The sequence below is a fragment of the Serratia sp. BNK-4 genome, from assembly GCF_048685115.1.
Classification (GTDB): Bacteria; Pseudomonadota; Gammaproteobacteria; order Enterobacterales; family Enterobacteriaceae; genus Serratia; species Serratia bockelmannii.
Genome location: NZ_JBLQTM010000001.1, coordinates 911,205 through 1,023,645, shown reverse-complemented (window position 1 = coordinate 1,023,645; position 112,441 = coordinate 911,205). Strand labels below are relative to the sequence as shown.

Below are 112,441 nucleotides of genomic sequence, written 5' to 3'. Positions count from 1 at the left end.
GGATAAACGCCCGTCTCATGCGTTCTGGATCGCTGAACCCCACCGAACGGGCGATCGCCTCCAGCGGCTCGGCGCTCTCTTCGACGCGTACCCTGGCCGCCTCTACCCGCAGCTGCTCGATCACTTTGGCCGGCGTCTGCCCGGTTTCGGCGCGGAACAGCCGGCCGAACTGACGCTCGCTCAGGCAGGCGGCGTCAGCCAGATCCGCTACCGACAGCGGCAGGTGCAAATGTTCGCGCGCGAACGACAGCGCTGCACGCATGCGATCCGACGACGGATTCAGCGCCAGCAGCAGCGAGTACTGCGACTGCCCGCCGGGGCGCCGGTGGTAGACCACCAGCTGCCGCGCCACGGCCGCCGCCAGGGTGGCGCCCAGATCGTCTTCGATCAGCGCCAACGCCAGATCGATGCCGGCACTGATGCCGGCCGAGGTCCAGATATCGCCATCGCGAATGAAAATGCGGTTGCTGTCGACACGGATACGCGGATAACTCTGCTGCAATCGCGCCGCGTGATACCAGTGGGTGGTGGCGCGCTTGCCGTCCAGCAAGCCGCAGGCCGCCAGAATAAACGCGCCGGTGCAGACGCTGGCGATGCGCCGCGCACGCCGGCTGTGGGTTGTCAGGAACCCCGTCAGCGCCGGTGACTGCGCCGCCATCACGTTGCCGCTGCCGCCAGCCACCACCAGCGTATCGAAACGCTCGTCGCCGCATGGCTGCGTGGCGATCTCCACCCCGGCCGAGCTGGCGACCATGCCACCCTGCGGCGAAATCGCCACGCAGCGGTAGGCCGGCGGATCGGTAAACTGGTTGACGTTATCGAACGCCGCCAGCGGGCCGGCAAAGTCCAGCAGGTTGAAACCGGGAAAGACCACAAAACCGATCGTTTTCATGATGGCGCTTTTTGAGGGTTATCTGTCATATCAGCCAAAAACAGGGCGGCTATTATGGCCCAGGTCCAACGATAAAAATGAGGCGAATGTCATGTCTGAACCACTCGTGATTGTATTTCCCATCTATCAAGGCGTCACCCAACTCGACTTCACCGGCCCGCTGCAGTTTCTGCGCCGCATGCCGGGCGCGGAAATCATCGTCGCTTCGGTAGACGGCGCGGATGTCGAATCGGAAGGCTTGCACTTCACTCAGCTGCGCCCGCTGCCGGAGATCGCGCGCTGTGACGTGCTGTGCGTGCCGGGCGGCAGCGGCTGCACCCAGGCATTACAGGATGAAGCATTCATGCGGCAAATCCGTCGGCTGGGCACCGATGCTCGCTACCTGACCTCGGTGTGTACCGGTTCGCTGATCCTAGCCGCCGCCGGGCTATTGCTGGGTAAACGCGCCGCCTGCCACTGGTCTATGCGCGATAGCCTGAAGCTGTTCGGCGCCATACCCAGCGCTGCTCGCGTAGAACGCGACGGCAACGTAATCAGCGGCGGCGGCGTCACCGCCGGCATCGATTTCGCGCTGGCGCTGATCGCCGAACTGCACGGCGAAGACACCGCACAGACGATCCAACTTTATCTGGAATACGCCCCGGCCCCGCCGTTCGAGGGCGGCACGCCGGAACTGGCCCCGCCGCACATTTACGCCAAGGTACAGGCACAAATGGCGGAAAGCCTGGCGCGGCGCAGAGCGTTGGTGGCCCAAATCGCCCAAGGCTAGCGATCGGGCGTATACTTGCCCTTATGCGTCAGCCACATAAGGAGTAAGGAATGACCGATTTGGCCCACTACATTACGGACTACGGTTACTGGGCGTTGTTTATCGGCTGCCTGGCGGAAGGGGAGACCATCACGCTGCTGGGCGGCATCGCCGCCCACGAAGGGCTGCTGCACTGGCCGTGGGTGATCGCGGTGGTGGCGCTGGGCGGCATGATGGGAGACCAGTTGCTGTACTTCGCCGGCCGCCGGTTTGAAGGCCGCGTCATCTCGCGGCTCAAGGGACAGGAAAAGCGCATCGCGCGCGCCAGAAGGCTGATCGCTCGCCACCCGATGCTGTTCGTTATCGGGGTGCGCTTTATGTACGGTTTCCGCATCATCGGCCCGGTGCTGATCGGCGCCAGCCGCCTGCCGCCGTCGCGCTTCGTACCGCTCAATATCCTCGGCGCTATTTTATGGGCGACGATCTTCGTCATGCTCGGTTATTTTGGTGGCCAGGCGATCGAACGCTTCGTTACCGGCTTCGACAAAAAACTCTCCGGCCTGCTGTTTGTCGCGCTGGCGATCGCCGCCATCCTGCTGGTGCGTTTCTGGTGGCGTAAACGCCACCCGGAGTAAGCAAACGCAGCGGGCGTCAGCTTTCCTGCGGCGCCGTGCGCATCAGCTCGACCAGCTCGCGCGCCGCCTTGTCCAACGGGCGGTTCTTCAGCCAGATCAAATGCATCGGCAAGCGCAGTTCGTTCTTGGTATTTTTGAATTTCAGCCGCACCAGCCGCCCCTGCGCCAGCAGCGGCTCGGCCAGCGACAGCGGGAAATTGCCCCACCCCAGCCCCGCCTCCACCATGTTCAGCGCCATCGGTAGGCTGTCGGTGCGCCAATACGCCTCCGCCACCTGCGGGCGCAGATCGCCGATCGGCAGATCGCGGCTGGCCACCATGATCTGCCGCACGTTGACCAGATCTTCGAGAAACAGCTCACCCGCCGCGCCGTCCAGCGCCGGATGCTGCGGCGACAGCATCGCCACCAGCGATTCCGCGCCGACGAAGTGAAACTGTTCCGCGCTGTTGACGTTCAGCCCGCCGAACGCCAGACAAACGCCGATGCGCTCCTGATGCAGCATGTGCAGCACGTCGTCCTGCGGCGCGCTGAGCACTTCAATGTTCAGCAGCGGATAACGCTGCGACAGCGTTTTCACCGCCGCCAGCAGGCCGGCGCCGTTAATATCCGACGCCACGCCGATCGAAAGCCGGCTCTCCAGCCCCTGGGATAGCTCGATGGCGTGCACCTGCAGCTGCTTGAGCTGCCCGGCGATCAGGCGGGCGTGCGGCGCCAGGGCCAGCGCCAGCGCGGTCGGCGTCGGTTCGCGGTGAGAACGGTCGAACAAGGCGAAACCGAGCTCCGCCTCCATGTTGGCGATGCCCATGCTGACCGCAGACGGTACGCGCCGCAACGCGCGGGCGGCGGCGGAAAATGAGCCGCGGTCGAGCACCGCCAAAAACAGTTCGATGTTGTCGCTGGAAAAATTCATCGCTCAACCTGTCAGAAAAACTGACAGCTCCTGACTTTTTCTATCAATGTGATTGACGTTATCTTAGCCGCCGTCGCCACAGAGGCAACTAAAAACAGATCGGGAGAAAACGATGCAAGGCGTCAAACGCAAACTGGTGTATGTCACCGCTTATGAAATCATCGGCATGGCGATCTCGGCGCTGGGGCTGGCGCTGCTGTCGGGCCATGCGCCAAGCAGCACCGGGCCGCTGGCGGTGGTGATCACCACCATCGCGGTAAGCTGGAACTTTATTTACAACTATTTATTCGAGTGGTGGGAAAGCCGCCAGGTGTCGCGCACCCGCACGCTCAAACGCCGCATTTTGCACGCCGTCGGCTTTCAGCTGACGCTGGTGGTGTATCTGATCCCGCTGATCGCCTGGTGGATGGGCATCACGCTGTGGCAGGCGCTGCTGCTGGATATGGCGCTGATCGTCATCATTCCTTGCTACACCTTCCTGTTTAACTGGGCGTTCGACAAGCTGTTCGGCCTGCCGGCTTCGGCTCTGCCGGCCGGTGAATCCGCCTAAGCCTCCCCCTCGTCCGATTCGCCTGCGCACGCTCATTGCCGCGCAGGCGCCATCGTTTTATTTTCCGCCCGCTTTCCCCTCTCACGCGAAATAACCTCAAAATCCCTTTAATTTGCGCGGTAATTATTATTCTGTGATTTCAATCACTTTTATCGCTCGATATTTCCGTGTTGATAATGAGACTCATCTTACTGAATAATATGCGCTTTTGTTTTCAGTTTAAAAAATACACACCATTGTTCACACTTTGTACGCAGGTTTTTTTGCCACATTTATCGGGAAACGGTAGCATGCCACGCCGTTATTTAACGGCGGCTGTATACACAATAAACAGCGGAATGATGCCACGACCTCATTCTCATTACGATTGCTGATGGCAATCGTTTGCTCTGCAGCTCAGGGCGGAGTTCATCATAGACAGGTAAACAGGACGGATAATGCACTCACAAAAAAAGTCGGCGGATGACAAACACGCCGCCAGAAGACGCTGGCTAGACTCTCATGAATCCGGTTATCACAAAAGCATGGGCAACCGGCAGATCCAAATGATCGCCATCGGCGGTTCGATCGGCACCGGCTTGTTCCTCGGTACCGGCGGCCGTCTCGAACTGGCCGGGCCGGCGCTGGCGCTGGTCTATCTGGTGTGCGGGATCTTCTCTTTCTTCATCCTGCGCGCGCTGGGCGAACTGGTGCTGCATCGCCCTTCCAGCGGCAGCTTCGTTTCTTACGCCCGCGAGTTTCTCGGTGAGAAAGCCTCTTACGTCGCCGGCTGGATGTATTTCCTCAACTGGGCGATGACCGGTATCGTCGACATCACCGCAGTGGCGCTGTACATGCACTACTGGGGCACCTTTGCCGACGTGCCGCAGTGGCTGTTCGCCCTCGGCGCGCTCGGCATCGTCGCCACCATGAACATGATCGGCGTGAAGTGGTTCGCCGAGATGGAGTTCTGGTTCGCGCTGATCAAGGTCGTCGCTATCGCGCTGTTCCTGATTGTCGGCGTCGTCTTCCTCGGCACCGGCACCCCGGTCGCCGGCCACACCACCGGCATGCACCTGATCACCGAAAACGGCGGCATGTTCCCGCACGGCCTGCTGCCGGCGCTGGTGCTGGTGCAAGGGGTGATCTTCGCCTTCGCCGGCATCGAGCTTATCGGCACCGCCGCCGGCGAGTGTAAAGATCCGGCTAAAATGATGCCCAAAGCGATCAACAGCGTGATCTGGCGTATCGGTCTGTTCTACGTCGGCTCCGTGGTGCTGCTGGTGCTGCTGCTGCCGTGGAACGCCTATCAGGCCGGCCAAAGCCCGTTCGTGACCTTCTTCAGCAAGCTGGGCGTGCCTTACATCGGCACCATCATGAACATCGTGGTGTTGACCGCCGCGCTGTCCAGCCTCAACTCCGGCCTCTATTCCACCGGCCGCATCCTGCGCTCGCTGGCGATGGGCGGCTCCGCGCCGAAGCTGATGGCTAAAATGAGCAGCCAGCAGGTGCCTTACGCCGGCATCCTGGTTACCTGCGGCATCTACGTGATCGGCGTGGTGCTCAACTACCTGGTGCCGTCGCGGGTTTTCGAGATCGTGCTAAACATCGCTTCGCTGGGCATCATCGCCTCCTGGGCGTTTATCATCGTTTGCCAGATGCGCCTGCGCAAAGCCGTGCGCGAAGGCCGTGCGCAGCCGGTATCGTTCAGGATGCCGGGCGCGCCGTTCACCTCCTGGCTGACGCTGGCGTTCCTGCTGGTCGTCGTGGTGATGATGGCGTTCGATTATCCGAACGGCACCTGGACCATCGCCACCATTCCGGTGCTGGCGGTGCTGCTGACGCTGGGCTGGTTCGGCCTGCGCAAGCGCGCGCAGGAAGTGAAGCGGGAGCAGCAGGCTCACGAAGAGCAGAACCCGCACTGAATCGACAAACCGCCCTCCGGGGCGGTTTTTTTATCCGCTATAACCGGCCGTAAAACGTCATTCTGGCGCTTTCCGACAGCATGACATCCGGCTGCGCATTGTAGGCCAGCACCACCAGCATGCGCGTGGTGTCGCCTTCGGTCGGCGTCACCCGGTGCATGGCGTTGCGCCCGCGAAACAGCACTAAATCCCCCTCCTCCATCGCCAGCTGTTTGACCGCCCGCTCACCGTCCAGCACCTGCGTGACCCCGGCATAGTTCATCTCGCCGCGGTCGGCGTCGCGCAGGTTCTCCACGTATTCGAAACGGCCGCCCCCCTGCGGTTTCTGGATCAGCAGCGTGATAGCGAATGAGGAGTTGTCAAAATGCCAGCCCAGTTCCTGACCGGTGTGGGCGTAATGCAGGTTGATCGACGACAGCCGATCGGCGTAGGGATACAGCTGCGCCTCATCCAACACCGCGCAGAGAAACTCGCGAAACGCCGGAGCATCGTACAGCGCACGCAGCGGCGACTGCGATGGGATATCCTCGTCGGTAATGCAGCCCTTGGATGACACCACCAGCCGGTTGCGTGCATGGTCGGCCGGCAGCGCGTCGTCCTGCGGCCGTAGATACACGTTGTGTTTGCTGCTGGCGTAAAACGCCGCGTGGTGCTGTTCGGCACCTTCCAGCCTTACCGTCGCCAGCGCGGCGGGGCGCAGAAATCCCGGCAGCACCAGCGCGCCGGCGCGCGCCAGCGTTTGCCTGCAACGGGCGCGGAATGCGGCGTCGTCGATGGGATGGGCGGACAGATCGATAATATCGGCAAGTTGCGGCATGACGTTCCCCTCGTGTGCGATAGCCGGATGCTTCTCACTGTAGCGAATGGCGCATTGCCGCCATAACAAAAATACGTTATGGATAAGCTAACGAATTCTTAGCGATAGTCCTGCCCATGCCGCCACCGTCCCGTGCTCGCCTGCCCAAGCTGAGCGCCATTCTGGCGTTCGAAACCGCCGCTCGCACCGGCAGCCTGGCCCGTGCGGCGGATGTGCTGGCGCTGACCGCCGCCGCCGTCAGCCAGCAAATCCGCCAGCTCGAACAGCATCTGGGCATCACGCTGTTCATTCGCGCCAAAAGCGGCGTCACGCTGACCGAACAGGGCGCGGACTACCTGGCCTACGTGCAGGAGGCGTTCGAAACGCTGCGCGTGGCGCAGCAGCACGTCGAACGCCAGCGCGGCAAACAGGCGCTGACGGTGTTCGCCCTGCCGGCGCTGGCGTCTAAATGGCTGAATCCGGCGCTGGGCGACTGGCTGGCGCAGTGCCCCGACGGCGATTTGCGGCTGCACGCCACCCATGCGGCGGTCGATTTCGCCCATTCGGCGGCGGATTTCGCCCTGTGCTTCGGCGCTCAGGATTACCCGCTGCTGGAAAAGGTGCAGCTGTTTCAGGATTGGGTGCAGCCGGTGTGCAGCCCGGCGCTGCGCGAGTGCGGCGACTGGGCGCAGCTGCCGCTGATCCACGTCGACTGGGGCAAGGAGAGCCAGTTTTTGCCGGGCTGGCACGAGTGGTTCACCGCCGCCGATCGGCCGCCGCCGCCGCGGCGCGGGCTAACCTATAACCTGACCTCGCTGGCCATCGACGCCGCCGTGCAAGGGCGCGGGGTGCTGCTCGGCCAGCGGCGGCTGATCGCCCGTGAACTGGCGGAAGGCCAACTGGTCACCCTGGCCGAACCGGCGCTGCGGCTCAGCAAACCCTACTACGTAGTTTACCCGCCGCGCACGCTGGAAAAACCCGGCGCAGCGGCGTTTCTGGCCTGGTTGCAAACCCTCGTATCTACAGACCAAACCTGAACCCCGGCGGCGATGTTTGCTGGCGTCAGGCACAACCCTGAACGCTTAAGCCTCTCACCTCAGCCTGTTAATTTATCTCTGTCGACCGGGATCGCGAACCGATTCACCCTTCGGCCACAATGTCATTTCCCTATGCCGCCGCCCCTGCAATCGCCATATTGCATCGGCCTCTTATTGTCCAAAACGAGGGCTATTCCATGATTTCATTAAATGATTACGCCAACCTGCGCAGCTATGCCGGTAGCGAAACCGCGGTGATGCTCGAAAACCGCTACCATCACGGCGTATTTACCCGAGACGATACGGATACCACCAGCCAGGACAACGGCGTCACCCTGCTCGTCGACGCGCAAAACCGCCGCTGGAAGCGCATCATCAATGACGGCGATTACAGCATCGATTGGTGGCACCTGCCGGGCGATGAACTGGATTACTCGCTGACCATTACCCGCGCGTGCAACTTCTTGCAGGTCAAAGGCGAAGAGTGGTGGCAGTTGCCTATCCCAACGACCCCGGCGGGGATTACTCTGGTTGGCCCCGGCGGCGTTCGCTCTTGTAAAACCACCGCGAACCTGAAGCTGTGGAAAAACGCCGTCGATTTTAAGGGCACCATTCTGGACTTCAGCGGCGCCACCAACATCGAGTGCGTACGCGTGCAATATTCGCTGGGAGCGCCGGCGATTTATAACCTGCGCATCGTGGGTGCCCCTGGCGCGGCGGCCAACCTGCGCGGCCTGTGCGTCTACAGCGATGCCTCAAACATGCACGGCCTGCCGGCCTGCCAACTGCTGGTGCAAAACGTCTGGCTGACCAACCTGTATAAAGGCATCGTCTTTGGCAATAACGCCTATATTCAGAGCTGGCATAGCATCATGGTGCGCGGCTGCTTCTGGCCGATCTGGTCTGAAACCACCGCTAACGCCGGCGAAAAAATCGTCTTCTACAAATGCCTGTTCGGCGACAGCAGAAACTATTATCAGGGGGTGCATGCCTTGGCCTTCCGCGATTGTTCATTCGACTACAGCGGCTTTAGCAATGAAACCGAACAGTTGGCCAATACCGACTATGGTTTGTTCGACCTTAAGGGCGGCACGCTGGACTTCAAAAATTGCCACTTCGAATGGGGCAACGCCAATTGCCGCAACTACCGGCCGGTCTTTACCAGCAACAACGGCGGTACGGTAAAAATCAAAGACAGCCAATGGCACAGCGTGATGACCAACAACACCGATGCCGGCAGCAACGTGCCCTACCAATACGTCGAATATTTCTTCTTCGATAAGTCCAGCGATCTGAGCGGAAAATGTTATATCGACGGTTTCGATCTGGTGAACGCCGACATTAAAAAAGGCTGGTCCAACAACCATATTGAGATGAAAAAGATCGTAGCGCCCGGCTACATCAACATGTGGCGCCTGCTCTATCTGGGCGATGGCGTCAACCATCTGCCGGAGCCGAGCTGGAAAGAGAGCGGCGCGCTGGCATTGAATAACGTCTATGCCTTCGGCGGCGCACGCCTCTCGCAAACGGAGACCGCCGATCTGGCGGTGACGCTGCAAAACGGCGTGCTGACCGCCACCACCAAAACGGCGACGACAACGGACAAACGCGTCGAGATCTACTTCCCAATCGCGAAAAACGATCTGGTACTGTGGCGCGCCACGCTGGCAAACCTGAAAGGCCAGAGCAGCCTTGATGTCACCATCGGCACTTACCAAGGCAAGTATGTCCTGAATGGCGATGCCGGCGTCACTACCCTACTTGAAAAAGCTTGCCAGTGGGGGCGCACCGGCACGGTAACGCCGGCCGCTTCGGCAACGATGACCTCGGATCGCATCACTGCGCTTAACTCGTCGGAATATTTGCCGTTGCCTGAGGGCTATGTCAATTATGCCCGCATCGCCATCGTGCTGAAAAACTTTGTCGGCAGCGCCGCTCAGCCCACCTCGGTGGACATCACCCAACTGTTGTGTCAAAAGATCGACATCGTCTCCCGCAACCCGCGTAAATCCTGGTAACCGAACGGGCCCCGTCAGGGGCCTGTTTGCCATTAACGCGCGGTATAACCGCCGTCGATGCTGTAAAACGCGCCGGTGGTGAAACTGCTGTCGTCCGAAAGCAGGAAAGCCACCGTTTTCGCCACCTCTTCCCGCGTCGCCATCCTCCCCAGCGGGTGCGAAGCGGCCATCTGCGCCCGCGCCGGCGCTGGCAGTTTCCCCATCGCTGGCGTATCCACATAGCCCGGCCCGACGGCATTAACGCGCACGCCGCGCGTGGCGAATTCCAGCGCCGCCGAGCGCGTCAGGCCCAGCACGCCATGCTTGGCGGCGGTATAAGGTGCAATCCCGGCAATGCCCACCACGCCGTTGGCGGAAGAGAGGTTCACCACCGCCCCGCCGCCGCCGGCGACGATCGCCGGCAGGCCGTACTTCATGCCGAAAAACGTGCCGCTCAGGCAAGTGGCGATCACCTCGTGCCAATCTTCGACCGCGTACCGATCGATATCCACCTCGTGCGGGCCGGTGATCCCGGCGTTGTTGACCAGTAGATGCAGCGCGCCGCAGCGCCGCACGATCTCTTCAATACCCTGCCGCACCGACGGCGCATCGCGCACGTCCATCCGCAACGTCATCACCCGTCGGCCGTCGGGATCGAGCCGCGCGGCGGCGGCGGCGAGAGGCACTGCGTGGCGGCCGGTCATCACCACCGTGGCGCCGCGCCGAAACAGCTCGGCGGCGATCGCTTCGCCAATGCCGGTGGACGCGCCGGTCACCAGCGCCACCCGATGTTTGAAATCTTGCATAGCCGTTCTCCTGCAACGTTGAACTCAGGGGAACAGGCTAGCGCCGGCAAGTGACAGTTTGCGGCAGCAGTGACAACGCAGCACGTAATGCGCTCACAAACGCCGCAAAGCCCGCTATTTTATGCCTACTTTTTCTCATGCGAGACACCCTGTGGATACCCAACGCTACCTGCAGCATATCGGCTTTACCGGCGGCGCCCGCCCTGACCTCCCCACGTTGCAACAGCTGCACCATCGCCACATGCTGAGCGTCCCGTTCGAGAACCTGAGCATTATTTATCATCAGGGTATTCAGCTGACGCCGGAGGCGCTGTTCAGCAAGGTGGTCGAGCGTAACCGCGGCGGTTTCTGTTATGAGCTGAACACGCTGTTTGCCCTGCTGCTGCGGGAGATCGGTTTCAAGGTGAGCTTCATCTCCGGCGAGATCCGCGCGCGCGACGGCCATTTCGGCCCGCCCTACGACCATCTGGCGCTGCGGGTGGATCTGGCGGGCCAGGCCTGGCTAGTGGATGTCGGTTTCGGCGATTCCTTCCTGACGCCGCTGAAGATCGTCGTCGCCGAGCCGCAACCGCAGGCCAGCGGCACCTTCCACCTGGAGCGGGAAGGCGAGTATTACCTGCTGGAGCGCCGCAACGGCGACCAACGCTCGCATGCCAAAACCCTGTATCGCTTTACCGTTCAGCCGCGCGAATTGCCTGAGTTCGACGAGATGTGCCACTTCCACAGCACCTCACCGCAGTCGCACTTCACCCAGCGCCTGGTGTGTTCACGGCCGACGGAGCACGGCCGGGTGACCCTCAGCGACATGAAGCTGATCGTGACCGAAGATCACCAGCGCCACGAAACGACGTTGCATTCGGAAGAGGAACGCCGCGCCACGCTGTGGCAGCATTTCGCCATCGATTTGGATCGTTGAAAGAACTAACATAATTTAGATTAAAATGTCCCATGCGCCTTCTAAAGGATCATGGGATTAACAAAGCCTTCCCACATAAATTTTTTCAATAGAACATCCCCCTTAATTTTAGAGAGTGAACAGCTAAAGGTTATTTATAGCATCCAAAACACCTTCAATACCCTCGTTATAATCACTTCTAAAGTCAGCATATTTTCTAGACTTCAACAACGTAGGGATATTACAATCACTATAAAGTATCGGTAAAATATGTATCTTATTGTTACTTATTTCATCCCAATACTTTGTTTGCCACTCTCGCTCTACCCACTTTGATTTCATAGCTGCTTCAGAAAGAACTACGATAATAAAGTCCGCATTTTCAATGCCAATTGACAGTTTTTCAGGTATAAACTCTCCGACTCTGATATCCCATTCATCAAGCCATGGCGTATGACCAAACAACTTTATATCAGTAGCAACCTTCCGAACAAAAGGTTTATCTTTAGACGAGTGTGATATAAAAATATTCTTTCCTATCATATCTTTTTTAAACCTTACTGAAAGATAGTTTTCCGATAACAATAAATCTATAAAATGTAGTTCTTGCAAGCTTTCATGGCTATCTAGTTCATATAAGTCTTCATTCATGTCTTCATATATAGGTTCTGAGTATTTAGATAATAACTTATATAAACACTCGCGCCTTGTTAACAAATCATGTGTTGTTACAAAACGCATATCCTTGGGGTTCACATAGAAGTAATTCGGTGAAATAAAATAATCACCAAAATATACTATCGCCACCTCTGAATCTTTCCTTCCTTTGAAGTAGCATAATTCTTTAATTTCACTATCGTAAATAGTGTCATCTTCATAAAGTCCGATCCTTCCTTTGAAGGGTCCTCCAGTGATAAAAACCGGACCGTAGCCAACCGGGTTATTATTCATTATTTTTTTCCGAAAGGAATTATCCATACTTGTGATTATCAGCGTTCTCAGAGAAATTTTCAATCGCCAATGAACTTCACAACTCACTCATCATTTTGATTGTATTACAGTGACGAGATACTAACTAATAACACACCTATACGTTATTACACTCCTAATCTTATAGAGGAAACTCTAATCGTATTGGCATACTAAGCAAACCCTTCATAAGTTTGATAATCCTTTCCCAACTGCACCAAAGACCTCACTCAACAAAACGAGCGCCGCGCTGTGGCAGCATTTCGCCATCGATGTGGAGCGTTGACGACGCGGGCGGCGCCCTTTTATTACGATTATGTTACATCGATTGCATAACCGCGCTTGGCTGATTGCCAGCACCGCGGCGGCAGGCATCATAGGGTCATGATTCGGCAACAGAGTGCGAAAAATGATCCGTGTGATACTGGTGGATGACCATGTAGTGGTGCGCTCCGGCTTTGCGCAATTGCTCAGCCTCGAGGACGATATCGACGTGGTGGGGCAATACAGCAGCGCGGCGGCGGCCTGGCCGGCATTGCTGCGCGACGACGTCAGCGTCGCGGTGATGGACATCGCCATGCCGGATGAAAACGGCCTGAGCCTGTTGAAACGCCTGCGGGCGCAGAAGCCGCAGTTCCGCGCAATCATCCTCAGCATCTATGACTCACCCACCTTCGTGCAGAGTGCGCTGGACGCCGGCGCCAGCGGCTATCTGACCAAACGCTGCGGGCCGGAAGAACTGGTGCAGGCGGTGCGCTCCGTCGAGATGGGCGGCCATTACCTGTGCGCCGACGCGCTGCGGGCGCTGCGCGGCGGCGAGCAGCCGGCCACGGCGCTGGAAGTGCTGACCCCGCGCGAGCGTGAAATATTCGATCTGCTGGTCAGAGGTGACAGCGTAAAGGAGATCGCTTTCAAGCTCGATCTCAGCCATAAAACGGTACACGTACATCGCGCCAACGTCCTGGGCAAGCTGCAGTGCAACAGCACCATTGAGCTGGTGCATTTCGCCCTCGAACATCAGCTGCTGGCGGGGCATTGATGTCACTCCGCTCACGGCGCTGGGTTATCTCGCTGTTTATCCTGTTGGCCTGGGGCAGTGGCTGGCTGATGCTGTGGACGCTCGGCTTCTATCTGACCCACAACGGCAATCAGGCAGCGCTGTTTCTGTCTCACGGCGTCTATCTCGCGCTGCTGATCTTGCTGGCGCGCCGCTATTGGCCCGCTCTGATAATACCGCCGGTGCTGCTGCTGTTCTGGCTGCACGGCGAACGCCTGCTGAGCGGCTACGGCCTGCTGGCCGCGCCGTTCATCACCCTGCTCCCGGCCGCGCTCGCGCAGCGATTCTGGCGCCGTTTTCCGCTCTACTGGCAGCGGCTGACGCTGCTGCTGGCTACCGTGACCGCCGCCTCGCTGCTCAATACCGCCCTACTGTCGCCTTTCGCGCACAGCCCGGCGATGTTGCTCGGCCTGGCGTCGTTTACCGGCGGCGTTTTGCTGACCCCGTTCGTCTACCTGATCTTTGAATTTCTGCGCCAACAGCACCGTTACCACCTGCTGGGGCTGGACACCACCAACCCGCCGCTGCGCGCCTCCTTAATCATCTGGTGCAGCCTGTTTTTCGTTATCGGCATCGGTACGCAGATGGTGCTGTCGCCGGAAATCGAGCGCCTGCTGCTGATCGTGGTGTTTTTGCCGAACGTGGTGATGGCGTGGAAGTTCGGTTGGCAGGGCGGCGTGTTGTCCGGCCTGCTCGGCAGCATGATGATCACCCTCGCCCGGCAGGTCGGCGTGGGGTTCGGCAATCTGGTCGAGCTGGAAATCTTTCTGGCGACGCAGGCGCTGCTCGGCATCGGCCTGGGCATCGCCATCAGCCGCCAGCAACACCTGGCGCAAAACCTGCACCATTATCGCCGACGCCTGGAAGAAGAGCTGGCGGCGCGGCGGGCGCTGACCGAAAAACTGATCCACACCGAAGAAGACACGCGAAAAAACCTGGCGCGCGAGCTGCACGATGAAATCGGCCAGAACATCACCGCGATTCAAATCCAGTCGCAGCTGGTCAAGCGGGCGCGCGATCCGGCGCAAACCCAGGCCGCCGCGAACCAGATAGCCGATCTCGCCCGGCGCATTCATCACTCCACGCGCCAGCTGCTGCGCCAGCTTCGCCCGCCCGCGCTGGACGAGCTGGCGTTCAAAGACGCGCTTCACCACCTGCTGAATGAATTCGCCTTTAGCGAACGGGGCATCCGTTGCCATTTCGACTACCGACTCATCGACACGCCCGCCGGCGAGACGGTGCGCTTCACCCTCTACCGGCTGCTGCAAGAGCTGCTCAACAACGTGTGCAAACACGCCGAAGCCAGCGAAGTCGCCATCGTCTTGTATCAACAGGGTGAGCTTTTGCACCTCGAGGTGCGGGATAACGGCATCGGCATCCGTGCGGACAAGGTGCCTGGCTTCGGCATTCAGGGGATGCGCGAACGGGTCAGCGCACTCGGCGGCGAACTGACGCTGGAAACGCAGCGCGGCACCCGGGTAATTGTTAACCTGCCCACAAATTTGCAACAAACCGCCGACTAACTAGGAAAAAGTCTTAGCCACTCCGGACTTTCTCTCATCCCCTTTCCCTTTCACCTTCTTATAGTCAGCACCAGGGAGGCGGCTATGCAAGCACGCTCGACATCTGAAATCGATCATCGTTACCGCGCGCTGCGCCCGCGACTGCTGCTGTATATGGTCATCGGGTACGCCGCCTTTTACCTGACGCGCAAAAGCGTGAATTACGTGCTGCCGGCGCTGCAAACGGATTTGGGGCTGGATAAAGGGGACATTGGCCTGCTCGGCTCGCTGTTTTATCTGAGCTACGGCCTGTCGAAATTCGCCGCCGGGTTGTGGCACGACGGCCATGGGCAGCGCGGGTTTATGGGGATCGGCCTGTTCGCCACCGGTTTGCTGAACGTGGCGTTCGCCTTCGGCGAATCGCTGACGCTGCTGCTGGCGGTCTGGGCGCTGAACGGCTTCTTTCAGGGCTGGGGCTGGCCGCCCTGCGCGCGGCTGCTGACCCACTGGTATTCGCGCAATGAGCGTGGCTTCTGGTGGGGCTGCTGGAATATGTCGATCAACCTCGGCGGCGCGATCGTGCCGTTGATCAGCGCCTTCGCCGCCCAGCGCTGGGGCTGGCAGGCGGCGATGTTGATCCCGGGGGCCGTCAGCATGGTGCTGGGCATCTGGCTCACGCGGCAGCTGACAGGCACGCCGCAGGAAGAAGGCCTGCCGTCGGTCGGCCAGTGGCGCCACGATCCGCTGGAGCTGCGCCAGGAACAGCAAAGCCCGCCGATGGGGCTGTGGCAGATGTTGCGCACCACGATGCTGAAGAACCCGATGATCTGGCTGCTCGGCGTCTCTTACGTGCTGGTCTACCTGATCCGCATCGCGTTGAACGACTGGGGCAACCTGTGGCTGACGGAAAGCCACGGCGTCAACCTGCTCAGCGCCAATGCGACGGTGATGCTGTTCGAGATAGGCGGCCTGCTCGGCGCGCTGTTCGCCGGCTGGGGCTCGGATGTGCTGTTCGGCGGGCAGCGCGCGCCGATGATTTTGCTGTTCACGCTCGGGCTGATGGTTTCCGTCGCCGCGCTGTGGCTGGCGCCGGTGCATCACTACGCGCTGCTGGCGGGCTGTTTTTTCGCGGTGGGCTTCTTTGTCTTCGGCCCACAGATGCTGATTGGCCTCGCCGCCGTGGAATGCGGGCACAAAGGCGCCGCGGGCTCCATCACCGGCTTTCTCGGCCTGTTCGCCTATCTGGGGGCGGCGCTGGCGGGCTGGCCGCTGTCGCGGGTTATCGAAGGCTATGGCTGGTCAGGCATGTTCAGTTTGCTGTCGATCGCCGCCGTTCTTATGGGTTTATTGCTGATGCCGCTGCTGATGGCGAGCGTTACCACCTCTACCGAGAGAAGGATAAAACAATGAAAAAAACGTGGGTCACTACCCTGATAGCATCCGGCATCGCGTTGGCCACGCTGAGCGGCGCCGCGCACGCCAAGGGCCGCCTGGTGGTTTACTGCAGCGCCACCAATGAAATGTGCGAAGCGGAAACCAAAGCCTTCGGCGAGAAATATGACGTGAAAACCGCGTTTATCCGCAACGGTTCCGGCAGCACGCTGGCAAAAGTGGACGCCGAGAAGAAGAACCCGCAGGCGGACGTCTGGTACGGCGGCACGCTCGATCCGCAATCCCAGGCCGGTGAAATGGGGCTGCTGCAACCGTACAAATCGCCCAACCTCGAACAAGTCATGACGCAATTCCGCGATCCAGCCAAGCTGAAAGGCAACTACTCCTCGGCGGTCTACGTCGGCATTCTCGGCTTTGGCGTCAATACCCAGCGCCTGAAAGAGAAAAACCTGCCGGTGCCCAAGTGCTGGAAAGACCTGACCAAACCGGAATACAAAGGCGAGATTCAAATCGCCGATCCGCAAAGTTCCGGCACCGCCTACACCGCGCTGGCGACCTTTGCCCAACTGTGGGGAGACGATCAGGCGTTCGATTACCTCAAGCAGCTGAACGCCAACGTTTCGCAGTACACCAAGTCCGGCATTGCCCCGGCGCGCAACGCCGCCCGCGGCGAAACGGCGATCGGCATCGGTTTCCTGCATGACTACTCGCTCGAAAAAGAACAGGGCGCGCCGCTTGAGCTGATCTCGCCGTGTGAAGGCACCGGCTACGAAATCGGCGGCGTCAGCATCCTCAAAGGCGCGCGCAACCTCGATAACGCCAAACTGTTCGTGGACTGGGTGCTGTCGAAAGAGGCGCAGGAGCTGGCGTGGAAGAAAGGCAAATCCTATCAGATCCTGACCAACACCACCGCCGATACCTCGCCGAACTCGCTGAAGCTCGACGATCTGAAACTGATCAACTACGACATGGACAAGTACGGCTCGACCGAGGTCCGCAAGGCGCTGATCAATAAATGGGTCAGCGAAGTCAAGATGGGTAAATAAACCCACATTCTGCGCCTGTTGCCGGGTAAGCTTCACGCCTTACCCGGCCTGAACATCCGGGGAACTTATGTCACATACACATGCACTCCATCTCGTGAAAAAACGAGATGCGATATTCCTTTGGGTTTTGCTTGGCTGGCTGGCGTTCGCCCTGCTGCCGAGCTGGAGCCTGGATTACGGCCTGCTGGAGTCCACCGGCGATGAAATCCTCGCGGCCTACGGCTGGTCACACCGCAATATCAGCTGGCTTTGGTGCCTGCTGCCGAGCCTGCTGCTGCTGCGTCCTTACGCTGCGGCGGGCCGTGAGCAGCGGCGCCGCCACGCGTTCGATGCCGGCTGGGCACTGCTGTGCATGGCCTTTATCGTCGTCAGCGCCACGGTGGCAGGACGCGGTTTAGGCTACGTCCCCCTGGTGCAATTGACCTCGCTGGGCGCCATCATGACGCTGGCGCTGACCCGCCTCGACTGGCTGGGCGGCGACCGTTTCGTTATCGGTGCGCTGGTCACCATCGTGGCGCTGATCGGCGTCTTCATCGTCTGGCCGAGCATCGCGATTTTCATTCCGATGTTCACCGACCAGACGGGGGCATTCGCGCCGCTGGCGTTTATGAACGTGCTGTCGCAGGCGCATATCGTTCAGGTGATCCTCAACTCCATCGCCCTGTCGATCGCGGTGGGCGCCGGCTGCACCTTCTTCGGCCTGGTGCTGGCGATTTACACCACCCGCATCGCCAAGCGCAGCGCCATTATCGGCCGCATCTTCTCCATCCTGCCCATCGTCACGCCGCCGTTCGTCGTCGGCCTGGGCGTCACGCTGATGATGGGGCGTTCCGGCTACGTCACCGAGTGGATGGTGGCCTGGTTCGGCCTGACCAACACCAACTGGCTGTACGGCTTTACCGGCATCTGGCTGGCGCAGGTGCTGGCGTTCACGCCGATGGCGTTCATGATCCTCGACGGCGCGATCAAGACCATTCATCCTTCGCTGGAAGAGGCCTCCTACACCCTGCGCGCCAGCCGTTGGCAAACCTTTAACGGCGTGTTCGTGCCGCTGCTGAAACCGGCGCTGGCCAACGCGTTTCTGATCGTGGTGGTGCAATCGCTGGCCGACTTCAGCAACCCGCTGGTGCTCGGCGGCAACTTCGACGTGCTGGCGACGCAAATCTATTTCTACATCACCGGCTCGCAGCTCGACTATCAGGCCGCCAGCACCCTCGGCGCCTTCCTGCTGCTGTTCTCGCTGCTGGTGTTCTGCATCCAGTACCTGTGGATCGGCAAGCGTTCCTACGTCACCGTGTCAGGCAAATCCTACCGCGGCGACGTACAGCCGCTGCCGGTCACGCTGGTGTGGGGCGTGATCGCGTTGCTGGCGGTGTGGGTAGCCTTTAACGCCCTGCTCTACGGCAGCATTTTCTACGGCAGCTTCACCGTCAACTGGGGAGTGGACTACACGCTGACGCTGGATAACTTCATCAAGCTGTTCGGCCAGGGCATGAGCGACGGCGCGTGGCCTTCGCTGCTCGACACGCTGCTGTACGCCGGGATCGCCGCGCCGATCACCGCCGCGTTCGGTCTGCTGATCGCCTGGATCGTGGTGCGTCAGCAGTTCAAGGGCAAAAAGACCATCGAGTTCACCACCATGCTGTGCTTTGCGGTGCCGGGCACCGTGGCGGGCGTCTCTTACATTCTCGCCTTCAACAGCGCGCCGGTGTACCTCACCGGGACGGCCGCCATCGTGATTATCTCGATGGTGATGCGCAACGTGCCGGTAGGCATTCGCGCCGGGATCGCCGGGCTGGGCCAGATAGACAAATCGCTGGACGAAGCCTCGCTCAGCCTGCGCGCCGGCTCGCTGCGCACCATCACGCACATCCTGCTGCCGCTGCTGCGCCCGGCGATCCTGTCGGCGCTGATCTACAGCTTCGTGCGCGCCATCACTACCGTCAGCGCCATCGTCTTCCTGGTCACCCCCGATACCCGCGTGGCCACCGCCTACATCCTCAACCGCGTGGAAGACGGCGAATACGGCGTAGCGATCGCCTACGGTTCAATTCTGATCGTGGTGATGCTGGCGATTATTTTCCTCTTTGACTGGCTGATCGGTGAGGCACGCATCTCCCGTTCAAAAGCCAAAAACCAGGCGTAATGGAGCCCATGATGAGCCAGAAAAATTTCGTTGAACTGCGTAACGTCTCCAAACGGTTCGGCAGCAACACGGTAATCGATAACATCACGCTCACCATCCCACGGGGGCAAATGGTGACGCTGCTCGGCCCTTCCGGCTGCGGCAAGACCACCATTTTGCGCCTGGTCGCCGGGCTGGAGAAACCGAGCGACGGGCAGATATTCATTGATGGTGAAGACGTTACCCATCGTTCCATCCAGCAGCGTGACATCTGCATGGTGTTTCAGTCTTATGCCCTGTTCCCGCATATGTCGCTGGGGGAGAACGTCGGCTATGGGCTGAAGATGCTCGGCATTCCGCGCGCCGAAGTGAAAGCGCGCGTGCAGGAAGCGCTGGCGATGGTGGATCTGGCGGGGTTCGACGATCGCTATGTCGATCAGATCTCCGGCGGCCAACAGCAGCGCGTGGCGCTGGCGCGCGCGCTGATCCTCAAGCCGAAAGTGCTGCTGTTCGACGAGCCGTTGAGCAATCTCGACGCCAACCTGCGCCGCAGCATGCGCGAAAAGATCCGCGAGCTGCAAAAGCAGTTTGATATCACTTCGCTGTACGTTACCCACGATCAGAGCGAGGCTTTCGCGGTCTCCGACACCGTGCTGGTGATGAACAAGGGCCATATCATGCAGATGGGCTCGCCGCAGGATCTCTATCGGCAGCCGGCGTCGCGCTTTATGGCGAGCTTTATGGGGGACGCTAACCTGTTCCCGGCCAACTTCAGCGCCGATCATGTCGATATCAGCGGCTATCGCCTGCCACGTCCCACGCATTTTGCCGCCCAGGGCGCCGGCACGGTGGGCGTGCGACCGGAGGCGATCACGTTGAGTGAGCATGGCGATGAAAGCCAGCGCTGCGTGATCCAACATGTCGCCTACATGGGGCCGCAGTATGAGGTGACGGTGGCATGGCACGGGCAGCAGATTTTGCTGCAGGTTAACGCCACCCGCCTGCAGCCGAACGTCGGCGAGCACTATTATCTGGAAATTCATCCCTACGGCATGTTTATGCTGGCGGACGCGGCATAATAAGCATCACCCTTAAGCGTTAGAATAACGGTCATTCCGTATGGAATGACCGAAAATAACTGCCAAAAAAAACCGTATTTATCTATTTTTACAATTCCGCCCAAGTCCTTGTTCAGCCGAGAAATAAATACATCCGCATTCATTAAAAAATAACCAATAAGGCCACCGAGGGTGATATTTTTATTTGGATAGGGTAAGCTTAATCCCGCAGTCGAAATTATTTAACGGCCAACTCAAGGAGAAATTCATGAGCAACAATGCAAACGCACAGGCGCAGCTGGATAATTTACGCAACGTCGCTTCCCAGCTGAAGGAAATGCGCCACTATGCGCAGGCGAATACCGAGACGCTCTCCGCACACTGGCTGGCCTTCGATCAGGGGGAATGCAAAAATAAGGCGTTCGCCGAAGCCATTAACGACCTGTTGAATAAACAGGGCGCCTGCCTGGAAGGGCTGGAAAAAACCATTCAGGATATCGAGATAGAATTAAATCGTCTTGATAAAGCCGCCTGATAATACATATTTAAATAAACCCGCCGCGCGCGGGTTTATTTTTAGCTGCGGCAGATGACACGCGCAATATCCCCTGACGTCGTCAGCGCGCGTATTTCGCTGAACAGTTCGGTAGCTTCGTCATATTCTTTACGCAAATAGCCCAGCCACTGTTTGATGCGCGCCACGTGATACAGGCCGGTGTCGCCCTGCTTTTCCAGATGGACGTATTTTTGCAGCAGCTCAACCACCTGCGGCCAGGGCATACGCGGTTCGTTATACTTCACCACCCGGCTCAGGTTCGGCACGTTGAGCGCGCCGCGCCCCAGCATGATGGCGTCGCAGCCGGTCGCCTGCAGGCAATCCTGCGCGCTCTGGTAATCCCAGATCTCGCCGTTGGCGACAACCGGGATGCTCAGCCGCTGACGGATCTCACCGATCGCCGCCCAGTTGATGCGATCCGCCTTGTAACCGTCCTCTTTGGTGCGGCCGTGCACCGTCAGTTCGCTGGCGCCCGCCTGCTGCACCGCATCGGCGATTTCAAAGCTGCGGCTGGAGGAATCCCAGCCCAGACGCACCTTCACCGTGACCGGCAGATGGGCCGGCACCGCCGCGCGCATCGCCTTGGCGCCCTGGTAGATCAATTCCGGATCTTTGAGCAGCGTCGCCCCGCCGCCGCTGCCGTTCACCAGCTTGGACGGGCAGCCGCAGTTGAGATCGACGCCGTAAGAGCCCAGCTCTACCGCACGCGCGGCGTTCTCCGCCAGCCACTGTGGGTACTGCCCCAGCAGCTGTACCCGCACCTGCGTGCCCGACGGCGTGCGGCTGGCGTGACGCAGCTCCGGGCACAGCCGGTAGAACGACTTGGCCGGCAGCAGCTGATCGACCACGCGCAAAAATTCGGTGATGCACAGATCGTAGTCGTTCACCTCGGTGAGCAACTCACGCACCAAAGAGTCGAGAACGCCCTCCATCGGAGCCAATAATACGCGCATGACCAATCCCAGCTAAAAAAAGACCCGCAATGATACGGGTGAATGCCCGCGCCAGACAAGCCTCTGCGGGCATTAAAAATGCCGTCAGCCTAGCCGGCGAATCGGTTGACCCGCGAGGAACGCCGCTATGTCCTCGACCGCCTCGGTGAAGTAGGCGCGATAGTTGTCGTCCGCCACGTAACCCACATGCGGCGTCGCCAGCACGTTGGGCAATTGACGAAACGCATCGTCGGCCGGCAGCGGCTCCGTCTCGAACACGTCCAGCCCGGCGCCGGCAATCTTCCGCTGTTGCAGCACGTCCACCAGCGCCACCCGATCGACGATCCCCGCGCGCGAGGTGTTGATCAGGTAAGCAGTGGGCTTCATCGCCATCAATTCGTCGCGCCCCACCAACCCGCGGCTGCGATCGCTCAGCACCAAGTGAATGGAGACAAAATCGCTCTGCTCAAACAGCGCCCGCTTGGACGGCGCCAGCAAAGCGCCCTCCTGCGCCGCCCGTTCCGCCGTCAGGTTCTGGCTCCAGGCCAGCACCCGCATGCCGAACGCCTGTGCCACCTTGGCCATTTGGCCGCCGATCTTGCCCAACCCCAGCAGCCCCAGCGTCTTGCCCTGCAGGGTGACGCCGAGATCCCGTTGCCACGGACCGTTGTTTTGCAGCCCGACGCTTTCCGGCACGATATGCTTCGCCAACCCGAGCAGCAGCGCCCAGGTCAGCTCCATCGGCGCCGCCGATCCGCTGCTGGTGCCGCATACCACCACGCCGCGCTCGGCGGCGGCGGCCAAATCGATAGACGCGTTGCGCATGCCGGAGGTGATCAGCAGCTTCAGCTTCGGTAGCCGCGCCAGCAGCGAGGCAGTCATCGGCGTGCGTTCGCGCATGATGACCAGAATGTCGCACTCCTGCAGATGCACCGCCAGCTCCGTCTCATCGGTAAAGTGCGCGCTGATGGCGGACACCTCCACCCGATCGGCCAGCGCCGACCAGTCCGCCATCTTGAGCGCCACCTGCTGGTAATCATCGAGAATTGCGCACTTCAATTTCATCTCCGTCTCCTGGAATGTAGGGTTAGCCACCGTCCAGCCTAGTACGAAAATGCCGTTCCGCCAGGCAAAAAAAAAGCCGCCCGTATCGGCGGCTTACTCTTTGAGCAATCAGGCTTATTCGGCCGGTTTGCGACTACGTGGACGACGCGAGGCCGGCGCGCCGGAACGGCGTTGACCGTCCCCCTGCGGGCGAGCGTTACCGTTACCGTTGCCACGGTTTTCACGCTGGCCGCCGTTCGCGTTACCGCTGCGCTGACCGCCGCCGTTACCGGAACGCTGGCCACCGCCGTTGCCGCGCGGCGCGCCGCGTCCGCCGCCCTGGCGGCCGTTGATGATCGGCTCGGCCTTGATGGTCGGATCCGGCTCGTAGCCCGGCAGCGCAATGCGCGGAATTTCACGCTTCAGCAGACGCTCGATGTCGCGCAGCAGCTTGTGTTCATCCACGCACACCAGCGAGATAGCTTCACCGGTGCGTTCCGCGCGGCCGGTGCGGCCGATGCGGTGCACGTAGTCTTCCGGCACGTTAGGCAGCTCGTAGTTCACCACGTGCGGCAGCTGGTCGATATCCAGACCGCGCGCCGCAATGTCGGTCGCCACCAGCACGCGGATGCGGCCGTCTTTAAAATCGGCCAGCGCACGGGTACGGGCACCCTGGCTCTTGTTGCCGTGGATCGCCGCAGCGGTGATGCCGTCTTTGTTCAGCTGTTCCGCCAGGTGGTTGGCGCCATGCTTGGTGCGGGTAAAGACCAGCACCTGTTTCCAGTCGCCTTCGCCGATCATCTGCGACAGCAGTTCCCGCTTACGCTTCTTGTCGACGAAGTGCACGCTCTGCTCGATCTGCTCGGACGCGGTATTGCGGCGCGCCACTTCCACCGAGGCCGGGTTATGCAGCAGTTTGTTGGCCAGCGCCTTGATGTCGTCAGAGAAGGTTGCGGAGAACAGCAGGTTCTGGCGCTTGGCCGGCAGCTTGGCCAGCACTCGACGGATGTCGTGGATAAAGCCCATGTCCAGCATGCGGTCCGCTTCGTCCAGCACCAGAATTTCGATTTTGGACAGGTCAACCGCGTTCTGATGTTCCAGATCCAGCAGACGGCCCGGCGTCGCCACCAGGATATCGACGCCGCCGCGCAGCTTCATCATCTGCGGGTTGATGCTCACGCCGCCAAACACCACCAGCGAACGCAGGCGCAGGTGTTTGCTGTAGGCCTCGACGTTTTCGCCGATCTGCGCCGCCAGCTCACGGGTTGGCGTCAGGATCAGCGCGCGCACCGGGCGACGGCCTTTGACCGGATGGTCATGCTTGCTCAGCAGCTGCAACAGCGGCAGGGTAAAACCGGCGGTTTTACCGGTGCCGGTCTGGGCGCTGGCCATCAGGTCACGACCTTCCAGCACGACAGGGATAGCCTGACGCTGGATTGGCGTCGGTTCGCGATAGCCCTGTTCTTCAACAGCGCGCACAATTTCAGCACTTAAGCCGAGGGTTTCAAATGACATAAAGAGAAAAACTCCAGATCCCCCCTAACCTAACGGTGTTCGGTGCAGTTTCCTGGGAGGATGATCAGACGGGGCATTAAGCATGACCACGAGGGATTGGCACAAACTGCAGTGCACCAGGCGCCGATTGTAACAGAAGTCGCGCAATAAAAAGCACTTTTACGCACCTAGAGCACAATCTGCCGTAAATTCAGCATTGTCTGAAGCCGATCACATAACTCATTGTGGTTAGCGGTTGCGTTTTAGACAATCTGGCATAAAGTTAATCATATGATTGATTAACTTCGAGCGTGACCCATGCCAGCTTCCGTCCCTCATCAGGCCGCCGGCCGGGCGCGCGGCGAGCAAACGCGCCGGCAACTGCTCGCCGCGGCGACCGAACTGTTCGGTGAATATGGCCTGGAAGGCGCCACCACGCGCGATATCGCCCAGCGCGCCGGCCAGAACATCGCCGCCATCACCTACTACTTCAGCTCCAAAGAGGGGCTGTACCTGGCCGTGGCGCAGTCGCTCGCCGATTTCATTCAGCAGGCGTTCGCCCCGCTGGTCGCGGAAGTCGATCGCTTCCGGCAAGAACCAGCCGCACAACGGTCACCTGACGCGGCGCTGCGCTTGTTGCAACGTGGCCTGCTGGCCTTCAGCGAGCTGATGACCCAACCGCACACGCTGAACCTGAGCAAAATCATGTCGCGCGAACAGCTCGCCCCGACCGAGGCCTATCCGCTGATCCACAGCCAGGTGATCGCGCCGATGCACGAGCGGCTGTGCCGCCTGCTGTCGGCCGCCACCGGCATCGACGAACACGCCCCCCGCCTCGTATTGCATACCCATGCGCTGATCGGCGAGGTGCTGTCGTTCCGCGTGGCGCGCGAAACTATCCGCCGTCAGGCAGGTTGGCAAGACATTGGCGAGGGCGAAGCGGCGCAAATCGCGGCGGTGCTGAGCGAACATATTGAGATTCTGGTTACTGGGCTGCGCCAACGTCATGGCGCGTAAATTCAGGCAGGGAGTGTTATGAACAAAAAACGCAGTGCCTTGATCGTGTTGTTAATTCTGCTGATCGCGGCCGTCGCATACGGGGTTTGGCATTACCAGCAGCAGCAGGATCGGCCGCTGACGCTGTACGGCAACGTCGATATTCGCACGGTCAACCTCGGCTTTCGCGTCGACGGGCGCCTGGCGTCGCTGACGGTGGATGAAGGCGATACCGTTCAGCCGGGCCAGCTGCTTGGCAAGCTGGACGATGCCCCCTACCGCAACGCACTGCAGCAGGCCGAAGCCAACGTCGGCAGCGCGCGCGCCAAACTGTCGCTGCTGCAGGCCGGCTACCGCAGCGAAGAGATAGCCCAGGTGCAGTCAGAAATGGCGCTGCGCCAGTCCGCCTTCACCTATGCCGACAGCTTCCTGAAACGCCAGCAGGGGCTGTGGGCGAAAAACGCCACCTCCGCCGACGCGCTGGAGGATGCGCGCACCGCCCGCAATCAGGCGCAGGCCAACCTGCAGGCGGCGAAGGACAAGCTGTCGCAATACCGCAGCGGCAACCGCCCGCAAGAGATTGAACAGGCCAAGGCCGATGTGGCGCAAAGCGAAGCGGCGCTGGCGCAGGCGCAGTTGAACCTGCAAGACGCCACGCTGATCTCCCCTTCCGCCGGCACGGTGCTGACCCGCGCGGTGGAGCCGGGCACCATGCTCGGCGCCGGCGGCACGGTGTTCACCCTGTCGCTGACCCGGCCGGTGTGGGTGCGCGCCTACGTCAACGAAACCAGCCTGAACCAAGCGGTGCCCGGCACCGAGCTGGAGATCTACACCGACGGTCGCCCCGGCAAGCCTTACCACGGCAAGATCGGTTTCGTCTCGCCGACCGCGGAATTCACGCCGAAAAGCGTTGAAACGCCGGACCTGCGCACCGATCTGGTATACCGCCTGCGGGTGATCGTCACCGACGCCGACGACGCGCTGCGCCAGGGCATGCCGGTCACCCTACGCTTCGCCAAACCCTGAGGCCGGCCATGGAACAGGCGCACACCATCGAGTTGGAAGGGCTGGAAAAGCGCTTCCCGTCGCTTGAGAAACCGGCGGTCGCCAGCCTGACCACCACCCTGCGCAGCGGCGCGGTCATCGGACTGGTCGGCCCGGACGGCGCCGGTAAAACTACCCTGCTGCGCATGCTGGCCGGGCTGCTGCAGCCCAGCAGCGGCAAGCTGCGGGTCGCCGGGCTGGATCCGATCGCCCAGGATCGTCAACTGCACGCGATCCTCGGCTATATGCCGCAGAAGTTCGGGCTGTATGAGGATCTGACGGTGATGGAGAACCTGACGCTGTACGCCGATCTGCGCGGCGTCACCGGCGATCTTCGCCGCCAGACCTTCGAACGGCTGCTGAAATTCACCGATCTGACCCGCTTCACCGAGCGCCTGGCGGGCAAGCTGTCCGGCGGCATGAAGCAGAAACTCGGCCTGGCCTGCACGCTGGTGGGTGAACCTCAGGTGCTGTTGCTGGATGAACCGGGCGTCGGCGTCGATCCGATCTCGCGCCGCGAGCTGTGGCGCATGGTGCACGAGCTGGCCAACGACGGCATGTTGATCTTGTGGAGCACCTCTTACCTCGATGAGGCCGAGCAGTGCCGCGAAGTGCTGCTGCTCAACGAGGGCGAGCTGCTGTTCAGCGGCGCGCCGCAGGCGCTGACCCGCCGTATGGCCGGGCGCACGGTGTTGATCGCCGCGCCCCCCGGCAGCCATCGATCGTTGCTGCAGCGGGCGATCTGCCTGCCGGCGGTCACCGACGGCGTGATCCAGGGCAAGTACCTGCGCCTGATCCTGAAAGAAGGCGAAGATCACCGGCAGCTACTGCAGGCGCTGGATCTGCCGGACGCCGAACTGAACGAAGCGGATCCGCGCTTCGAGGATGCGTTTATCGATCTGCTCGGCGGCGGCCCCAACCATCGCTCGGCGCTGGCGGAGATCATGCCGACCGTTGACGGAGAAAGTGGTGAAACGGTGATCGAAGCGGTGCAGTTGACCAAGAAATTCGGCGATTTCGCCGCCACCGATCACGTCGATTTTCAGGTGCGGCGCGGCGAAATTTTCGGCCTGCTCGGCCCGAACGGCGCCGGCAAGTCCACCACCTTCAAAATGATGTGCGGCCTGCTGGTGCCATCCGGCGGCAAGGCGCTGGTGTTGGGCATGGATCTGAAAACCAGTTCCGGCAAGGCGCGCCAACGCCTCGGTTACATGGCGCAAAAGTTCTCGCTGTACGGCAACCTGACGGTGGCGCAGAACCTGAAGTTCTTCTCCGGCGTCTACGGCCTGAGCGGCAAGGCGCAGCGCAAAAAAATCGACGAGATGTCCCACGCCTTCAACTTCGCGCCGATCCTCGATCAAACGCCGGACGCGCTGCCGCTCGGCTTCAAGCAGCGCCTGGCGCTGGCCTGCGCGCTGATGCACGAACCGGATATTCTGTTCCTCGACGAACCGACTTCCGGCGTCGATCCGCTGACGCGGCGCGAGTTCTGGCTGCACATCAACGGCATGGTCGACAAGGGCGTCACGGTGATGGTGACCACCCACTTTATGGACGAAGCGGAGTACTGCGACCGCATCGGCCTGGTCTATCGCGGCAAGATCATCGCCGCCGGCACGCCGGACGATCTCAAACAGCAGGTGGCGCGCGACGACAATCCTAACCCCTCGATGGAGCAGGCGTTTATCGAGCTGGTTCAGGGCTACGACGAGGAGGAATCACGGTGAGCGCTAACCGAACCCCCATCGACGACGGCGGCTTCTCCTGGCGCCGACTGCGCGCGCTGTGCCTGAAGGAGACGCGGCAAATACTGCGCGATCCCAGCAGCGGCCTGATCGCCTTCGTTATCCCGCTGATGCTGCTGTTTATCTTCGGCTACGGCATCAACCTGGACTCCAGCAAGCTGCATCTGGGCATTCTGATGGAGCAACAGAGCGAAGACGCGCGCGATCTGGCCCACGCCTTCGCCGGTTCGCCCTATATCGAACCAACCATCAGCGACAACCGCCAGCAGCTGATCCAGCAGATGCAGGCCGGCACGATCCGCGGCCTGGTGGTGATCCCGGTGGATTTCGACCAGCGCATGGCGCGCCCGCACGACAGCGCCCCCATCCAGGTGATCACCGACGGCAGCGAGCCGAACACCGCCAACTTCGTGCAGGGCTATGCCCAGGGCGTATGGCAAGTTTGGCAGCAGCAACGCGCCGCCGATCGGGGGAGCAACGACAAGCCGCTGATTGACGTGCAGATGCGCTACTGGTTCAACCCGGCGGCCATCAGCCGGCACTACATTATCCCCGGCGCCATCACCATCATCATGACGGTGATCGGCGCCATCCTCACCTCGCTGGTGATCGCCCGCGAATGGGAGCGCGGCACCATGGAAGCCTTGCTGTCCACCCAGGTGACGCGCAGCGAGCTGCTGCTCTCCAAGCTGATCCCATATTACTTCCTCGGCATGATCGCCATGGCGCTGTGCATGGCGGTGGCGGTGTGGGTGCTCGGCGTGCCCTATCGCGGTTCGCTGCCGATCCTGCTGCTGATCAGCAGCCTGTTCCTCGCCAGCACCCTCGGCATGGGCCTGCTGATCTCCACCCTCACCCGCAACCAGTTCAATGCGGCGATGGTGGCGCTGAACGCCGCCTTCCTGCCGTCGATCATGCTGTCCGGCTTCATCTTCCAGATCGACAGCATGCCAGCCATCGTGCGCGCGGTGACCTACATCATTCCGGCGCGCTACTTCGTCAGCACGCTGCAAACGCTGTTCCTGGCGGGTAACGTCGGCACCGTGCTGGCGATCAATCTGTTGTTCCTGATTGCTTCCGCCGTGGTGTTCATCGGCCTGACGGCCTGGAAAACCCAGCGCCGGCTGGATTGAGGAGAAAGAGCGATGTTTCATCGTCTGTTGACGCTCATCATCAAGGAAATGCAGGCGCTGCTGCGCGATCCGCAAACCCGCGCCATTTTAATCATGCCGGTGATCCTGCAGGTGCTGCTGTTCCCGTTCGCCGCGACGCTGGAAGTCACCAACGCCACCATCGCGGTCTACAGCGAGGACAGCGGCCAGGCCTCGGTGGAGCTGACCCAGCGCTTCGCCAAGGCCAAGGCCTTTCAACACGTGCTGCTGCTGCGCAGCCCGCAGGAGATAAAGACCACCATCGATAACCAGCGGGCGCTGCTGCTGATCCGCTTCCCGGCGCAGTTCTCGCGCGATATCGCCGCCGGCAACACCGCGCCGCTGCAGCTGCTGCTCGACGGGCGCAACTCCAACAGCGCGCAGATCGCCGCCAACTACGTGCAGCAGATCGTGCAGGAATATCAGAAGGAGCTGCTCGGCAACCGCGCCAAACCCAACAACAGCGAGCTGGTGGTGCGCAACTGGTATAACCCGAATCTGGACTACAAATGGTTCGTGGTGCCGTCGCTGATCGCCATGATCACCACCATCGGCGTGCTGATCGTCACCTCGCTGTCGGTGGCGCGCGAACGCGAACAGGGCACGTTGGAACAGCTGCTGGTCTCGCCGCTCACCACCTGGCAGATCTTTATCGGCAAGGCGGTGCCGGCGCTGATCGTCGCCAGCTTCCAGGCCAGCATCGTGCTGTTGATCGGCATCTTCCTGTATCAGATCCCGTTCGCTGGATCGCTGCTGCTGTTCTACGCCACCATGTTGATCTACGGGCTGTCGCTGGTCGGTTTCGGCCTGCTGATCTCGTCGCTGTGCGCCACTCAGCAGCAGGCGTTTATCGGCGTGTTCGTGTTCATGATGCCGGCGATCCTGCTCTCAGGTTACGTCTCGCCGGTGGAGAATATGCCGGTGTGGCTGCAGGATCTGACCTGGGTGAACCCGATACGCCACTTCACCGACATCACCAAGCAGATCTACCTGAAGGACGCCAGCTTCAGCATTATCTGGCGCAGCCTGTGGCCGCTGCTGGTGATCACCGCCACCACCGGCAGCGCCGCCTACGCGCTGTTCCGCCGCCAGATCGCATAAAAAAAGCTCTGCATGTCACATGCAGAGCTTTTTGATCGCCAGATACCCTAAGGCTTGAAAGACAAGGGATTTAGCGGCGGTTGCCGAAGATACGCAGCAACATCAGGAACAGGTTGATGAAGTCGAGGTACAGCGTCAGCGCGCCGACGATGGCGTACTTGCGGAAGCTGTCTTTATCATCGGCGTTCAGCTGCTCACCCATCGCCTTGAGTTTTTGTGTGTCGTAGGCGGTCAGACCGACGAACACCACCACCCCGATGTAGGTAATCGCCCACATCAGCGCGGTGCTTTTCAGCCAGATGTTCACCAGCGAGGCCAGCACGATGCCGATCAGCGCCATGAACAGCATGCTGCCGAAGCCGCTCAGATCGCGCTTGGTGGTGTAGCCGTACAGGCTCATGGCACCGAACATGCCGGCGGTGACCACAAAGGTGCTAGCGATCGAGCTGTAGGTGTAGGCGATGAAAATGCTCGACAGCGTCAGCCCGGTCAGCGCCGAGTAAAGCATGAACAGCGAGGTGGCCACCGCGCCGCTCAGGCGGTTGACCATGCCGGAAATCACGAACACCAGCGCCAATTGGGCGATGATCAGACCGAAGAAGGTGATCTGGCTGGAGAAGATGAAGTTGAGGATCGCGGGCGTGTTGGCCGCATACCAGGAAACGAACGCCGTCAGCAGCAGACCGCAGGTCATCCAGCCGTAAACCTGCGCCATGTAGGCCTGAATGCCGCTGTTGGCACGTTCGACGATTGAACCATTAGAGCGTGGATATCGGTCCATGACGGTTACCTTTTGCGTTATAAACAAGATTCCGAAGCCCCGCGAACGGGGCTTCGCCTGCTATAAGCGTACCACAGAATAGGCCGCGCGAAAGCGGCAAAGGTCTTGATTTGTTTCCGCTGTTGACGCGTTATTTAGCCGCGTCGTGCCAGCGTTGCGCGGCCTCGCGATCGCTGTCGCGAGCGTCCACCCAACGATCACCCTGGCCCGTGGCTTCGCGCTTCCAGAACGGGGCGCGGGTCTTCAGATAGTCCATGATGAATTCGCTGGCGGCGAACGCCATGCTGCGGTGTGCGCCGGTCACGCCGACGAACACGATCTCGTCGCCGGGATACAGCGCACCGACGCGGTGGATCACCGTCACGCGCTGCAGCGGCCAACGGCTGCGCGCCTCGGCCACGATCTCCGCCAGCGCCTTCTCGGTCATGCCGGGGTAGTGTTCCAGCGTCAGCGCGCTGACGTCGTCCCCAAGGTTATGGTTGCGCACCTTGCCGGTGAAGGTCACCACCGCGCCATCGGCGTCGCACTGCGCCAGCCACTGGTACTCATCGCCGACGTTGAACGGCGCTTCGCCCACGCGAATGCGGGTATTTTCCATGCTTACCCCCCGGTAACCGGCGGGAAGAAGGCCACTTCATCGCCGGCGCGCAGCGGGTGATCCGCCGCCACCAGCGACTGATTGACCGCCGCCAACAGCTTGCCGGATTCCAGCGCCAGCGCCCAGCGATCGCCGCGCGCGCACAGCGCCTGGCGCAGCGCCTCGACGGTCGGGTAATCCGCCGGCATCGACAGCGCGCCGGTGCCCACCAGTTCGCGCACCTGCGCGAAGAAAAGAATATCGATCATGCGTTCACCTTAAAATCACCGGATTTGCCGCCGCTTTTCGCCAGCAGGCGCACCGGGCCGATCACCATGTCTTTCTGTACCGCTTTGCACATGTCATAGATGGTCAATGCCGCCACCGAGGCGGCGGTCAGCGCTTCCATCTCGACGCCGGTTTTGCCGGTCAGCCGGCAGCAGGTTTCGATGCGTACCCGGCTGTGCTCCGTTTGCGCCTCTAGCTGCACTTCGACTTTGCTCAACATCAGCGGGTGGCACAGCGGGATCAGTTCCCAGGTGCGTTTGGCCGCCTGAATGCCGGCGATGCGCGCCGTGGCGAACACGTCGCCCTTGTGATGGCTGCCGTCGACGATCATCGCCAGCGTGGCGGGCAGCATGTCGACGAAGGCTTCGGCGCGCGCCTCACGCACCGTTTCGGCCTTGGCGGAAACGTCGACCATATGGGCTTCGCCGGCGGCGTTAATGTGGGTTAGCTGTGTCATGACTCAGGGCTTCTTCAAATGGGGCTGGAAGTTGCACGGGCGATGGCGCGCGTCCAACTGCTCTTCGATAATCCGCTCCCAGGCGGTGCGGCAGGCGCGGGTGGAGCCCGGCATGGCGAAAATCACCGTGCGGTTCGCCAGGCCGGCCAGCGCGCGCGACTGGATCGTCGCGGTGCCGATCTCTTCGTACGACACCATGCGGAACAGTTCGCCGAACCCTTCCACCTCTCTGTCGAACAGCGGCAACAGCGCTTCCGGCGTGTTGTCGCGCGCGGTAAAACCAGTGCCGCCGGTGATCAGCACCGCCTGCACGTTGTCATCGGCGATCCACGCGGAAACCCGTGCGCGGATCTGGTAAATGTCATCTTTGACGATGGCGCGATCCACCACCTGATGGCCGGCTTCCTGCGCCGCGTCCTGCAGATATTGGCCGGAGGTGTCTTCCGCCGCGCCGCGGCTGTCGGACACGGTCAGGATGGCGATATGCGCCGGAATAAACTCGCTGCTCGCATGGCTCATGGTTCAATAAGCTCCTATTGGCTGTCAGCCGCCGATAAACGACAGGTTCTGGGTGATCCCGCTGTTGCCCTGATGCAGGAAATGGGTCTGCTTCTTGCTCAGCAACCCACTCTGGATGCGCGCCTTCAGCGCATCGAGCTGGCCGTCGTCCGCCAGCAGATCGCGCAGAGGCACCCCCTGCTCGCCGAACAGACACAGGTGCAGATTGCCGATGGAAGAAACGCGCAGCCGGTTGCAGCTGGCGCAGAAATCTTTTTCATACGGCATGATAAGACCCACCTCACCCTGGTAGTCCGGGTGGCTGAACACCTGCGCCGGGCCGTCGCTGCGGCCGCGCGCCTGGCGCTGCCAGCCCTGCTGCTCCAACTGCCGGCGAATCACTTCGCCGGAAACGTGGTGTTTGCGAAACAGCTCGCCGCCCTCGCCGGTTTCCATCAGTTCGATAAAGCGCAGCTGGATCGGCCGATCCTTGATCCAGGCGAGAAAGGCGCCAAGTTGCTGGTGGTTGACGTCGCGCATCAGCACCGCGTTGACCTTGACCTTGCTGAAACCGGCGCTGAAGGCGGCGTCGATGCCGTCCATCACCTGGCGGAACTTGTCCTGGCCGGTGATGGCGTGAAACTGGCGGGGATCCAGGCTGTCGACGCTGACGTTGATCGCCGTCAGACCGGCGTCACGCCAGGCGGCGACGTCGCGCGCCAGACGGTAGCCGTTAGTGGTGACCGCCAGGGTACGGATGGCCGGGTTTTCCCGCACGGCGGCGATGATCTCGGTAAAATCGCGGCGCAGCGAAGGCTCGCCGCCGGTCAGGCGCACCTTTTCGGTGCCCAGTTCGGCAAACGCGCGGCTGACGCGGCGGATTTCATCCAGCGACAGGAAGCTTTTCGGGCTGCCGCTCGGCTTGTAGCCGTCGGGCAGACAATAGGTGCAACGAAAGTTGCACACGTCGGTGATCGACAAACGCAGGTAATAGAACTTGCGCTCATAAGCATCAATGAGTTGCGGTACCATAACACCTTTCCAAAGTCGGGAGATGCGAGCGTTTCCCCTCTGCACCCTGGTGGCTAACTTCGCCACGGCCCAGGCGCCATATCGTTCCGGATGAACAACGTAGGCGCAGGGGCTAGGAGTTTGATTTCTCTTCCCGCTACCTTGAGTAGCCGGAATGAAACCGTGGTTTTCAGCAGAATTCTAGCGCTAATCGGCAACGATAGCCAACGCGTTAATTCGCTATATAATTGTCTATACAGCGTTTTTAGACGCCGCCTATTCGGGTAAACCATGATAAACATCGCTTGCGTGGACGAATTGACCAGAATCACGCAAATGACACTCTTTATCGCGTTTTTATGCCGGATCCGCTACCTTATGCGGGCAGTTCAGACCCTTTGTAAGGAAATTTATGCGTAATCGTACCCTGGCCGATCTCGACCGCGTGGTGGCGTTGGGCGGCGGACACGGCCTGGGCCGTGTGATGTCGGCCCTGTCGTCCTTAGGCTCCCGCCTGACCGGCATCGTCACCACCACCGACAACGGCGGTTCCACCGGCCGCATCCGCCGTTCGGAAGGCGGCATTGCCTGGGGCGATACCCGCAACTGTCTCAACCAGCTGATCACCGAACCGAGCGTCGCTTCGGCGATGTTCGAATACCGTTTCAGCGGCAACGGCGAACTGGCCGGCCATAACCTGGGCAACCTGATGCTGAAAGCGCTGGATCACCTGAGCGTGCGCCCGCTGGAAGCGATCAATCTGGTGCGCAGCTTGCTGAAGGTGGACGCGGCGCTGATCCCGATGTCGGAGCAGCCGGTGGATTTGATGGCGCACGATCACGAAGGCAATCACGTTTACGGTGAAGTGAATGTCGATCAACTGGCCCACATGCCGCAGGAGCTGATGCTGTCGCCCCCGGTCAACGCCACGCGCGAAGCGCTGGACGCCATCGCACAGGCCGACGTGATCCTGATCGGGCCGGGCAGCTTCCTCACCAGCCTGATGCCACTGCTGCTGCTGGACGATCTCACCCAGGCGCTGCGCCGCAGCAGCGCTAGCATGATCTATATCGGCAACCTCGGCCGCGAGCTGAGCGTGGCCGCCGCGGCGCTGTCGTTAAAGGATAAGCTGACGCTGATGGAAGAGAAGATCGGCCGCCGGATGATCGATGCGCTGATCGTCGGCCCGGCGGTGGATGCCAGTGAAGTGCAGGATCGGGTGGTGATCCAGCAACCGCTGGAAGCGAGCGACATCCCCTACCGCCACGATCGCCAGCTGCTGCGCCAGGCGCTGGATCACGCGCTGGTGGAGCTGGCCGCGCGCCGCTGACCGAATTTAACCGTCTCGCCCGCGCAGCCAGGGATTATCGCTGGCTGGGGCGGGATGGCTGACCATATCGATATACAGATCTTCCACCTCTTTGCGCGCCCAGGGCGTGCGACGCAAAAACTTCAGGCTGGACTTGATGCTCGGATCGCTGCGGAAGCAGTTGATGCGAATGCGCGCGCCCAGTTCGGACCAACCGTAGTGATCCACCAGTTTATTCAGCAGTTGCTCCAGCGTTACGCCGTGCAGCGGGTCTTTAGACTGGTGTTGGCTCATGTTCGGTACTCTTCGTGGTCAAATCGGGCCGCACACCATAACAGCTTTGGCGCGGCCGACAAGGAATTTTGACGCCCACGGCGCGGGCGCCGTCCAACGGTCAGGAAATCGCGATGAACTGCTCGCGCAGCTGGTGGATTTCGTCGCGCAGCGCAGCCGCCTGCTCGAACTCCAGGTTTTGCGCGTGGGTGTACATCTGCGCTTCCAGATCGCGAATTTTCTGATCCAGCGCTTTCGGCGTGAGGTTCTGCAGCTGAGCGCCGCCCTCCACCGCCTTGCCCTTGCCTTTGCTCTTGGTGCGGTTGACCGGTTGGCCGATCTGCAGAATGTCGCCGATCTTCTTGTTCAGCCCCTGCGGCACGATGCCGTTGGCTTCGTTGTAGGCCTGCTGCTTGGCGCGGCGCCGCTCGGTTTCACCGATCGCCTTGGCCATCGAATCGGTGATGCGATCGCCATACAGGATCGCCTTGCCGTTCAGGTTACGCGCCGCGCGGCCGATGGTCTGGATCAGCGAACGCTCGGAACGCAGGAAGCCTTCCTTGTCGGCGTCCAGAATCGCCACCAGCGACACCTCAGGCATGTCGAGCCCCTCACGCAACAGGTTGATGCCCACCAGCACGTCGAACTCGCCCAGACGCAGGTCACGGATGATTTCGACCCGTTCCACGGTATCGATGTCCGAGTGCAGGTAGCGCACGCGCTCGCCATGCTCTTCCAGGTATTCGGTCAGGTCTTCCGCCATGCGTTTAGTCAGGGTGGTCACCAGCACGCGCTCGTTGATCGTCGCGCGCTTGCGGATCTCGGAGAGCAGATCGTCCACCTGGGTGGCGACCGGCCGCACTTCCACGATCGGATCCAGCAACCCGGTCGGCCGCACCACCTGATCGATCAGATCGCCGCCGGATTTCTCCAGCTCATATTTGCCCGGCGTCGCGGAAACATAGATGGTCTGCGGCGCCAGCGCCTCGAACTCCTCGAAGCGCAGCGGGCGGTTGTCCAGCGCCGACGGCAAACGGAAGCCGTACTCCACCAGCGTTTCCTTGCGCGCGCGGTCGCCCTTGAACATCGCGCCGATCTGCGGAATGGTCACGTGGGATTCGTCGACCACCAGCAGGCCGTCCGCCGGCAGGTAGTCGAACAGCGTCGGCGGCGGCTCGCCCTCGGCGCGCCCGGACAGATAGCGCGAGTAGTTTTCGATGCCCGAGCAGTAACCCAGCTCGTTCATCATCTCCAGATCGAACTGGGTGCGCTGCGTCAGGCGCTGCTCTTCCAGCAGCTTGCTGTTGGCCAGCAGCACCTTGCGGCGGTCCGCCAGATCAACCTTGATCTCTTCCATCGCCTGCATGATCCGCTCACGCGGCGTCACGTAGTGCGATTTCGGGTAGATGGTAAAACGCGGCACCACCTGCTCAATCTGCCCGGTCAGCGGATCGAACAGCGACAGCCGTTCCACTTCTTCATCGAACAGTTCGACGCGCAGCGCCAGCTCGTCTGATTCCGCCGGGAAGATATCGATCACCTCGCCGCGCACGCGGAAGGTGGCGCGCTGGAAAGCCTGATCGTTGCGGGAATACTGCAGCTCCGCCAGGCGGCGCAAAATGGATCGCTGATCGATGATCATGCCCTGAGTCAGGTGCAGCATCATCTTCAGGTAAAGATCCGGATCGCCCAGGCCGTAGATCGCCGACACCGATGCCACCACCACCACGTCGCGCCGCTCCAGCAGCGCCTTGGTGGCGGAAAGACGCATCTGCTCGATGTGCTCGTTCACCGAAGCATCTTTTTCAATGAAGGTGTCGGAGCTGGGCACGTAGGCTTCCGGCTGGTAGTAGTCGTAGTAGGAGACGAAGTACTCCACCGCATTCTCCGGGAAAAACGCTTTCATTTCACCGTACAGCTGCGCCGCCAGCGTCTTGTTCGGCGCCAGTACCATGGTCGGCCGATTCAGATCGGCTATCACGTTGGCGATAGTGAACGTCTTGCCCGAACCGGTAACCCCCAGCAGCGTCTGGTGCGCCAGGCCGTCTTCCAGCCCCTCTTCCAGCTTGCGGATGGCTTCCGGCTGATCGCCGGCCGGTTTGAACTCGGAATGCAGTTTGAAAAGTTTACTCATTGCTCGGCTACCCTGTGGAGATGCGCGCGCTCAGGCGGCCAGCCGGCTCTGCGCCGGATATGGCCCCTAATTATGGAAAGTGTCGGCGATTTGCGCCAGTGCCCATGATACTGGATATAAAACCAGCTTCAAGCGGATTCGTCGCTGCACCCGGCACTCCGGCAATGTCGTTGCACCGTGACGTTACAGCCGGGTGACATTTTTATTGTCAATAACAGATTTATCCCCAGAACTTGCCGCGAATTAACTTATTGATAGCACCACGTCGAAAAATCATACATAGAGACCTGATCAATACCCCTGCGTCTTGATTTTAGTTAATATATTGATATATAACAGTTTTAATAAAAAGACGAGAATGCGGGCAAAGCGAACAGAACCCGCGTCCGCTCTCGCTTTACAGCGTTTTTCTAAATCTAATACACAAGGTTATCCACAGGAATAGTGGATAACTCTCACCGTCCCGCCCGGGGCGGGAGTTACGGAAAGAAAGCTTTTCGCCCTTTACACCCGCTAAAATGGCTTTTTTAGTTATTTTTTCATAAAAATATCGCTTTGTTTATGCCGATTAATACTAAAAATCCCCATTGCCAAAATCGCATCGGCCCCTTTCTCGCGGATCGCTCTTGACGGCGACGCAATGCCTTGCACCATGTCCTCACCAAAGGGCACCACAAGAGTGCAAAAAACGTCCGGGTTAACTTCTCGGCGTATTTTCAGGCCACCGCGGCAGAGCGCGTCAGGCCTAGCAGAGGGTTAACAAAGCGATAACATCCCCCCTTTTCGGCCAGTAGCAAAACTGGCCTGGGAGTTGCTTTATCTTTCAGCGTGCGAACGAGGCGCGACAGCATAATGCGCTGCCGAATGCGGCGTGCAACCACCGCCTGGCTACCCCTCGTAAAAGCGCGAGAACGACACCAAGTCGTCATAAACGTCGTTTTTCACGACATACTGACTGTCTTTCCGTCCACCGCAGACATTGCTCAGGTGAATCGGATGGACGGCATTTTGTTCCAGACATTGCCACACTCGGGAAATCAACCGCCAATGCGGCCTTTGTTGCACCCCACCAACGAGTGGATGGGCGCCTGTGTCTATGAGGAGAATGCCAAATGCTGAGCCTGAGATCGGTCAATCAATTTTACGGGCAAAATCATACCCTGTGGGACATCAACCTGGAGCTGCCGCGCGGCCAGTGTACCGTGCTGCTTGGGCGCAACGGTGTGGGCAAGACCACGCTGGTCAATTGCATCATGGGGCATGTGCCGGTGGTGAGCGGCAGCATGACCTGGCAGCCCGCGGATCAGCCGCCGCAAAATCTGCTGCTGCAACCGATGGAGCGCCGCGCCGCACTCGGCATCAGCCACGTCCCGCAAGGGCGGCAACTCTTCTCGCAGCTGAGCGTGGAGGAGAATCTGCAGGTGGCGCAGATGGCCGGGCGCGGTGCCCCTCGCCGCATTCCGCCGCTGATCTACAGCCTGTTTCCCAATTTGCGCCAGATGCGTACCCGCCGCGCCGGCGATCTGTGCGAAGGCGCTCAACGCCAGTTGGCGATCGGTCGTGCGCTGGCGCAGGAGCCGGCGCTGCTGATCCTCGACGAACCGACGACGGGCGTGCCCCCTTCAATCGCCGCCGACATCGGCAACGTGATCCGCAGGCTCAACTATGAGTTGGGCATGACCATTTTACTGGTAGAGCATCAGCTGCCGTTCGTGCGCCGGGTGGCGGATCGTTTTTGTCTGCTCGATAGCGGTCGCACCGTGGCGCACGGCGCGCTGGCGCAGCTGGATGAGGCGCTGATCGGCGCCGGGCTGGCGGGACAGGAAGGAAGATGAGGGGGAGTCCCCCTCATGGGGCGTTTGTTTATAGCAGGCTGATATCCAGATACTCCCCCAGCGGCGCCCGTTCGGCCTGCGGCAGGTGTGGTATTTCACCCAGCAGCGGCGCGGGCAGCATGCGGCGCAGCGTGGCCAGGTATTCCTGATGCCGCCGCCCCGGGGGCGCCACGTCGTTGGCGATCCAACCGGCCAGCGTCAACCCCGCCTGTTGCACCGCCTGCGCCGTCAGCACTGCGTGGTTGATGCAGCCCAGTTTAATGCCCACCACCAGGATCACCGGCAATTGTTCCTGCTGCACCCAGTCGGCGAAGGTGTACTCCGCCGACAGCGGGGTAAACCACCCGCCGGCGCCTTCGACCAGCACCCAGTCGGCGCGCTGCTCCAGCCGGCGCAGGCCGTCGGACAGCCGCGCCGCGTCGATCGGCCGACCTTCATCGGCGCTGACGATATGCGGCGAGGTCGGTTCGGCAAAAACGTAAGGGTTCACTTCGTCGTAACGGAGCGCCACGCCGCTGTTGGCTTGCAGCGCCAGCGCGTCGCCGTTGCGCAGCCCCTCGGCGGTCATCTCGCTGCCGGAGGCCACCGGCTTATAGCCGGCACTGCGGTAGCCCGCCCGGTTGGCGGCCTGCAACAAGGCGCTGCTGGCAACGGTCTTCCCCACCTCGGTGTCGGTGCCGGTCACGAACCAACGTTTAATCACGATAAATCACTCCATAAGCCAGATGATAGCTGAGGGGGAACTGCCCCTGCCGGCACGGGTAAACCGCCTGCAACGCGGCGAGACGGCCTCGCGACATCAGGCCGCCCTCGCGCCCCTGATGCAGATGCGTCGCCCCGATGCCCTTGAGCGAACGCATCAGCGTCATCACGTCCGGGTAGTTCAGGGTGCGTAACTCCGTGACCAGCTCGTGCCGGTATTCAGCACAGGCGGCGCGGATCTGCGCCAGCGGCAGGAAGGCGTTCACGTGGCGCTCGCCGTCCACCTGTTGCCAGGCGTCCCCCAATTCCTGCAGCGATCCCGCCGCCAACGTGGAAAACAGGATCACGCCGCCGGGGCGGGTCACGCGATACAGCTCCGCCAGCGCGGCGGGCAGATCGCTGCACCACTGCACCACCAGGCTGCTGAAACAGATGTCCATCGCCGCATCGGGCAGCGGCACCTGTTCGATATCGCCCAGCAGATAATGATGCGCCGCCTGCCGTTGGCGGGCGACCTCCAGCATGCCCGGCGCCAAATCGAGCGCGGTCACCTGCTTGCCGCGCTCGCGCCACAGGCGGCTGAAATAGCCGGTGCCGCAGCCGGCATCCAGCAGCTGCTCGCCCGGATGGGGACTCCCCATCCCCAGTAAGCGCTCGCCAACATCACGCTGCAGCGCGGCGGCGGCGTCGTAGCTGCCGGCCGCGCGGCTGAAGGCCGAGGCGACCGCCTGTTTGTTCACCGTGTCATTGGCTGACGTCATTCAGCACCTCCAGCAGGCGATCGATATCCTGCGGCTGATGCGCCGCTGTCAGGGTAATGCGTAGCCGCGCGCCGCCCGGCGGCACCGTCGGCGGGCGAATGGCGCTCACCCACAGTCCGCACTCGCGCAGGCGGGTCGCCAGATCGAGCGCGCGCTGATTATCCCCCACCAGCAGCGGCTGGATGGCGGTGTCGGAATCCGTCAGGGTCAGCGCCAGCGGCGCCGCGCCCTGACGGAAACGCCGAATGTTGTCCTGCAGCCGGGCACGCAGTTCATCGCCCTCGCGAATGCAGGCCAGCGCCGCCTGCAGCGCGCAGGCTTGCGCCGGCGGCATTGCGGTGCTGTAGATTAGATGGCGGGCGAACTGCAGCAGATACTCGGCGGTCGCCTCATCGCACAGCACTGCCGCGCCGCTGACGCCGAACGCCTTGCCGAAGGTCGCCACCAGCAGTTCAGGGCGCACGCCCTGCTGCCAGCAGCTGCCGCGGCCTTGCTCACCGCGCACGCCGACGCCGTGGGCATCGTCCACCATCAGCCAGGCGCCCGCCGCGCGGGTTAAGCGATGCAGCTCCGCCAACGGTGCGCCGTCGCCGTCCATGCTGAACACCCCTTCGGTCACCGCCAGCCGCTGCCCGTCGCAGGGTTTGGCCAGCAGATCCGCCAAGGCCTGCGGCTGATTGTGCTGGAACCGGCGCAGCTCGGCCGGCGACTGCGCCGCCGCCTCCAGCAGCGAGGCGTGGCTGAGGCGATCGGCCAAAATGCGATCGCCCTTCTGCATCAACGCCGCCAGCACCGCCTGATTGGCGGCATAGCCGGAGATGAACAGCAGCGCGCGCGGATAGCCGAGCCACGCCGCCAGTTGCTCTTCCAGCGCCTGATGCGCCACGCTAAAGCCGGTGACGTGGCCCGACCCGCCGCTGCCGACGCCGTAACGCTGCGCGCCCTGCTGCCAGGCGGCGATCACCCGCGTATCCTGGCTCAGCCCCAGGTAGTCGTTGCCCGAGAAGTTCAGATAGAGACGATCGCCGAGCCGGATCTGGCGGCCGTTGCCGCCCTCGGTGGTCTGTCGCCGACGGTAGGCGGCGTTGAGACGCCGTTCTGCCAGCGCCTGTTCGATACGTTGTTGCCAGCTCATCACAGCGCCGCGTTGTAAAACTCGGCGGTATCGGCGTTCAGCAGCTGCTTAGCCAGCACCTGCTGTTGCTGGTTGTCGCCATGTTCGGTGGCGGTCTGCTGCGGGTTCAGCCCCAGCTTGCGGAACAGCTGCAGATCCTTGTCTTCTTCCGGGTTCGGCGTGGTCAGCAGCTTGCAACCGTAGAAGATCGAGTTGGCGCCGGCCATAAAGCACATCGCCTGCGTCTGTTCGTTCATCTGTTCACGGCCGGCGGAAAGGCGGACATAAGAGGACGGCATCATGATGCGCGCTACCGCGATGGTGCGGATGAAATCGAACGGATCGACGTCGTCGTTATCCGCCAGCGGCGTGCCTTTTACCTTCACCAACATGTTGATCGGCACGCTCTCCGGCGGTTTCGGCAGGTTAGCCAGCTGCACCAGCAGCCCGGCGCGATCGCGCACCGTTTCCCCCAGCCCGACGATGCCGCCGGAGCACACTTTGATGCCGGCGTCGCGCACCTTGTCGAGCGTATCCAGGCGTTCCTGGTAGCTGCGGGTAGTGATGATGCTGCCGTAGAACTCCGGCGAGGTATCGAGGTTATGGTTGTAGTAATCCAGCCCGGCCTCCGCCAGCCGTTCAGCCTGAGTGCCGTCAAGCGTGCCCAGCGTCATGCAGGTTTCCATGCCCATCGCTTTCACGCCCTGCACCATCTGCTGCAGATAAGGCATATCGCGCTCGTGCGGGTTCTTCCACGCCGCGCCCATGCAAAAACGGGTCGAGCCGTTCGCTTTGGCCTTGCGTGCCGATTCCAGCACCTGCTCGACCTGCATCAACCGCTCCGACTCCAGGCCGGTCTTGTAGCGTGAGCTCTGCGGGCAGTATTTACAGTCTTCCGGGCAAGCGCCGGTCTTGATCGACAGCAGCGTGCTGACCTGCACCTGACGCGGGTCGAAGTGCTGGCGGTGTACGGTTTGCGCTTCGAACAGCAGTTCCAGCAGCGGTTTATCAAACAGGGCCTGGGCTTGCCCTACTGTCCAGTGAATGCGGTCAGCCATCATGGCGTCTCCAAAACGAAAAAGTGTCGCCAGTTTAAATATTGTGGATATACTGTCAACCAATCTTAATTCAATTTGGTTTACAAGCATGTCTGTGACCGCTTCCGACCTGGCGTTTGACCAACGCCATATCTGGCACCCCTACACCTCCATGAGCCGCCCGTTACCCTGTTACCCGATCGAATCGGCCAGCGGCGTCGAACTGCAGCTGGCGGACGGCCGGCGTCTGGTGGACGGCATGTCCTCCTGGTGGGCGGCGATCCACGGTTACAACCATCCGCGCCTGAATCAGGCCGCCAGCCAGCAGTTGGAGAAGATGTCACACGTGATGTTCGGCGGTATTACCCATCCGTCCGCCATCTCGTTGTGCCGTCGGCTGGTGGAAATGACGCCAGAGGCGCTGCAGTGCGTGTTCCTGGCAGACTCCGGTTCGGTGGCGGTGGAAGTGTCGTTGAAGATGGCGCTGCAGTACTGGCAGGCGCGCGGCGAGCGCCGGCAGCGCATCCTGACGCTGCGCCACGGCTATCACGGCGATACCTTCGGCGCGATGTCGGTCTGCGATCCGGACAACTCGATGCACAGCCTCTATCAGGGCTATCTGGCGCCGCACCTGTTCGCGACCGCGCCGCAGTGCCGCTTCGACGAAGAATGGCGTGAAGAAGATATTGCACCGTTCGCCGCGCTGCTGGAGCAGCACGCCGGTGAAGTGGCGGCGGTGATCCTGGAACCGGTGGTGCAAGGCGCCGGCGGCATGCGCATCTACCACCCAACCTACCTCAAGCGGGTGCGCGAGCTGTGCGATCGCCATCGGGTGCTGCTGATCGCCGACGAGATCGCCACCGGCTTCGGCCGCACCGGCAAGCTGTTCGCCTGCGAGCACGCGCAGGTGGTGCCGGACATTCTCTGCCTGGGCAAGGCGCTGACCGGCGGTTACATGACCCTGTCCGCCACCCTGACCACCCGCCATGTGGCGGAGACCATCAGCAACGGCGCGGCCGGCTGTTTTATGCACGGCCCGACCTTTATGGGCAATCCGTTGGCCTGCGCGGTGGCGGACGCCAGCATGGCGCTGCTGGCGGAAAATCGCTGGCAGGCGCAGGTGAGCGCCATCGAAGCCCAGCTGAAACAGGAACTGCTGCCGTTGGCGGCGCTGCCGAAGGTGGCGGACGTGCGGGTGCTGGGGGCGATTGGCGTGGTGGAAATGCGCGAACCGGTGAATGTCGCCGAGCTGCAGCGCGGGTTCGTCGAGCGCGGGGTATGGATCCGGCCGTTCGGCAAGCTGATTTACCTGATGCCGCCTTACATCATCGAAGCGGAACAGCTCAGCCGCCTGACCGCCGCCGTGGCCGCCGCCGCGCGTTAATGCCTTACCAATGCTGGTCCAGATAGCGGGCCAGCAACCCCAGACACAGCAGCCAGAGTAAAATGATCATCGCCGCCGCCATGCGGCCGGTGGGGTTGTCGACGCGTTTTTGCGCCTTCTCGCGCAGCTCGGCCATCAGCGGCTTGGGGATCAGGCGAACCGCCAGCATGATGCCCAACGGCACGATGATCACATCGTCCAGATAGCCCAACACCGGAATAAAATCCGGGATCAGATCGATCGGCGAGATCGCATAGCCGGCCACCAGCAGCGCGATCAGCTTGGCGTACCACGGGGTGCGCTTATCACGGGCGGCCAGCCACAGCGCGTAAATATCGCGCTTGATCCCTTTGGCCCAACGGCGCAGCCAGCCGAACCACGGCGTGCGTTTTTTCAGTGAAATCATGATTACTTCATATAAGAACGTAAAACGGTCATCAATTGCTCGATGTCCTGCTCGCGCTGCTGCGGCGTAGCGTCCGCGGCAGCCAGATGTTCGCGCACATGCCCTTCCAGCACCTGCGCCATCAAACCGTTGGCCGCGCCGCGCACCGCCGCGATCTGCTGCAGAACAGCCGAACATTCGCCGCCGCTCTCCAGCGCGCGTTCCAGCGCTTCGGCCTGCCCTTTAATGCGGCGCACCCGCGCCAACAGCTTCTTTTGATCTCTGTGGGTATGGCTCATCATTTCCGCCTGATTGTTATTTACTATACTGGGGTATAGTATATTTCAGCACACTATCTTTTGCTGAGGAACTTCACCATGACGTCTCACGCGCCCGTTTTGCACCGCGAACACAGCCACGTTTTTGACGATGGTAACCCATTGGCCGAAAGAAACACCAGATGGGCGGTGATACTCACCGCCAGTATGATGGCTATCGAGATCGCCGGCGGCTGGCTGTTTAACTCGATGGCGCTGCTGGCCGACGGCTGGCACATGAGTTCACACGCGCTGGCGCTGGGCCTGTCAGTGCTGGCTTACGGCGCCGCACGCCGGCTGGCCAAGGATCGCCGCTTTAGCCTCGGCACCTGGAAGATCGAAGTGCTGGCCGGTTACACCAGCGCGGTGTTGTTGGTGCTGGTGGCGGCGCTGATGCTGTTTCAGTCTGGGCAGCGGCTGCTGAATCCCAGCCCGATTCATTACAACGAAGCCATCGCCATCGGCGCGATCGGGCTGGCCGTCAACCTGCTCTGCGCCTGGCTGTTGCGCGGTGGCGGCCATCATCATCATCACGGGGATGACCACGACGACACTCATCATGACCTCAACCTGCGTTCCGCCTATGTTCACGTGCTCGCCGACGCCGCCACCTCGGTACTGGCGCTCATCGCGCTGTTCGGCGGTAAGCTTTGGGGCGCCGCCTGGCTCGATCCGCTGATGGGCATCGTCGGCGCGGTGATGGTGGCCGCCTGGGCCTATAGCCTGATGCGCGATAGCGGAAAGATTTTGCTGGATGCCGAAATGGACGCCCCCGTGGCGCAAGACATCCGCCAGGCCCTGGCCGCTTCCGGCCACGCGCTCACGCTGACCGATCTGCATGTAGGCCGTATCGGCAAAGGAAAATATCATTGCGTCCTCGCCCTGAGCAGCGCCGATCGCGCCCTCACCGCCGATCGGGTGCGCCAACTGTTGGCCACGCATCCCGAACTGGTGCATGTCACTGTCGAGATCAACCGTCCGCCGTTGGCGCAAGGGGTTGTATTGTTCCACCGAAAAGATCTAGCTTAAGGGTCCGCGTTTATCGACAACTGGGAGTCATTATGGCTTTTCGTTTGTACAGCAACGATCTGCAGGACGGCGGCACAATGCCGCAGACGCAGGTCTTCAACGGCATGGGCTACCACGGCGATAACCTGTCGCCGCACCTGGCCTGGGACGGCGTGCCCGCCGGCACCAAGAGCTTCGTCGTCACCCTGTACGATCCCGATGCCCCGACCGGCTCTGGCTGGTGGCACTGGGTGGTGGCCAATATTCCGGCCGACGTGCGTGAGCTGCCGCAGGGCGCAGGCTCCGGTAAAGCGCCGCTGCCGAGCGCCGCGCTGCAAACCCGTACCGACTTCGGCTCGACCGGTTACGGCGGCGCAGCGCCGCCGAATGGCGAAAGCCACCGCTATCAGTTCACCGTGCATGCGCTGGACGTAGAAAGCATTGAGGTGGATGAAGGTTCCAGCGGCGCGCTGGTGGGCTTTAACGTGCATTTCCACAGCCTCGGCAGCGCCACGCTGACAGTGATGTTCAACTGATCTCCCACCCATAAAAAAGCGCGGCTCAACCGAACCGCGCTTTTTCCATACTCGTCTGACCGCCGAATTACTTCGCCAGCACGCTGACCCACATCGGGCCTTTGCCCACCGGATAACGTGCCAGCGTGGTCAGCTCGCCGCTGGCCTGGTCAATTTCATGCACCGCGATGTGATCGGACTTCTGGCCGGACGAAATCACGAAGCGGCCGCTGTGATCGATATTGAAACCGCGCGGCTGCGTTTCGGTCGGATAATAGCCGACCACGCTCAGCGTGCCGCCGTCTTCGGAAACGCTGAAGAGGGTCAGAATGCTGGCGGTGCGATCGCTGGTGTACAGGAAACGGCCGTTCGGCGTGATATGAATGTCCGCCGCCCAGCGGGTGCCGTCGAAGTCGGCCGGCATGATATCCAGTGTTTGCGTCACGGTGTATTTGCCGCCGTTTTCCGAAATGGCCAGCACGTCCACCGTGCCGTTCAGCTCATTGACACAGTAGGCGAACTTGTCGTTGTGGTGGAATGCCATATGGCGCGGACCGGCGCCGGCGGCGATATCCACCGCCTCCTGCACGTGCGGCGTCAGCTGGCCCGCCAGGCTCAGGTTGAACAGGCGGATGCGGTCCTCTTTCAGACACGGCACCAGCACCAGTTGGTTGGTCGGGTCGATGTTCGCCGAGTGCGGCGCGTTCAGGCCGTCAATCTGCTGAATAGGCGCCGTCACCACGCCGTCGTGGCCGATCGGGCTGATGCTGGCGCAGTTGCCGCTGTAGGAGGCGGAGAACAGGTAACGCCCCTGCAGATCGGTGGAGATATGGGTCGGGCTGCCCGGCAACGGCGCCATGCCCGCCTGCTGCAGCGTGCCGTCCGCCTCGATGCGGTAGCTGACGATGCCGAACGCCGGACGCACGCCGACGTACAGGTGGGTCTTGTCCGGATGAAGGGTCATCGGCTGCACCTGGCCCGGCACGTCAACGGTTTGCAGCAGCGCCAGCGCGCCGGCGTCGTCCAACTGCCAGACGTGGATCTGCTGGCTCTCCGGGCTGGCGACATAAACGATTTGCTTCATGTGTTCTCCTTGCAAAGGGTAAAAGAGGAACCGGTTTCAGGCCGTTCGATTGCTCCTAGCTTACCGCACATCCGTCGCATGGCAACCCTGCTTAGCACCGGATGTTCACGCGGTTTTCTCCGTTGGCTATCCGGTGTACCATCGGATTAATTTTATGGCTAACGATAACGAGAACCCTATGAGCTACCGCGTCATCGCCCTCGATCTTGACGGCACCCTGCTGGACAATCAAAAACGCATCTTACCGCAGTCGCTGGAAGCGCTGGCGCAGGCGCGCGCCGCCGGCGTCCAGGTGGTGGTGGTCACCGGCCGCCATCACGTCGCCATCCATCCGTTCTACCAGGCGCTGCAGATAGACACGCCGGCCATCTGCTGCAACGGCACCTACCTGTATGATTTTCAGCAGAAAAAGGTGCTGGCCGCCGATCCGCTGGCGAAAGATCAGGCCAAGCAGGTGCTGCAGATGCTCAAACAGACCGACATTCACGGGCTGATGTACGTTGACGACGCCATGCTGTATCAGGAACCGAGCGGCCACGTGACCCGCTCGCTGGCCTGGGCCGAAACCCTGCCGGCGGCACAGCGCCCAACGCTGCTGCAGGTCGGCAGCCTGGCGCAGGCGGCCGACGACGCGCAGGCGATCTGGAAATTCGCCACCTCGCACGCCGATATTCCGGCGCTGCGCGAGTTTGCCGACACGGTGGAAAAAGAGCTGGGGTTGGCGTGCGAATGGTCCTGGCACGATCAGGTGGATATCGCCAAAGGCGGCAACAGCAAAGGCAAGCGCCTGCGCCAATGGGTGGAATCGCAGGGACTGAGCATGGATCAGGTGGTGGCGTTCGGCGACAACTACAATGATATCAGCATGCTGGAAGCGGTCGGTTTGGGCGTGGCGATGGGCAACGCCGATGACGCGATCAAGGAACGCGCCGATCTGGTGATCGCCGATAACCTGCAGCCGGGCATCGCCGAGGTGATCCGCACCCGCGTACTCTAGTCTTTTCGCCCTCCCGCCGGGAGGGCCTGTCTTAGCGGCTCTCGCGGCTGATCGACACGCTCTTCACCTGCGCGTACAGCCACTGCCCGGGGCGGATCGCCAGTTCGTCTCGCGCCCACGGCGTGATGCGCGCCCACAGCACGTGTTCCCCGACCGCCAGCTTCACTTCCACCTGCCCGCCCACGTCCAGACACTCGCTGACCTTGGCCGGCAACACGTTGCGAATGCTGCTGTTGACCGGCGGTTGCAGCACCAGCGAGACGTCGGCGGCGTTGATACGAATGCGCAGTTGGGTGCCCAATTCGGCGTCGATGCCGCTGACCCACAGCCGCTGATCGCCGAGCGCCAGCGCGGTCATGGCATAGCGTTGATGATGCTCAATCACGCTGACGCGCAGCACGCTGCTCTGATCTTCACGCTGCAGCCACGGCCGCAGCGCGCTGCTGGCCCAGACGGCTTCCAGCCCGCCGAACGCGCGCACCTCGCCGCGATCCAGCACCATCACCTGCTCGGCCAGACGCAGGATCTCGTCCAGGCTGTGGCTGACGTAGAGGATAGGGATGTTGACGTCCTGCGCCAGCCGCTCCAGATACGGCAGCAGCTCGCGTTTGCGCGGCAGATCGAGCGAGGCCAGCGGTTCGTCCATCAGCAGCAGTTCCGGCGCGGTCAGCAGCGCGCGGCCGATCGCCACCCGCTGTTTTTCACCGCCGGAGAGCGTCAGCGGCAGCCGATTGAGCAGCGGCCCGATGCCCAACAGCTCGACAATAGTATTGAACTGCGCGCGCATGCCGGCCGCCATGCCGTACTGCAGGTTGCCGCGCACCCGATAATGCGGGAACAGGCGCGCATCCTGAAATACATAGCCGATACGGCGCTTTTCCGGCGGCAGGCAGAGGCCCGCGGCGGTATCCACCAGCGTGCGGCCATTGAGCGCGATGCGCCCCTGTTGCAAACGGGTCAGGCCGCCGATGGCGTTGATCAGGGAAGTTTTGCCCGCGCCGGACAGGCCGAAAATCGCGGTGATGCCCTGCGCCGGCAAATCGGCGCGGACGTTGAGATTAAGGTCGCCCAGCTGCTGCGAGAAATCCAGCTCCAGCATTTACACCCCCATCCGTTTGCGGCCCCAGCGGGCCAGCCATTCGGACACCATCAGGGAAGCCAGCGACAGCACGATGGCGATCGCGCACAGACGCGCGGCGGCGGCTTCCGCCCCCGGCGTTTCGATCAGCGTATACATCGCCAGCGGAATGGTGCGGGTTTCACCGGGAATGTTGGAGACAAAGGTGATGGTGGCGCCGAACTCCCCCAGCGAACGGGCAAAGGCCAGCACCACGCCGACAATGACGCCGGGCAGCGACAGCGGCAGCGTGATGGTGAAAAACACCCGCCACGGGTTGGCGCCCAGCGTGCGCGCCGCCTGCTCCAGCCGGGTATCCACCGCCTCCAGCGCCAGCCGGATGGCACGCACCATCAGCGGAAACGCCACCACCGCCGATGCCAGCGCGGCGCCGCGCCAGCTAAAGCTGAAGCTGAAGCCGAACCAGTCGTACAGCCACTCGCCGATGACGCCGCGCCGCCCCATGGCGATCAGCAGCAAATAGCCGACCACCACCGGGGGCAGCACCAGGGGCAGGTGAATGACGCCGTCCAGCAGCGCCTTGCCGGGAAAGCGGCAACGCACCAGCACCCAGGCCATCAGAATGCCGAACGGCAGGCTGCAGACCACCGCCAAACCGGAGACTTTCAGGCTCAGCTCAACCGCCTGCCACTCGTACTCACTCAGAATCATTTACGCGGGGTGAATCCATAATGTTCGAAAATAGCGGCCGCTTCCGGGCTCTTCAGATAGGTATAGAAAGCGCTGACCGCCGGAGTTTGACGATCTTTCACCATCGCCATCGGATATTCAACCGGTTTGTGGCTGTCTTCCGGGAATACGCCCACCACTTTCACCTTGTCGCTGGCGACCGCGTCGGAGCCGTAGACGATGCCGAGCGGCGCTTCACCGCGCTCCACCAGCGCCATCGCGCTGCGCACGTTGTTGGCGCGCGCCAGTTTCGGCTCCAGCGTGCGCCAGGCGCCCAGATGCTCCAGCGCCTCTTTGGCGTAGATGCCGGCCGGCACGTGATCCGGATCGCCCACCGCCAGGCGGCCGCCGCTGAGCAACTTGGCCCAGTCGGTCTGCTTGTCGATGGCGATCTTGTCTTGTTTATCGCTCTTGGCGGCGATCAGCACCAGCTCGTTGCCCAGCAGCGTGTAACGGGTGTCTTTCACCATCTGCTGCTTGTCGATGGCGTAATCCATCCACTGCTGATCGGCGGAGATGAACAGATCGGCCGGGGCGCCCTGCTCAATTTGGCGCGCCAGCGTAGAAGACGACGCGAAGGAGGAAACCACCTGCACGTCCTTGCCTTTTTGATATTGGGTGGCGATGTCCTGCAGCGCGTTGGTCAGCGACGCGGCGGCGAACACGGTGATCTTTTCCGCCGCCGAGGCCTGAGCCACCAGGCCCGATGCCAACACGATCCCGCCAACCCATTGGGTCCATTGCTGTTTCATTGTTTTTCTCCGCAAGTTAACGTGCATTATCACTCTTCGTTATATAAAAAATAATATAACGTGGCGCGAAAGCTTGTCATGCGGTTTATCGGCAAAGCGTGAGATAACTTGAGGAATGCCCGCCGGGCGATGCCGACGGGTATCGGGATAGGGAACGGTCAGTGCTGGGTGCGGTTTTCTTTCGAACGGCCCACTTTGGAGAAGACGTTGAACACTTCGCCAAAACCGTAGATCAGACCGAGAATGAGCGCCATGACCACCGGCACCATCACCACGGCGAATAACAGACTTTTCAATAATTCCAACATGATAGCCTCGCTTAACTGCCCATTGAGCGGCAAATGCCTTTCACCGCATATCGGGTTATTCTAACCCAAAAAAATCGCAAAAACCGGAGTTATTTTAGCCAGCGAGGCGAAATTGTGATCGGCCAAACGTGCCCTTTTGACCGATCTCATCCTGCCGCGGGGTAATAGATCAGCGGCGGCGCATAGCCTTCGGGCGCCGCCAGCCGGGCCTCCACCCCGTATACCGCGCGAATGTGCTCCGGCGTCAGCGCCTGCTGCGGCGTGCCCGCCGCACAGATCCCGCCCCGCTGCAGCAGCGCGACCCGATCGCAATAACAGGCCGCCAGATTCAGATCGTGCAGCGTCACCACCACGCTGAGCTTCAGCCGCCGCAGCAATGCCATAAACTGCTGCTGATGAGCGATATCCAGGTGGTTGGCGGGTTCGTCCAGCAGCAGCCACGGCGTTTGCTGCGCCAGCGCGCGCGCCAGGTGCACCCGCTGCTGTTCACCGCCGGACAGCCGCTGCCAATCGCGATCGGCCAGGTGGCTGATGCCCACCTGCTCCATCGCCTGCCCGGCGAGGCGGCGATCCTCGGTACCAAAACCGCGCCAGCGGCCGATATGGGCCAGACGCCCCAACAATACCGCCTCCTTCACCGGCAGCGCGAAGGTGCCGGGGGCGGATTGCTCGAGAAAAGCGATGCGCCTGGCGCGTTCCCGCCCGGTAAACGCGGCGATCTCGCGCCCTTCCAGCCAAACGCGGCCGCCGCCGGCGGGCTGCAGCCCGGCCAACAGCTTGAGCAGCGTGGATTTACCGCTGCCGTTGACGCCGAGCACGCCGGTGATCTCACCGGGCAAGGCGCAGAAACTGAGGTTTTCCAGCACCGTGCGCGCGCCCACTCGCCAACTTACCCCCTCGGCGCACAGACCGGATTGCGTTTTTTCAACCGTCATGCATTGACCTTCCGATACAGCAACAGCAGGAATACCGGCACTCCCAATAGCGCCGTCAACACGCCGACCGGCAGTTCGCGCGGGGCAAACAGCGTTCTGGCCAGCGTGTCCGCCGCCACGGCGAACAAAGCGCCGCACAGCGCGCTGGCCGGCAACAGCTGACGATGCCGCGAGCCGACCAGCCGCCGGGCGACGTGCGGCACCGTCAACCCGATAAACCCCACCGCGCCGCTGAACGCGACGATCGTCGCCGTTAGCGCGGTGGTCGCCACATACAGCAGCAGCTTCAGCGGGGCCACCGCCACCCCCAGCGAAGCGGCGGTCACGCCGCCGAACGCCAGCGCGTCCAGCTCACCCGCCCGCAGCCAGCAAAGCAGCAGCGTCGCCGCCAGCGCCAGCCCGCACAGCCCGACCTGTGGCCAGCGCGCGTCGCTGAACGATCCCAGCAGCCAGAACATCACGCCGCGCGTGGCGTTGGCGTCTGCCTGCCAGAGGGTGATCAGCGAAGTCAGTGCGGAGAGCAGTTGCGTCACCGCCACCCCGGCCAGAATAAACAGCGTGGACTCCCCCTGCAGCGAACGCCCGGCCAGCAACATCACCAGCGCAAACGCCCCCAGCGCGCCGCTAAACGCCCCGCCGGACACCGACAGCAGGCCGCCCCCCAGCCCCAATACCAGCACCGTCACCGCCCCCACGCCCGCGCCGGAGGAGATCCCCAGCACCCAGGGATCGGCCAGCGGGTTGCGGGTCAGCGACTGCAGCACGGTGCCCGCCAGCGCCAGCCCGGCGCCGGCCACCGCCGCCAGCAGCGCGCGCGGCATCCGCAGCGACCAGATGATGCGCTGATACACCTCGGCATCGGTCGCCGCGCCGCCGCTGACGCCGAATACGATGCGCCAGGCGTCGTGCCACGCGATCGGCGCAGGCCCCGACAAGGTGGCGCTCAGCAGGGCCATCGGCAGCGCCGCCGCCAGCAACAGCAACCAGCCGGTCTCACGGCCGGGCAGTAACCGCCGGCTCATACTATTTCCAACCTGCGATCACATAGTCGTCCAACAGCTGCCACACCGTCCCCGCCTCGCTGAAACCGGCCTGCCTGAGGGCCGCGAGCTGGAAATCCACCGGCGTCGGCGGCGGCACCGGGCGGCCGGCGAATAGCGCCTCACGCTCGGCCTGATAAGCGGCCAACGCCGGCAATTGCAGCGCGCCGGCGAACCAGCGATCCCAATCCTCGACGCCGCTGTCCCAGGCGCGTTGCTGGGTCTGCTCATCGTGCCGCTCGGCCAACGCCTTCAGCCGTGGCTGACGGTGGTCATAGCGCTGATGATCGGCATTGAGGAATACGCCGCCGTCGGCCAACAGCCCGGCGACGTTGCGGTACAGCGCCAGTTGCTGCTCCGGCATCAGCCAGTGCAGCGCCGTGCTGGACACCGCCGCCTGCGGCGCGGGGCCGGACAGCGCGGAAAAACAGGCAGGATCCGCCAGATCGGCCTGCAGAATGCGGATCCGATCGCCATACTCCGCCAGTGCGCCGCGCGCCACCGCCAGCAGCAACGGATCGAGATCGATGGCGGTTACCCTGGCCTGCGGAAAGCGCTGCAAAATGCGCAGGCTCAGCGATCCCGGGCCACAGGCTAGATCCACCACGTGAAAATCCTGGCCGGCGGCCAGCGCCAGCACCTCCAGCTGGGCGTTAAAACGCGCTTCCCGCTCGGCGATGTAGGCCGCCTGCTGGCGATCCCAGGAGTCCAGCAGCGAAGATAATGAAACGGCAGTCATATCAAGGTTCCTTGTTGGAAAAAGTCGCAGCCTGCGGCGGCAAGGCCGCCAGGCCTCGAATCAAACGGCCCAGCGCCGCCACGGTGCGGGCGGAAGGGTCCATGTCGTAACCGGGGAGGATCACGTAGCGCCGCTGACGCACGGCGCGCAGCGTAGCGGTCAGCGGGTGATGCTCCAGAAAGGCGATCTTGTCGGCCGCGCTGTCCCCGAAGCCGCCGCGCGGCAGATCGCCAAGCACGATCGCATCCGGATCGCGGGCGGCGATAACCTCCCAGGATACCGTCGGCCACAGCTCGGGCCGATCGCCGAACAGGTTCTCGCTGCCGACGCTTCGGCTCAGCAAACCTGGTGCGCCGCAGCAGCCCGCCACGTAGGGCGTCTGCGTGCCGGCATACCACCACAGCAGACGTAAATGCGGCAGCGGCGCGCGCTGCGCCTCAAACGCCTGGAGTTGCCCACGTAGCCGCGCGATCGGCGCTTCACCGCCGCGGCTGACGTTGAAAATGCGCGCCAGCTCCCGCAGCTCGGTGAAGATGTCTTCAAACGTCAGCGCAGCGGCGATCGCGCTTTGCTGGCCGCTGCAGACGCCGGGAGAGAGGTAAGTGCCGATGCCCCATTCCGCCAGCCGCGTCCGATCGGGCGTTTCCGGGCTGTGCAGCCAGTAATAGCTGGCCGAATAGACAAAATCCGGCCGCATCAGCAGCAACGCTTCCGCCGTGGGCGGCGCCGGGCTGGTGGGCGCCCGCAGCGCATCGGCCGACGCCGTCGGCGCGGGATCGCGCATGCGGTCATACCCGACCACGCCGATTGCACGGGCGGCCAGCCCCAGCGCCAGCAGGTTTTCCAGCGCCGGATTGGCATAAACCAGCACCCGCTGCGGCGGCTGCGGGTAATCGCGCGTGACCCCGCAATTTTGCAGGCTGACGCTATCGGCACGCAGCGGCACGCCCCCGCCCAATCCCAGGGCGCACAACAACAGGCAAAGCGATCGTTTCACGCCGTCAGAACCTGACCGACACGAAGGTTTCATAGCTGCGCGGCGGCGCGATCAGCGCCTGATCCGGGTAGGTGCGCTGATAGGCGTACAGCTGGTTGGTGGCGTTGCGAATGCGGAAACCGACATCGACGATCGGCGTCAGCTGATAATCCGCCGCCAGATCGAGCGTGGTGTACGCGCGCATCTTGCGCTGGTTGGCGTCGTCGTTATAACTGCTGCCGACGTAGCGCAGCGAAGAAGCCAGCCCCAGGCGCGCCGTCGCCTGATAATGCACGCTGAGGTTGGCGGTCCAGGCCGGGATATAGGCCGGGCGATTGCCGTTGTAGCTGCGCAGCGGGCTACCGCCGCGATAGTCGTCGTAGCGGGCGTGCGTGTAGGCGGCATTGCCGGCCAGCTCCCAACGATCGTCGGGACGCAGCACCACGCCAAGCTCGATGCCGCGCGACGTCTGCCTGCCTACCGCGTTCAACGCATCCGGCCGCTGCGCGTCGGGCACAAACAGGTTGTCCTTGCGCAGTTCGTACAGCGCCAGCGTCGCCTCTCCCTTGTTATCCCAAAACTGCCCTTTGGCGCCGGCCTCCCACTGGCGCGCTCGCGTCAGCGGCAGATCGGTCTGCGTCGGGCTGAGGAAGAACAAATCGTTGCCCGGCTCCTGGCCGGTGGTGTAGTTGGCGTAAAGCGTGAGGTTATCGGTCAGTGCATAGCTGGGGCCCAGGCTCCAGGTGCTGAAAACGTAGGTGCGCGCGCGGCTCTCTTCCTGCGGCCCCTGGAAGCGCCAATCCATGTTCATATGGTTGTAGCGCAGCTGGCCCAGCAGCGCTAAACGCTCGGTCAGGCTGAAGCGGTCTTCAAGAAAGGCGGCGTACTGATTCTGAGTGACGTGGCGCACCGGCGCACGCTGGCTGGCGGTGCCCTGAGCGAACGGCTCTCTGGGCGGCGCGCCGAGCGGCACGTCCTCGGAGCCGGGGAAACCGTTGGAGTAGTACTGAAAATGCCGCTTGCTCAGATCGAAGCCGACTAATAACCGATTATCGAAACCGGCGATAGCGCGATCGAACACCAGCGAACTGCGGTTGCCGATCAGATCGTCGTCGTGCGCCAGAGCGCCGAAAGAGTCGCGGTTGACGTCGCCGGGCCGGGCCGCCGCCGCGACGCGGAAACGCTCGACGTTGCGCCATTCGCGAAAGCCGCTGTAGTAATAGAATTGGTTATGCCACTCCACTTCGGGCGTCATAAACCAGTCCAGACTGGCCTGAAATGCGGTGGCGTTGCTCTGGATACGGCTGTCGGTCAGGTTGTTGTAATTGATGTCGCGCAGCTCGCCGGCAATGCGCCCATTCAGCAGCGGCGTGCCGTAGTAAGGGTTGTTGGTGCGGTTGAGCATGCGGTCCAGGCTCAGCGTCAGCAGCGCATCGTCCGTCAATTTAAACAGCAGCGAGCCGGATACCCGCTTCTGCCGATCGCGTTCATACTGCACGTTGCTGCCGCTGTCGTTGCCGCTGACGTCCAACCGGTACGCCATCACATCGTCCACCAGCGCGCCGCCGGCCCCCAGATGCAAACGCTGGCTGCGGTAGCTGCCGAGGCCATAATCGAGCTCGAACGGCTGCCGGTTGAAGGTCGGCCGCCGCGAGATCAGGTTGACGCTGCCGCCTGCGGCGCTCAGCCCGTTCAAGGCCGACCCCGGCCCACGCAGCACCTCGATGCTGTCGTAATGCGCCGGATCGCCCAGTTGCAGCGTACTGCCGGGCATCTCTACGCCGTTATACAGCCAGGCGATCGGCCGAAAACCGCGTGCGGAAAAGTTGTTGGACAACGTTGGCGAAGCGACGCCGGACAGACCGGTAGCGTGCTCGACGGCGGCGGCCAGCGAACGATCGCCCCGCTGTTGGATCGCCCGCGCGCTGATAATATCGACGCTGCGCGGCGTCTCCCGAGCGCTCAGCCCGAGCTGTGACGCGCTGCGGCTCACGGCGTTCAACGCATCGTAACGCCCGGCGGGGGCTGCCGCCTCCACGGTGAGATGTTCTTCACATCCCGTGGCATTGCGGGCTTTATCGCAGTCGGCGGCGAAAGCCAGCGGCGCCGCCAGTGCACCGCCGACCCAGGCGGCGGCGAGGCATAAAGATTTCCTGGGCGCGTGAAGGCGCCGGCGTGTCGTACTCATATGGAGCATCCCTGTGGTGAAATAAAAATCGGCCGCAGCCGGAATAAAGCTTTATCGTTTCTTGTTATGTTATATTATTACAATATTGCAATACCAGTCTTTATTGCCCCGCTCTCCCACGCACGGCGTTTGGCGCTTTGCCGCCAAATCGGCGACAATACGGTTTTTGCCGTCGACAGGATGCGCTATGCAGGCCGAAATTCTTCTGACTCTCAAACTCCAGCAAAAGCTGTTCGCCGATCCGCGCCGCATCGCGCTGCTGAAACAGGTGCAGCACACCGGCTCCATCAGCCAGGGCGCCAAACTGGCGGGCATCAGCTACAAAAGCGCCTGGGACGCCATCAATGAGATGAACCAACTGGCGGAACACACGGTGGTGGACCGCGCCACCGGCGGCAAAGGCGGCGGCGGCGCGCAGCTGACGCACTACGGCCAACGGTTGATCCAGCTGTACGATCTGCTGGGCCAGGTGCAGCAAAAGGCCTTCGACGTGTTGCAGCAGGACGATCTGCCGCTCGACAGCCTGCTGGCGGCCATCTCGCGCTTCTCGCTGCAAACCAGCGCGCGCAATCAGTTCTTCGGCACCGTGATCGAACGCGATCATCAGCAGGTGCAGCAGCACCTGGCGATTTTGTTGAACGACGGCACCACTCGCCTGACGGCGGCCATCACCCAGCAAAGCGCCGACCGGCTGCAGCTGGTGCCCGGCAAAGAGGTGCTGGCGCTGATCAAAGCGCCCTGGGTGCGGTTAAGCATCGAGACGGGGGAGCATACCGGTGCGGATAACGCGCTGGCGGGCGTGGTAGCCGGCATTCAGCCGGGGGCCGAACACAGCGAGGTGCTGGTGACGCTGGCGGGGGGCGAAACCCTGTGCGCCACCCTGACGACGGCGGAGTTGCAGCGCCTGCAGCTGAGCGCCGGTACCGCCGTACACGCCCTGTTCAACGCCGACCACGTGATTATCGCCACGTTGTGTTAAGCGCAACGTAACGTTGCGTTTTTGCTGATTGACATCACCGTGCAATGCGCCTATTTCTAAGGCAAATAATTGCAAAAAAAGGAACAGGTGATGTCGTCGTTGCACATTTCGCAAGGTTCATTCCGCTTAAGCGATACCCGTACCCTGACGCTGGATGCACTGGCGATCCAGGCCGGCGACAGCTGGGCCTTCGTCGGCGCCAACGGCAGCGGCAAATCCGCCCTGGCGCGCGCGCTGGCCGACGAACTGGTTCTGCTGAGCGGTGAACGCCGCAGCGACTTTCAGCATGCGGTGCGCATCTCCTTCGAACAGCTGCAAAAAATGGTCAGCGACGAGTGGCAACGCAACAACACCGACCTGCTCAGCGCGGACGAGGACGATACCGGCCGCACCGCGGCGGAGATCATTCAGGAAGAGGTGAAAGACGCCGCGCGCTGTGAGCGGCTAGCCGCGCAGTTCGGCATCACCGCCCTGCTGACCCGCCGCTTTAAATACCTCTCCACCGGCGAAACGCGCAAGACCCTGCTGTGCCGGGCGCTGATGCCCGAGCCTGACCTGCTGATCCTCGACGAACCCTTCGACGGGCTGGACGTGCACTCGCGCGCACAGCTCGCCGCGTTGCTGAGCGAGCTTTCCTCCCAGGGCCAGACCGTGGTGCTGGTGCTCAACCGGTTCGACGAAATACCGGATTTTGTCCGGCAGGTGGGCGTGCTGGCGGACTGCACCCTAACCAGCCGCGGGCCGCGCAGCCAGGTGATGGCGGACGCGCTGGTGGCGCAGCTGGCGCACAGCGAAAACCTCAGCGGGCTGGCGCTGCCGGAAACCGAGGATCCGACGCAAAAAGTAGCCCTGCCGACGGACCGGCCGCTGATCGTCCTGCGCGACGGCGTGGTCAGCTATAACGATCGGCCGATCCTCAATCACCTCAACTGGCAGGTTAACCCCGGCGAGCACTGGCAAATCATCGGCCCGAACGGCGCCGGAAAATCCACGCTGCTCAGCTTGATCACCGGCGATCATCCACAGGGCTACAGCAACGATCTGACGCTGTTCGGCCGCCGTCGCGGCAGCGGGGAAACCATCTGGGAGATCAAGCGCCATATCGGCTACGTCAGCAGCAGTCTGCATCTGGATTATCGCGTCAACACCAGCGTGCGCAACGTGGTGCTGTCGGGGTTCTTCGATTCGATCGGCATTTATCAGGCGGTCTCGGATCGTCAGCGGCAGCTGACCGAGCAATGGCTGGCGCTGCTCGGGCTCGACGGCGCGCGCGGTGATGCCCCGTTCCATAGCCTTTCCTGGGGCCAACAGCGGCTGGCGCTGATCGCCCGTGCGCTGGTGAAACACCCGGCGCTGCTGATCCTCGACGAACCGCTGCAAGGGCTGGATCCGCTCAATCGCCAGCTGGTGCGCCGCTTCATCGACGTGCTGATCGGCCAGGGCGCCACCCAGTTGCTGTTCGTTTCGCACCATGCCGAAGACGCGCCGCAGTGCATCACTCACCGCCTCAGCTTCGTGCCCGACGGCGAGGGCGGCTACGGCTATCAACACCAGCGGCTGGAGGCGGCCTCCGCCTGAAACGCGGCGTAAACATATCCGGCAACACTTCACCGCAGCACATCACATTTGGCCTTTTATCATAGAAAGAAAGAAGGCCATTTTCTGGAGACGCCATGTCCGCTGCGTTGATTATCATCGACCTGATCGAGGATCTGATCGGGCCCAAAGGGCGCGCCAACCACTGCCGTGAACAGGTGGTGGCAACCCACCTGCTCGCTAACGTCAATGCCGCCACGGCCTATGCCCGGGTGCGAAAAATTCCGGTGATCTGGGTGCGGGTGGGATTCGCCGACGATTATCATGATATCCCGCCCCACTCGCCGTTGTTCAACCATCTCAAGCAGATCGGTGCGCTGCGGCTAAATGGCCCGGGCTGCCGCTGGGTGCCCGAACTGCATCAGGAAGAGACCGATCTGCAGTTTGAAAAAACGGCGGTTAGCGCCTTCTCCGGTAACAATTTGTTAGCCTGGCTGCGGCAACATCGGTGCCACCATTTGCTGCTGGCGGGTATCAGTACACCGCTCGCCATCGAGAGCACCGCGCGTCAGGCGCACGACGCCGGCTTTCAGGTGACCGTACTGCACGATCTGTGCGCAGCCCCTACGCAGGAGATCCACCAGCAGAGTCTGGATACATTGCAAAACCTGGCCGAAATCACCCGTTCGCAGGCATGGATGAAAGGCTGACCCGCATCGCCGCCGATCGTGTGGGCCGGCATCATGCACGAATGCATCACTGCCCCGACCTTTAGCGTCATCCTGGTGTGCTACTATCCGCTCTAGCGCTCAATTTCGCCATCATCGCACGCCGCAAAGGCGCTGAGCGCCGTGTACATATTTTAAAGGGACATATTATGTGGGGCGTACTGGCTGCTTCGTTATTTTTCTTGCCGTTTAACCGGCTGATAGCCTGGGTGATCCTGGCCGCCTCGGCGGGTATGGGGCTTTATCATGGGGTACTGACGCCGCTCAGCCTGAGTTATCTGCTGGCGATCGTAGCGCTAGCGGGGTTGCGTCACCATTTTCGCGCGCAGCGCAATCTGGCGATCGCGCTCGAAGGATTGGTGGTCGCCGGCTGCGTGGCGCTGTTCTTGCATCTGGTGCCGGGCATCCACAACCAGCTGATGATCGACGGCGAAAGAGCCGGCCCGCTCAGCGCGCCGTTCACCATGTATTACAACTTCGATAAGGCGATGGTGCCCTTCCTGCTGTTCGCCTGCTTGCCCACGCTGTTTTCCGCCGAACCCGGCGGCAACGCCGGCAAAGCGGGCTGGATTGCGCTGCTGCTGGCCGTGCCGGCGCTGTTGCTGCTGGCCGTGGCGCTGGGCGGCTTAAAAATCGAGCTGCATGCGCCCGCCTGGATCCTGCCTTTCGTGATGGCGAACCTGTTCTTCGTCTGCATGGCCGAGGAAGCGCTGTTTCGCGGCTACCTGCAACAGCGCCTCAGCCAGTTGCTAGGCGCCTGGCCGGCGCTGATCGTCGCCTCCCTGGTGTTCGGCGCCGCACATTTGGCGGGCGGTATGCTGATGGTGATCTTCGCAACCCTCGCCGGGGTGATCTACGGCCTGGCGTGGATGTGGAGCGGCCGTCTGTGGGTGCCGATTCTGTTCCATTTCGGGCTTAATCTGACCCATCTGCTGTTCTTCACCTACCCGCTGTATCAGCATTCTTAACGGCTGACGCCGGCAGAGAGCCCCTTTCTGCCGGCTGGTCGGGTGAAAACGCTATCACTAGCACCTCACCGTATGACCTCAATCATGCCGCCCCCTGCTTTTCTCCGCCCGTACAGTGCTTTTCAATGAAGTGTAAACGATTCCATTTTTCGCGTTAGATCACCTTTTTACCGTCGCGAGCGTGCTATCTTTTTGCGCAATGACTTCTCCCTGTTCAGCAACGGGCGTATTAAAACGGTAATTGGAAGCGATTACACCCTTGTCGACGCCAAGAAGGAACCGTATGACGGAATTTAACCCTATCGACCATCCGCACCGCCGCTTTAACCCGCTGAGCGGCCAGTGGGTGCTGGTCTCACCGCACCGCGCCAAGCGCCCCTGGCAGGGCCAGCAGGAGACTGTCCCCACGGAAATGCTGCCGGCGCACGATCCCGACTGTTTCCTGTGCCCGGGCAACGCGCGCGTCACCGGCGATCGCAATCCGGAATATCGCGGCACCTATGTCTTTACCAACGATTTCGCCGCACTGATGAGCGATACGCCGCCGGCGCCCGACAGTCACGATCCGCTGATGCGCAGCCAGAGCGCGCGCGGCGTCAGCCGGGTGATCTGCTTCTCTCCCGATCACAGCAAGACTCTGCCCGAACTGACGCTGCCGGCGCTGGAGCAGGTGGTCACCACCTGGCAGGCGCAAACCGAGGAGCTGGGCAAGCACTACCCCTGGGTGCAATTGTTCGAAAACAAAGGCGCGGCGATGGGCTGCTCCAACCCGCACCCGCACGGGCAGGTCTGGGCCAACAGTTTTCTGCCAAACGAGGCCGAGCGCGAAGATCGCCTGCAACACGACTATTTCCGGGAACATGCCTCCCCGCTGCTGCTGGATTATGCGCAGCGCGAGCTGGCCGCAGGCGAACGCATCGTGGTGAACACCGAACACTGGCTGGCGGTGGTGCCCTACTGGGCCGCCTGGCCGTTTGAAACGCTGCTGCTGCCGAAAACGGCGGTGCAGCGCATCACCGATCTCAGCGCGGCGCAGAGCCGCGATCTGGCGCTGGCGCTGAAGAAGCTGACCAGCCGCTACGACAACCTGTTCCAGTGTTCTTTCCCCTATTCGATGGGATGGCACGGCGCGCCGTTCAACGGCGCCGACAACCGACACTGGCAGCTGCACGCCCATTTCTATCCGCCGCTGCTGCGTTCAGCCAGCGTGCGTAAATTTATGGTCGGTTACGAGATGCTGGCGGAAACCCAGCGCGATCTGACCGCCGAACAGGCCGCAGAGCGTTTGCGCGCCGTCAGCGATATTCATTACCGTGAAGCCGGAGCCCAAGCATGAGCCTGAAACCGCTTACCCATTCCCTGTTTACCGAACACTTCGGCTACGCGCCGGCGTTGACCATCCAGGCGCCGGGGCGGGTGAATTTGATCGGCGAGCATACCGATTACAACGACGGCTTCGTGTTGCCCTGCGCCATCGATTACCAAACCGTCATCGCCTGCGCCAAGCGCGACGACCGCCAGATCCGCGTACTGGCCGCCGATTATCAGAATCAGCAGGATCAATTCTCGCTCGACGAGCCGATCGTCAACCACCCCGATCAGCGCTGGTCCGACTATGTGCGCGGCGTGGTGAAACATCTTCAGCGACGCAACCCCGATTTCGGCGGCGCGGATCTGGTGATCGCCGGCAATGTGCCGCAGGGCGCGGGGCTCAGCTCCTCCGCCGCGCTGGAAGTGGCGGTAGGCCAGGCGCTGCAGGCGCTCTATCAGCTGCCGCTGGACGGCGTGGCGCTGGCGCTGAACGGCCAGGAGGCGGAAAACCAGTTCGTCGGCTGCAACTGCGGCATCATGGACCAGCTGATCTCCGCGCTCGGCCGGCGCGACAGCGCTCTGCTGATCGACTGCCGCTCGCTGGAGACCCGTGCGGTGCCGATGCCGGACAGCGTCGCGGTGGTGATCATCAACTCCAATGTGCAGCGCGGGCTGGTGGACAGCGAGTACAACACCCGCCGCAAACAGTGTGAAGAAGCGGCTCGGTTCTTCGGCGTCAAGGCGCTGCGTGACGTCAGCCCGGAACAGTTTGAAGCACGTCAACATCAGTTGGATCCGTTGGTGGCCAAACGCGCGCGCCATGTCATCAGCGAGAATGCCCGCACGCTGGCGGCGGCCGATGCGCTGGCGGCCGGCGATCTGCAACGCATGGGCCGGCTGATGGCGGAGTCCCACGCCTCGATGCGTGACGACTTCGAAATCACCGTGGCGCCAATCGATCGGTTGGTCGAGATTGTCAAAGCGACGATCGGCTCGCGCGGTGGCGTGCGCATGACCGGCGGCGGCTTTGGCGGTTGCATCGTCGCGCTGATGCCACAGGATCTCGTGGAGACGGTGCGTGCCGCCGTGGCGCACGAGTATCCGCGGCAAACCGGCGGATTACAGGAAACGTTCTATGTCTGCCAGGCTTCGCAGGGGGCCGGTACATGCTGACGATGAGCACGGCAGCGGCGCCCGATGGGGAGCCTTATCAGCTGACGCAGCTGCAAAACGCCGCCGGCATGACGGTGACGCTGATGGACTGGGGCGCCACCTGGCTGTCCGCCGTCTTGCCGCTCAAATCCGGTGAAAAACGCGAACTGCTGCTCGGCTGCCGCAGCCCGGCAGACTACCCGCGTCAGGGCGCCTATCTGGGCGCCACCGTCGGCCGTTACGCCAACCGCATCGCCAACGCCAGCCTGCCCATCGATGGGACTCCCCATGCGCTGGCCGCCAATCAGGGCGTCCACCAGCTGCACGGCGGCCCCGACGGTTTTCATGCCCGCCGCTGGCGCCGGGTCCAGCAGGATGCGCAACAGGTCTGCTATGCGCTGCACTCTGCGGAGGGCGATCAGGGTTTCCCCGGCAATCTCGACGTGCAGGTCTGCTACCGTCTGACCCCGGATAATCGTTTGGAAATCAGCTATCTGGCACAGGTCGATCGCCCCTGCCCGGTCAACCTGACCAACCACGCCTATTTCAATCTGGACGGCGCCGGCACCGACGCCCGCGCCCAGCGGCTGCAGCTGTTCGCCGATCGCTATCTGCCCGTCGACGCCGAGGGCATTCCCTGCACCGATCTGACGCCGGTGGACGACAGCGGCATGGATTTTCGTCAGCCGAAAACGCTGCTGCAGGATTTCCTGCGCGATCGCGACCAGCAGCGGGTAAAAGGCTACGATCACGCATTCTTGCTGCACCGCACCTGCGGCGCGCTGGAGAGCCCGGCAGCCCATTTGTGGTCCGCCGACGGCCAGGTGCAAATGAGCGTGTTCACCGACGCGCCTGCACTGCAACTCTACAGCGGCAATTTTCTGGCCGGCACGCCGGCGCGCGATGGCGGCAGCTACGCCAACCATGCCGGCGTGGCGCTGGAGAGCGAGTTTTTGCCGGACAGCCCGCACCATCCCGAGTGGCCGCAGCCGGACTGCTGGCTGCAACCGGGGAGTCGCTACCGCAGCGCCACGCATTATCAGTTTTATCCTATCTGACCCGCTACGCCCCTCGCCGTGCGGCCGGGGGCAATTTGTTATAAATGCTTACCTTTTAGCGCTATCCCCCTACCGGCGCCCACCTTCCCTTATTCCAAAGCGCGCACTACACTCAGGCTACCGTGATAAGCACAACGCCTTGTGCAACGTCACCATTTTCGGCCGATGGCGGCCAATCAATAGCTGAAGGAACACCTATGCGTCTGATTACTGCACTTCCATTGCTGGCGGGCTTAATGCTGAGCACCAATCTGATGGCGGCCGACGCGACGACGGCGACGAAAACGCCTTCTCCGGCGCAGGCCGCCCAACAGAAACGCATGACCGATTGCAACCAGCAGGCATCCACCAAATCGCTGAAAGGCGCCGATCGCTCCACCTTCATGAGCACCTGTCTGAAATCCGAAGGCTCCGCCGCGGCGGGCAAAACCCTGACGCCGCAGCAGCAGAAAATGAAAAGCTGCAACGCCGACGCCAAGACCAAGGATCTGAAGGGCGACGCACGTAAAACCTTCATGAGCAACTGCCTGAAAAAATCGGCCTGATTTCCCCCACGCCACGGCGCGCCCGGAGCGATTTCGGCGCGCCGTTTCCCCCTCACAGCGCCAGCCTGAACGATTCAGCTTTTTCCTTTCGCCAGCCCTTACTTTGCGGCAAGAAATTGGCTATGGTTAGACACTATCGATTGCCGAGCCCCGGCCCGCGGCAATATAATGATTTTCGTTATCATTGAAATGTCAGATTATTAAGGAGTTAAGCTATGGCTGTAACTAAGCTGGTTCTGGTGCGTCACGGCGAAAGCCAGTGGAACCAAGAAAACCGCTTCACCGGTTGGTATGATGTTGATCTGTCCGACAAGGGCCGCACCGAAGCGAAAGCAGCAGGCAAGCTGTTGAAAGAAGAAGGTTTCACTTTCGACTTCGCTTACACCTCCGTACTGAAGCGCGCGATCCACACCCTGTGGAACATCCTCGACGAGCTGGATCAGGCCTGGTTGCCAACCGAAAAATCCTGGAAGCTGAACGAACGTCACTACGGTGCGCTGCAGGGTCTGAACAAAGCCGAAACCGCTGAAAAATACGGCGACGAGCAGGTGAAGCAATGGCGTCGCGGCTTCGCGGTGACCCCACCTGAGCTGACCAAAGAAGACGAACGTTACCCTGGCCACGATCCGCGCTACGCCTCCCTGACCGAACAAGAGCTGCCGCTGACCGAGAGCCTGGCGCTGACCATCGATCGCGTTATCCCTTACTGGGACGAAGAGATCCTGCCACGCATCAAGAGCGGCGAGCGCGTGATCGTTGCAGCACACGGCAACTCGCTGCGCGCGCTGGTGAAATACCTGGATAACCTGAGCGAAGACGAAATCCTCGAACTGAACATCCCAACCGGCGTGCCGTTGGTGTATGAGTTCGATGAGAACTTCAAGCCAACCAAACGTTACTACCTGGGTAACGCCGACGAAATCGCTGCAAAAGCGGCCGCCGTGGCGAACCAGGGTAAAGCGAAGTAATTTCGCCCGTTAACGAAAAAGCCCCCGGTTTTCACCGGGGGCTTTTTTATTACTGTCGCGGCTGCTGCGCCATCGCCTCGTTCACCGCGTCCAGCCGTTCCTGCATCGCCGGATGGGTGCTGAGCCAGGCAGGCAGCGCCCAGTCATCGGTCTTTTCTCGTTCAGGCGCCTGCGCCAACGCGCGATAGATCGCCGCCATTTCCGCCAGCGAACGCCCCTGGCGCTGCATTTCCGCTATCGCAAACGCATCGGCCTCACGCTCCATCCCGCGAGAAAACTGCATCTCATTCACGAAGGACGCGGACTGCAGCAACGTGTCGCCGATGCCGCTGACGTCACCCGTCATCCACATCAGCGTCAACGCCACCAGTGACGAACGCACCAGCATGCGCATCGGATGACGATAAGCGTGATGCCCCATTTCGTGCAGCATCACCGCCGCCAAGCCATCGTCGTTTTTCGACAAAGTGACCAGCTCATCGCTGAGCACCAGCGTGCCGTCTGGCAACATAAAGGCATTCGGCGCACCGGGCGCCGCCATCAACTTCAGCGACAGCGGCGTGCGCTCCTGGCGCATCTCAGGCGGCATCACCTGCCGGAACAGCTGTTGCAACGCCTGCTGCCTCTCGACCGGGAGTGCGGAGGGCGCGAAGCCGCTCTGGTCCAAAAACGTCTGTGTATGCTCGCCCAGCGTCTGTTCCACCGAGGTGGGGATGCGCATGGCGATCTCGCTGCTCGCCCATGGCAGCACCACGTAAACGTAAGCCACTACCGCCAGCAGCGTCATCAGCAGCGCCAGGGCAACGCCGCGTTTATGGCGTTCCAGGCGATGTACCCACCCCGGCGAACGGCGCTGATAGAACCAGCGGCGAAAGGCCGCATCGTCATCCGGCACAAAGCGCGCACCGTCGCTAAAGGTGAGCGTCAGCGGAATATTGCCCAGCGCGGCAGAAACGGTGATGTCCGCCAGCGGGATGTAACGCTGTTCATCCTGCCGCTGCAGCGTCACGCCTTCGCCGCTTTCGTTCACCAGTAAACGGGCCGCCTCACGTGCGGCCCGCCCCGGCAATTGATAAGCGCCTTCAAGGATCATCGGCGCCTCAGAAGCTGCCGCCCAGATCCAGCGCCTGCACCGCTTCTTCGGCCACCGCGCTGTTGGCAGTTTCCTGATGCGCAGTAATGTTCAGCAGCGCCAAATCGCCTTCAACCGCCGTGCAGGCCGCCAGATAACGGGCATGGCGCACTTCCGCCACCGGCGCCGCCAAACCGAGCGAGAACAGGGTAATCAGGGTATTGGTGATCAACAATCCCATGTACGGCATCGTTTTCATTGAGGAATGCAGCTTGATGTCGCCGTTCAGCCTTGCCTGGTTAAACAGGTAGTTGCGTTGGGCGACAACCTGGTAACTGCTGGCCACCAGGGCGCCGATCAGCAGCACCACCATCATCAGCAGCAGGCTGCTGATATTGTCCAGCACCAGCACATCAATGGCTTCATTGGTCAACATGCCCATCAACACCATCTGATAGAGGGTAAGGAAGAACGAACCGATGCACACCAGCGCGACCAACATGAACGGCAGGAATATGAGCAGGCCAACCAAGGCAAATTTGATAAAGGCCGATTTCTTCAGTTCGGCAATAAACGGTGTCTTCCCGAAAAACAGGTTATTAACGTACAAGTCATGCTGCAGTGCGCTAATAATGCCGTTTACCGCCGCAAATGCCGGCACGGCCAAAATCAGCGTCAGCACCAGCATAAAAGCAATGGCGTTGATGCTGCCAAGACCGCTGCCAATGCCGAGCAAGACGATCAGACCGACATACAGCCCGATAATCAGCAATAACGGGCAGAACAGTAAAGCCCAATAGGCGCGCCCGGTGCGGCAGACATAATTAAAACGCACGCCGCGATAGCTCGACATAATCGCATTGTAACGCCAGCTGCGGATAACGATCCACGGCAACAGGGCAAGCAACACCAGCAAAGCCAGCAGCCCCAGCAGAGGCGTTATCGCCAGCAAGATATAAAACACGATGATGCCGCCGATCACCAACAGCCGCCCTTTCAGAATTTGCAGCGGTTGTGCATGATAATCGAAACGATCGCCGTCCAATTCCGTGTTGCCGTAAAAATAGCGACGACGACGCACCGTCGCCCAGGCGGAATAGATGCCCAGGGTCAGAGCCGTCAATAACGCGTTGACTAACCAAATAGCGAAGTACTCACCACCTTTCCCATGGAATTTAATCCGGTGCAGCCCCAGCGGCTGCGAGGTATTACTTGTCATAATTCTTTCGTCCTGAAAGGAATAGGTCATACCACTCCCCGCTTATTCGTCATGCGGAGTTTGTGGAATAAAAAAGCGTCTTATATAAGCACAATGCCGAGAGCGGTGACAATTATTCTTTTATTAAATAGGAATAATGCGAAGACGGTCGCTTAATGATTTAATAAGCCTATTAACTGTAGGCCTTAAATTGACAGGAGATATAAAAATTTAAGATAAATAGAAAAGGGCCCGCTGGCGAGCCCTTCTTTACGCGATTAACCGCGGCGCGCTTTCACCGCCGCCGCCAGATCGCGCAGCACGGTTTCGGTATCCTGCCAGCCGATGCAGCCGTCGGTGACGCTCTTGCCGTAAACCAGCGGTTCGCCGCTTTCGAGGCTCTGGTTGCCTTCCACCAGATGGCTTTCGATCATCACGCCGATAATCGCTTTTTCACCGCCGCCAATTTGCCCGCAAACATCGGCGCTCACGTCCATCTGCTTTTTGAACTGTTTGCTGCTGTTGGCATGGCTGAAGTCGATCATCACCTGCGCCGGCAGCCCGGCTTTGCTCAGACCGGCTTTGACGTCCTTCACGTGCGCCGCGCTGTAGTTCGGCTCTTTGCCGCCGCGCAGGATAATGTGGCAGTCGCCGTTGCCGCTGGTGTTAACAATCGCCGAGTGGCCCCATTTAGTCACCGAGAGGAAGCAGTGCGGCGCGCCGGCGGCGTTGATGGCGTCGATCGCCACCTTGATGGTGCCGTCGGTGCCGTTCTTGAAGCCGACCGGGCAAGAAAGGCCGGAAGCCAGCTCACGGTGCACCTGCGATTCCGTGGTGCGCGCGCCGATGGCGCCCCAGCTCATCAGATCCGCCAGGTACTGCGGCGTGATCATGTCGAGGAATTCGCCGGCGGCCGGCAGGCCGCTGTCGTTAATCTCCACCAGCAGCTTGCGCGCCAGGCGCAGGCCGTCGTTGATGTTGAAGCTGTTGTCCATTTGCGGATCGTTGATCAGGCCTTTCCAGCCCACGGTGGTGCGCGGTTTTTCGAAGTACACGCGCATCACCACTTCCAGCTCGCCGCTCAGTTCTTCACGCAGCGCCAGCAGGCGCCCCGCGTACTCTTTGGCGGCTTGGGTATCATGGATGGAGCAAGGGCCAATCACCACCAGCAGGCGATCGTCGCTGCCGCGGAGGATATTGTGAATTGCGCTGCGGGCCTGGGACACCGTCTTTGCCGCGCGTTCAGTGGCCGGGAATTTCTCCAGCAAAGCCACCGGCGGCAGGAGTTCCTTAATATCATTAATGCGTAAATCGTCGTTTTGGTAATTCATAGCTTTTCCATTCGGTATCGTGGGGTATTTCGCAGTGCGTAACGGTGTAGATCCCAACAATCTAGCCTGTGAGAATGGCGCTGTAAATCACCTTTGCCCCCCACCGCTGGAACCGCCAAATTAACAGCAGATTGTGCTGTTTCATCTGGCGAGCGCAGAGCCTCCTTTTTCGCTATGCTAGCGATCAGAATATAAAGTGACCCGAGTTGAACATGCCCTCTCTGCTATTAGTTGATGACCACCCGGTGGTTCATGTCGCACTGGAAGCGGCGCTAATGAAATCATCCCGCCCCTACCGCCTGCAGGCGGCACAGGATGACGTACAGGCGCTGGCCCTGCTGGCCGAGGCCGCTTTTGGCCTGGTGATCCTGGATATCGGCCTGCCGCAGGCCGACGGGCTGCAGCTGTTGAAAAAAATCCGCCGCCGCTATCCGCAACAAAAAATCCTGATCTATACCGCGCAGGAAGCCGATGTCTATGCGCGCATGGCGCATGCCGCCGGCGCCGACGGTTTCGTCAATAAAGGCAGCTCGCTGGCGGAGTTGGTGCAGGCGATCGAGCAGGTGCTGGACGGTGAAACCCGCTTCCCCGCCGCCGCGCTGGCCGAAGAGCCGCCGACGGCGGACGGCGGGCAGCTCACCCCTAAGGAGCTCGAGGTGCTGGGCTTGCTGAGCCAGGGGCTGTCCAACCTGCAGATCGCCGACCGGCTGCACATCAGCAACAAGACCGTCAGCACGCACAAAAAAAACATCCAGCGCAAAACCGGCGCCGGCAACCTGCTGGAGCTGGTGGCGGTGTTTAAAGAGCTGGCGCCATGATGCGCCGCGCCCTGCTGCTGCTGATCCTGTGGTGCGGTCTGGCGCAGGCGGCGGAGCCGGTGCGCTATCAGTTGGTCAGCAACCTGAATACCCCCGAGAACATGCTGATCGTCGGCGAGAAAAATCCCTGGCGCGATCGCACGCTGCGCGTCGGCATCATCAGTGAGAACACCAGCCCATACAACATCATCGTGGACGACGATCTGTATGGGCTGAACGCCGACTACCTCGGCTATATTCAGCAGGTGACCGGCATCCGCTTCGCCATTTACGGCTTCGCCGACCTGACGCAGCTGGAGCAGGCGCTGCACGACGGCAAGGTCGATCTGCTGTACGGCATCCCGCAGAGTGAAGCGCTGCACGGGCTGGAGATCTCTCAGCCCTACTACGTCAGCAATCTGCGCGTATTGCGCGATCGCAGCAACGATCGGCCGGTGATGCTCAATTCCGCCAACGCCCGCGTCGCGATCGGCGCGCTGACCGACATGCAGTCCGGCGGCGCCCTGCAGGCGGTGGCATCGCAGATCCAGCGCTACGACAACAACCTGCAGGCGGTCTATTCGCTGCTCAACGGCAGCAGCGACTACTTTATCGCCGACGAGGCCAGCGCCAGCTTTATCATCGACCAGCTGCAGCTCGGCCAGCTCTATCAGATTGAAAGCAACGAGAACCTGGGCAACCTTTCCTTCGTGTTCGCCGCCGCCGATCCGCGCCTGATAGACACGCTGGACACCGCCATCGCCGACGCGCCGATGGAGCTGATGAATGCCCTGCAGAGCCGCTGGAGCAAAAAGATCCCCAGCTACCTCGACACCGGCAATGCCGATCTGACGGCGATGGAGAAAAACTGGGTGGCGAGCCACCGCGTGGTTTACTACGCCGCCATCGAGAACAACTTCCCGTTCGCCTACCGCGGCTCCGACGGCCAGCCGCGTGGCTACGCCATCGACATTCTCAACATCATCGCGCAAAACACCGGACTGCGTTTCGCGCCGCTGTGGGCGCGCAACGCCGAGCAGGCCGATGAGCTGGTGCAGTCCGGCCAGGCCAGCTTCCGCGCCGCCCTGCCGCTGGCGCGCGGCGTCAAGGCGCGCTACGGCGCCAGCATGCCGATCCATCGTTCGCTGTGGGGCGTTTACGTCGGCCAATACGCCAACGGCATCTCAACCTGGAGCGATTTGGCCGGTAAGCGCATCGGCGTGCTGCAGGGCGATTTGGCGCAGGGGCTGGTACCGGAACAGGAGCAGACCGTCAGCTTCGCCGACAGCAAGTCGATGTACGACGCGCTGGCCAACGGCCAGTTGGATGCGCTGGTGGATAACGTCATTTCCGCCAACTTTTTGGCGCTGTCGCGCTATTCCGGCGCCATCAAACTGGCCTTCGCCGCCAACAATATCCCCTATCCGGTGGCCTTCGGCGTGCGTCGCGATCAGACGCTGCTACTGGCAATCCTCGATAAGAACCTGATGCAGATCCCGGCGGACACCCTGCAATCGCTGCGCGACGAGTGGATCGTCGATCGCAGCAACCTGATCGATGCGGTGAACGATAACCGCATGCCACCGCAGACTACCTGGCTGCTGGCGCTGCTGGCCGCCGCCACCGTGCTGCTGTTGGCGCTGACGCTGCGCCGTTTCATGCTGCAGCGCCGTGAAAAACGCGAACGCGAAGAGCTCGAGCAGGCGCGCCGCCGCGCCGAAGCGGAAAACCGCATGAAGAGCAAATTCCTCGCCACCGTCAGCCACGAGTTGCGCACGCCGATGCACGCCATCCTCGGCCTGCTGGAACTGGAGCTCAAACGCCAACCCGCGCAGGAAGGCCTGCCGGTGATATACAGCTCGGCCTCTTCGCTGCTCAACCTGCTCAACGACCTGCAGGATCACGCTCGGCTGGAAACCGGTTCGCTGACGCTGGCGCCGAAACCGGTGGCGCTGCGCCCCTGGGTCGCGCGCATCGACGCCCTCTACCGGCCGCTGATCGGCGAACGGCCGTTGACGCTGAGCGTAGTGGCGGATCCGGCGCTGCCGGAGGCGGTGATTATTGATGGTGAGCGTTTACTTCAGGTGGCTAATAACTTGATAAACAACGCGATAAAGTTCACGCCGCGCGGCACCATTCAGGTCGAGGTCGGCTGGCACGCGCAGGATGAGCGGCAGGGGGAATTGCATCTGACGGTGAACGACAGCGGCTGCGGCATCGCCGCCGATGAGATAGGCAAGCTGTTCCAACCGTTTTACCGTGCACGCGGCACGCAACGCATCTCGGTGCAGGGCACCGGTTTGGGGCTGTCGATCTGCAAAGAAATCGTCGAACAGATGGGCGGCCGCATCGAACTGCACTCGCAGCCGGGCGTCGGTACCCGTGTCAAGGTCGCGATACCGGTCGAGCTGAGCGGCGCGCTGCCGGCTGTCGCCCCGGCAGAGCGCACCTTTGCTCTGCCGTCTTCCGCCTTACGTACCGCGCTGATCGACGATCATCCCACCAATCTGTTGCTGATGGAACGCCAACTGCGCCACTTCGGATTACAGCCGGCCCGCTTCGAACAAGGCTATCCGCTGCTGAAGGCCCAGCGCCGAAAGCCGTTCGATCTGCTGTTTATCGACTATAACATGCCGCGCCCGGACGGCCTGACGCTGGCCAGACTGATCCGACGCGACGAACAGCGGCTGCAGCGCCCGCCTTGCCGCATCGTGCTCTGCTCGGCAGACGTGCAGGAGTTTACCCGCATCCCGCCGGGGCTGGTGGCGATCGACCACTTCCTGACCAAACCGATTTCACTGGCGGCGATCGGCCAGGTATTGGCTCAACAGCCGCAGGCTCAGGAAGAAAAGTCAGTCCTTACTGACCTGCGGCAAACGCTGGCCGAAATGGCGGGTGGCGATCGCGCCATGCTGCAGCGGCTGGCGCAGACGCTCGGCGATACGCTGCGGCAAGACCGGCAGCGGCTCGCGGACGCCGTCGACGCGCACGACTGGCCGCGCCTGGAGCAGGCGGCGCACCGCATCAAGGGCAGCCTGCTGATGCTGCAGCTGCCGGAAGCCGCGCAGCTGTGCCAGCAGCTGGTGGATACCGCACGTCGAGGCGAGCTTGCCGCCGCCGCTTATACTAAATTAAAGGCGTCAGTGGCGCGGATAGTGTCGGAGCTGGACGCTCTGCTCGCCGCCGCCCCCTCTTTTATGCATAAGGATGAATAATGTCGGACACTCCACACGTACACCTGCCGAAAGACAGTAATAGTAAACGCCTACTGACCGCTTTTTTAGTCACCGCGGTCTTTATGGTGGCCGAGGTGGTCGGCGGCCTGTTGTCCGGCTCGCTGGCGCTGTTAGCCGATGCCGGGCACATGCTGACCGATGCCGCCGCGCTGTTGGTGGCGCTGATGGCGGTGCACTTTTCCCAGCGCAAGCCCAACGCGCGCCACACCTTCGGCTATCTGCGCCTGACCACCCTGGCGGCCTTCCTCAACGCCGCGGCGCTGCTGGTGATCGTGGTATTCATCCTGTGGGAGGCGATACGGCGTTTCTTCGAACCACAGCCGGTGATGGGTACTCCGATGCTGATCATCGCCATAGCGGGGCTACTGGCGAACCTGTTCGCCTTCTGGCTGTTGCATCGCGGCAGCGAAGAGAAAAATATCAACGTGAGGGCGGCCGCGCTGCATGTGTTGGGCGACCTGCTCGGCTCGGTGGGCGCCATCGTCGCCGCCATCGTCATTCTCGCCACCGGCTGGACGCCGATTGACCCGATCCTGTCGGTGCTGGTCTCCTGTCTGGTGCTGCGCAGCGCCTGGCGACTGCTGAAGGAGAGCTTCCACGAGCTGTTGGAAGGCACGCCGCAGGAGGTCGACATCGCCAAGCTGCAAAAAGACCTGTGCCTGAATATCCCGGAAGTGCGCAACATCCACCACGTGCACGTCTGGCAGATTGGCGACCAGAAGCTGATGACGCTGCATGCGCAGGTGATCCCGCCGCATGACCACGATGGGCTGTTGCAACGCATTCAGGCTTATCTGTTGGAACACTACAAAATTGGCCACGTGACCATTCAGATGGAGTACCAGCACTGCGAGACGCCGGACTGCGGTATCAACCGGGCGCCGGAGCCGAGTGAACACTCACATGCCGAAGCGCATTCCCATCTGGGACATCGCCACTAAGCCAAGAGGGCGCCACCACGGCGCCCTCTGCGTTGTTACGGAGCGGAAGATAACGGATTGGAATGGTTGCGCCCGGCGCTCTTGATCCACAGCCAGGAGCCGTTCAGGGCGATCAGCGTCAGAATGACGTACTCCAGCGCCATCGCGTACACCCCTTGGTAGGCGAAGATCGCCACGCTGATGACATCAATAACCACCCACAGCAGCCAGTTTTCCACGTACTTGCGCGTCATCAGGATCATCGCCACGATGGAGAGCACCATCATCGCCGAATCCCAGAACGGGAAGGCGTCCGGCTGCAGCGTCGGCATCTGTACGTTCAGCCCCAGCCCTTGCATCACCGCCACCGCAACCTGCGTCAGCCAGGCGAACACGCGGTCGATGTTGAAGGTCATCAGGCCGATGCCGATGACGCAGACCGCCGCCCAGGCCAACGCTTTCGGCAGCGGCAGCCAGCGGATCTGCAGCTCGGCCTGATTATCCTGGGTCTGGCGGCTCCAGGCATACCAACCGTAAATATTGGCGCCGAAGAAAAACAGCTGCAGCAGCAGGCTGGCGTACAGCTGGATCTGGAAGAAAATCACCGCGAACAGCGTGACGTTGATCAGGCCGAACAGGTAGTTGATGATTTTTTCCTTGCTGGCATACCAGATGCACAGCAACCCGAACAATGTGCCGATAGCTTCGATCCACGACAGATCGTAACCGCCTGCGCCCAGCGGAATGTGCACCAGAATATTGCTGGTACTGAAGAAGCTCATGAGGTCATCCTTTTAAACGGTTAAGCGTTGCCTTTAACCTGCATCTTAAGCTGAGCGGCGAAATCCAGCATGCGGTTCAGCGGCACCAGCGCCTTCTCACGCAGCGCGGCGTCCACGTGGATCTCATGCTGCGCGCCCCCCTGCTCCAGCCCTTCGGCAATTGCCTTCAGGCCATTCATCGCCATCCACGGGCAATGCGCGCAGCTGCGGCAGGTCGCGCCTTCTCCGGCGGTCGGTGCTTCGAATAACTCTTTGTCCGGGCAGGCCTGCTGCATCTTGTAAAAGATACCGCGATCGGTGGCGACAATCAGCTGTTGATGCGGCAATGTTTTCGCCGCCTGGATCAGTTGGCTGGTAGAGCCCACCGCATCCGCCAGCTCGACCACCGCCTGAGGCGATTCGGGATGCACCAGGATCGCCGCCTGCGGATAAAGCGCCTTCATGCGCCGCAGCGCCTGGGTCTTGAACTCGTCATGGACAATGCAGGCGCCTTGCCAACACAACACGTCAGCGCCGGTCTGCTTCTGCACGTAGCTGCCGAGATGACGATCCGGCGCCCAGATGATCTTCTCGCCCAGGCTATCCAGATGCTCGATCAATTCGACGGCGATGCTGGAGGTCACCACCCAGTCAGCGCGCGCTTTGACCGCCGCCGAAGTGTTCGCATAGACCACCACGGTGCGATCGGGATGGCTGTCGCAAAACGCATGAAACTCCTCTTCCGGGCAGCCCAGATCCAGCGAACATTCGGCAAACAGCGTCGGCATCAGCACCTGCTTTTCGGGGCTGAGGATTTTGGCGGTTTCCCCCATGAAACGCACGCCGGCCACCAACAGCGTGGAAGCCGGATGGGCGCTGCCGAAGCGCGCCATTTCCAGCGAATCCGCCACGCAGCCGCCGGTTTCTTCCGCCAGCGCCTGGATTTCCGGATCGGTATAATAGTGGGCGACCATCACCGCATTGCGCTGCTTGAGCAGGGTTTTGATCTTCTCGCGATAAAAGGCTTTTTCGGCTACGTCCAGCGGTACCGGTTTAGGCGGGAAGGGATACACCGCCGCATTGACATCAAACATTTCACTCATCGCTGCAATCTCATGCTAGGCTGGGCGCCTGCCGCGTGAATATCGCCTACCGCAACGCCCTTCGTTTTATATACTAAACAAAATACCTAAAATCGCGCGAAAAGTCCGCTGATATTTTCAATTTTGCGCACTCAATGTTTAATAGATTAAAAACATAGGCATTAGCCGCGCAGTTCACAGCGGATTAACAGCCTGAGGAGAACGTATAGCCGTTCAGAAAAGAGCGGGATGATAGTCGGTGTCGTGTTGAAACGAGAAAGCAGCGGATTCAGATTGCGGTGATGCGGATACGAAAAAAGCGCCCAAAGGCGCTTTTTTCTGAATGGGTGGGTCGTGCAGGATTGATTCGGCCTGTGGCCTCACCCTACGGGCAACGCTGCGCGTTGTCGTATCGCTGCGCGATGCTCGAACCTGAACGCAGGATCTCACCCGCACGACTCAGTGGGCTATGTCAGCAAGAAGATAAAGGTAGAGTCAGGTGGCGCAGATGCGAAAAAAGCGCCAAAAGGCGCTTTTTTCTGAATTGGTGGGTCGTGCAGGATTGATTCGGCCTGTGGCCTCACCCTACGGGCAACGCTGCGCGTTGTCGTATCGCTGCGCGATGCTCGAACCTGAACGCAGGATCTCACCCGCACGACTCACTGGGCTATGTCAGCAAGAAGATAAAGGTAAAGTCAGGTGGGCGCAGATGCGAAAAAAGCGCCAAAAGGCGCTTTTTTCTAAATTGGTGGGTCGTGCAGGATTCGAACCTGCGACCAATTGATTAAAAGTCAACTGCTCTACCAACTGAGCTAACGACCCGCAGTGTGGTGGGTGATGACGGGCTCGAACCGCCGACCCCCTCCGTGTAAAGGAGATGCTCTACCAACTGAGCTAATCACCCACTGCTGTGGTACTGCTATTTTCACTCTCAAAGAGTGGTGGGTCGTGCAGGATAACTCGGCCTTGGGCCTCGCCCTTCGGGCCATCACCGGAGTGATGTTGTCTCGCTTCGCGAGACTCGAACCTTTACGGTTCTCATCCTGACGATTTAACACCTTGCTCTATTAAAGAGTGGTGGGTCGTGCAGGATTCGAACCTGCGACCAATTGATTAAAAGTCAACTGCTCTACCAACTGAGCTAACGACCCACTGATGTGGTTTACTGCTGATGGCGAATAGGTTATTGGAACCGACTCGCGGAAAACAAGGATGGGGATGTTCAGGACAACTCGACGGGTACTCGACTCGGACCTTTACTTGCCACATCAAACCGATTCTGAAGCTGCCATTCTTAAAGAATGGTGGGTCGTGCAGGATAACTCGGCCTTTGGCCTCGCCCTTGCGGGCCATCACCGGAGTGATGTTGTCTCGCTGCGCGAGACTCGAACCTTTACGGTTCTCATCCTTTACGATTCTCTATCGCAGCCATTCGCGAAGAATGGTGGGTCGTGCAGGATTCGAACCTGCGACCAATTGATTAAAAGTCAACTGCTCTACCAACTGAGCTAACGACCCATAACAGTGGTGGGTGATGACGGGCTCGAACCGCCGACCCCCTCCGTGTAAAGGAGATGCTCTACCAACTGAGCTAATCACCCACTGTTGTGGTTACTGCTACTTCAGAAATTGGTGGGTCGTGCAGGATTCGAACCTGCGACCAATTGATTAAAAGTCAACTGCTCTACCAACTGAGCTAACGACCCAATTTCCCTGCCGCTTTAACATCTTGCAAGATGTCTTGGCAACGGCGGCATATATTACTAATTTATCTTGGCAGCGCAACCTAAATTTTTTACCGATGCGTTCAACTGCTTGTTCTTCACGCGAATGAGCCCAGAAATCGGTCAAATCGACTAACTTCTGGGCTCATTTTTCTGACTGTTAACCGCCTACGCGACTTTTCGCCTGTTTGGCCGCCGCACTGGTTGGGTATTGTTTAATCACCTGTTGGAACACGGCTTTGGCTTTATCGGCCTGCCCTTTCTCCTGCATGATGATACCCACCTTGTACATGGCGTCCGGCGCCTTCGGTGATTTAGCGTAATTCTTCACCACCACCGCAAAATAGTAGGCCGCGTCGTCTTTTTTACCCTTGTTGTAGAACAACTGACCCAGCCAATAATTGGCGTTGGGCTGATAGGTAGACTTCGGGTACTGTTTTACGAAGGACTGAAAGGCAGAAATCGCCTGGTCATACTGTTTTTTTTCCAGCGCCAGAGAAACAGCGGCGTTGTAGTCGCTGTTCTCATCACCGCCGCTCGGCGTTGCAGACGCGGCTGCAGGCGCGCTGCTGCCCGCATCGGAAGATGCGCCTGCGGCTGCCCCACCGGCAGTGCCCGCGGCCGCAGAGGCGCTCTGAGCGCCGCCCTGGCTGAGGCTATCCATCTGCTGATAGATTTGCTTCTGGCGTTCAACCACCTGATTCAACTGATACTGACTTTCCTGGATTTGCCCACGGAGAGAATCAATGTCGCGTTGGTTATCAGAGAGTTGTTGCTGGAGTTGGTTTAAAAGCTGGCCTTGAGCATTGCTGATGCGCTCAAGCGAGGTGACGCGGTCTTCGACCGAGCCGGAGCCGACATTACTGATTGGCGCTTGGGCAGTAGCGGCCCAGGGGGCCGCTACGCCAACCAGTAACGACAGACTCAACAGGTGACGTCTGAAGTTACTGTTCATGCGATTCTCTTAGTAAACCAGAACGGCACGACGGTTTTTAGCATAAGCCGCTTCGTCGTGGCCCAGTACTGCTGGTTTTTCTTTACCGTAAGAAACGATAGAGATCTGGTCAGCGGAAACGCCTTTACCCTGCAGGTACATTTTAACGGCGTTAGCACGGCGCTCACCCAGAGCGATGTTGTATTCCGGCGTGCCGCGTTCGTCAGCATGGCCTTCAACGGTCACTTTGTAAGACGGGTTGTTACGCAGGAATGCAGCGTGCGCGTCCAGCATCTGAGCGAATTCGGAGCTAACGTCATACTTGTCCAGGCCGAAGTAAACGATGTTGTTCTTCTGCAGTTCTTGCATCTGCAGACGAGCTTGTTCTTCGGAAGACAGGTTGCTGCTGCCGTTTTCCATACCAGTGCCAGCGCCCATACCAGATTGGTCGTTGTTCGCGCTTTTGTTAGAACTACAAGCTGCTACAGCCAGAACTGGCAGTGCCAGCAGAAGCCCTTTCAGCACTTTGTTCAGTTGCATTTCTTTGATCCTTTTATAGTTTGCCATACATATTTACACATGCATCACAGATACGGCGACCAGGCAGGGAATTTGACCTGTCCATCAGTTGCCGGAAGACGCGCTTTGAAACGCCCATCAGTTGACACCAACTGCAGCACGGAGCCCATACCTTGCGTGGAGCTATAGATCACCATGGTGCCGTTTGGCGCAATACTAGGCGTTTCATCCAGGAAGGTGCCGGTCAAAACCTGAACGGCGCCCGATCCAAGATCTTGTTTGGCGATGTGTTGTGCACCACTGTTGGTGCTCACCATCACCAGGAATTTACCGTCGGAGCTGACTTCAGAATCCTGGTTCTGAGAGCCTTCCCACGTCAGACGCTGTGCGGCACCGCCGCTGGCGCTGATTTTATAAATCTGCGGACGCCCGCCCTGGTCGGAGGTAAACGCCAGCGACTGGCCATCCGGGAACCAGGTCGGTTCGGTGTTGTTGTTGCGACCATCGGTCAGCTGCGTGATTTGGCCGGAGCCGAGGTTCATCACGTACAGGTTCAGGCTCCCGCTCTTGGACAGCGCGAAGGCCAGCCTGCTGCCGTCCGGAGAGAACGCCGGCGCACCGTTGTGGCGCGGGAACGAGGCGATCTGGCGGATAGCGCCGTTAGCCAGGGTCTGTACCACCAGCGCGGAACGGCCGCTCTCGAAGGTCACGTAAGCCAGTTTGCTGCCGTCCGGCGACCAGGCCGGCGACATCAGCGGCTCAGGCGAACGGTGCACCGTGAACTGGTTGTAACCGTCGTAATCCGCTACGCGCAGCTCATACGGGAATTTCCCCCCGTTGGTCTGCACGACGTAGGCGATACGGGTACGGAACGCGCCCTTGATGCCGGTCAGCTTCTCGAACACTTCGTCGCTGGCGGTATGGGCAGAATAACGCAACCACTGTTTGGTCACTTTATACTGGTTCTGCGCCAATACGGTGCCCGGCGAACCCGAGGTGTCCACCAACTGGTAGGAGATCAGGTAGCTGCCGTCGGCGCCAGGTTGAACCTGGCCGACAACCACGGCGTCGATGCCCAATGCAGTCCAGGCCGCCGGCGTCACTTCAGACGCGGAGGTCGGTTGCTGCGGCATGCGCGCCACGTCGATCGGGTTGAATTTGCCGCTGTTACGCAGATCCGCGCCGACAATCTTGCCGATATCTTCCGGCGGCGTGCCTGGGCCCGCCCACTTAAACGGCACCACGCCAATCGGGCGAGCAGAGTCGACCCCTTGGGTGATTTCAATGCGAACTTCCGCGTGCAGCACGGACGCCCACAGAATTAAAAAACCTAGCGCTACTCGAAATGCCTGCTTCATCTCATCTCCCTTATCCAGGCGGGATGCCTGCGATAAATTAGCAGAATTTTAACAAACCAACTTACGTAAAACTACATAATCCCTGTTGGTTACCTTAGTACATCCCTGTGATCTTACTCAGCTCAAACAACCATTATTAAGGTTTGAATTCAAGGGTAGCATTCTTAACATGCTGATAAACGGCATCGCTCGGCGGCTTCGGTATATGCGCCAACTTGGCGGCAGATACCGCGGCCTGGCACAATGCCGGATCGCCTCCCGCCGGTTGTACACTTATCAGCAGGCCGTCCGGCGCCAGCTTGATACGCAGGTCACAGGTTTTTCCGGCGAACGAACTGGCTTCATAGAACTTGCTTTCAATCGCGTTTTTAACCTGCCCAATATAACCATTGATATCCGCCCCGCTGGCGCCTGCCGCCTTGGCATTGCCCTGCCCGGCCGGTTTACCATCACCTTTCGATTTGGCACCGCCGCCCTTCGGCGCGTTCTTGCCGTCCGCCAGGCCGCCAAACAGATCGCTAACTTCATCCGATTGTTTCGCAGCCTCAGCGGCGGCCTTCTTCTTGGCGTCCGCAGCGGCTTTCTTGGCTGCCGCAGCTTTCTCAGCGGCGGCCGCTTTCTTCTCTGCCTCAGCGGCAGCCTTCTTCTCGGCTTCCGCTGCGGCTTTTTTCTCGGCTTCAGCGGCCGCTTTCTTCTCCGCGGCCTCTGCGGCTTTTTGCTCTGCGGCGGCAGCTGCGGCTTTCTTCGCCTCTTCCGCCTGTTTCTTGGCGGCGGCAGCGGCGGCCGCTTCTTTCTTGGCTTCCGCTTCGGCTTTCTTCTGCGCGTCCGCCTGTGCCTTGGCGACCTTTTCCGCTTCGGCCTTCGCCTTGGCGGCGGCGGCTTCGGCGACCTTCTGTTGCTCTTTGGCCTTGGCTGCGGCGGCTTCCGCCGCTTTTTGCTGCTCGGCGGCCTGTTTCTGCTGCTCCGCTGCCTTCTGCTGTTGCTCAGCCTGCGCCTTGGCGTCCTGCGCAGCTTTCTCCTGCGCCGCCAAACGCTCTTTCTCCAGCTCCTTCAGGCGCTGCTGCTGCTCCGCCTGCTTCTGCTGAAGCTCTTCGGCCTGTTGCTCCGCCTTTTTCTGGCGCTGCTTCTCGGCACGCTGCGCATCGTTGCTCTGCTGCTGCTGGCGGTTGTATTGCTCCACCACCGCGCCAGGATCGACCATCACTGCGCCCACCACGGTGCCATCACCGCCACCGCCGGCGCCCATGTCGACCTTTTCCTGCAGCGATCCCCAAATCAGCAGGGCAATCAATATGAAGTGCAGAACGACCGAAACAATAACGGCGCGGTTCAGCTTATCGTTTTGCTCAGTTGCCTTTACCAAAATAGATTCCCAAAAACTGGTGTTGCTTATACGGGGTTCCTGGGCCGCAGCGCAGGAACCGGGTTGCCGTTCGCCTTACGGTCAGATCGGCTGGGTCATCAGCCCCACGGAAGCCACGCCCGCCTGATGGAGAATATTCAATGCCTTGATAATCTCATCGTAAGGGACTTCCTTCGCACCGCCGATCAAAAAGACCGTTTTCGGGTTAGCCGCCAAACGCGACTTGGCTTCGGCCGCGACTTGCTCAGGCGGCAGCAGCTCCATACGGTTGTGATCCACCACCAGGGTGTATTGACCTACGCCGGAAACCTCAAGGATCACCGGCGGATTGTCATCGCTGGACACCGTTTTGGAATCGGTGGCGTCCGGCAGGTCAACCTCCACGCTCTGCGTGATGATTGGCGCGGTTGCCATAAAGATCAGCAGCAGCACCAGCAACACGTCGAGCAGCGGAACAATGTTAATTTCGGACTTCAGCTCGCGCCGACTACGTCCACGTACTCTCGCCATGCTACCTCCTACTTATTTGCTGTCGCTGGAGAAGGCCTGACGATGCAGAATAGCGGTGAACTCTTCCATAAAGTTGTCGTAATTCTGCTCAAGCTTGTTGACGCGCTGGTTGAGACGGTTGTAGGCCATTACCGCCGGGATAGCGGCGAACAGACCGATCGCGGTGGCGATCAGCGCTTCGGCGATACCCGGCGCTACCATCTGCAGCGTGGCTTGTTTCACCGCGCCCAGCGCGATAAAGGCGTGCATGATCCCCCACACGGTGCCGAACAGGCCGATGTACGGGCTGATCGAACCGACGGTGCCGAGGAATGGAATATGGGTTTCCAGCGTTTCCAGCTCGCGGTTCATCGAAATGCGCATCGCGCGCGACGCCCCTTCGATCACCGACTCCGGCGCATGGTTGTTGGCGCGGTGCAGGCGGGCGAACTCTTTGAAGCCGGAATGGAAGATCTGCTCGGAACCGGTCAGGCTATCGCGACGCGCCTGACTTTCCTGGTACAGACGGGAAAGCTCGATACCGGACCAGAATTTGTCTTCAAAGGCTTCGGCGTCACGCGTCGCCGCATTGAGGATGCGGGTGCGCTGAATGATGATCGCCCAAGAGGCTACCGAGAAGCATATCAAAATCAACATGATAAGCTTAACCAGCAGGCTCGCCTTCAAGAATAAATCTAGGATGTTCATGTCAGTCACTGCTTAAACTCCGCGACAATAGACTTAGGAAGCGCTCTTGGCTTCATTTGGTGTGGATCAATACAGGCAATCAGGACATCTGCCTGGCTCAGTAGGGCCCCGTCAGAATTGACAATGCGTTGAGCAAACGTGAGAGAAGCCCCGCGCAGACAGGTGATTTCACTCTGGACTTCCAGTTGCTCGTCGAGACGAGCCGGAGCCAGATAATCCACCGTCATGCGCCGGACGACAAAAGCGACTTGTTCACTGAGCAGCTGCTGTTGATGAAAGTTGTGCTGACGCAGCATCTCTGTGCGCGCTCTTTCAAAAAAGGCGACGTAGCGGGCGTGATAGACCACACCACTGGCATCGGTATCCTCGTAGTAAACGCGAACCGGCCATCGAAACAACGTATTACTCACTCTACTTCCCAGCAATGCAATTTAACGCTGCTACTATACGCAAGACGGATCGGGTTGGGAATGGGTTACAAGATGGGAATGAAAATAATTATGGGCCGTGAGGGCCCATAACAAGGGGACATCGGGGAGATTATAAAGAAACGTAAAGTAATCCTGCGAACAAGATCACAATGGCGGGAAGCGGCGCGAAAAAAGCGCGCCAGACGCTGCGCTGCGGGCGGAATCCGAAACCGTGGATCACCCCGGAGCACACCGCCCAAATCAGCAACAGCCCTTCCCAAATCTCCAGCGAGCTGGTTTTGGCGGCGAAACGCGTCGGATCCCAGAACACGCACCCCGCCAAAATCAACGCCAGCACCAGGGAAAGGGCCCGGATCGGGCCCTTGTCGGTGACAGCGTACAGCTTGTCAATCACGGACGAGCTCATCACTTACCGTCTTGCTGAGCTTTGGTCGCTTCGCTCTGCTCAAGCGCCAGCGCCGTGATAATGCCGAAGGCGCAGGCAAGAAGCGTTCCGAGAATCCAGGCAAAATACCACATGGTTTAGCTCCTTATCCTTAGTACAGCGAATGCTTGTTGTTTTCGATGTAGTTCTTGTCGAGGCGACCGAACATTTTGTAGTACGACCAGCTGGTGTACGCCAAAACGATAGGCACGAAGATCGCCGCCACGACGGTCATCACTTTCAGCGTCAACAGGCTCGAGGTCGCATCCCACATGGTCAGGCTGACGTTAGGCACAGTGCTCGACGGCATCACGAACGGGAACATGGTGACCCCGGCGGTGAGGATGACGCAGGCGATGGTCAACGACGAGGTGACGAACGCCAGCGCGCCCTTCTCCAGACGCGAGAACAGGATGGTGAACAACGGCAGCACTACGCCCAGTGCAGGCAAGGCCCACAGCAGCGGATACTTGTTGAAGTTGATCAGCCAAGCACCGGCCTGATGCGCCACTTCTTTACGCATCGGGTTGGATTCCGCCAGGGTGTCCAACGCCGACGTCACAACGAAGCCGTCGATGCCTTTCACCAGCCATACGCCCGCCAGCAGGAAACATACCGCCATGATCAGCGTCGCGATCTGTGCCGCAGCGCGTGAACGCAGGTGGATCTCGCCGGTGGTGCGCATTTGCAGGTAGGTCGCGCCCTGAGTGACCAGCATGGTCAGGCTGACCACGCCCGCCAACAGACCGAACGGGTTCAGCAGTTGGAAGAAGTTGCCGGTGTAGAACAGGCGCATGTACTCGTCCATGTGGAACGGCACGCCCTGCAGCAGGTTACCGAACGCCACGCCGAATACCACTGCAGGCACGAAGGAGCCGATGAAGATGCCCCAGTCCCACATGTTGCGCCAGCGGCTGCTCTCCAGCTTGGAACGGTAGTCGAAACCGACCGGGCGGAAGAACAAGGCGGCCAGCACCAGGATCATGGCGACGTAGAAGCCGGAGAAGGCCGCTGCGTAGACCATCGGCCAGGCGGCGAACAGCGCGCCGCCGGCGGTGATCAGCCACACCTGGTTACCGTCCCAGTGCGGAGCGATGGAGTTGATCATCACCCGGCGCTCGGTGTCGGTTTTGCCGATGATGCGCACCAGAATGCCGACGCCCATGTCGAAACCGTCGGTGACGGCGAAGCCGATCAGCAGAACGCCAACCAGGACCCACCAAATAAATCGCAGTACTTCATAGTCAAACATACGTGGACTCCTGTTTAGCGCGCTTCCTGCACGGCGGCAGTCGGTTGTTCAAAGTGATAGCGGCCGGTTTTCAGGCTGCTTGGACCCAGACGCGCAAACTTAAACATCAGGTACAATTCAGCCACCAGGAACAGGGTGTACAAGCCGCAGATCAGCCCCATTGAGAACAGAATGTCGCCCGCGGTCAGCGAAGAGTTGGCGACCGCCGTCGGCAGCACCTCACCAATCGCCCACGGTTGACGGCCGTATTCCGCCACGAACCAACCCGACTCGATCGCGATCCAAGGCAGCGGCAAACCGTACAGCGCCGCGCGGTGCAGCCATTTTTTCTGGCCGATGCGGCCGCGGATCACGTTCCAGAACGACAGGCCGATGATCAACAGCATGATCACGCCACAGGCCACCATGATGCGGAAGGCGAAGTACAGCGGCGCCACGCGCGGAATGGAGTCCTTGGTCGCCAGCTGGATTTGCGCTTCCGTCGCGTCGGTGACGTTCGGGGTATAGCGCTTCAGCAGCATGCCGTAGCCCAGGTCTTGCTTGGTTTTGTTGAATTCGGCACGCACCGCAGGATCGGTATTGCCGCCGCGCAGCTCTTCCAGCAGCTGGTAGGCTTTCATCCCGTTGCGGATACGCACTTCATGCTGCGCCATCAGATCTTTCAGGCCGGTGACCTGAGTGTCCGTGGAGCGGGTGGCGATCAGGCCAAGCGCATACGGGATCTGAATAGAGAAGGAGTTTTCCATCTTGTCCTGATCGGGAATGCCGAACAGGGTGAAGGAGGCCGGCGCCGGCTGAGTGTCCCATTCCGCTTCGATAGCGGCCAGTTTGGTTTTCTGCACGTCGCCCATTTCGTAGCCGGATTCATCACCCAGAACGATAACGGACAGAATGGCAGCCATACCAAAGCTGGCAGCGATGGCGAAGGAGCGCTTGGCAAAGGCGATGTCGCGGCCTTTCAGCAGATAGTAGGAACTGATACCCAGCACGAACATCGCGCCGCAGGTGTAGCCGGAAGCCACGGTGTGAACGAATTTCACCTGCGCAACCGGGTTAAGCACCAGTTCGGAGAAGCTGACCATCTCCATGCGCATGGTTTCGAAGTTGAAATCCGAAGCGATCGGGTTCTGCATCCAGCCGTTGGCGACCAGGATCCACAGCGCGGACAGGTTGGAGCCGAGAGCCACGAACCAGGTTACCGCCATGTGCTGCACCTTGCTCAGACGATCCCAGCCGAAGAAGAACAGGCCGACCAGCGTCGATTCAAGGAAGAACGCCATCAGACCTTCGATAGCCAGAGGGGCCCCGAAGATATCGCCGACGTAGTGAGAGAAATACGACCAGTTAGTCCCGAACTGGAACTCCATGGTCAAACCGGTGGCCACACCCAGAGCAAAGTTAATCGCAAATAACTTTCCCCAGAATTTGGTCATGTCTTTATAAATTTGTTTGCCAGACAGGACATATACCGTTTCCATAATTGCCAGCAAGAACGCCATACCGAGCGTTAATGGGACAAATAAGAAATGGTACATCGCCGTTAAAGCAAACTGTAAGCGCGACAGTTCGACAATATCAAACATCTTGACTCCTTGCTCCTCGCAGGAAGACTCCGACACGCGGTTATCGGCACGCTTCTTTCAAAGCTGCCAGTAACGCCCCGCAGTGAATGCCCTTAAACACAACAAATTTGATCCAGCTTCTCCGCTTTCAACCGCACACTCGGCCAATAGCCCCTCGGGCCCTCGACAAGCACGCCACTGAAAACCGACAACGGGTAACAAATGCAACAAGATCAACCATCCATAATCACAACATGGATGATACTCGCCCAATCCCACACAATAAATAGGTTTTTACGTGACGTGGGTTAGACTTTTGGTTACAGGTCAAATCTTAGCCGAAAGAGGTACTTCGGGCTAATTTGATCTGAGACAATTTAAGCCTATCCGCATCTTATTTCCATATTCATCAGCACATTTCGCATAATTTTCTTAGGGTCATGTTGCGCAATGGTTTAATTGTTTTTTAATGATATTTTTGTGTTAAATAAATGTAATTTAAAAGAGCCGCCATTGTATTATTACGCGCTTATTATGCGACATAATTAACCTTTTATTTCCAATAAGCCGTGACAGTGATAGCAGTCACAAAACAACAAATCTCTCTCCAATATTAGTCTATTTCTCGCGATGGGATCGTAAAGGTTGCGATTTTGTAGCAAAATGACCAATAATGTTAAAATTACATTGAGTGACAATAACTTATGAAAAAAATCATCTTTGCCTCTGTATTGGGACTCTCGGGAAACGTCATGGCCGCCGAAAAGGTAAATATCACCTTGCTGGGTACTTCCGATCTGCACGGCACTTTCGTGCCCTGGGACTACGCCAGCGACACGGAAAATCTGGCGGGCAGCCTGAGCCAGATAGCCACTCGGGTCAAACAGGTGCGGGCCGAGCAGCCCAACCTGATCCTGGTGGACGCCGGCGACACCATTCAGGGCAACTTCGTCGAAACCTTCAAGCATGAGGCCGTCAGCCCGATGATGCTGGGCCTCAACGCGCTCAATTATGATGTCTGGGTAATGGGTAACCACGAGTTCGACTTCGGCCTGCCGGTACTGGCTACGCCGCTCAAGCAGTTCAAAGGCGCGGCGCTGGCGGGCAATATCGTCTGGGACAACGGCAAGCCTTACCTGCCGGCCTACACCATCGTCGAACGCCAGGGCGTGAAAATTGGCATTATCGGTATGGATACGCCGATGACCGCGGAATTCGCCAAGGGCACCGATCGCATCAAAGGGCTGAACTTTACCGATCCGGTGCAGGCGGTGAAACAGGTCATCAGGCAAATCGACAGCCAGGTCGACGCGTTCGTGCTGGTGGCGCATATGGGCATCGACAACGAGAACCAGCGCCCCGGCACCGGCGTGGCCGACATCGCCAACGCCAACCCGGAGCTGGCGGCGATCGTCGCCGGCCACATGCATGTGAAGATCGATAAAGCGGTGGTTAACGGCGTCATCATCACCGAGCCGGATAAATACGGCCGCGCACTGTCGCGCATCGACCTGCAGTTTGAACGCCGCGACGGCAAATTCACGCTGATCGACAAAAACAGCTACACCTACCCGATCAAAGGGCTAGCGCCGGACAGCGCCATGCAAGCGCTCTACCAGCCGTATCATGACATTTTGCGCGCCAACGCCAACCGGGTCGTGGCGAAGCTGAGCGGCAGCGATCTGGTGCCCGCCGACGAGTTTCGCGGCATTCCTCAGGTACACGTGCAGGATACCGGCATCAGCGCGCTGTTCCAGCAGGCCGCCCGCCACTATGCGCCGCTGGCGCAGGTGATCGCCCTGCAGATCGACAACGATCGCGCCAAATTGGACGTCGGCGACATCAAGGCCAAGGATATCGCCTTTAACTACCAATACGCCGGCGGCGAGATCACCGTGTATCAGCTCAACGGCAAAGCGCTTAAACGCTACATGGAGTGGTCCGCCGGCTATTTCAATCAGCTGCAGCCGGGCGACGTCACCTACAGCTTTAACCCGGCGCGGCGATCGTCCAAATATTCCACCAACGATTTCTTCGATGGCGTCACCTATACCATCGATCTGCGCCAGCCCGCCGGTTCGCGCATCGTCGATCTGCGTCTGGCGGACGGCACGCCGGTCACCGACGACATGCCGATCCGCCTGGGCATGAACAGTTACCGCATGGGCCACCTGACGCAAAAGGGCGGCGCGCTGGAGGGGCAATCCTTCCCGGTGCTGTTCGACAGCAAAGCGCAATACGGTGAAGAAGAAGGTACCCTTCGCCACCTGGCCCTGCGCTACCTGGCGGAAGTGAAACACGGCCAGTACCAGGGCGTGACGCCGCAGCGCTGGAAGCTGGTCGGCCTGGAGGGGTACGAACCGCAGCGGGCGATCGTCAAACGGCTGCTCAATGAAGGTGTTATCCAGGTGCCGACCACCGACGATGGCCGCTACACCAACGTCGCCTCGATCAACGTCAAAGACGCGCTGTTCCGCAACGCCGACGATTACCGCACCGCCCTCACCTCGCTGGAAAAACAGCAGCAAACTACCGTGGATCCGGTACAACAGCGCCGCCTGCAGGATCGGATCGCGCTGATCAAAGCACTCAACGATTTCTGATCTTCGCCCATAAAAAAGGCCACCCAATGGGTGGCCAAACATGTCGAGATATTATTATTTCGTACTAAGATCTTAGCGCTTCAGCACCGCTTTTACCGCGTCGCCGATGTCCGCCAGGCTGCGAACGGTTTTCACGCCCGCCGCTTCCAGCGCAGCAAACTTCTCGTCCGCTGTGCCCTTCCCGCCTGCGATGATGGCGCCCGCGTGGCCCATACGCTTGCCTTTCGGCGCGGTTACGCCGGCGATGTAGCCGACAACCGGTTTGGTGACGTGTTCTTTGATGTAAGCTGCCGCTTCTTCTTCAGCGCTGCCGCCGATCTCACCGATCATCACGATCGCTTCGGTCTGCGGATCCTGTTGGAACATCTTCAGGATATCGATGAAGTTGGAGCCCGGGATCGGGTCGCCGCCGATACCCACGCAGGTGGACTGGCCCAGACCGGCATCGGTGGTTTGTTTCACCGCTTCATAGGTCAGGGTACCGGAGCGGGAAACGATGCCCACTTTGCCCGGCAGGTGGATGTGGCCAGGCATGATGCCGATTTTGCACTCGCCCGGGGTGATCACGCCAGGGCAGTTCGGCCCGATCATGCGCACGCCGGCTTCGTCCAGCTTCACTTTCACGGTCAGCATATCCAGGGTCGGGATGCCTTCGGTGATGGTGATGATCAGTTTGATGCCGGCATCGATCGCTTCCAGGATGGAGTCTTTGCAGAACGGCGCTGGAACGTAGATGACCGAGGCAGTCGCGCCGGTCGCTTCAACCGCTTCGCGCACGGTGTTGAACACCGGCAGACCCAGATGCTGAGTGCCACCTTTGCCCGGGGTGACGCCGCCAACCATTTTGGTGCCGTAAGCGATAGCTTGTTCGGAGTGGAAAGTCCCCTGGCTACCGGTGAAGCCCTGGCAAATTACTTTGGTGTTTTTATCGATTAAGATGGACATTATTTACCCTCCACTGCTGCAACAACTTGCTGAGCCGCATCAGTCAGGCTGGTCGCAGCAATGATATTCAGGCCGCTGTCCGCCAGTTTCTTGGCGCCCAGTTCGGCATTGTTCCCTTCCAGGCGCACCACGACCGGGACGTTAACGCCCACTTCGGCCACTGCGCCGATGATGCCGTCGGCGATCAGATCGCAACGTACGATACCACCGAAGATGTTAACCAGAACCGCTTTCACCTTGTCATCGGACAGGATGATTTTGAACGCTTCGGTCACGCGCTCTTTGGTCGCGCCGCCGCCAACGTCCAGGAAGTTGGCCGGTTCGCCGCCGTGCAGTTTAACGATGTCCATAGTGCCCATCGCCAGACCGGCGCCGTTAACCATGCAGCCGATGTTACCGTCGAGGGCAACGTAGTTCAGCTCCCACTGAGCCGCACGGGATTCGCGCTCGTCTTCCTGCGAAGGGTCACGCATTTCACGCAGTTCCGGCTGGCGGAACAGGGCGTTACCGTCGGCGCCCAGTTTGCCGTCCAGGCACACCAGATCGCCCTGCTTGGTGATCACCAGCGGGTTGATCTCAACCATCGCCAGATCGCGCTCCAGGAACAGCGTCGCCAGGCCCATGAAGATCTTGGCGAACTGGCTGACTTGCTTACCGGTCAGGCCCAGTTTGAAGGCCAGCTCACGGCCCTGATAAGGCTGTGGACCCGCCAGCGGATCGATGGTCATTTTGTGGATCAGTTCTGGGGTTTCTTCCGCCACCTTCTCGATTTCCACGCCGCCTTCGGTAGACGCCATGAACACCACGCGACGGGTAGAACGATCCACTACCGCGCCCAGGTACAGCTCTTTATCGATGTCGGTCGCCGCTTCTACCAGGATCTGGTGAACCGGCTGGCCCAGCGCGTCAGTCTGGTAAGTCACCAGACGCTTGCCCAACCAGGCTTCCGCGAAAGCACGGATATCTTCTTTGCTGTTGACGACTTTAACGCCGCCCGCTTTACCACGGCCGCCAGCATGAACCTGACATTTCACCACCCACGGGCCGGAGCCGATTTTGGATGCGGCTTCTTCTGCTTCACGCGGAGTGGTACAGGCGTAACCGGTTGGTGCCGGCATGCCATACCGAGCAAACAGCTGTTTTGCCTGATATTCGTGTAAATTCATGATGTTCTATCCATTCAGTTCTGAAGGTTTTTAGCCGGACCATTATTACGCGGTAAACCGCATGGTTTTCCGGCCACATAGCACAGAGTGCGGGCGCGGCACGCCGCGCCCGGCAAGGGTTACTAGACGTCCAGCAGCAGACGAGCCGGATCTTCCAGCATCTCTTTGACCGTCACCAGATAACCGACGGATTCTTTACCGTCGATCAGGCGGTGGTCATAAGACAGCGCCAGATACATCATCGGCTGGATCACCACCTGACCATTGACCGCCATTGGGCGATCTTTGATGGCGTGCATGCCCAGGATGGCGCTCTGCGGCGGGTTGATGATCGGGGTAGACATCAGGGAGCCGAATACGCCGCCGTTGGTAATGGTGAAGTTACCGCCGGTCAGCTCTTCAACGGTCAGTTTGCCGTCGCGGCCCTTAACGGCCAGCTCTTTGATTTTCTTCTCGATGTCAGCCATGCTCATGGCGTCTACATCGCGCAGTACCGGCGTCACCAGGCCGCGCGGGGTAGAAACCGCGATGCTGATGTCGAAGTAGTTGTGGTAAACCACGTCGGAACCGTCGATCGACGCGTTCACTTCCGGGAAGCGCTTCAGCGCTTCAACCACGGCCTTGATGTAGAAGGACATGAAGCCCAGACGCACGCCGTGGCGCTTCTCGAAGGCTTCGCCGTACTGCTTGCGCAGGTCCATGATCGGCTGCATGTTGATTTCGTTGAAGGTGGTCAGCATCGCGGTGCTGTTCTTCGCTTCCAGCAGACGCTCGGCAACGCGTTTGCGCAGGCGGGTCATCGGCACGCGTTTTTCGCTGCGGCCGGCCAGAACAGGCTGCGGTGCGGTTTCAGCGGCGGCGGCCGGTTTGGCAGCGGCGCCGCCTTTGGCCAGGTGCGCTTCCACGTCTTCACGCGTGATGCGGCCACCCACGCCGGTGCCTTTGATGGCGCCAGCATCGAGATCGTGTTCGGCGATCAGGCGGCGAATCGCCGGGCTGAGCGCGTCATTGCTTTCTTCTTCCAGGCTCGCGGTAGCGCGCTGTGCAGGCGTGGCTTCTTTCTCTTGGCTCTTCTCAGCGGTCGGCTTGCCGGAGCTGTCGCCCGGACGGATGCGGCCGAGCAGCTGGCGAGACAGCACGGTCGCGCCCTCTTCTTCCACGATAGCATCGAGAATACCCGCTTCACTGGCCGGCACTTCCAACACCACTTTGTCGGTTTCGATTTCAACCAGGACTTCATCACGCTGCACGCTGTCGCCCGGTTTTTTGTGCCAGGTGGCTACGGTCGCATCGGCAACCGATTCAGGAAGGTCAGGAACCAGAATATCTACGCTACTCATTTAGCTTTCCCTTAAGTTTTTTATCATCTGCTTGCCGGCCCTCGGCCGGCAAGCGAGCGAACATTAGTCAATATTCAGCGCGTCGTTCACCAGAGCCTGCTGCTGCTTCTGGTGTACGGACATATAGCCCACCGCCGGAGAGGCGGAGGCCGGACGTCCTGCGTAACGTAAAGAAGCCCCGAACGGCACCACTTCACGGAAGTTGTGTTGGCTGCAGTACCAGGCGCCCTGGTTCAGCGGCTCTTCCTGACACCAGACGAAATCATGCACGTGCGAGTATTGTTCCAGCACGGCCTGCACGGCCTGATGCGGGAACGGATACAGCTGCTCGATACGCACGATGGCCACGTCTTTCTGCTCGTTCTTGCGACGCTGTTCCAGCAGGTCGTAGTAGACCTTGCCGGAGCACAGCACGACGCGCTTGACCGCTTTCGGATCCAAGTCGTCGATCTCGCCGATCGCCGGCAGGAAGGTGCCGTTGGCCAGCTCGTCCAGCGAAGAAATCGCCAGCGGGTGACGCAGCAGCGACTTCGGCGACATCACCACCAGCGGACGGCGCATACCGCGCAGCGCCTGACGACGCAGCATATGGTAAACCTGCGCCGGCGTAGACGGGACGCACACCTGCATGTTCTGCTCTGCGCACAGCTGCAGATAGCGTTCCAGACGCGCGGAAGAGTGCTCAGGGCCCTGGCCTTCATAGCCGTGCGGCAGCAGCATCACCAGGCCGCACATACGGCCCCATTTTTGCTCGCCGGAGCTGATGAACTGGTCGATCACGACCTGCGCGCCGTTGGCGAAGTCACCGAACTGCGCTTCCCAGATGGTCAGCGTGCGCGGTTCCGCCGTGGCGTAGCCGTATTCGAACGCCAGCACCGCCTCTTCGGACAGCACGGAGTCCCAGACTTTGAATTCGCCCTGGCCGCTGTGGATGTTCGCCAGCGGAACGTAGACGGAACCGTTTTTCTGGTTGTGCACCACTGCATGACGGTGGAAGAAGGTGCCGCGGCCGGCGTCTTCACCGGAGATGCGGATCGGGATGCCTTCATCCGCCATGGTCGCGTAAGCCAGCGTTTCGGCAGCGCCCCAGTCGAACGGCTTGTTGCCCGCCGCCATCTCGGCGCGGTCAGCGTAGATTTTCGCCACGCGCGACTGCATTTCAATCGCTTCCGGCACGGTGCTGATGCGACGTGCCAGCTCTTGCAGGCGCTTCATCTCAACCTTGCTCGGGTACTCTTCGTCCCACTCGTGGTTCAGATACGGTGACCAGGTGAAGGAGTGCAGGTTCATCGGACGCCACTCTTCAACCACGCAATCGCCGCGGTCGAGCGCGTCGCGGTACAGGTTGACCATTTCCGTGGCATCTTCCAGACTGGCCACTTTCTGCTCGGTCAGCACGTCAGCGTAGATTTTGCGCGGCGTAGGGTGTTTCTTGATCTTCTGATACATCACCGGCTGGGTAGCGCTCGGCTCGTCGGCCTCGTTGTGCCCATGGCGACGGTAGCAGACCAGATCGATCATCACGTCACGCTTAAAGGTGTTACGGAAATCCAACGCCAGGCGGGTGACGAAGGCCACGGCCTCCGGATCGTCCGCGTTAACGTGGAAGATCGGCGACTGAACCATTTTGGCGATGTCGGTGCAGTATTCGGTAGAGCGCGCATCCAGCGGGTTGGAGGTGGTGAAGCCAACCTGGTTGTTGATGACGATACGCACGGTGCCGCCCACTTCGTAACCGCGAGCCTGAGACATGTTCAGGGTTTCCTGAACCACGCCCTGGCCGGTGATGGCGGCGTCGCCGTGGATGGTGATCGGCAGCACCATGTTGCTGCGCGCTTCGTCCAGACGATCGCGACGGGCACGTACCGAGCCCATGACCACCGGGCTGACGATCTCCAGGTGCGACGGGTTGAACGCCAGCGCCAGGTGAACCATGCCGCCTTCGGTTTCCACGTCGGAAGAGAAGCCCTGGTGATATTTCACGTCACCGGTGCCGAGGTGTTCTTTATGCTTACCGGCGAATTCGTCGAACAGATCGGCCGGCTTTTTGCCCAGCACGTTGATCAGCACGTTCAGACGGCCGCGGTGGGCCATGCCCAACACCACTTCGCGCGTGCCGTTCTTACCGGCGTGGCGCACCATCTCTTTCAGCATCGGCACCAACGCGTCGCCGCCTTCCAGCGAGAAGCGTTTGGCGCCCGGGAATTTGGCGCCCAGGTAGCGTTCCAGGCCTTCCGCCGCAGTCAGCTCGTTCAGGAAACGGCGTTTTTCGTCGGCGGTAAAGCTGGCGCGCCCCACCACCGATTCGATGCGCTGCTGGATCCAGCGTTTCTCTTCGGTGTTGGTGATATGCATGTACTCAGCACCGATCGACCCGCAATAGGTCTGCTTCAGCGCGGCGTACAGATCGCCCAGCTTCATGGTTTCTTTGCCGATGGCGAAAGAGCCCACGTTGAAGGTTTCCTGGAAATCGGCTTCGGTCAGGTTGTGGTAAGCGGGATCAAGGTCAGGAACTTGCTCGCGCTGCCACAGGCCGAGCGGATCGAGGTTGGCATGCTGATGCCCGCGGAAGCGGAAGGCGTTGATCAGCTGCAGTACCTTGACCTGTTTGGCGTCGGTTTCCGGATCGGTGATGGTGGTATTGTAGCGCGCGGAGTCTTTCGCCAGGCGGCGGAAGTAATCGCGCGTTTGAGAGTGAAGCTGATCGGGTTTGACACCCGCGGTTGGTAGCTGTTGAAAAATGGAACGCCAGCTATCTTCAACGGAACCCGGATCGGTTAAGAAGTCTTCATAGAGCTGTTCTATGTAAGACTGGTTCGCGCCCGCCAGATAGGAGGAATCCAGCCAGGCCTTCATTGCGCCGTTCTGCATCATGATCCCTTAAGCTTTGAAGCTTTAGTTTTCGCCGTGGTTAACATAATTACCGTGATGAATACGGTTTGCCGTAAAACGGTTCACTCGACGTACTTGCGGCCATGACGGCCCGATACGTTCTGTTATGGACCTTGCGGTCCCTTACAAGGAACCTCTAAAAACCGGCGGAAGAACCAGGCTGCATAGCGCCGCAGCCGCGGGTCAGTTTTTAGAGGTTCCCTCCCCTATGGGATGTGCGCCGGAAAAGAGCCCGGCGCAGCATCTCATTCCGTTTATGCGCCGCGTTGCAGCAGCATGGACTTGATATGCCCGATCGCACGCGTCGGGTTCAAGCCTTTAGGACATACACTGACACAATTCATAATGCTATGGCAGCGGAAAACACTAAAAGCGTCGTCCAGATCATCTAAACGTTCTTGCGTTTCCGTGTCACGGCTGTCGATCAGGAAGCGATACGCCGCCAACAGACCGGCTGGGCCAATGAACTTGTCCGGGTTCCACCAGAACGATGGGCAAGAGGTCGAGCAACAGGCGCACAGGATGCACTCGTACAGACCGTCCAGCTTGGCGCGTTGGTCCGGCGACTGCAGGTGCTCGCGCGCCGGCGGGTTCTTGCCGTCGTTCAGCAGGTATGGCTTGATCTTTTCATACTGGGTATAGAACTGGCCCATATCCACCACCAGATCGCGCACCACCGGCAGGCCCGGCAGCGGACGGATCACGATCTTGCCGTTGCCTTTGCGCAGCGACGAAATCGGGGTGATGCACGCCAGGCCGTTTTTACCGTTCATATTCAGGCCATCGGAACCGCATACGCCTTCACGGCATGAGCGACGGAACGACAGGGTCGGGTCTTTTTCTTTCAACTGGATCAACGCATCCAGCAGCATCATGTCGCGACCTTCTTCCGCTTCCAGGGTGTAATCCTGCATGTGCGGCGCGTCATCGACATCCGGGTTGTAGCGATAAATGGAAAATTCGAGTTTCATCTGTCGATCTCCGCAATTAGTAAGAACGCACTTTCGGCGGGAATGCCGGGCGCAGCTTCGGTTGCATGTTCACTTCACGACGCGTCATGCTTTCCGATTGCGGCAGATACAGCGAATGGCACAGCCAGTTGGCGTCATCGCGTTCCGGGTAGTCGAAGCGGCTGTGTGCGCCACGGCTCTCGGTACGGAAGTTGGCCGACACGGCGGTGGAATACGCGGTCTCCATCAGGTTATCCAACTCCAGGCACTCGATGCGCTGGGTGTTGAACTCGCTGGAGGTATCGTCCAGGCGTGCGTTCTTCAGACGTTCACGGATCACTTTCAGTTCTTCCAGGCCCTTGGCCATCGCATCGCCTTCACGGAATACCGAGAAGTTGTGCTGCATGCAAGACTGCAGCGCTTTGCGAATTTCGACCGGGTCTTCACCGGAACGGGTGTTGTTCCAACGGTTCAGACGGTCCAACGAGGCTTCCACGTCGGAGTCGCTGGCGTCACGGCTCACGCCCTGCTCTTCCAGCGATTCCTGCAGGTGCATGCCGGCGGAACGGCCGAACACCACCAGGTCGAGCAGCGAGTTGCCGCCCAGGCGGTTGGCGCCGTGCACCGATACGCAGGCGATTTCGCCCACGGCGAACAGCCCCGGGATCACCACGTCTTCACCCTTCTCGTTCACGGTCAGCGCCTGGCCGGTCACCTTGGTCGGAATGCCGCCCATCATATAGTGACAGGTTGGGATAACCGGGATCGGCTCTTTCACCGGATCGACATGCGCGAAAGTGCGGGACAGCTCCAGAATGCCCGGCAGACGGGATTCCAGTACCTCTTTGCCCAGGTGATCCAGCTTCAGCTTGGCGTGCGGGCCCCAAGGACCGTCGCAACCGCGGCCTTCGCGGATTTCGATCATGATCGAACGGGCAACCACGTCGCGGCCCGCCAGATCTTTGGCATTCGGCGCATAACGCTCCATGAAGCGCTCGCCGTGTTTGTTCAGCAGGTAACCGCCTTCGCCGCGGCAGCCTTCAGTCACCAGTACGCCCGCGCCAGCGATGCCGGTCGGGTGGAACTGCCACATTTCCATGTCCTGCACCGGCACGCCAGCGCGCAGCGCCATGCCGACACCGTCGCCGGTGTTGATGTGGGCGTTGGTGGTGGACTGATAAATACGGCCTGCGCCGCCGGTCGCCAGCACGGTGGCCTTGGCTTTGAAGTAAACCACTTCACCGGTTTCGATGCAGATAGCCGTGGTGCCGACCACCGCGCCGTCCTGGTTTTTCACCAGATCGAGCGCATACCACTCGGAGAAGATGGTGGTGTGATTTTTCAGGTTCTGTTGGTACAGGGTGTGCAACAGCGCGTGACCGGTACGGTCGGCTGCGGCTGCGGTACGCGCCGCCTGCTCGCCGCCGAAGTTCAGCGACTGACCGCCGAACGGACGCTGATAGATGCGGCCGTCGTCCAGACGAGAGAACGGCAGGCCCATGTGTTCCAGTTCCAGAATCGCTTCCGGGCCGGTTTTACACATATATTCGATGGCGTCCTGGTCACCGATATAGTCGGAACCTTTCACCGTGTCGTACATATGCCATTCCCAGTTGTCCTCGTGGCTGTTGCCAAGCGCGACGGTAATGCCGCCCTGTGCGGACACGGTATGGGAACGGGTCGGGAAAACTTTGGACAGCAGGGCACAGGTCGAGCCCGCTTGGGAAATTTGCAGCGCGGCACGCATGCCCGCACCGCCGGCGCCGATTACGACGGCGTCAAACTCTCTGACTGGCAGTTTCATTTAAGCACCCCACACTACGATTGTTCCGTACAGTAAATAGACCAGCAACGCGACCACGACAGCCAGCTGCAACACCAGGCGAACCGCCAGCGGCTTGACGTAGTCCGTCAGCACCTGCCACAGCCCGATCCAGGCGTGTACCAGAATCGACAGCAAGGTCAGCAGAGTGAACACTTTCGTAATGGAAGTGGCGAAGAAACCGCGCCAAATGTCATAAGTGAGTTCCGGAGCCGTGACGAAAAAGCCCAGGATATACAGGACGTACAGGGTGATGATGATCGCGGAAGCACGCAGCAGCAGCCAATCGTGCACGCCGTTGCGCCCTAATGCAGAAACGTTGTTTACCATACGAGGACTCCAGCCAGAACTGACAGCACGACGGTCAGACCGATCGCCACCTGGGCGGAACGGGTACCGGCGGCCAAACTCTCTTCGATGTAGCCAAAATCCATTAACAAGTGACGGATGCCACCGCAAATGTGATAGGCCAGCGCCGTGAGGATGCCCCAGAATATGAATTTGACGATGAAGCTATTCATGATGGCGGCCGCCTGCAGGAACCCCTCTTGGGAAGAGAGTGACAGGCCCAGCAGCCAGAGGAGGATACCCACGGCAACGAAGGTAATTACGCCAGAGACTCGGTGTAAGATAGACGCTATCGCAGTTACGGGGAACCGGATCGTTTGCAGATCCAAGTTGACAGGTCGTTGTTTTTTCACGTATTTGCCCACACAGCTCTTATTATTTTCCTTCCTCCGGGCCTGGGCGGGGATCAGACAGCGTTAAGAGCCTAAAACCCTTACACGTCACGCGCTCAAACATCAACATCCTCTGTGCTCAAACGGCGCGCATTTATAACGCTGGGTGCTCCTACTTCAGGGTAATCCGGAGACCTGGCGGCAGTATAGGAGGATCACATTCTGATTACAATTCTCATACAACCGCTTTGATAACATTTCCCCCGAACAGTGATTCAGATCACGGATTTCACAATTAGTGCAAAATTAATTATCTGATTTGACAAGAGATCAACATTTCCATTACATATAGGGGCACAAACGGTCCTATGATGCGCTATGGGTCAGCAGATACACTTCCTCCCGGGTTCGAGTTATGCAACAGTGTATTTGGCGAACCTATCCCAATAGACGTTGTTTCCCGCTCGAGTTTGCCGGCGTCAAAAGCAAATAAAGCACATAAAAACAGATTATTGGGATAGGTTCACATCTCTTCGAACAGCTCATAGGTAAGATTAACAGACTATAACGAATTACTCTGAATCGTTAACAACTGGTCACCCGTCTCGTTCGCCTGGTCAGCACTCTGTACCCTACCCGCGCACAGTTGCGCAGTCGCTCACAGAGTTAGCGTCCGCACCATTTTTTGCGGGCAACCTGCAGAGATTTAAGGTATTTCAGTTGTTAGTGGTTTTTTAAAATAAGGCGCTAAGGAGACAGTAAATGACTGATAAGAAAGCGACGCTAACCATTAACGACAGCGAAGCTCCGATCGAACTGGGCGTATTGACACCGACACTGGGCCCTGATGTCCTCGATGTCCGCGCTCTGGGTTCCAAAGGTTATTTCACATTTGATCCCGGCTTTACCTCCACCGCTTCTTGCGAATCCAAGATTACCTTCATCGACGGCGACAAAGGCGTGCTGCTGCACCGCGGCTTCCCTATCGAGCAGCTGGCGAAAGAATCTTCCTACTTGGAAGTGTGCTACATCCTGCTGTACGGCGAGACCCCAACGCCGGAAGAGTTCGAAACCTTCAAGACGACCGTAACCCGTCACACCATGATCCACGACCAGATCACCCATCTGTTCCGTGGCTTCCGTCGCGACTCGCACCCGATGGCGGTGCTGTGCGGCGTGACCGGTGCGCTGGCGGCGTTCTACCACGATGCGCTGGACGTCAACAACGAACGTCACCGCGAAATCACCGCGTTCCGCCTGCTGTCCAAAATGCCGACCGTGGCCGCGATGTGCTACAAATACTCCCTGGGCCAGCCGTTCGTTTACCCGCGCAACGATCTGTCCTATGCCGGCAACTTCCTGCACATGATGTTCGCCACCCCGTGCGAAGAGTACGTGGTGAACCCGGTGCTGGAACGCGCCATGGACCGCATCCTGATCCTGCACGCCGACCATGAGCAGAACGCCTCTACCTCGACCGTGCGCACCGCCGGCTCTTCCGGCGCCAACCCGTTCGCCTGCATCGCGGCCGGTATCGCCTCCCTGTGGGGGCCGGCACACGGCGGCGCCAACGAAGCGGCGCTGAAAATGCTGGAAGAGATCAAGACCGTCGAGCACATTCCAGAGTTCATCAAGCGCGCCAAGGACAAGAACGACTCCTTCCGCCTGATGGGCTTCGGCCACCGCGTGTACAAGAACTACGATCCGCGCGCCACCGTGATGCGCGAAACCTGTCACGAAGTGCTGAAAGAGCTGAACAAGAAGGACGACAACCTGCTGCAGGTAGCGATGGAGCTGGAACACATCGCGCTGAACGACCCGTACTTCATCGAGAAGAAACTGTACCCGAACGTCGACTTCTACTCAGGCATCATCCTGAAGGCGATGGGCATTCCTTCTTCCATGTTCACCGTGATCTTCGCCATCGCACGCACCATCGGCTGGATCGCCCACTGGAACGAAATGCACGACGAAGGCATCAAAATTGCCCGTCCGCGTCAGCTGTACACCGGCTATGCCGAGCGTGATTTCAAATCCCAGCTGAAAAACAAGTAAGCCGCCGCTTTCCTGGCTGAAACCGCACAGCGCCGCCCCTTCGGGCGGCGTTTTTTTTGGTTATTTCTGGCAGCCCGGGCACCAATAAAACGGCCGCGATGACAGCTCGGTGCGCACAATCATCGCGCCGCAGCGTTCGCAAGGCTCACCGCTGCGATGAAATACCTTGAAGCGAAACAGCGCGCCGTGATGCCGGTTGTCATCCGCCTGCCCGCGCGTCTGGTAGGAAAGGCGCGGCACTGCCAGCAACGCCTCCGCCAGACGGCGCAGCGCCTCTGGCGTCAGATCCTGCGGTTTATGCTGCGGCGCCAGTTCGGCCTGCCACAGGATTTCGGCACGCAGATAATTGCCCAATCCGGCAAGAAATGCCTGGTCGAGCAGCATGCCGCTCAGCTGCCTGCGGCGAAAACGCGGCGTCAGCAACCGCTCCGCCACGGCGTCTACCGTCAGCGACATGTCCAACACGTCAGGGCCGATGCGTTGCAAAAACGGGTGCTGTTCTATTTCCTCGCGCGGCCCGACGGTAATGTCGGAAGCGCTGTAGAGCAATATCGCGCTGCGGGCGGTTTCCAGTCGCACCCGCAGATCGCGTTTGGTCTCCGGCGTCTCTCCTGCCGCCGCCACTTTCCACACGCCATACAGCTGGTTATGGCTGTACATCGTCAGCCCATTGGAGAAATGGGTCAGCAGCGCCTTGCCGCGCGGCTCGATGGCGACGATACGCTCGCCGATCAGACGCTGGCGATAGTGTTTCAACTGAGGAAAAGCGAAATCGACGGCGGTCAACGGCTGATCGATCACCGCCGCCGCCAGTTTGTCCGCCGCCCGGCGAATCTCCGGTCCTTCCGGCATAGACCACTCCTTGCGTAGACCCGGCGCAGCCCGGTGCGCCGGGAGTGTTCTTGATTAATGCGTTGCGCCACCCACCACTTTCAGATCGTGTTCCACCTGCAAAGCGATGGAAACGGCCAGCTCCAGCGCAAACAGCACCGTCGAAGCCGCCATGCTCGGCGCACCGGGGTGGGCCGCCGCCTGTTCCGGCAGGTACGGAATATGGATAAAGCCGCCCTTCACCTCACGCTGGCCGCTCAAACGGTGCAGCAGCCCATACATCACATGGTTGCACACGTAGGTGCCGGCAGTCTGCGAAACGGCGGCCGGAATGCCAGCTTCGCGCATCGAACTGACCATCGCTTTGATCGGCAAGGTGCTGAAATAGGCCGCCGGACCGCCGGCGACGATCGGCTCGTCCACCGGCTGCTGCCCCTGATTGTCGGGAATGCGCGCATCGTCGACGTTGATCGCCACCCGTTCAATCGTGATATCGGTGCGGCCGCCGGCCTGGCCGATAGCCAGCACCATCACCGGCTGCACCTCATCGATCGCCGCATTGAGCGCCTCCAGCGCCGCGCCGAACACGCACGGCAGCTGGCGCGCCACGATGCGCGTGCCGACCAGCTCCATATCATTGAGCTGCTTCACCACTTCCCAGGAGGGGTTAAGGCGTTCGCCGCCAAACGGCTCAAAGCCGGTAATCAATACTTTTTGCATCCTTACTCCTACAGGAACATCAGGAAATACAGCAGGAACACGTTAACCAACAGCAGCAGCACGCCGGTCGGCACCTGCGCCTTGATCACCGCATTCTTGTCCGGCAACTCCAGCAGCGCCGCCGGCACAATGTTGAAGTTCGCCGCCATCGGCGTCATCAGGGTGCCGCAATAGCCGGAGAACATGCCGATCGCCGCCATCACCGCCGGGTTGCCGCCGTGTTGCAGCACCAGGATCGGAATGCCGATGCCTGCGGTGACGATCGGGAAAGCGGCGAAGGCGTTGCCCATCACCATGGTCAGCACCGCCATACCGATAGCGTAGACCGCCACGGCGATAAAGCGGTTATCGACCGCCAGATACTCCTGGGTCAAATGCGAGATCGCAGTACCAACGCCAGCGACGGTAAACAGCAGCCCCAGCGTGGCGAGGATCTGCGGCAGAATGAACGCCCAGCCGATCGAATCCAGCAGGCGCCGCGCTTCCTGCACCGGCTGCAACGCCTTCTCATGGGTCATTTTCACCGCGATCGCCAGACCGATCAGGCAGCCGACGGTCATAGAGAACAGCGTGATCAGCGTCGCGTGGTTACCGCTGCCGAATACCGCGCTCTGCAACGCCGGCACGTTGTTGAACAGCAGCACGCCGATCACCGTCACCACCGGGATCGCCAACGCGGGGATAAACAGCTTGTTGCCCAAACGCTTGGCGCTGGTCTCGCGCTCCTGCGGCGTTCGCTGATGATAGCTGCCGAGGCGCACACCGCCGAAGCCGGCGATCAGGGCCATCACCACCACCACCCCGCCAACGATGATGTGCAGCATGCGTTTCTCGTTACTGCCCTCGCCCAGTACGTCGCCCAGCAGGCGGTAAGTCCAGTCGCCGACCAGGAATACCAGGCCGTACAACCCCCAAAACAGCCCGGTGGTGATGCGGCGCGGGTTGGCGCGATCGCGGAAGGACATCACCGCCACAATCAGCAGCACCGCGCCGGCCAGCCAGTAGAGATATTGTTGCTGGAAGTTCATCGCGCCTCCCCCTTCGCCTGCAGCGCCGCCTGATTCAGCTGCGTCAGCTCGGCGCTCAGCTGTTTATCCATTCGATACAGCCGGAATGCGTGGATCAGGAAAGCGAAAATGGCGGTCGGAATGCCCCACAGCGCGATATGCAGCGGCTCGGTCTGTATGCCGCCGGACTCCAGCATAAAGTTGTGCATGAAGATGATCGCGCCGAAGGCCACGAAGATATCTTCGCCGAAGAACAGCCCGACGTTGTCGGTCGCGGCCGACATGGCGCGCAGGCGGTGGCGCGTACGCTCCGGCAGTTCGCCATAGCGGTTTTCCGTTGCCCCTTCCGCCATCGGCGCCAGCAGCGGCCGCACCATTTGCGGGTGCCCGCCCAGGCTGGTCAGCCCCATCGCCGCGGTGATCTCGCGCACGAACAGGTACACGATCAGCAAACGGCCGGCGGTGGCGCTTTTGATCTTGGCGATCCACGCCTGCGCCCGCTCCTTCAGCCCGTGGCGCTCCAGCAGGCCGATCACCGCCAGCGGCAGCAGCAGGATCAGCGGCAGGTTGCGGGTGTTGAGAAAGCCCTCGCCGAGCTTTTCCAGAATGACGTCCAGCGGCATCAGCGCCGCCAGACCGGTGATGATGCCGGCGGCGATCACCACCAGCACCGGGTTGAAACGCAATACAAATCCGACCACGATGGCGGCGATGCCGATCAGTGGCCAGAGATTCACGGCCTGTTCCATAGTCTTCCCTCGATATTTTCTAATAGTTTTTTGCTTGTGATGTTGTGTCTTGCTTTACGGCTTTATTGCTCCGCGCTGACGCGAATACCCTGTTGAACAAAACTGTCCCGCAGCTTGCGCGCATACGCCAGCGCATGCTCGCCGTCCCCGTGCAGGCAGACAGTTTCCGCCTGAACGGCGGCCCAGACGCCATCCACGCTGCGCACCCGGTGATGGCGCACCATCTCCAGCGTTTGCGCCAGCGCCTGTTCGTCATCCTCGATCAATGCCCCCGGCAAACCGCGCGGCACCAGCGTGCCGTCGGCCTGATAACCGCGATCGGCGAACACCTCCTGCCGGGTGGTCAGACCGAGTTTTTCCCCGGCGCGGATCAGCTCGCTGCCGGCCAGCCCCACCAGCCGCAGCGCCGGATCGACCGCCTGCACGGCCCGGGCGATCGCTTCCGCCAGCGCCGGTTCAACCGCCGCCTGGTTATACAGCATGCCATGCGGCTTAACATGTACCATCACTCCCCCCTCAGCGCGGGCGATGGCCGCCAGCGCCCCGAGCTGATACACCACCTGCGCGTACACCGTTTCCGGCGGCAGCTGCATGCGGGTGCGGCCGAAGTTCTCCCGATCGGGAAAACTCGGATGGGCGCCGATCGCCACGCCGTACTGCAATGCCCAGCGCACCGATTGACGCATGGTCTGCGCATCGCCGGCGTGGAAGCCGCAGGCGATGTTGGCCGAGCTCACCAATTGCAACAGCGCCTGATCGTTGGCGCAGCCTTCGCCGAGATCGGCGTTCAAATCAACGATCATGTAACCCCCAGGCAATCTGTCGAAGGAAGAGATCCTGCTCGGCTTTGGCGCGCTGCGCCTCCGTCAGTGAGCAGAGAACGAAGTGGATCGGTTCGCCGAGACGGATCTGCGCCAAGTGGTAGAGATCGGCTTCGATCACGCAGGCAATACGCGGGTAACCGCCGGTGGTTTGCGCATCGGCCATCAGCACGATCGGCTGGCCGTTATGCGGCACCTGCACCACGCCGGGCATCAGGCCATGCGACAGCATCTCGCGGTCGGTGGTGCGCTCCAGCGGCGTACCGCCGTGCAGGCGGTAGCCCATGCGGTTGCTCTGCGGGCTGAGCTGCCAGGCGGTGCGCCAAAACGTATCCTGCGCCTCTTCGCTGAATTCGGCGTACTCCGGCCCCGGCAGCGCGCGGATGCGGTTGGTGAACAGCAGCTGTTTCACGCCGCAGCGATGTTGTGGTTGAGCGGCTGATTTGCCCAGCGGCAGCCGATCGCCGTCCTTCAGGTTACGGCCTTCGTGGCCGCCAAAGGCGGCTTTCATGTCGGTGCTGCACGAGCCCAGCATTTCCGGCACGGCGATACCGCCCGAGATCGCCAGGTAGCTGCGCATGCCGCGTTTCGGCGTGCCCAGCGCCAGCCGCTGCCCCTTTTTCACCGGGTAGCGCCAGCCGGTCCACAGCGGCTTGCCGTCCAGCTGCGCGTCGCAGCCGGCGCCGGTCAGGGCAATCCAGCCAGAGCGGGTAAACTCGGCGCTGAACTGGCCGAGCGTGATCTCCAGCCCGGCGGCCTCCGGCGCGTTGCCCACCAGCAGGTTGGCGATCTTCAGCGCCGGTTGATCCAAGGCCCCGCCGGTGCTGATGCCCAGGCGGCGGAATCCCTCGCGGCCCAAATCCTGCACCGTGGTATAGATGCCGGCACGCAGAATAATCAGCATACGCCCTCCTTCTGCGGCACGAAGCGCACGCTATCGCCCGGGCGCAGCAGCGTCGGCGGCATTTCATGCGGATTGAACAACGCCAGCGGCGTGCGGCCAATCAGTTGCCAGCCGCCGGGTGTCACCAGCGGATAGATGCCGGTCTGGCCGCCGCCGATGCCGACGGAGCCGGCCGCCACCGCCAGACGCGGTTCGGCGCGGCGCGGCGTCGCCAATTTTTCCGGCATGCCGCCCAAATAGGAGAAGCCCGGCTGAAAGCCGAGGAAATAGACCACGTAGGCCGCCGCCGCGTGGCATTCCACCACCTGCCGCGGGGTCATGCCGGTATGGCGCGCCACGTCATCCAGATCGGGGCCTTGCTCCCCGCCGTAGACCACCGGAATATCCACCTGGCGCGACTCCGGCGTCAGGCGCTCTTTGCTTTCCCAACCCTGCTGCAGCAACGCAAGCATCGCTTCGGCGTCGGCCTGCGGCGTATGCAGCAACAGCGTCAGGTTGTTCATCCCCGGCACCACTTCCCGCACGTCGGGGTGGTGATTCAGCTTTTCCGCCAGCGCCCAGATGCGCTGCTGGCTCGGTAAGGTCACCGGCGGCGACAGTTCAAGCACTACCGCTCTTTCACCCAACAGGTAATAACGTGCTTGTTGCACCCTTATTCTCCTTATTATTATCGCGATGAAAAACACACCAGTTATGCGTGACGCGGCCCCGGCTGTCAATAGAACGCAACCATAAGGAAAATAAGGAAATAGCGCGATAAAAGGATTCAGCCGGCGCACAGGCCGGGCTGGATCCGGGGAAGAAAAAAATCAGGCGGGATTCGGGATATCGATAAAGGTCACATCAAAGCCGTGGTGCTGGGCCAGCCAGTCCCCCAACGCTTTCACGCCACCGCGCTCGGTCGCATGGTGACCGGCGGCGAAGAAATGCACGCCCATTTCGCGCGCGCTATGAATGGTCTGTTCAGACACTTCACCGCTGATGAACGCATCGACGCCGAAGCGCGCCGCGCTGTCGATAAAGCCCTGGCCACCGCCGGTGCACCAGGCCACCCGGCGAATGTGCTCAGGCGCGTTATCGCCGCAGTGCAGCACCGCGCGCCCCAGCCGGCTTTCGATACGCTGCTGCAGCGCCTCGCCGGTCAGCGGCTGTTCAAATTCGCCGTGTGGCACCAGCGGCTCGACGTCGCCAATCACCCGAATGCCCAGCGCCTGCGCCAGCTGCGCGTTGTTACCCAGCACCGGATGCGCGTCCAGCGGCAGGTGGTAGCCGTACAGGTTAATATCGTGAGTCAACAGCGTTTTCAGACGATTGCGCTTCATGCCGCGCACCGCCGGCGCCTCATTTTTCCAGAAATAGCCGTGGTGCACGATAATCGCGTCGGCCTGATGCGCCACCGCGGCATCCAGCAGCGCCTGACAGGCGGTGACGCCGGTCACGATGCGCTGCACGTGCGGGCGGCCTTCTACCTGCAATCCGTTAGGGGCGTAGTCCTGAAACGCCGCGGCGTTCAGTTCCGTATTGATCAGTTGTTCCAGATCGAGGTTACGCATTCTCTTCTCTCTTCATAGTCAAAATGTCTGCCGGTCGCCCTGCGCCATCAGGATGAATTTCACGCCCAGATCGTTGCCCTGCGCCAGCTGCTGCGCAATGGCGGCGCGCGTGTCTTCGCCCTGCTTCAGGCTGGGCTTGATGTGGCTGATCACCACCGGCAGACCGTTCAGCGAACCTTCACCGCCGCTGTACTGCGTCAGGTTCTTCAACTCCTTCAGCAGCCAGGCCGGCGTCAAATGGCCGTACAGATGTTTATCCTCCATCCCATTGGGGTACGAGGTTTCGATAATCATGCCTTTGAGCTTTTTCTGCTCGACAAGCGGCCCCAGCGTGCGCCAGACGGTATCGAGATCGCGTGATTGCTCCACCTTATCCGGCCCGGTATCGCCGAAGTAGGCGAAGAACTCGCTGCCGTTGGAAATCAGCAGCATCGACGACGGGTAGCGATCGTGGCTAAGCGGGTACATCACGCCGGTCAACCCGGTCAGGCCGAGGGTAAAGCGCTGCTGCGGCCGCACCGTTTGCAGCCGGTAAGTGCCCAGCCGCGAACCGTTGCCGGCGTCGGTAAAGTTCGGCCAGGCCTTCCAGTTGAAGTAGTGATTACGCAGGGTCAGCACGGTGTCCGCCTGGGCGTAAACGGTTTTTTTATTGTCCTCGGGCGAGCCGACGATCAGCCCCGCCACGTGGTCCAGATGGCCATGGCTGATAAAGTAACTGCCGATCAACTGCCGGAACACATAGCCCTGCGGCGTGTAAGGCGCGGCCAGCTCTGACGTCACCTGCGGGAAGCTGCCCTTCTCCAGCCCTTTGGCGATGCCCGGCAGCAGTGAACCGGCGTCCAGCGCCACATACTGCGGCTGATTATCGCTGCGGATCAGATAAGAGGTCAGGTTGCCGTCGCTAACGCCGCCGTCGACGCCCAGCGCCACCACGTCAAAGCCGGCTATCGCCAGCGCCGAATAGCCGCTCAGGCACAGGGCCAGCACCTTTTTCATCATTGCGTCGCTCCTTGCAGTTGCCTCAAGACTCTCCCCGTTTCGCCGCCTCGAACGCCGCCAACGTCTCCATGCGGGCTTGTTTGTGATCGACGATCGGCAGCGGGTAGTTCAGCGTGCATCGCTGCTTTTCCGCCCAGCGATGGGGATGATGGATGTCATTGTCGGGCACATCCGCCAGTTCCGGCAACCATTTACGGATAAAAGTGCCTTGTGGATCAAAACGTTCACCCTGGGTGGTCGGGTTGAAGATGCGGAAATACGGCGCGGCGTCGGTGCCGGTGGACGCCGCCCACTGCCAGCCGCCGTTATTGGCCGCCAGATCCCCGTCCAGCAGTTGCGACATGAAATAGCGCTCCCCGGCGCGCCAGTCGATCAGCAGATCTTTCACCAGAAAACTGGCGCTGATCATGCGCAGCCGGTTGTGCATCCAGCCGGTGGCATTCAGTTGGCGCATGGCGGCATCGACGATCGGATAGCCGGTTTCGCCCCGCTGCCAGGCCTGCAGCTTCGCCGCGTCATCGCACCAGCGCACCTTGTCCGTCCAGGCGATAAATGGCCGATAGCGGCACAACGCGGGATAAGCCACCAGCAGATGACGGTAGAACTCGCGCCAAATCAGCTCGTTCAGCCAGGCGAAAGCGCCGCTCTCGCGATCTTCCAGCAGCTGCGGGCATTCGGCGCGCAGGCGGTTGAAGCACTGGCGCGGCGACAGCGCACCGATCGCCAGATAGGGCGACAGGCTGCTGGTGCCGGCGATGGCGGGCAGATCGCGCTGCCGAAGGTAATCCTGCACCTGCTCACGACAAAAGGTGCGCAGCCGCTGCAGCGCGGCCTCCTCGCCGGCGGGATAGTCATCCCCAATTTCCGCCGCGGGATAATCGAACGCCGCCGGCGCCTCAGGCGCAGGCAACGCGCCATCGGCACGGATCTTCGGCGCCGGCAGGCAGCTCACGTCGGACTCGGTCAGGCGCTGAATAAAGGCGTTGCGAAACGGCGTATAAACCTTGTACATCTCGCCGCCGCCGGTTAGCACGCTGCCCGGCGGCAACAGCAGGCTGTCATCAAAACCGTGGCACGTTACCCGGTCGCTCAATCGCTGTTCCAACTGCTCATCGCGGCGCCGTTCATTCAGTTCATACTGGCGGTTGTAAAACAGCGCATCTACCTGCTCTCGCTCGCAATAGTCCGCCAGCCAGTCGATCGACGCGGCAAAGTCCGCACAGGCATGGCAATGCAGCACAATGCCCTTTTGCGCCAGCGCCTGTTGCACCGCCTGCAGGCTGGCGTGGATCAGCGCCGCCTGCCGCGGCGCCATCTCATGTTGCCGCCACTGCTCCGGTGTGGCGATAAACACCGCCAGCACCCGGGCTTTCGGATCGCTGCAGGCGGCGTGCAGGGCTTTGTTGTCGGTGATACGCAGATCGTTACGCAACCAGACCAGATGCGTGGTCATAAAACTCCTTGTCAATCAATGGCCGTAACGCAAACGCAGCGCCTCCGGGTAAGGTTCGAAATAGCGTTGTTCCGCCAGATAGCGATCGGGGTATTCCGCCATGTAATGCTTGAGCAGCGCGATCGGCGCCAGCAGCGGCTGCATGCCCTGCCGGTAGCGATCGATCAGGTGCGCCAGCTCCTGGCGCTGCGCCGCGCTAAGCTGACGACGGAAGTAGCCCTGCACGTGCATTAACACGTTGGTGTGGTTGCGCCGCGTCGCTTTGTGCGCCAACAGCGCCATCAGGCGGCTGCGGTATTCCACGGCGAAGGCCTCCAGCGAGTCCCAGCGGTGAATATCGGCGACGAAGCGCCCCAGCTCGCGGTACGCCGGCTGCGAATGCGCCAGCAGCGACAGCTTGTAGCGGCTGTGAAACGCGATCAGCCCGCCGCGGGTCAGCCCCTGACGCCACAGCATGTTCAACTCATACAGCGCGTACACTCGCTCGATAAAGTTTTCCCGCAGCGCCGCATCCTGCAATCGTCCATCTTCTTCCACCGGCAGCCACGGCATCTGACGCAGCAGCTCGGCGGTAAACAGCCCAACGCCGTTTTTACGCGAGTCCTTGCCGTTCTCGCTGTAGACCCGCACCCGTTCCAGGCCGCAGCTCGGCGACTTGGCGCAGACGATATAGCCGCACAGGTGCTGCAACGCGGCCACGCGCTGCGCTGAGAAACTGCGCATCTCCTCGGTCAGATCCACGCCGGCGTCGTTGCTGTAGCGCATCGCCGGCCACGGCTGCGCCTGTTTCACCAGGCGCAGCGCCGGGCGCGGCGTGGGCAGGCCGATCGCCATTTCCGGGCAAACGGGCTCAAAGCGCACATAGGGCGCCAACTGTTCCACCGCAAAAGCCAGCCGCTTGTGGCCACCGTCGAAACGCACCGCGTCGCCCAGTAAACAGGCGCTGATGCC

The 112,441-nt window shown here is 60.7% G+C and carries 106 protein-coding genes, 6 tRNA genes, 4 other RNA genes and 1 riboswitch (2 of these 117 only partly in view); of the genes, 39 read left to right on the top strand and 77 right to left on the bottom strand.

Features of this window, described 5'->3' with window-relative positions; all coding sequences use genetic code 11:
- On the bottom strand, positions 1 to 892 hold the 5' portion of the coding sequence (locus tag ACMGGW_RS04935) for a GlxA family transcriptional regulator (RefSeq protein WP_049203829.1). It extends 53 nt beyond the left edge of the window; 892 of the gene's 945 nt are visible here — the first part of the coding sequence; the start codon lies at positions 890 to 892; its stop codon lies off the left edge, out of view.
- Between the two features lie 91 nt (positions 893 to 983).
- Between ACMGGW_RS04935 and ACMGGW_RS04930 the strand changes: the two genes are divergently transcribed.
- Together ACMGGW_RS04930 and ACMGGW_RS04925 are read left to right on the top strand one after the other, a co-directional pair.
- Positions 984 to 1,661, top strand: a complete 678-nt coding sequence (locus tag ACMGGW_RS04930) for a DJ-1/PfpI family protein (RefSeq protein ID WP_025301948.1) — start codon at positions 984 to 986, stop codon at positions 1,659 to 1,661.
- A gap of 50 nt (positions 1,662 to 1,711) precedes the next feature.
- Positions 1,712 to 2,275, top strand: a complete 564-nt coding sequence (locus tag ACMGGW_RS04925) for a DedA family protein (RefSeq protein ID WP_025301947.1) — start codon at positions 1,712 to 1,714, stop codon at positions 2,273 to 2,275.
- Between the two features lie 16 nt (positions 2,276 to 2,291).
- Here the strand turns inward: ACMGGW_RS04925 and ACMGGW_RS04920 are convergent, their stop codons facing one another.
- Positions 2,292 to 3,185 carry a LysR family transcriptional regulator gene (locus tag ACMGGW_RS04920; RefSeq protein ID WP_025301946.1) on the bottom strand — a complete coding sequence of 298 codons (894 nt, stop codon included), beginning with the start codon at positions 3,183 to 3,185 and terminating at the stop codon, positions 2,292 to 2,294.
- 112 nt (positions 3,186 to 3,297) lie between these two features.
- Here ACMGGW_RS04920 and ACMGGW_RS04915 point away from each other — a divergent pair, with 112 nt between their 5' ends.
- Positions 3,298 to 3,735 carry a PACE efflux transporter gene (locus ACMGGW_RS04915; RefSeq protein ID WP_004939694.1) on the top strand — a complete coding sequence of 146 codons (438 nt, stop codon included), beginning with the start codon at positions 3,298 to 3,300 and terminating at the stop codon, positions 3,733 to 3,735.
- Positions 3,736 to 4,172: 437 nt separating this feature from the next.
- The gene (gene ansP / locus ACMGGW_RS04910; protein WP_025301945.1) at positions 4,173 to 5,639 is read left to right on the top strand and encodes an L-asparagine permease; all 1,467 of its coding nucleotides are present in this window, start codon (positions 4,173 to 4,175) and stop codon (positions 5,637 to 5,639) included.
- Between the two features lie 37 nt (positions 5,640 to 5,676).
- Here the strand turns inward: ansP and ACMGGW_RS04905 are convergent, their stop codons facing one another.
- Positions 5,677 to 6,456 carry a 2OG-Fe(II) oxygenase gene (locus tag ACMGGW_RS04905; RefSeq protein WP_025301944.1) on the bottom strand — a complete coding sequence of 260 codons (780 nt, stop codon included), beginning with the start codon at positions 6,454 to 6,456 and terminating at the stop codon, positions 5,677 to 5,679.
- Between the two features lie 116 nt (positions 6,457 to 6,572).
- Between ACMGGW_RS04905 and ACMGGW_RS04900 the strand changes: the two genes are divergently transcribed.
- A complete protein-coding gene (locus ACMGGW_RS04900; RefSeq protein ID WP_197832332.1) occupies positions 6,573 to 7,472 on the top strand; it encodes a LysR substrate-binding domain-containing protein in 900 nt (299 codons plus the stop codon).
- Positions 7,473 to 7,669: 197 nt separating this feature from the next.
- Positions 7,670 to 9,490: a hypothetical protein gene (locus ACMGGW_RS04895; protein ID WP_049203821.1), complete on the top strand. Its 1,821-nt coding sequence runs from the start codon at positions 7,670 to 7,672 to the stop codon at positions 9,488 to 9,490.
- Positions 9,491 to 9,522: 32 nt separating this feature from the next.
- Here ACMGGW_RS04895 and ACMGGW_RS04890 read toward each other — a convergent pair whose 3' ends face one another.
- Entirely contained in the window at positions 9,523 to 10,275 is a 753-nt protein-coding gene (locus ACMGGW_RS04890) for an SDR family NAD(P)-dependent oxidoreductase (RefSeq protein WP_043136760.1), read from the bottom strand.
- Positions 10,276 to 10,426: 151 nt separating this feature from the next.
- On the opposite strand from ACMGGW_RS04890, the gene ACMGGW_RS04885 reads away from it, so the two are divergent.
- Positions 10,427 to 11,191: an arylamine N-acetyltransferase family protein gene (locus ACMGGW_RS04885; protein WP_049203819.1), complete on the top strand. Its 765-nt coding sequence runs from the start codon at positions 10,427 to 10,429 to the stop codon at positions 11,189 to 11,191.
- A 123-nt stretch (positions 11,192 to 11,314) separates the two neighbouring features.
- Here ACMGGW_RS04885 and ACMGGW_RS04880 read toward each other — a convergent pair whose 3' ends face one another.
- Entirely contained in the window at positions 11,315 to 12,121 is an 807-nt protein-coding gene (locus tag ACMGGW_RS04880; protein WP_065424042.1) for a toll/interleukin-1 receptor domain-containing protein, read from the bottom strand.
- A gap of 427 nt (positions 12,122 to 12,548) precedes the next feature.
- On the opposite strand from ACMGGW_RS04880, the gene ACMGGW_RS04875 reads away from it, so the two are divergent.
- The 7 genes from ACMGGW_RS04875 (at position 12,549) to ACMGGW_RS04845 (ending at position 20,854) form a co-directional block, all read left to right on the top strand.
- The gene (locus ACMGGW_RS04875; RefSeq protein ID WP_049203928.1) at positions 12,549 to 13,178 is read left to right on the top strand and encodes a response regulator transcription factor; all 630 of its coding nucleotides are present in this window, start codon (positions 12,549 to 12,551) and stop codon (positions 13,176 to 13,178) included.
- Positions 13,178 to 14,719, top strand: coding sequence for an MASE1 domain-containing sensor histidine kinase (locus ACMGGW_RS04870; RefSeq protein ID WP_049203816.1), 1,542 nt, complete (start codon positions 13,178 to 13,180; stop codon positions 14,717 to 14,719). Before ACMGGW_RS04875 ends, ACMGGW_RS04870 begins: the two co-directional genes overlap by 1 nt.
- A 60-nt stretch (positions 14,720 to 14,779) precedes the next feature.
- On the top strand, positions 14,780 to 16,108 hold the full coding sequence (uhpC, locus tag ACMGGW_RS04865) for an MFS transporter family glucose-6-phosphate receptor UhpC (RefSeq protein WP_342102683.1): 1,329 nt from the start codon (positions 14,780 to 14,782) through the stop codon (positions 16,106 to 16,108).
- Complete coding sequence (locus tag ACMGGW_RS04860; protein WP_043136733.1) at positions 16,105 to 17,136, top strand: ABC transporter substrate-binding protein; 1,032 nt, start codon at positions 16,105 to 16,107, stop codon at positions 17,134 to 17,136. The genes uhpC and ACMGGW_RS04860 overlap by 4 nt, the downstream gene beginning before the upstream one ends.
- A gap of 67 nt (positions 17,137 to 17,203) precedes the next feature.
- A complete protein-coding gene (locus ACMGGW_RS04855) occupies positions 17,204 to 19,282 on the top strand; it encodes an ABC transporter permease (protein WP_197832623.1) in 2,079 nt (692 codons plus the stop codon).
- Between the two features lie 11 nt (positions 19,283 to 19,293).
- Positions 19,294 to 20,340: a ferric ABC transporter ATP-binding protein gene (gene fbpC / locus ACMGGW_RS04850; protein WP_197832622.1), complete on the top strand. Its 1,047-nt coding sequence runs from the start codon at positions 19,294 to 19,296 to the stop codon at positions 20,338 to 20,340.
- A 247-nt stretch (positions 20,341 to 20,587) separates the two neighbouring features.
- Entirely contained in the window at positions 20,588 to 20,854 is a 267-nt protein-coding gene (locus ACMGGW_RS04845) for a hypothetical protein (protein WP_004939738.1), read from the top strand.
- A 41-nt stretch (positions 20,855 to 20,895) separates the two neighbouring features.
- On the opposite strand, the gene dusC is transcribed toward ACMGGW_RS04845, so the two are convergent.
- The 3 genes from dusC to rhlE form a co-directional block, all read right to left on the bottom strand.
- Positions 20,896 to 21,828, bottom strand: a complete 933-nt coding sequence (gene dusC / locus ACMGGW_RS04840) for a tRNA dihydrouridine(16) synthase DusC (RefSeq protein WP_025301934.1) — start codon at positions 21,826 to 21,828, stop codon at positions 20,896 to 20,898.
- An 84-nt stretch (positions 21,829 to 21,912) separates the two neighbouring features.
- Positions 21,913 to 22,872, bottom strand: coding sequence for a D-2-hydroxyacid dehydrogenase family protein (locus ACMGGW_RS04835; protein WP_043136722.1), 960 nt, complete (start codon positions 22,870 to 22,872; stop codon positions 21,913 to 21,915).
- 114 nt (positions 22,873 to 22,986) lie between these two features.
- The gene (rhlE, locus tag ACMGGW_RS04830) at positions 22,987 to 24,366 is read right to left on the bottom strand and encodes an ATP-dependent RNA helicase RhlE (protein WP_025301932.1); all 1,380 of its coding nucleotides are present in this window, start codon (positions 24,364 to 24,366) and stop codon (positions 22,987 to 22,989) included.
- 297 nt (positions 24,367 to 24,663) lie between these two features.
- Between rhlE and cecR the strand changes: the two genes are divergently transcribed.
- From cecR to ACMGGW_RS04805, 5 genes are read left to right on the top strand one after another with little or no spacing between them, the layout of a single operon-like run.
- Positions 24,664 to 25,362, top strand: a complete 699-nt coding sequence (cecR, locus tag ACMGGW_RS04825) for a transcriptional regulator CecR (protein ID WP_049203806.1) — start codon at positions 24,664 to 24,666, stop codon at positions 25,360 to 25,362.
- A gap of 18 nt (positions 25,363 to 25,380) precedes the next feature.
- On the top strand, positions 25,381 to 26,367 hold the full coding sequence (gene hlyD / locus ACMGGW_RS04820) for a secretion protein HlyD (protein WP_197832621.1): 987 nt from the start codon (positions 25,381 to 25,383) through the stop codon (positions 26,365 to 26,367).
- An 8-nt stretch (positions 26,368 to 26,375) separates the two neighbouring features.
- A complete protein-coding gene (locus ACMGGW_RS04815) occupies positions 26,376 to 28,112 on the top strand; it encodes an ATP-binding cassette domain-containing protein (RefSeq protein ID WP_164099930.1) in 1,737 nt (578 codons plus the stop codon).
- On the top strand, positions 28,109 to 29,263 hold the full coding sequence (locus ACMGGW_RS04810; RefSeq protein WP_197832620.1) for an ABC transporter permease: 1,155 nt from the start codon (positions 28,109 to 28,111) through the stop codon (positions 29,261 to 29,263). Before ACMGGW_RS04815 ends, ACMGGW_RS04810 begins: the two co-directional genes overlap by 4 nt.
- Positions 29,264 to 29,275: 12 nt before the next feature.
- Positions 29,276 to 30,382 carry an ABC transporter permease gene (locus tag ACMGGW_RS04805; RefSeq protein ID WP_197832619.1) on the top strand — a complete coding sequence of 369 codons (1,107 nt, stop codon included), beginning with the start codon at positions 29,276 to 29,278 and terminating at the stop codon, positions 30,380 to 30,382.
- A gap of 70 nt (positions 30,383 to 30,452) precedes the next feature.
- Here ACMGGW_RS04805 and ACMGGW_RS04800 read toward each other — a convergent pair whose 3' ends face one another.
- The 6 genes from ACMGGW_RS04800 to moaA form a co-directional block, all read right to left on the bottom strand.
- Entirely contained in the window at positions 30,453 to 31,163 is a 711-nt protein-coding gene (locus tag ACMGGW_RS04800; protein WP_033637508.1) for a Bax inhibitor-1 family protein, read from the bottom strand.
- 130 nt (positions 31,164 to 31,293) lie between these two features.
- A complete protein-coding gene (gene moaE / locus ACMGGW_RS04795) occupies positions 31,294 to 31,761 on the bottom strand; it encodes a molybdopterin synthase catalytic subunit MoaE (RefSeq protein WP_004939764.1) in 468 nt (155 codons plus the stop codon).
- Positions 31,762 to 31,763: 2 nt separating this feature from the next.
- Complete coding sequence (moaD, locus tag ACMGGW_RS04790; RefSeq protein WP_004939768.1) at positions 31,764 to 32,009, bottom strand: molybdopterin synthase sulfur carrier subunit; 246 nt, start codon at positions 32,007 to 32,009, stop codon at positions 31,764 to 31,766.
- A complete protein-coding gene (moaC, locus tag ACMGGW_RS04785) occupies positions 32,006 to 32,485 on the bottom strand; it encodes a cyclic pyranopterin monophosphate synthase MoaC (protein WP_025301929.1) in 480 nt (159 codons plus the stop codon). Before moaC ends, moaD begins: the two co-directional genes overlap by 4 nt.
- A gap of 3 nt (positions 32,486 to 32,488) precedes the next feature.
- Positions 32,489 to 33,004, bottom strand: coding sequence for a molybdenum cofactor biosynthesis protein B (gene moaB, locus ACMGGW_RS04780; protein WP_025301928.1), 516 nt, complete (start codon positions 33,002 to 33,004; stop codon positions 32,489 to 32,491).
- A gap of 24 nt (positions 33,005 to 33,028) precedes the next feature.
- Entirely contained in the window at positions 33,029 to 34,015 is a 987-nt protein-coding gene (gene moaA / locus ACMGGW_RS04775) for a GTP 3',8-cyclase MoaA (RefSeq protein ID WP_004939778.1), read from the bottom strand.
- A riboswitch (molybdenum cofactor riboswitch) is annotated at positions 34,002 to 34,146 on the bottom strand. It overlaps the preceding gene by 14 nt.
- 260 nt (positions 34,147 to 34,406) lie before the next feature.
- Here moaA and ACMGGW_RS04770 point away from each other — a divergent pair.
- The gene (locus ACMGGW_RS04770; RefSeq protein WP_025301926.1) at positions 34,407 to 35,324 is read left to right on the top strand and encodes a gluconeogenesis factor YvcK family protein; all 918 of its coding nucleotides are present in this window, start codon (positions 34,407 to 34,409) and stop codon (positions 35,322 to 35,324) included.
- A 6-nt stretch (positions 35,325 to 35,330) separates the two neighbouring features.
- Here the strand turns inward: ACMGGW_RS04770 and ACMGGW_RS04765 are convergent, their stop codons facing one another.
- Positions 35,331 to 35,597 (bottom strand): VF530 family DNA-binding protein, encoded by a 267-nt coding sequence (locus ACMGGW_RS04765; RefSeq protein ID WP_004939783.1) that lies wholly within the window; start codon positions 35,595 to 35,597, stop codon positions 35,331 to 35,333.
- Positions 35,598 to 35,697: 100 nt separating this feature from the next.
- The gene (uvrB, locus tag ACMGGW_RS04760) at positions 35,698 to 37,710 is read right to left on the bottom strand and encodes an excinuclease ABC subunit UvrB (RefSeq protein WP_025301925.1); all 2,013 of its coding nucleotides are present in this window, start codon (positions 37,708 to 37,710) and stop codon (positions 35,698 to 35,700) included.
- Positions 37,711 to 38,822: 1,112 nt separating this feature from the next.
- On the opposite strand from uvrB, the gene ACMGGW_RS04755 reads away from it, so the two are divergent.
- On the top strand, positions 38,823 to 39,545 hold the full coding sequence (locus ACMGGW_RS04755) for an ATP-binding cassette domain-containing protein (RefSeq protein WP_197822654.1): 723 nt from the start codon (positions 38,823 to 38,825) through the stop codon (positions 39,543 to 39,545).
- A gap of 28 nt (positions 39,546 to 39,573) precedes the next feature.
- Here the strand turns inward: ACMGGW_RS04755 and bioD are convergent, their stop codons facing one another.
- Genes bioD through bioB form a run of 4 tightly spaced genes read right to left on the bottom strand, consistent with a single transcriptional unit; the run spans position 39,574 to position 43,180 of the window.
- Complete coding sequence (bioD, locus tag ACMGGW_RS04750; RefSeq protein WP_060447611.1) at positions 39,574 to 40,248, bottom strand: dethiobiotin synthase; 675 nt, start codon at positions 40,246 to 40,248, stop codon at positions 39,574 to 39,576.
- Positions 40,241 to 41,008 carry a malonyl-ACP O-methyltransferase BioC gene (bioC, locus tag ACMGGW_RS04745; RefSeq protein ID WP_060432616.1) on the bottom strand — a complete coding sequence of 256 codons (768 nt, stop codon included), beginning with the start codon at positions 41,006 to 41,008 and terminating at the stop codon, positions 40,241 to 40,243. The genes bioD and bioC overlap by 8 nt, the downstream gene beginning before the upstream one ends.
- The gene (bioF, locus tag ACMGGW_RS04740) at positions 40,992 to 42,143 is read right to left on the bottom strand and encodes an 8-amino-7-oxononanoate synthase (RefSeq protein ID WP_142590701.1); all 1,152 of its coding nucleotides are present in this window, start codon (positions 42,141 to 42,143) and stop codon (positions 40,992 to 40,994) included. Before bioF ends, bioC begins: the two co-directional genes overlap by 17 nt.
- Complete coding sequence (gene bioB, locus ACMGGW_RS04735; RefSeq protein WP_025301918.1) at positions 42,143 to 43,180, bottom strand: biotin synthase BioB; 1,038 nt, start codon at positions 43,178 to 43,180, stop codon at positions 42,143 to 42,145. Before bioB ends, bioF begins: the two co-directional genes overlap by 1 nt.
- An 88-nt stretch (positions 43,181 to 43,268) precedes the next feature.
- Here bioB and bioA point away from each other — a divergent pair, with 88 nt between their 5' ends.
- Positions 43,269 to 44,543, top strand: a complete 1,275-nt coding sequence (bioA, locus tag ACMGGW_RS04730) for an adenosylmethionine--8-amino-7-oxononanoate transaminase (protein WP_025301917.1) — start codon at positions 43,269 to 43,271, stop codon at positions 44,541 to 44,543.
- A gap of 4 nt (positions 44,544 to 44,547) precedes the next feature.
- Here the strand turns inward: bioA and ACMGGW_RS04725 are convergent, their stop codons facing one another.
- On the bottom strand, positions 44,548 to 44,949 hold the full coding sequence (locus ACMGGW_RS04725; protein WP_025301916.1) for a YkvA family protein: 402 nt from the start codon (positions 44,947 to 44,949) through the stop codon (positions 44,548 to 44,550).
- 2 nt (positions 44,950 to 44,951) lie between these two features.
- Positions 44,952 to 45,227 carry a metal-sensing transcriptional repressor gene (locus ACMGGW_RS04720; protein ID WP_197832617.1) on the bottom strand — a complete coding sequence of 92 codons (276 nt, stop codon included), beginning with the start codon at positions 45,225 to 45,227 and terminating at the stop codon, positions 44,952 to 44,954.
- Positions 45,228 to 45,305: 78 nt separating this feature from the next.
- Between ACMGGW_RS04720 and dmeF the strand changes: the two genes are divergently transcribed.
- Positions 45,306 to 46,274 (top strand): CDF family Co(II)/Ni(II) efflux transporter DmeF, encoded by a 969-nt coding sequence (gene dmeF / locus ACMGGW_RS04715; RefSeq protein WP_099816706.1) that lies wholly within the window; start codon positions 45,306 to 45,308, stop codon positions 46,272 to 46,274.
- Positions 46,275 to 46,306: 32 nt separating this feature from the next.
- Positions 46,307 to 46,789, top strand: coding sequence for a kinase inhibitor (locus ACMGGW_RS04710; protein ID WP_099816705.1), 483 nt, complete (start codon positions 46,307 to 46,309; stop codon positions 46,787 to 46,789).
- Between the two features lie 67 nt (positions 46,790 to 46,856).
- On the opposite strand, the gene pgl is transcribed toward ACMGGW_RS04710, so the two are convergent.
- Entirely contained in the window at positions 46,857 to 47,852 is a 996-nt protein-coding gene (gene pgl, locus ACMGGW_RS04705; protein WP_025301912.1) for a 6-phosphogluconolactonase, read from the bottom strand.
- 178 nt (positions 47,853 to 48,030) lie between these two features.
- On the opposite strand from pgl, the gene ACMGGW_RS04700 reads away from it, so the two are divergent.
- Positions 48,031 to 48,849, top strand: a complete 819-nt coding sequence (locus ACMGGW_RS04700) for a pyridoxal phosphatase (protein ID WP_025160025.1) — start codon at positions 48,031 to 48,033, stop codon at positions 48,847 to 48,849.
- Positions 48,850 to 48,880: 31 nt separating this feature from the next.
- Here ACMGGW_RS04700 and modC read toward each other — a convergent pair whose 3' ends face one another.
- The 9 genes from modC to ACMGGW_RS04655 form a co-directional block, all read right to left on the bottom strand.
- Entirely contained in the window at positions 48,881 to 49,948 is a 1,068-nt protein-coding gene (gene modC, locus ACMGGW_RS04695) for a molybdenum ABC transporter ATP-binding protein ModC (RefSeq protein ID WP_043136662.1), read from the bottom strand.
- The gene (gene modB, locus ACMGGW_RS04690; RefSeq protein WP_019454005.1) at positions 49,949 to 50,638 is read right to left on the bottom strand and encodes a molybdate ABC transporter permease subunit; all 690 of its coding nucleotides are present in this window, start codon (positions 50,636 to 50,638) and stop codon (positions 49,949 to 49,951) included.
- Positions 50,635 to 51,408 carry a molybdate ABC transporter substrate-binding protein gene (modA, locus tag ACMGGW_RS04685; protein WP_147822917.1) on the bottom strand — a complete coding sequence of 258 codons (774 nt, stop codon included), beginning with the start codon at positions 51,406 to 51,408 and terminating at the stop codon, positions 50,635 to 50,637. The genes modB and modA overlap by 4 nt, the downstream gene beginning before the upstream one ends.
- Before the next feature lie 158 nt (positions 51,409 to 51,566).
- Positions 51,567 to 51,716, bottom strand: coding sequence for an AcrZ family multidrug efflux pump-associated protein (locus ACMGGW_RS04680; protein ID WP_004939813.1), 150 nt, complete (start codon positions 51,714 to 51,716; stop codon positions 51,567 to 51,569).
- Positions 51,717 to 51,862: 146 nt separating this feature from the next.
- Positions 51,863 to 52,651, bottom strand: coding sequence for an ABC transporter ATP-binding protein (locus ACMGGW_RS04675; protein ID WP_049208976.1), 789 nt, complete (start codon positions 52,649 to 52,651; stop codon positions 51,863 to 51,865).
- Positions 52,648 to 53,673 carry an iron chelate uptake ABC transporter family permease subunit gene (locus ACMGGW_RS04670; RefSeq protein ID WP_197832616.1) on the bottom strand — a complete coding sequence of 342 codons (1,026 nt, stop codon included), beginning with the start codon at positions 53,671 to 53,673 and terminating at the stop codon, positions 52,648 to 52,650. Before ACMGGW_RS04670 ends, ACMGGW_RS04675 begins: the two co-directional genes overlap by 4 nt.
- Position 53,674: 1 nt before the next feature.
- A complete protein-coding gene (locus tag ACMGGW_RS04665) occupies positions 53,675 to 54,430 on the bottom strand; it encodes a class I SAM-dependent methyltransferase (RefSeq protein WP_197832615.1) in 756 nt (251 codons plus the stop codon).
- A 1-nt stretch (position 54,431) separates the two neighbouring features.
- The gene (locus tag ACMGGW_RS04660) at positions 54,432 to 55,427 is read right to left on the bottom strand and encodes an ABC transporter substrate-binding protein (RefSeq protein ID WP_197833500.1); all 996 of its coding nucleotides are present in this window, start codon (positions 55,425 to 55,427) and stop codon (positions 54,432 to 54,434) included.
- A 4-nt stretch (positions 55,428 to 55,431) separates the two neighbouring features.
- Positions 55,432 to 57,594, bottom strand: a complete 2,163-nt coding sequence (locus ACMGGW_RS04655) for a TonB-dependent receptor (RefSeq protein WP_197832613.1) — start codon at positions 57,592 to 57,594, stop codon at positions 55,432 to 55,434.
- Between the two features lie 187 nt (positions 57,595 to 57,781).
- On the opposite strand from ACMGGW_RS04655, the gene modE reads away from it, so the two are divergent.
- The 9 genes from modE (at position 57,782) to gpmA (ending at position 66,839) form a co-directional block, all read left to right on the top strand.
- Positions 57,782 to 58,573, top strand: a complete 792-nt coding sequence (modE, locus tag ACMGGW_RS04650; protein ID WP_197832612.1) for a molybdenum-dependent transcriptional regulator — start codon at positions 57,782 to 57,784, stop codon at positions 58,571 to 58,573.
- 90 nt (positions 58,574 to 58,663) lie between these two features.
- Positions 58,664 to 60,151, top strand: coding sequence for a molybdate ABC transporter ATP-binding protein ModF (gene modF / locus ACMGGW_RS04645; RefSeq protein WP_043137183.1), 1,488 nt, complete (start codon positions 58,664 to 58,666; stop codon positions 60,149 to 60,151).
- Positions 60,152 to 60,246: 95 nt separating this feature from the next.
- On the top strand, positions 60,247 to 60,819 hold the full coding sequence (locus ACMGGW_RS04640) for a cysteine hydrolase family protein (RefSeq protein ID WP_049208980.1): 573 nt from the start codon (positions 60,247 to 60,249) through the stop codon (positions 60,817 to 60,819).
- 167 nt (positions 60,820 to 60,986) lie between these two features.
- Entirely contained in the window at positions 60,987 to 61,805 is an 819-nt protein-coding gene (locus ACMGGW_RS04635) for a type II CAAX prenyl endopeptidase Rce1 family protein (protein WP_197832611.1), read from the top strand.
- 283 nt (positions 61,806 to 62,088) lie between these two features.
- Positions 62,089 to 63,141: a galactose-1-phosphate uridylyltransferase gene (galT, locus tag ACMGGW_RS04630; protein WP_043136628.1), complete on the top strand. Its 1,053-nt coding sequence runs from the start codon at positions 62,089 to 62,091 to the stop codon at positions 63,139 to 63,141.
- On the top strand, positions 63,138 to 64,289 hold the full coding sequence (gene galK / locus ACMGGW_RS04625; protein WP_025301898.1) for a galactokinase: 1,152 nt from the start codon (positions 63,138 to 63,140) through the stop codon (positions 64,287 to 64,289). Before galT ends, galK begins: the two co-directional genes overlap by 4 nt.
- On the top strand, positions 64,283 to 65,326 hold the full coding sequence (gene galM, locus ACMGGW_RS04620) for a galactose-1-epimerase (protein WP_197827749.1): 1,044 nt from the start codon (positions 64,283 to 64,285) through the stop codon (positions 65,324 to 65,326). Before galK ends, galM begins: the two co-directional genes overlap by 7 nt.
- A gap of 197 nt (positions 65,327 to 65,523) precedes the next feature.
- Entirely contained in the window at positions 65,524 to 65,871 is a 348-nt protein-coding gene (locus ACMGGW_RS04615) for a PsiF family protein (RefSeq protein WP_025301896.1), read from the top strand.
- A gap of 215 nt (positions 65,872 to 66,086) precedes the next feature.
- Positions 66,087 to 66,839, top strand: coding sequence for a 2,3-diphosphoglycerate-dependent phosphoglycerate mutase (gene gpmA, locus ACMGGW_RS04610; RefSeq protein ID WP_004939834.1), 753 nt, complete (start codon positions 66,087 to 66,089; stop codon positions 66,837 to 66,839).
- Positions 66,840 to 66,888: 49 nt separating this feature from the next.
- Here gpmA and ACMGGW_RS04605 read toward each other — a convergent pair whose 3' ends face one another.
- From ACMGGW_RS04605 to aroG, 3 genes are all read right to left on the bottom strand, one after another.
- Positions 66,889 to 67,932 (bottom strand): M48 family metallopeptidase, encoded by a 1,044-nt coding sequence (locus tag ACMGGW_RS04605; protein ID WP_049295178.1) that lies wholly within the window; start codon positions 67,930 to 67,932, stop codon positions 66,889 to 66,891.
- Between the two features lie 7 nt (positions 67,933 to 67,939).
- Positions 67,940 to 69,130: a YjgN family protein gene (locus tag ACMGGW_RS04600; RefSeq protein ID WP_025301894.1), complete on the bottom strand. Its 1,191-nt coding sequence runs from the start codon at positions 69,128 to 69,130 to the stop codon at positions 67,940 to 67,942.
- Between the two features lie 257 nt (positions 69,131 to 69,387).
- The gene (gene aroG, locus ACMGGW_RS04595; protein WP_025301893.1) at positions 69,388 to 70,440 is read right to left on the bottom strand and encodes a 3-deoxy-7-phosphoheptulonate synthase AroG; all 1,053 of its coding nucleotides are present in this window, start codon (positions 70,438 to 70,440) and stop codon (positions 69,388 to 69,390) included.
- 212 nt (positions 70,441 to 70,652) lie between these two features.
- Between aroG and ACMGGW_RS04590 the strand changes: the two genes are divergently transcribed.
- From ACMGGW_RS04590 to zitB, 3 genes are read left to right on the top strand one after another with little or no spacing between them, the layout of a single operon-like run.
- Complete coding sequence (locus ACMGGW_RS04590; RefSeq protein ID WP_025301892.1) at positions 70,653 to 71,258, top strand: response regulator transcription factor; 606 nt, start codon at positions 70,653 to 70,655, stop codon at positions 71,256 to 71,258.
- Complete coding sequence (locus ACMGGW_RS04585) at positions 71,255 to 74,452, top strand: ATP-binding protein (RefSeq protein WP_197832610.1); 3,198 nt, start codon at positions 71,255 to 71,257, stop codon at positions 74,450 to 74,452. Before ACMGGW_RS04590 ends, ACMGGW_RS04585 begins: the two co-directional genes overlap by 4 nt.
- Positions 74,452 to 75,414, top strand: a complete 963-nt coding sequence (zitB, locus tag ACMGGW_RS04580) for a CDF family zinc transporter ZitB (protein WP_025301890.1) — start codon at positions 74,452 to 74,454, stop codon at positions 75,412 to 75,414. The genes ACMGGW_RS04585 and zitB overlap by 1 nt, the downstream gene beginning before the upstream one ends.
- A gap of 35 nt (positions 75,415 to 75,449) precedes the next feature.
- Here the strand turns inward: zitB and pnuC are convergent, their stop codons facing one another.
- From pnuC to cydA, 23 genes are all read right to left on the bottom strand, one after another.
- Positions 75,450 to 76,175, bottom strand: a complete 726-nt coding sequence (gene pnuC / locus ACMGGW_RS04575; protein ID WP_060432602.1) for a nicotinamide riboside transporter PnuC — start codon at positions 76,173 to 76,175, stop codon at positions 75,450 to 75,452.
- Positions 76,176 to 76,195: 20 nt separating this feature from the next.
- Positions 76,196 to 77,257: a quinolinate synthase NadA gene (gene nadA / locus ACMGGW_RS04570; protein ID WP_015376982.1), complete on the bottom strand. Its 1,062-nt coding sequence runs from the start codon at positions 77,255 to 77,257 to the stop codon at positions 76,196 to 76,198.
- 324 nt (positions 77,258 to 77,581) lie between these two features.
- Positions 77,582 to 77,706, bottom strand: a non-coding RNA gene (locus ACMGGW_RS04565) — RtT sRNA.
- A gap of 75 nt (positions 77,707 to 77,781) precedes the next feature.
- A non-coding RNA gene (locus ACMGGW_RS04560) (RtT sRNA) lies at positions 77,782 to 77,906 on the bottom strand.
- Between the two features lie 76 nt (positions 77,907 to 77,982).
- A tRNA-Lys gene (locus ACMGGW_RS04555) sits at positions 77,983 to 78,058 on the bottom strand.
- Between the two features lie 6 nt (positions 78,059 to 78,064).
- Positions 78,065 to 78,140, bottom strand: a tRNA-Val gene (locus ACMGGW_RS04550).
- A 35-nt stretch (positions 78,141 to 78,175) separates the two neighbouring features.
- A non-coding RNA gene (locus tag ACMGGW_RS04545) (RtT sRNA) lies at positions 78,176 to 78,298 on the bottom strand.
- Positions 78,299 to 78,311: 13 nt separating this feature from the next.
- A tRNA-Lys gene (locus tag ACMGGW_RS04540) sits at positions 78,312 to 78,387 on the bottom strand.
- A 151-nt stretch (positions 78,388 to 78,538) separates the two neighbouring features.
- A non-coding RNA gene (locus ACMGGW_RS04535) (RtT sRNA) lies at positions 78,539 to 78,663 on the bottom strand.
- Positions 78,664 to 78,678: 15 nt separating this feature from the next.
- Positions 78,679 to 78,754, bottom strand: a tRNA-Lys gene (locus ACMGGW_RS04530).
- A 7-nt stretch (positions 78,755 to 78,761) separates the two neighbouring features.
- Positions 78,762 to 78,837: transfer RNA gene (locus tag ACMGGW_RS04525), tRNA-Val, on the bottom strand.
- 29 nt (positions 78,838 to 78,866) lie between these two features.
- Positions 78,867 to 78,942, bottom strand: a tRNA-Lys gene (locus ACMGGW_RS04520).
- 178 nt (positions 78,943 to 79,120) lie between these two features.
- On the bottom strand, positions 79,121 to 79,915 hold the full coding sequence (gene cpoB, locus ACMGGW_RS04515; protein WP_025301888.1) for a cell division protein CpoB: 795 nt from the start codon (positions 79,913 to 79,915) through the stop codon (positions 79,121 to 79,123).
- Positions 79,916 to 79,924: 9 nt separating this feature from the next.
- Entirely contained in the window at positions 79,925 to 80,434 is a 510-nt protein-coding gene (gene pal / locus ACMGGW_RS04510) for a peptidoglycan-associated lipoprotein Pal (protein WP_025160033.1), read from the bottom strand.
- Between the two features lie 44 nt (positions 80,435 to 80,478).
- On the bottom strand, positions 80,479 to 81,771 hold the full coding sequence (gene tolB / locus ACMGGW_RS04505; protein ID WP_025301887.1) for a Tol-Pal system beta propeller repeat protein TolB: 1,293 nt from the start codon (positions 81,769 to 81,771) through the stop codon (positions 80,479 to 80,481).
- A gap of 136 nt (positions 81,772 to 81,907) precedes the next feature.
- Positions 81,908 to 83,134, bottom strand: coding sequence for a cell envelope integrity protein TolA (gene tolA / locus ACMGGW_RS04500; RefSeq protein WP_420279215.1), 1,227 nt, complete (start codon positions 83,132 to 83,134; stop codon positions 81,908 to 81,910).
- Between the two features lie 81 nt (positions 83,135 to 83,215).
- Complete coding sequence (tolR, locus tag ACMGGW_RS04495) at positions 83,216 to 83,644, bottom strand: colicin uptake protein TolR (protein WP_004939859.1); 429 nt, start codon at positions 83,642 to 83,644, stop codon at positions 83,216 to 83,218.
- Between the two features lie 12 nt (positions 83,645 to 83,656).
- Positions 83,657 to 84,340: a Tol-Pal system protein TolQ gene (gene tolQ, locus ACMGGW_RS04490; RefSeq protein WP_004939862.1), complete on the bottom strand. Its 684-nt coding sequence runs from the start codon at positions 84,338 to 84,340 to the stop codon at positions 83,657 to 83,659.
- Complete coding sequence (gene ybgC, locus ACMGGW_RS04485) at positions 84,337 to 84,741, bottom strand: tol-pal system-associated acyl-CoA thioesterase (RefSeq protein ID WP_025160034.1); 405 nt, start codon at positions 84,739 to 84,741, stop codon at positions 84,337 to 84,339. The genes tolQ and ybgC overlap by 4 nt, the downstream gene beginning before the upstream one ends.
- A gap of 130 nt (positions 84,742 to 84,871) precedes the next feature.
- Positions 84,872 to 85,168, bottom strand: a complete 297-nt coding sequence (gene ybgE / locus ACMGGW_RS04480; RefSeq protein ID WP_197832331.1) for a cyd operon protein YbgE — start codon at positions 85,166 to 85,168, stop codon at positions 84,872 to 84,874.
- On the bottom strand, positions 85,168 to 85,281 hold the full coding sequence (gene cydX, locus ACMGGW_RS04475; protein ID WP_004939868.1) for a cytochrome bd-I oxidase subunit CydX: 114 nt from the start codon (positions 85,279 to 85,281) through the stop codon (positions 85,168 to 85,170). The genes ybgE and cydX overlap by 1 nt, the downstream gene beginning before the upstream one ends.
- Before the next feature lie 17 nt (positions 85,282 to 85,298).
- Positions 85,299 to 86,438: a cytochrome d ubiquinol oxidase subunit II gene (gene cydB, locus ACMGGW_RS04470; protein ID WP_019454033.1), complete on the bottom strand. Its 1,140-nt coding sequence runs from the start codon at positions 86,436 to 86,438 to the stop codon at positions 85,299 to 85,301.
- Between the two features lie 14 nt (positions 86,439 to 86,452).
- Positions 86,453 to 88,021, bottom strand: coding sequence for a cytochrome ubiquinol oxidase subunit I (gene cydA, locus ACMGGW_RS04465; protein ID WP_019454034.1), 1,569 nt, complete (start codon positions 88,019 to 88,021; stop codon positions 86,453 to 86,455).
- A 683-nt stretch (positions 88,022 to 88,704) separates the two neighbouring features.
- On the opposite strand from cydA, the gene ACMGGW_RS04460 reads away from it, so the two are divergent.
- Positions 88,705 to 90,603: a 5'-nucleotidase C-terminal domain-containing protein gene (locus tag ACMGGW_RS04460; RefSeq protein ID WP_197832310.1), complete on the top strand. Its 1,899-nt coding sequence runs from the start codon at positions 88,705 to 88,707 to the stop codon at positions 90,601 to 90,603.
- 72 nt (positions 90,604 to 90,675) lie between these two features.
- Here ACMGGW_RS04460 and sucD read toward each other — a convergent pair whose 3' ends face one another.
- The 8 genes from sucD to sdhC all read right to left on the bottom strand — a co-directional run bounded on the left by sucD (position 90,676) and on the right by sdhC (position 100,431).
- Complete coding sequence (gene sucD / locus ACMGGW_RS04455; RefSeq protein ID WP_004939878.1) at positions 90,676 to 91,548, bottom strand: succinate--CoA ligase subunit alpha; 873 nt, start codon at positions 91,546 to 91,548, stop codon at positions 90,676 to 90,678.
- Positions 91,548 to 92,714 (bottom strand): ADP-forming succinate--CoA ligase subunit beta, encoded by a 1,167-nt coding sequence (gene sucC, locus ACMGGW_RS04450; RefSeq protein ID WP_025301883.1) that lies wholly within the window; start codon positions 92,712 to 92,714, stop codon positions 91,548 to 91,550. Before sucC ends, sucD begins: the two co-directional genes overlap by 1 nt.
- A gap of 122 nt (positions 92,715 to 92,836) precedes the next feature.
- On the bottom strand, positions 92,837 to 94,054 hold the full coding sequence (gene odhB, locus ACMGGW_RS04445; RefSeq protein ID WP_025301882.1) for a 2-oxoglutarate dehydrogenase complex dihydrolipoyllysine-residue succinyltransferase: 1,218 nt from the start codon (positions 94,052 to 94,054) through the stop codon (positions 92,837 to 92,839).
- A 63-nt stretch (positions 94,055 to 94,117) separates the two neighbouring features.
- On the bottom strand, positions 94,118 to 96,925 hold the full coding sequence (sucA, locus tag ACMGGW_RS04440) for a 2-oxoglutarate dehydrogenase E1 component (RefSeq protein WP_025301881.1): 2,808 nt from the start codon (positions 96,923 to 96,925) through the stop codon (positions 94,118 to 94,120).
- 275 nt (positions 96,926 to 97,200) lie between these two features.
- Positions 97,201 to 97,917 carry a succinate dehydrogenase iron-sulfur subunit gene (locus ACMGGW_RS04435; RefSeq protein ID WP_025301880.1) on the bottom strand — a complete coding sequence of 239 codons (717 nt, stop codon included), beginning with the start codon at positions 97,915 to 97,917 and terminating at the stop codon, positions 97,201 to 97,203.
- Between the two features lie 16 nt (positions 97,918 to 97,933).
- A complete protein-coding gene (gene sdhA / locus ACMGGW_RS04430) occupies positions 97,934 to 99,700 on the bottom strand; it encodes a succinate dehydrogenase flavoprotein subunit (protein WP_015376974.1) in 1,767 nt (588 codons plus the stop codon).
- Positions 99,701 to 100,048: a succinate dehydrogenase membrane anchor subunit gene (sdhD, locus tag ACMGGW_RS04425; protein WP_004939891.1), complete on the bottom strand. Its 348-nt coding sequence runs from the start codon at positions 100,046 to 100,048 to the stop codon at positions 99,701 to 99,703.
- Positions 100,042 to 100,431: a succinate dehydrogenase cytochrome b556 subunit gene (sdhC, locus tag ACMGGW_RS04420; RefSeq protein ID WP_004939893.1), complete on the bottom strand. Its 390-nt coding sequence runs from the start codon at positions 100,429 to 100,431 to the stop codon at positions 100,042 to 100,044. The genes sdhD and sdhC overlap by 7 nt, the downstream gene beginning before the upstream one ends.
- Positions 100,432 to 101,160: 729 nt before the next feature.
- Between sdhC and ACMGGW_RS04415 the strand changes: the two genes are divergently transcribed.
- On the top strand, positions 101,161 to 102,453 hold the full coding sequence (locus tag ACMGGW_RS04415; protein WP_016928730.1) for a citrate synthase: 1,293 nt from the start codon (positions 101,161 to 101,163) through the stop codon (positions 102,451 to 102,453).
- Positions 102,454 to 102,513: 60 nt separating this feature from the next.
- Here ACMGGW_RS04415 and nei read toward each other — a convergent pair whose 3' ends face one another.
- The 11 genes from nei to ACMGGW_RS04360 all read right to left on the bottom strand — a co-directional run.
- A complete protein-coding gene (gene nei / locus ACMGGW_RS04410; protein WP_025301879.1) occupies positions 102,514 to 103,305 on the bottom strand; it encodes an endonuclease VIII in 792 nt (263 codons plus the stop codon).
- Between the two features lie 54 nt (positions 103,306 to 103,359).
- A complete protein-coding gene (pcp, locus tag ACMGGW_RS04405) occupies positions 103,360 to 104,004 on the bottom strand; it encodes a pyroglutamyl-peptidase I (RefSeq protein WP_016928732.1) in 645 nt (214 codons plus the stop codon).
- Between the two features lie 8 nt (positions 104,005 to 104,012).
- Entirely contained in the window at positions 104,013 to 105,032 is a 1,020-nt protein-coding gene (locus ACMGGW_RS04400; RefSeq protein WP_025301878.1) for a DUF979 domain-containing protein, read from the bottom strand.
- Positions 105,029 to 105,760, bottom strand: coding sequence for a DUF969 domain-containing protein (locus tag ACMGGW_RS04395; protein ID WP_025301877.1), 732 nt, complete (start codon positions 105,758 to 105,760; stop codon positions 105,029 to 105,031). The genes ACMGGW_RS04400 and ACMGGW_RS04395 overlap by 4 nt, the downstream gene beginning before the upstream one ends.
- 62 nt (positions 105,761 to 105,822) lie before the next feature.
- Positions 105,823 to 106,563, bottom strand: coding sequence for a 5-oxoprolinase subunit PxpA (gene pxpA, locus ACMGGW_RS04390; RefSeq protein ID WP_025301876.1), 741 nt, complete (start codon positions 106,561 to 106,563; stop codon positions 105,823 to 105,825).
- Positions 106,553 to 107,485, bottom strand: a complete 933-nt coding sequence (gene pxpC, locus ACMGGW_RS04385) for a 5-oxoprolinase subunit PxpC (protein WP_025301875.1) — start codon at positions 107,483 to 107,485, stop codon at positions 106,553 to 106,555. Before pxpC ends, pxpA begins: the two co-directional genes overlap by 11 nt.
- Positions 107,479 to 108,135, bottom strand: coding sequence for a 5-oxoprolinase subunit PxpB (gene pxpB / locus ACMGGW_RS04380; RefSeq protein WP_025301874.1), 657 nt, complete (start codon positions 108,133 to 108,135; stop codon positions 107,479 to 107,481). The genes pxpC and pxpB overlap by 7 nt, the downstream gene beginning before the upstream one ends.
- A gap of 159 nt (positions 108,136 to 108,294) precedes the next feature.
- Positions 108,295 to 109,038: a type 2 GTP cyclohydrolase I gene (locus ACMGGW_RS04375; RefSeq protein ID WP_025301873.1), complete on the bottom strand. Its 744-nt coding sequence runs from the start codon at positions 109,036 to 109,038 to the stop codon at positions 108,295 to 108,297.
- Between the two features lie 18 nt (positions 109,039 to 109,056).
- Complete coding sequence (locus ACMGGW_RS04370) at positions 109,057 to 110,037, bottom strand: MBL fold metallo-hydrolase (RefSeq protein ID WP_043136583.1); 981 nt, start codon at positions 110,035 to 110,037, stop codon at positions 109,057 to 109,059.
- 22 nt (positions 110,038 to 110,059) lie between these two features.
- Positions 110,060 to 111,490, bottom strand: coding sequence for a deoxyribodipyrimidine photo-lyase (gene phrB, locus ACMGGW_RS04365; protein WP_049205774.1), 1,431 nt, complete (start codon positions 111,488 to 111,490; stop codon positions 110,060 to 110,062).
- A gap of 15 nt (positions 111,491 to 111,505) precedes the next feature.
- Positions 111,506 to 112,441 carry the 3' portion of a YbgA family protein gene (locus ACMGGW_RS04360; protein WP_025301870.1) on the bottom strand. 21 nt of this gene lie beyond the right edge of the window, so only the last 936 of its 957 coding nucleotides appear in the window; the start codon falls outside the window, past its right edge; it ends in the stop codon at positions 111,506 to 111,508.

What these genes read in the sequence shown, in the direction of transcription:
- bioC (WP_060432616.1), bottom strand. Translation starts at nt 41,008, where the DNA reads ATGACGTCAGCCAATGACACGGTGAACAAACAGGCGGTCGCCTCGGCC.
- bioF (WP_142590701.1), bottom strand. Translation starts at nt 42,143, where the DNA reads ATGAGCTGGCAACAACGTATCGAACAGGCGCTGGCAGAACGGCGTCTC.
- cpoB (WP_025301888.1), bottom strand. Translation starts at nt 79,915, where the DNA reads ATGAACAGTAACTTCAGACGTCACCTGTTGAGTCTGTCGTTACTGGTT.
- galM (WP_197827749.1), top strand. Translation starts at nt 64,283, where the DNA reads ATGCTGACGATGAGCACGGCAGCGGCGCCCGATGGGGAGCCTTATCAG.
- ACMGGW_RS04765 (WP_004939783.1), bottom strand. Translation starts at nt 35,597, where the DNA reads ATGAGCCAACACCAGTCTAAAGACCCGCTGCACGGCGTAACGCTGGAG.
- aroG (WP_025301893.1), bottom strand. Translation starts at nt 70,440, where the DNA reads ATGAATTACCAAAACGACGATTTACGCATTAATGATATTAAGGAACTC.
- ACMGGW_RS04815 (WP_164099930.1), top strand. Translation starts at nt 26,376, where the DNA reads ATGGAACAGGCGCACACCATCGAGTTGGAAGGGCTGGAAAAGCGCTTC.
- ACMGGW_RS04585 (WP_197832610.1), top strand. Translation starts at nt 71,255, where the DNA reads ATGATGCGCCGCGCCCTGCTGCTGCTGATCCTGTGGTGCGGTCTGGCG.
- ansP (WP_025301945.1), top strand. Translation starts at nt 4,173, where the DNA reads ATGCACTCACAAAAAAAGTCGGCGGATGACAAACACGCCGCCAGAAGA.
- ACMGGW_RS04770 (WP_025301926.1), top strand. Translation starts at nt 34,407, where the DNA reads ATGCGTAATCGTACCCTGGCCGATCTCGACCGCGTGGTGGCGTTGGGC.
- modA (WP_147822917.1), bottom strand. Translation starts at nt 51,408, where the DNA reads ATGAAACAGCAATGGACCCAATGGGTTGGCGGGATCGTGTTGGCATCG.
- moaE (WP_004939764.1), bottom strand. Translation starts at nt 31,761, where the DNA reads ATGGAAAATACCCGCATTCGCGTGGGCGAAGCGCCGTTCAACGTCGGC.
- modB (WP_019454005.1), bottom strand. Translation starts at nt 50,638, where the DNA reads ATGATTCTGAGTGAGTACGAGTGGCAGGCGGTTGAGCTGAGCCTGAAA.
- moaD (WP_004939768.1), bottom strand. Translation starts at nt 32,009, where the DNA reads ATGATCGATATTCTTTTCTTCGCGCAGGTGCGCGAACTGGTGGGCACC.
- fbpC (WP_197832622.1), top strand. Translation starts at nt 19,294, where the DNA reads ATGAGCCAGAAAAATTTCGTTGAACTGCGTAACGTCTCCAAACGGTTC.
- ACMGGW_RS04835 (WP_043136722.1), bottom strand. Translation starts at nt 22,872, where the DNA reads ATGAAATTGAAGTGCGCAATTCTCGATGATTACCAGCAGGTGGCGCTC.
- moaC (WP_025301929.1), bottom strand. Translation starts at nt 32,485, where the DNA reads ATGACACAGCTAACCCACATTAACGCCGCCGGCGAAGCCCATATGGTC.
- ACMGGW_RS04895 (WP_049203821.1), top strand. Translation starts at nt 7,670, where the DNA reads ATGATTTCATTAAATGATTACGCCAACCTGCGCAGCTATGCCGGTAGC.
- modF (WP_043137183.1), top strand. Translation starts at nt 58,664, where the DNA reads ATGTCGTCGTTGCACATTTCGCAAGGTTCATTCCGCTTAAGCGATACC.
- ACMGGW_RS04710 (WP_099816705.1), top strand. Translation starts at nt 46,307, where the DNA reads ATGGCTTTTCGTTTGTACAGCAACGATCTGCAGGACGGCGGCACAATG.
- ACMGGW_RS04670 (WP_197832616.1), bottom strand. Translation starts at nt 53,673, where the DNA reads ATGAGCCGGCGGTTACTGCCCGGCCGTGAGACCGGCTGGTTGCTGTTG.
- ACMGGW_RS04875 (WP_049203928.1), top strand. Translation starts at nt 12,549, where the DNA reads ATGATCCGTGTGATACTGGTGGATGACCATGTAGTGGTGCGCTCCGGC.
- nei (WP_025301879.1), bottom strand. Translation starts at nt 103,305, where the DNA reads ATGCCGGAAGGACCGGAGATTCGCCGGGCGGCGGACAAACTGGCGGCG.
- ACMGGW_RS04915 (WP_004939694.1), top strand. Translation starts at nt 3,298, where the DNA reads ATGCAAGGCGTCAAACGCAAACTGGTGTATGTCACCGCTTATGAAATC.
- sucD (WP_004939878.1), bottom strand. Translation starts at nt 91,548, where the DNA reads ATGTCCATCTTAATCGATAAAAACACCAAAGTAATTTGCCAGGGCTTC.
- ACMGGW_RS04720 (WP_197832617.1), bottom strand. Translation starts at nt 45,227, where the DNA reads ATGAGCCATACCCACAGAGATCAAAAGAAGCTGTTGGCGCGGGTGCGC.
- dusC (WP_025301934.1), bottom strand. Translation starts at nt 21,828, where the DNA reads ATGCGCGTATTATTGGCTCCGATGGAGGGCGTTCTCGACTCTTTGGTG.
- sdhA (WP_015376974.1), bottom strand. Translation starts at nt 99,700, where the DNA reads ATGAAACTGCCAGTCAGAGAGTTTGACGCCGTCGTAATCGGCGCCGGC.
- pnuC (WP_060432602.1), bottom strand. Translation starts at nt 76,175, where the DNA reads ATGAGCTTCTTCAGTACCAGCAATATTCTGGTGCACATTCCGCTGGGC.
- ACMGGW_RS04590 (WP_025301892.1), top strand. Translation starts at nt 70,653, where the DNA reads ATGCCCTCTCTGCTATTAGTTGATGACCACCCGGTGGTTCATGTCGCA.
- ACMGGW_RS04870 (WP_049203816.1), top strand. Translation starts at nt 13,178, where the DNA reads ATGTCACTCCGCTCACGGCGCTGGGTTATCTCGCTGTTTATCCTGTTG.
- pgl (WP_025301912.1), bottom strand. Translation starts at nt 47,852, where the DNA reads ATGAAGCAAATCGTTTATGTCGCCAGCCCGGAGAGCCAGCAGATCCAC.
- ACMGGW_RS04700 (WP_025160025.1), top strand. Translation starts at nt 48,031, where the DNA reads ATGAGCTACCGCGTCATCGCCCTCGATCTTGACGGCACCCTGCTGGAC.
- galK (WP_025301898.1), top strand. Translation starts at nt 63,138, where the DNA reads ATGAGCCTGAAACCGCTTACCCATTCCCTGTTTACCGAACACTTCGGC.
- tolR (WP_004939859.1), bottom strand. Translation starts at nt 83,644, where the DNA reads ATGGCGAGAGTACGTGGACGTAGTCGGCGCGAGCTGAAGTCCGAAATT.
- odhB (WP_025301882.1), bottom strand. Translation starts at nt 94,054, where the DNA reads ATGAGTAGCGTAGATATTCTGGTTCCTGACCTTCCTGAATCGGTTGCC.
- ACMGGW_RS04920 (WP_025301946.1), bottom strand. Translation starts at nt 3,185, where the DNA reads ATGAATTTTTCCAGCGACAACATCGAACTGTTTTTGGCGGTGCTCGAC.
- sucC (WP_025301883.1), bottom strand. Translation starts at nt 92,714, where the DNA reads ATGAATTTACACGAATATCAGGCAAAACAGCTGTTTGCTCGGTATGGC.
- ACMGGW_RS04605 (WP_049295178.1), bottom strand. Translation starts at nt 67,932, where the DNA reads ATGATCCTTGAAGGCGCTTATCAATTGCCGGGGCGGGCCGCACGTGAG.
- cecR (WP_049203806.1), top strand. Translation starts at nt 24,664, where the DNA reads ATGCCAGCTTCCGTCCCTCATCAGGCCGCCGGCCGGGCGCGCGGCGAG.
- gpmA (WP_004939834.1), top strand. Translation starts at nt 66,087, where the DNA reads ATGGCTGTAACTAAGCTGGTTCTGGTGCGTCACGGCGAAAGCCAGTGG.
- modE (WP_197832612.1), top strand. Translation starts at nt 57,782, where the DNA reads ATGCAGGCCGAAATTCTTCTGACTCTCAAACTCCAGCAAAAGCTGTTC.
- ACMGGW_RS04905 (WP_025301944.1), bottom strand. Translation starts at nt 6,456, where the DNA reads ATGCCGCAACTTGCCGATATTATCGATCTGTCCGCCCATCCCATCGAC.
- rhlE (WP_025301932.1), bottom strand. Translation starts at nt 24,366, where the DNA reads ATGTCATTTGAAACCCTCGGCTTAAGTGCTGAAATTGTGCGCGCTGTT.
- ybgE (WP_197832331.1), bottom strand. Translation starts at nt 85,168, where the DNA reads ATGAGCTCGTCCGTGATTGACAAGCTGTACGCTGTCACCGACAAGGGC.
- ACMGGW_RS04615 (WP_025301896.1), top strand. Translation starts at nt 65,524, where the DNA reads ATGCGTCTGATTACTGCACTTCCATTGCTGGCGGGCTTAATGCTGAGC.
- cydX (WP_004939868.1), bottom strand. Translation starts at nt 85,281, where the DNA reads ATGTGGTATTTTGCCTGGATTCTCGGAACGCTTCTTGCCTGCGCCTTC.
- nadA (WP_015376982.1), bottom strand. Translation starts at nt 77,257, where the DNA reads ATGAGTGAAATGTTTGATGTCAATGCGGCGGTGTATCCCTTCCCGCCT.
- ACMGGW_RS04655 (WP_197832613.1), bottom strand. Translation starts at nt 57,594, where the DNA reads ATGAGTACGACACGCCGGCGCCTTCACGCGCCCAGGAAATCTTTATGC.
- bioA (WP_025301917.1), top strand. Translation starts at nt 43,269, where the DNA reads ATGTCTGTGACCGCTTCCGACCTGGCGTTTGACCAACGCCATATCTGG.
- sucA (WP_025301881.1), bottom strand. Translation starts at nt 96,925, where the DNA reads ATGCAGAACGGCGCAATGAAGGCCTGGCTGGATTCCTCCTATCTGGCG.
- ACMGGW_RS04860 (WP_043136733.1), top strand. Translation starts at nt 16,105, where the DNA reads ATGAAAAAAACGTGGGTCACTACCCTGATAGCATCCGGCATCGCGTTG.
- ACMGGW_RS04400 (WP_025301878.1), bottom strand. Translation starts at nt 105,032, where the DNA reads ATGAACTTCCAGCAACAATATCTCTACTGGCTGGCCGGCGCGGTGCTG.
- ACMGGW_RS04675 (WP_049208976.1), bottom strand. Translation starts at nt 52,651, where the DNA reads ATGACGGTTGAAAAAACGCAATCCGGTCTGTGCGCCGAGGGGGTAAGT.
- pcp (WP_016928732.1), bottom strand. Translation starts at nt 104,004, where the DNA reads ATGCAAAAAGTATTGATTACCGGCTTTGAGCCGTTTGGCGGCGAACGC.
- pal (WP_025160033.1), bottom strand. Translation starts at nt 80,434, where the DNA reads ATGCAACTGAACAAAGTGCTGAAAGGGCTTCTGCTGGCACTGCCAGTT.
- ACMGGW_RS04635 (WP_197832611.1), top strand. Translation starts at nt 60,987, where the DNA reads ATGTGGGGCGTACTGGCTGCTTCGTTATTTTTCTTGCCGTTTAACCGG.
- ACMGGW_RS04600 (WP_025301894.1), bottom strand. Translation starts at nt 69,130, where the DNA reads ATGACAAGTAATACCTCGCAGCCGCTGGGGCTGCACCGGATTAAATTC.
- modC (WP_043136662.1), bottom strand. Translation starts at nt 49,948, where the DNA reads ATGCTGGAGCTGGATTTCTCGCAGCAGCTGGGCGACCTTAATCTCAAC.
- moaA (WP_004939778.1), bottom strand. Translation starts at nt 34,015, where the DNA reads ATGGTACCGCAACTCATTGATGCTTATGAGCGCAAGTTCTATTACCTG.
- ACMGGW_RS04680 (WP_004939813.1), bottom strand. Translation starts at nt 51,716, where the DNA reads ATGTTGGAATTATTGAAAAGTCTGTTATTCGCCGTGGTGATGGTGCCG.
- moaB (WP_025301928.1), bottom strand. Translation starts at nt 33,004, where the DNA reads ATGAGCCATGCGAGCAGCGAGTTTATTCCGGCGCATATCGCCATCCTG.
- ACMGGW_RS04460 (WP_197832310.1), top strand. Translation starts at nt 88,705, where the DNA reads ATGAAAAAAATCATCTTTGCCTCTGTATTGGGACTCTCGGGAAACGTC.
- ACMGGW_RS04900 (WP_197832332.1), top strand. Translation starts at nt 6,573, where the DNA reads ATGCCGCCACCGTCCCGTGCTCGCCTGCCCAAGCTGAGCGCCATTCTG.
- ACMGGW_RS04725 (WP_025301916.1), bottom strand. Translation starts at nt 44,949, where the DNA reads ATGATTTCACTGAAAAAACGCACGCCGTGGTTCGGCTGGCTGCGCCGT.
- cydB (WP_019454033.1), bottom strand. Translation starts at nt 86,438, where the DNA reads ATGTTTGACTATGAAGTACTGCGATTTATTTGGTGGGTCCTGGTTGGC.
- galT (WP_043136628.1), top strand. Translation starts at nt 62,089, where the DNA reads ATGACGGAATTTAACCCTATCGACCATCCGCACCGCCGCTTTAACCCG.
- ACMGGW_RS04755 (WP_197822654.1), top strand. Translation starts at nt 38,823, where the DNA reads ATGCTGAGCCTGAGATCGGTCAATCAATTTTACGGGCAAAATCATACC.
- ACMGGW_RS04415 (WP_016928730.1), top strand. Translation starts at nt 101,161, where the DNA reads ATGACTGATAAGAAAGCGACGCTAACCATTAACGACAGCGAAGCTCCG.
- ACMGGW_RS04665 (WP_197832615.1), bottom strand. Translation starts at nt 54,430, where the DNA reads ATGACTGCCGTTTCATTATCTTCGCTGCTGGACTCCTGGGATCGCCAG.
- pxpA (WP_025301876.1), bottom strand. Translation starts at nt 106,563, where the DNA reads ATGATCGTTGATTTGAACGCCGATCTCGGCGAAGGCTGCGCCAACGAT.
- phrB (WP_049205774.1), bottom strand. Translation starts at nt 111,490, where the DNA reads ATGACCACGCATCTGGTCTGGTTGCGTAACGATCTGCGTATCACCGAC.
- ACMGGW_RS04930 (WP_025301948.1), top strand. Translation starts at nt 984, where the DNA reads ATGTCTGAACCACTCGTGATTGTATTTCCCATCTATCAAGGCGTCACC.
- ACMGGW_RS04375 (WP_025301873.1), bottom strand. Translation starts at nt 109,038, where the DNA reads ATGCGTAACCTCGATCTGGAACAACTGATCAATACGGAACTGAACGCC.
- zitB (WP_025301890.1), top strand. Translation starts at nt 74,452, where the DNA reads ATGTCGGACACTCCACACGTACACCTGCCGAAAGACAGTAATAGTAAA.
- ACMGGW_RS04845 (WP_004939738.1), top strand. Translation starts at nt 20,588, where the DNA reads ATGAGCAACAATGCAAACGCACAGGCGCAGCTGGATAATTTACGCAAC.
- ACMGGW_RS04855 (WP_197832623.1), top strand. Translation starts at nt 17,204, where the DNA reads ATGTCACATACACATGCACTCCATCTCGTGAAAAAACGAGATGCGATA.
- ACMGGW_RS04395 (WP_025301877.1), bottom strand. Translation starts at nt 105,760, where the DNA reads ATGGAACAGGCCGTGAATCTCTGGCCACTGATCGGCATCGCCGCCATC.
- ACMGGW_RS04800 (WP_033637508.1), bottom strand. Translation starts at nt 31,163, where the DNA reads ATGGACCGATATCCACGCTCTAATGGTTCAATCGTCGAACGTGCCAAC.
- hlyD (WP_197832621.1), top strand. Translation starts at nt 25,381, where the DNA reads ATGAACAAAAAACGCAGTGCCTTGATCGTGTTGTTAATTCTGCTGATC.
- ACMGGW_RS04435 (WP_025301880.1), bottom strand. Translation starts at nt 97,917, where the DNA reads ATGAAACTCGAATTTTCCATTTATCGCTACAACCCGGATGTCGATGAC.
- ACMGGW_RS04925 (WP_025301947.1), top strand. Translation starts at nt 1,712, where the DNA reads ATGACCGATTTGGCCCACTACATTACGGACTACGGTTACTGGGCGTTG.
- ACMGGW_RS04805 (WP_197832619.1), top strand. Translation starts at nt 29,276, where the DNA reads ATGTTTCATCGTCTGTTGACGCTCATCATCAAGGAAATGCAGGCGCTG.
- bioB (WP_025301918.1), bottom strand. Translation starts at nt 43,180, where the DNA reads ATGGCTGACCGCATTCACTGGACAGTAGGGCAAGCCCAGGCCCTGTTT.
- ACMGGW_RS04890 (WP_043136760.1), bottom strand. Translation starts at nt 10,275, where the DNA reads ATGCAAGATTTCAAACATCGGGTGGCGCTGGTGACCGGCGCGTCCACC.
- cydA (WP_019454034.1), bottom strand. Translation starts at nt 88,021, where the DNA reads ATGTTTGATATTGTCGAACTGTCGCGCTTACAGTTTGCTTTAACGGCG.
- ACMGGW_RS04370 (WP_043136583.1), bottom strand. Translation starts at nt 110,037, where the DNA reads ATGATGAAAAAGGTGCTGGCCCTGTGCCTGAGCGGCTATTCGGCGCTG.
- tolB (WP_025301887.1), bottom strand. Translation starts at nt 81,771, where the DNA reads ATGAAGCAGGCATTTCGAGTAGCGCTAGGTTTTTTAATTCTGTGGGCG.
- dmeF (WP_099816706.1), top strand. Translation starts at nt 45,306, where the DNA reads ATGACGTCTCACGCGCCCGTTTTGCACCGCGAACACAGCCACGTTTTT.
- ACMGGW_RS04880 (WP_065424042.1), bottom strand. Translation starts at nt 12,121, where the DNA reads ATGAATAATAACCCGGTTGGCTACGGTCCGGTTTTTATCACTGGAGGA.
- uvrB (WP_025301925.1), bottom strand. Translation starts at nt 37,710, where the DNA reads ATGAGTAAACTTTTCAAACTGCATTCCGAGTTCAAACCGGCCGGCGAT.
- ACMGGW_RS04640 (WP_049208980.1), top strand. Translation starts at nt 60,247, where the DNA reads ATGTCCGCTGCGTTGATTATCATCGACCTGATCGAGGATCTGATCGGG.
- pxpC (WP_025301875.1), bottom strand. Translation starts at nt 107,485, where the DNA reads ATGCTGATTATTCTGCGTGCCGGCATCTATACCACGGTGCAGGATTTG.
- sdhD (WP_004939891.1), bottom strand. Translation starts at nt 100,048, where the DNA reads ATGGTAAACAACGTTTCTGCATTAGGGCGCAACGGCGTGCACGATTGG.